Annotated in this window: 102 protein-coding genes, 1 tRNA gene and 3 pseudogenes (2 of these 106 running past the window's edge); 68 read left to right on the forward strand and 38 right to left on the reverse strand. The window is 71.9% G+C overall.

Annotated elements, in window-relative coordinates:
- From Vse01_RS04725 to Vse01_RS29240, 3 genes and pseudogenes are all read left to right on the forward strand, one after another.
- On the forward strand, positions 1-247 hold the end of the coding sequence (locus tag Vse01_RS04725; RefSeq protein ID WP_093401134.1) for a hypothetical protein. The gene continues 797 nt to the left of window position 1, outside the view; only the last 247 of its 1,044 coding nucleotides appear in the window; its start codon lies off the left edge, out of view; it ends in the stop codon at positions 245-247.
- Positions 248-343: 96 nt separating this feature from the next.
- Positions 344-1,759: a MinD/ParA family ATP-binding protein gene (locus Vse01_RS04730; RefSeq protein ID WP_093401133.1), complete on the forward strand. Its 1,416-nt coding sequence runs from the start codon at positions 344-346 to the stop codon at positions 1,757-1,759.
- A 145-nt stretch (positions 1,760-1,904) separates the two neighbouring features.
- A pseudogene (locus tag Vse01_RS29240) lies at positions 1,905-2,726 on the forward strand (DUF2567 domain-containing protein); the annotation flags it as partial.
- A 199-nt stretch (positions 2,727-2,925) separates the two neighbouring features.
- Here Vse01_RS29240 and Vse01_RS04740 read toward each other — a convergent pair.
- On the reverse strand, positions 2,926-3,627 hold the full coding sequence (locus Vse01_RS04740; protein ID WP_093401550.1) for an LON peptidase substrate-binding domain-containing protein: 702 nt from the start codon (positions 3,625-3,627) through the stop codon (positions 2,926-2,928).
- A gap of 106 nt (positions 3,628-3,733) precedes the next feature.
- Between Vse01_RS04740 and hisD the strand changes: the two genes are divergently transcribed.
- The 9 genes from hisD (at position 3,734) to hisF (ending at position 10,681) form a co-directional block, all read left to right on the forward strand.
- Positions 3,734-5,092, forward strand: coding sequence for a histidinol dehydrogenase (gene hisD, locus Vse01_RS04745; RefSeq protein WP_093401549.1), 1,359 nt, complete (start codon positions 3,734-3,736; stop codon positions 5,090-5,092).
- Entirely contained in the window at positions 5,089-6,210 is a 1,122-nt protein-coding gene (locus Vse01_RS04750) for a histidinol-phosphate transaminase (RefSeq protein ID WP_093401548.1), read from the forward strand. Before hisD ends, Vse01_RS04750 begins: the two co-directional genes overlap by 4 nt.
- Entirely contained in the window at positions 6,207-6,818 is a 612-nt protein-coding gene (gene hisB, locus Vse01_RS04755) for an imidazoleglycerol-phosphate dehydratase HisB (RefSeq protein ID WP_093401547.1), read from the forward strand. The genes Vse01_RS04750 and hisB overlap by 4 nt, the downstream gene beginning before the upstream one ends.
- Positions 6,819-6,852: 34 nt before the next feature.
- Entirely contained in the window at positions 6,853-7,026 is a 174-nt protein-coding gene (locus Vse01_RS04760) for a CG2302 family histidine operon protein (protein ID WP_247673964.1), read from the forward strand.
- On the forward strand, positions 7,023-7,694 hold the full coding sequence (gene hisH, locus Vse01_RS04765) for an imidazole glycerol phosphate synthase subunit HisH (protein WP_093401545.1): 672 nt from the start codon (positions 7,023-7,025) through the stop codon (positions 7,692-7,694). Before Vse01_RS04760 ends, hisH begins: the two co-directional genes overlap by 4 nt.
- Before the next feature lie 30 nt (positions 7,695-7,724).
- Complete coding sequence (locus Vse01_RS04770) at positions 7,725-8,045, forward strand: hypothetical protein (RefSeq protein WP_093401544.1); 321 nt, start codon at positions 7,725-7,727, stop codon at positions 8,043-8,045.
- Between the two features lie 22 nt (positions 8,046-8,067).
- Positions 8,068-8,793, forward strand: coding sequence for a bifunctional 1-(5-phosphoribosyl)-5-((5-phosphoribosylamino)methylideneamino)imidazole-4-carboxamide isomerase/phosphoribosylanthranilate isomerase PriA (gene priA / locus Vse01_RS04775; RefSeq protein ID WP_093401543.1), 726 nt, complete (start codon positions 8,068-8,070; stop codon positions 8,791-8,793).
- Positions 8,794-8,847: 54 nt separating this feature from the next.
- On the forward strand, positions 8,848-9,846 hold the full coding sequence (locus Vse01_RS04780) for an NADP-dependent oxidoreductase (protein WP_093401542.1): 999 nt from the start codon (positions 8,848-8,850) through the stop codon (positions 9,844-9,846).
- Between the two features lie 67 nt (positions 9,847-9,913).
- Entirely contained in the window at positions 9,914-10,681 is a 768-nt protein-coding gene (gene hisF / locus Vse01_RS04785; RefSeq protein ID WP_093401541.1) for an imidazole glycerol phosphate synthase subunit HisF, read from the forward strand.
- Between the two features lie 66 nt (positions 10,682-10,747).
- Here hisF and Vse01_RS04790 read toward each other — a convergent pair whose 3' ends face one another.
- Positions 10,748-11,209, reverse strand: coding sequence for a hypothetical protein (locus Vse01_RS04790; RefSeq protein WP_093401625.1), 462 nt, complete (start codon positions 11,207-11,209; stop codon positions 10,748-10,750).
- A gap of 143 nt (positions 11,210-11,352) precedes the next feature.
- Positions 11,353-12,000, reverse strand: coding sequence for a membrane protein YczE (gene yczE / locus Vse01_RS04795; RefSeq protein ID WP_093401540.1), 648 nt, complete (start codon positions 11,998-12,000; stop codon positions 11,353-11,355).
- 58 nt (positions 12,001-12,058) lie between these two features.
- On the opposite strand from yczE, the gene yczR reads away from it, so the two are divergent.
- Both yczR and Vse01_RS04805 read left to right on the forward strand, forming a co-directional pair.
- Positions 12,059-13,516 (forward strand): MocR-like transcription factor YczR, encoded by a 1,458-nt coding sequence (gene yczR / locus Vse01_RS04800; RefSeq protein ID WP_093401539.1) that lies wholly within the window; start codon positions 12,059-12,061, stop codon positions 13,514-13,516.
- A 143-nt stretch (positions 13,517-13,659) separates the two neighbouring features.
- On the forward strand, positions 13,660-14,955 hold the full coding sequence (locus Vse01_RS04805) for a low temperature requirement protein A (protein ID WP_204019233.1): 1,296 nt from the start codon (positions 13,660-13,662) through the stop codon (positions 14,953-14,955).
- A 106-nt stretch (positions 14,956-15,061) separates the two neighbouring features.
- On the opposite strand, the gene Vse01_RS04810 is transcribed toward Vse01_RS04805, so the two are convergent.
- The 3 genes from Vse01_RS04810 to Vse01_RS04820 form a co-directional block, all read right to left on the reverse strand.
- Positions 15,062-16,882 carry an AMP-dependent synthetase/ligase gene (locus tag Vse01_RS04810; RefSeq protein WP_093401537.1) on the reverse strand — a complete coding sequence of 607 codons (1,821 nt, stop codon included), beginning with the start codon at positions 16,880-16,882 and terminating at the stop codon, positions 15,062-15,064.
- Between the two features lie 139 nt (positions 16,883-17,021).
- The gene (locus tag Vse01_RS04815; RefSeq protein WP_093401536.1) at positions 17,022-17,960 is read right to left on the reverse strand and encodes a terpene synthase family protein; all 939 of its coding nucleotides are present in this window, start codon (positions 17,958-17,960) and stop codon (positions 17,022-17,024) included.
- Between the two features lie 122 nt (positions 17,961-18,082).
- Positions 18,083-18,712: a TIGR03085 family metal-binding protein gene (locus tag Vse01_RS04820; RefSeq protein WP_093401535.1), complete on the reverse strand. Its 630-nt coding sequence runs from the start codon at positions 18,710-18,712 to the stop codon at positions 18,083-18,085.
- 162 nt (positions 18,713-18,874) lie between these two features.
- Between Vse01_RS04820 and Vse01_RS04825 the strand changes: the two genes are divergently transcribed.
- From Vse01_RS04825 to Vse01_RS04835, 3 genes are all read left to right on the forward strand, one after another.
- Positions 18,875-20,743: an ABC transporter ATP-binding protein gene (locus tag Vse01_RS04825; protein WP_093401534.1), complete on the forward strand. Its 1,869-nt coding sequence runs from the start codon at positions 18,875-18,877 to the stop codon at positions 20,741-20,743.
- 2 nt (positions 20,744-20,745) lie between these two features.
- Positions 20,746-22,530, forward strand: coding sequence for an ABC transporter ATP-binding protein (locus Vse01_RS04830; protein WP_093401533.1), 1,785 nt, complete (start codon positions 20,746-20,748; stop codon positions 22,528-22,530).
- Positions 22,531-22,594: 64 nt separating this feature from the next.
- Positions 22,595-23,326, forward strand: coding sequence for a DUF2470 domain-containing protein (locus tag Vse01_RS04835; protein ID WP_093401532.1), 732 nt, complete (start codon positions 22,595-22,597; stop codon positions 23,324-23,326).
- Between the two features lie 11 nt (positions 23,327-23,337).
- Here Vse01_RS04835 and Vse01_RS04840 read toward each other — a convergent pair whose 3' ends face one another.
- From Vse01_RS04840 to Vse01_RS04850, 3 genes are all read right to left on the reverse strand, one after another.
- Positions 23,338-23,934, reverse strand: a complete 597-nt coding sequence (locus Vse01_RS04840) for a TetR/AcrR family transcriptional regulator (RefSeq protein WP_093401531.1) — start codon at positions 23,932-23,934, stop codon at positions 23,338-23,340.
- Positions 23,935-24,012: 78 nt separating this feature from the next.
- Positions 24,013-24,768: an ABC transporter permease gene (locus Vse01_RS04845; protein ID WP_093401530.1), complete on the reverse strand. Its 756-nt coding sequence runs from the start codon at positions 24,766-24,768 to the stop codon at positions 24,013-24,015.
- Positions 24,765-25,499 (reverse strand): ABC transporter ATP-binding protein, encoded by a 735-nt coding sequence (locus Vse01_RS04850; protein ID WP_093401529.1) that lies wholly within the window; start codon positions 25,497-25,499, stop codon positions 24,765-24,767. The genes Vse01_RS04845 and Vse01_RS04850 overlap by 4 nt, the downstream gene beginning before the upstream one ends.
- A 117-nt stretch (positions 25,500-25,616) precedes the next feature.
- On the opposite strand from Vse01_RS04850, the gene Vse01_RS04855 reads away from it, so the two are divergent.
- The 5 genes and pseudogenes from Vse01_RS04855 to Vse01_RS04870 all read left to right on the forward strand — a co-directional run bounded on the left by Vse01_RS04855 (position 25,617) and on the right by Vse01_RS04870 (position 29,700).
- Complete coding sequence (locus Vse01_RS04855; RefSeq protein WP_093401528.1) at positions 25,617-26,009, forward strand: MerR family transcriptional regulator; 393 nt, start codon at positions 25,617-25,619, stop codon at positions 26,007-26,009.
- A 491-nt stretch (positions 26,010-26,500) separates the two neighbouring features.
- Positions 26,501-26,818: pseudogene (locus tag Vse01_RS29245) on the forward strand (phosphoribosyl-AMP cyclohydrolase); the annotation flags it as partial.
- A gap of 186 nt (positions 26,819-27,004) precedes the next feature.
- Entirely contained in the window at positions 27,005-27,433 is a 429-nt protein-coding gene (hisI, locus tag Vse01_RS29250; RefSeq protein WP_093401624.1) for a phosphoribosyl-AMP cyclohydrolase, read from the forward strand.
- A 76-nt stretch (positions 27,434-27,509) separates the two neighbouring features.
- The gene (locus tag Vse01_RS04865) at positions 27,510-29,063 is read left to right on the forward strand and encodes an anthranilate synthase component I (protein ID WP_093401527.1); all 1,554 of its coding nucleotides are present in this window, start codon (positions 27,510-27,512) and stop codon (positions 29,061-29,063) included.
- Between the two features lie 55 nt (positions 29,064-29,118).
- Positions 29,119-29,700, forward strand: coding sequence for a Trp biosynthesis-associated membrane protein (locus Vse01_RS04870; RefSeq protein WP_373870635.1), 582 nt, complete (start codon positions 29,119-29,121; stop codon positions 29,698-29,700).
- Between the two features lie 19 nt (positions 29,701-29,719).
- Here the strand turns inward: Vse01_RS04870 and Vse01_RS04875 are convergent, their stop codons facing one another.
- Positions 29,720-29,971, reverse strand: a complete 252-nt coding sequence (locus Vse01_RS04875; RefSeq protein WP_093401622.1) for a hypothetical protein — start codon at positions 29,969-29,971, stop codon at positions 29,720-29,722.
- Positions 29,972-30,414: 443 nt separating this feature from the next.
- Here Vse01_RS04875 and trpC point away from each other — a divergent pair, with 443 nt between their 5' ends.
- From trpC to Vse01_RS04900, 5 genes are read left to right on the forward strand one after another with little or no spacing between them, the layout of a single operon-like run.
- Positions 30,415-31,218: an indole-3-glycerol phosphate synthase TrpC gene (gene trpC, locus Vse01_RS04880; RefSeq protein WP_170863280.1), complete on the forward strand. Its 804-nt coding sequence runs from the start codon at positions 30,415-30,417 to the stop codon at positions 31,216-31,218.
- A gap of 39 nt (positions 31,219-31,257) precedes the next feature.
- Entirely contained in the window at positions 31,258-32,496 is a 1,239-nt protein-coding gene (trpB, locus tag Vse01_RS04885) for a tryptophan synthase subunit beta (protein WP_093401525.1), read from the forward strand.
- Between the two features lie 4 nt (positions 32,497-32,500).
- Complete coding sequence (gene trpA, locus Vse01_RS04890) at positions 32,501-33,316, forward strand: tryptophan synthase subunit alpha (RefSeq protein ID WP_093401524.1); 816 nt, start codon at positions 32,501-32,503, stop codon at positions 33,314-33,316.
- Between the two features lie 60 nt (positions 33,317-33,376).
- Entirely contained in the window at positions 33,377-34,735 is a 1,359-nt protein-coding gene (gene lgt / locus Vse01_RS04895) for a prolipoprotein diacylglyceryl transferase (protein ID WP_093401523.1), read from the forward strand.
- Positions 34,736-34,750: 15 nt separating this feature from the next.
- A complete protein-coding gene (locus tag Vse01_RS04900; protein WP_093401522.1) occupies positions 34,751-35,932 on the forward strand; it encodes an FAD-dependent oxidoreductase in 1,182 nt (393 codons plus the stop codon).
- Positions 35,933-36,056: 124 nt separating this feature from the next.
- Here the strand turns inward: Vse01_RS04900 and Vse01_RS04905 are convergent, their stop codons facing one another.
- Entirely contained in the window at positions 36,057-36,899 is an 843-nt protein-coding gene (locus tag Vse01_RS04905) for a GNAT family N-acetyltransferase (protein ID WP_093401521.1), read from the reverse strand.
- A 147-nt stretch (positions 36,900-37,046) separates the two neighbouring features.
- Here Vse01_RS04905 and gltB point away from each other — a divergent pair, with 147 nt between their 5' ends.
- From gltB to Vse01_RS04940, 7 genes are all read left to right on the forward strand, one after another.
- The gene (gltB, locus tag Vse01_RS04910; protein WP_093401520.1) at positions 37,047-41,768 is read left to right on the forward strand and encodes a glutamate synthase large subunit; all 4,722 of its coding nucleotides are present in this window, start codon (positions 37,047-37,049) and stop codon (positions 41,766-41,768) included.
- The gene (locus Vse01_RS04915) at positions 41,761-43,263 is read left to right on the forward strand and encodes a glutamate synthase subunit beta (RefSeq protein ID WP_093401519.1); all 1,503 of its coding nucleotides are present in this window, start codon (positions 41,761-41,763) and stop codon (positions 43,261-43,263) included. The genes gltB and Vse01_RS04915 overlap by 8 nt, the downstream gene beginning before the upstream one ends.
- Before the next feature lie 181 nt (positions 43,264-43,444).
- A complete protein-coding gene (locus Vse01_RS04920; RefSeq protein WP_093401518.1) occupies positions 43,445-44,245 on the forward strand; it encodes an SGNH/GDSL hydrolase family protein in 801 nt (266 codons plus the stop codon).
- A gap of 163 nt (positions 44,246-44,408) precedes the next feature.
- Positions 44,409-47,045 carry an FtsK/SpoIIIE domain-containing protein gene (locus tag Vse01_RS04925; protein WP_093401517.1) on the forward strand — a complete coding sequence of 879 codons (2,637 nt, stop codon included), beginning with the start codon at positions 44,409-44,411 and terminating at the stop codon, positions 47,043-47,045.
- 3 nt (positions 47,046-47,048) lie between these two features.
- Entirely contained in the window at positions 47,049-48,035 is a 987-nt protein-coding gene (locus Vse01_RS29255; protein ID WP_232511013.1) for a hypothetical protein, read from the forward strand.
- A gap of 231 nt (positions 48,036-48,266) precedes the next feature.
- The gene (locus Vse01_RS04935; protein ID WP_093401516.1) at positions 48,267-48,530 is read left to right on the forward strand and encodes a DUF6244 family protein; all 264 of its coding nucleotides are present in this window, start codon (positions 48,267-48,269) and stop codon (positions 48,528-48,530) included.
- 25 nt (positions 48,531-48,555) lie between these two features.
- A complete protein-coding gene (locus tag Vse01_RS04940) occupies positions 48,556-48,993 on the forward strand; it encodes a hypothetical protein (protein WP_093401515.1) in 438 nt (145 codons plus the stop codon).
- Positions 48,994-49,006: 13 nt separating this feature from the next.
- Here the strand turns inward: Vse01_RS04940 and Vse01_RS04945 are convergent, their stop codons facing one another.
- The 5 genes from Vse01_RS04945 to Vse01_RS04965 form a co-directional block, all read right to left on the reverse strand.
- Positions 49,007-50,107 carry a J domain-containing protein gene (locus Vse01_RS04945; RefSeq protein WP_093401514.1) on the reverse strand — a complete coding sequence of 367 codons (1,101 nt, stop codon included), beginning with the start codon at positions 50,105-50,107 and terminating at the stop codon, positions 49,007-49,009.
- 171 nt (positions 50,108-50,278) lie between these two features.
- A complete protein-coding gene (locus Vse01_RS04950; RefSeq protein ID WP_170863272.1) occupies positions 50,279-50,776 on the reverse strand; it encodes an RloB family protein in 498 nt (165 codons plus the stop codon).
- A gap of 85 nt (positions 50,777-50,861) precedes the next feature.
- Complete coding sequence (locus Vse01_RS04955; RefSeq protein WP_093401512.1) at positions 50,862-52,175, reverse strand: AAA family ATPase; 1,314 nt, start codon at positions 52,173-52,175, stop codon at positions 50,862-50,864.
- A gap of 173 nt (positions 52,176-52,348) precedes the next feature.
- Complete coding sequence (locus tag Vse01_RS04960) at positions 52,349-52,603, reverse strand: flavin reductase (RefSeq protein WP_093401511.1); 255 nt, start codon at positions 52,601-52,603, stop codon at positions 52,349-52,351.
- The gene (locus Vse01_RS04965; protein ID WP_232511012.1) at positions 52,600-52,968 is read right to left on the reverse strand and encodes a hypothetical protein; all 369 of its coding nucleotides are present in this window, start codon (positions 52,966-52,968) and stop codon (positions 52,600-52,602) included. The genes Vse01_RS04960 and Vse01_RS04965 overlap by 4 nt, the downstream gene beginning before the upstream one ends.
- Positions 52,969-53,176: 208 nt before the next feature.
- Here Vse01_RS04965 and Vse01_RS04970 point away from each other — a divergent pair, with 208 nt between their 5' ends.
- Positions 53,177-54,016, forward strand: coding sequence for a helix-turn-helix domain-containing protein (locus tag Vse01_RS04970; protein WP_373870636.1), 840 nt, complete (start codon positions 53,177-53,179; stop codon positions 54,014-54,016).
- On the forward strand, positions 54,004-54,198 hold the full coding sequence (locus Vse01_RS04975) for a DUF397 domain-containing protein (protein WP_093401510.1): 195 nt from the start codon (positions 54,004-54,006) through the stop codon (positions 54,196-54,198). The genes Vse01_RS04970 and Vse01_RS04975 overlap by 13 nt, the downstream gene beginning before the upstream one ends.
- 136 nt (positions 54,199-54,334) lie before the next feature.
- On the opposite strand, the gene Vse01_RS04980 is transcribed toward Vse01_RS04975, so the two are convergent.
- Together Vse01_RS04980 and Vse01_RS04985 are read right to left on the reverse strand one after the other, a co-directional pair.
- Positions 54,335-54,808, reverse strand: a complete 474-nt coding sequence (locus Vse01_RS04980; RefSeq protein WP_204019234.1) for a hypothetical protein — start codon at positions 54,806-54,808, stop codon at positions 54,335-54,337.
- Between the two features lie 114 nt (positions 54,809-54,922).
- A complete protein-coding gene (locus Vse01_RS04985) occupies positions 54,923-56,269 on the reverse strand; it encodes a pentapeptide repeat-containing protein (RefSeq protein WP_139233067.1) in 1,347 nt (448 codons plus the stop codon).
- A 410-nt stretch (positions 56,270-56,679) separates the two neighbouring features.
- Here Vse01_RS04985 and Vse01_RS04990 point away from each other — a divergent pair, with 410 nt between their 5' ends.
- Positions 56,680-57,483 carry a TerC family protein gene (locus Vse01_RS04990; RefSeq protein ID WP_093401618.1) on the forward strand — a complete coding sequence of 268 codons (804 nt, stop codon included), beginning with the start codon at positions 56,680-56,682 and terminating at the stop codon, positions 57,481-57,483.
- Between the two features lie 226 nt (positions 57,484-57,709).
- Complete coding sequence (locus tag Vse01_RS04995; protein WP_232511011.1) at positions 57,710-58,696, forward strand: lipase family alpha/beta hydrolase; 987 nt, start codon at positions 57,710-57,712, stop codon at positions 58,694-58,696.
- A 289-nt stretch (positions 58,697-58,985) separates the two neighbouring features.
- Here the strand turns inward: Vse01_RS04995 and Vse01_RS05000 are convergent, their stop codons facing one another.
- Positions 58,986-59,861, reverse strand: coding sequence for an aldo/keto reductase (locus Vse01_RS05000; RefSeq protein ID WP_093401507.1), 876 nt, complete (start codon positions 59,859-59,861; stop codon positions 58,986-58,988).
- A gap of 122 nt (positions 59,862-59,983) precedes the next feature.
- Between Vse01_RS05000 and Vse01_RS05005 the strand changes: the two genes are divergently transcribed.
- Entirely contained in the window at positions 59,984-64,096 is a 4,113-nt protein-coding gene (locus tag Vse01_RS05005) for a CHAT domain-containing protein (RefSeq protein ID WP_093401506.1), read from the forward strand.
- Between the two features lie 113 nt (positions 64,097-64,209).
- On the opposite strand, the gene Vse01_RS05010 is transcribed toward Vse01_RS05005, so the two are convergent.
- Together Vse01_RS05010 and Vse01_RS05015 are read right to left on the reverse strand one after the other, a co-directional pair.
- Positions 64,210-64,671, reverse strand: a complete 462-nt coding sequence (locus Vse01_RS05010) for a hypothetical protein (protein WP_093401505.1) — start codon at positions 64,669-64,671, stop codon at positions 64,210-64,212.
- A complete protein-coding gene (locus Vse01_RS05015; RefSeq protein WP_093401504.1) occupies positions 64,668-64,988 on the reverse strand; it encodes a hypothetical protein in 321 nt (106 codons plus the stop codon). Before Vse01_RS05015 ends, Vse01_RS05010 begins: the two co-directional genes overlap by 4 nt.
- A 225-nt stretch (positions 64,989-65,213) precedes the next feature.
- On the opposite strand from Vse01_RS05015, the gene Vse01_RS05020 reads away from it, so the two are divergent.
- The 5 genes from Vse01_RS05020 (at position 65,214) to Vse01_RS05040 (ending at position 69,813) form a co-directional block, all read left to right on the forward strand.
- Positions 65,214-65,579, forward strand: coding sequence for a YciI family protein (locus Vse01_RS05020; RefSeq protein ID WP_093401503.1), 366 nt, complete (start codon positions 65,214-65,216; stop codon positions 65,577-65,579).
- 244 nt (positions 65,580-65,823) lie between these two features.
- Positions 65,824-67,272 (forward strand): pyruvate kinase, encoded by a 1,449-nt coding sequence (gene pyk, locus Vse01_RS05025; RefSeq protein WP_093401502.1) that lies wholly within the window; start codon positions 65,824-65,826, stop codon positions 67,270-67,272.
- Positions 67,269-68,150, forward strand: coding sequence for an acyl-CoA thioesterase (locus Vse01_RS05030; protein ID WP_093401501.1), 882 nt, complete (start codon positions 67,269-67,271; stop codon positions 68,148-68,150). The genes pyk and Vse01_RS05030 overlap by 4 nt, the downstream gene beginning before the upstream one ends.
- 112 nt (positions 68,151-68,262) lie before the next feature.
- Positions 68,263-68,724, forward strand: a complete 462-nt coding sequence (locus Vse01_RS05035; protein ID WP_093401500.1) for an RrF2 family transcriptional regulator — start codon at positions 68,263-68,265, stop codon at positions 68,722-68,724.
- Between the two features lie 135 nt (positions 68,725-68,859).
- Positions 68,860-69,813 (forward strand): sulfite exporter TauE/SafE family protein, encoded by a 954-nt coding sequence (locus Vse01_RS05040; protein WP_093401499.1) that lies wholly within the window; start codon positions 68,860-68,862, stop codon positions 69,811-69,813.
- 73 nt (positions 69,814-69,886) lie between these two features.
- On the opposite strand, the gene Vse01_RS05045 is transcribed toward Vse01_RS05040, so the two are convergent.
- Positions 69,887-71,323: a pyridoxal-dependent decarboxylase gene (locus Vse01_RS05045; RefSeq protein WP_232511010.1), complete on the reverse strand. Its 1,437-nt coding sequence runs from the start codon at positions 71,321-71,323 to the stop codon at positions 69,887-69,889.
- A gap of 242 nt (positions 71,324-71,565) precedes the next feature.
- On the opposite strand from Vse01_RS05045, the gene Vse01_RS05050 reads away from it, so the two are divergent.
- Positions 71,566-73,806, forward strand: coding sequence for a rhamnogalacturonan lyase family protein (locus Vse01_RS05050; protein ID WP_093401497.1), 2,241 nt, complete (start codon positions 71,566-71,568; stop codon positions 73,804-73,806).
- 277 nt (positions 73,807-74,083) lie between these two features.
- Here the strand turns inward: Vse01_RS05050 and Vse01_RS05055 are convergent, their stop codons facing one another.
- Both Vse01_RS05055 and Vse01_RS05060 read right to left on the reverse strand, forming a co-directional pair.
- A complete protein-coding gene (locus Vse01_RS05055; protein ID WP_170863270.1) occupies positions 74,084-75,088 on the reverse strand; it encodes an LLM class flavin-dependent oxidoreductase in 1,005 nt (334 codons plus the stop codon).
- 56 nt (positions 75,089-75,144) lie between these two features.
- A complete protein-coding gene (locus Vse01_RS05060) occupies positions 75,145-75,624 on the reverse strand; it encodes an Lrp/AsnC family transcriptional regulator (protein ID WP_093401496.1) in 480 nt (159 codons plus the stop codon).
- A gap of 83 nt (positions 75,625-75,707) precedes the next feature.
- On the opposite strand from Vse01_RS05060, the gene Vse01_RS05065 reads away from it, so the two are divergent.
- Entirely contained in the window at positions 75,708-76,883 is a 1,176-nt protein-coding gene (locus Vse01_RS05065; RefSeq protein ID WP_093401615.1) for a trans-sulfuration enzyme family protein, read from the forward strand.
- Positions 76,884-76,938: 55 nt separating this feature from the next.
- On the opposite strand, the gene Vse01_RS05070 is transcribed toward Vse01_RS05065, so the two are convergent.
- Together Vse01_RS05070 and Vse01_RS05075 are read right to left on the reverse strand one after the other, a co-directional pair.
- A complete protein-coding gene (locus tag Vse01_RS05070; protein ID WP_232511009.1) occupies positions 76,939-77,442 on the reverse strand; it encodes a hypothetical protein in 504 nt (167 codons plus the stop codon).
- A gap of 278 nt (positions 77,443-77,720) precedes the next feature.
- Positions 77,721-77,803 (reverse strand) — tRNA-Leu (locus Vse01_RS05075).
- Between the two features lie 81 nt (positions 77,804-77,884).
- Between Vse01_RS05075 and Vse01_RS05080 the strand changes: the two genes are divergently transcribed.
- From Vse01_RS05080 to Vse01_RS05120, 9 genes are all read left to right on the forward strand, one after another.
- Positions 77,885-78,505: an ANTAR domain-containing response regulator gene (locus Vse01_RS05080; RefSeq protein ID WP_093401494.1), complete on the forward strand. Its 621-nt coding sequence runs from the start codon at positions 77,885-77,887 to the stop codon at positions 78,503-78,505.
- A gap of 71 nt (positions 78,506-78,576) precedes the next feature.
- Entirely contained in the window at positions 78,577-79,779 is a 1,203-nt protein-coding gene (locus Vse01_RS05085; RefSeq protein WP_139233065.1) for a hypothetical protein, read from the forward strand.
- Between the two features lie 364 nt (positions 79,780-80,143).
- On the forward strand, positions 80,144-81,298 hold the full coding sequence (locus Vse01_RS05090; RefSeq protein ID WP_093401492.1) for a branched-chain amino acid ABC transporter substrate-binding protein: 1,155 nt from the start codon (positions 80,144-80,146) through the stop codon (positions 81,296-81,298).
- 66 nt (positions 81,299-81,364) lie between these two features.
- Positions 81,365-82,348: a branched-chain amino acid ABC transporter permease gene (locus tag Vse01_RS05095; RefSeq protein ID WP_093401491.1), complete on the forward strand. Its 984-nt coding sequence runs from the start codon at positions 81,365-81,367 to the stop codon at positions 82,346-82,348.
- Positions 82,349-82,356: 8 nt separating this feature from the next.
- Entirely contained in the window at positions 82,357-83,502 is a 1,146-nt protein-coding gene (locus Vse01_RS05100) for a branched-chain amino acid ABC transporter permease (protein ID WP_232511008.1), read from the forward strand.
- Positions 83,495-84,433, forward strand: a complete 939-nt coding sequence (locus tag Vse01_RS05105; RefSeq protein ID WP_093401489.1) for an ABC transporter ATP-binding protein — start codon at positions 83,495-83,497, stop codon at positions 84,431-84,433. The genes Vse01_RS05100 and Vse01_RS05105 overlap by 8 nt, the downstream gene beginning before the upstream one ends.
- The gene (locus Vse01_RS05110; protein ID WP_093401488.1) at positions 84,423-85,133 is read left to right on the forward strand and encodes an ABC transporter ATP-binding protein; all 711 of its coding nucleotides are present in this window, start codon (positions 84,423-84,425) and stop codon (positions 85,131-85,133) included. Before Vse01_RS05105 ends, Vse01_RS05110 begins: the two co-directional genes overlap by 11 nt.
- Before the next feature lie 107 nt (positions 85,134-85,240).
- Positions 85,241-87,940 carry a DNA polymerase I gene (gene polA / locus Vse01_RS05115; protein WP_093401487.1) on the forward strand — a complete coding sequence of 900 codons (2,700 nt, stop codon included), beginning with the start codon at positions 85,241-85,243 and terminating at the stop codon, positions 87,938-87,940.
- A 118-nt stretch (positions 87,941-88,058) separates the two neighbouring features.
- Complete coding sequence (locus Vse01_RS05120) at positions 88,059-88,463, forward strand: hypothetical protein (protein WP_139233064.1); 405 nt, start codon at positions 88,059-88,061, stop codon at positions 88,461-88,463.
- A gap of 18 nt (positions 88,464-88,481) precedes the next feature.
- Here Vse01_RS05120 and Vse01_RS05125 read toward each other — a convergent pair whose 3' ends face one another.
- The 4 genes from Vse01_RS05125 to Vse01_RS05140 form a co-directional block, all read right to left on the reverse strand.
- Positions 88,482-88,841 carry a DUF3140 domain-containing protein gene (locus Vse01_RS05125; RefSeq protein WP_093401485.1) on the reverse strand — a complete coding sequence of 120 codons (360 nt, stop codon included), beginning with the start codon at positions 88,839-88,841 and terminating at the stop codon, positions 88,482-88,484.
- A complete protein-coding gene (locus Vse01_RS05130; RefSeq protein ID WP_093401484.1) occupies positions 88,828-89,046 on the reverse strand; it encodes a hypervirulence associated TUDOR domain-containing protein in 219 nt (72 codons plus the stop codon). The genes Vse01_RS05125 and Vse01_RS05130 overlap by 14 nt, the downstream gene beginning before the upstream one ends.
- Positions 89,047-89,110: 64 nt before the next feature.
- A complete protein-coding gene (locus Vse01_RS05135; RefSeq protein ID WP_373870637.1) occupies positions 89,111-89,713 on the reverse strand; it encodes a Uma2 family endonuclease in 603 nt (200 codons plus the stop codon).
- Positions 89,714-89,778: 65 nt separating this feature from the next.
- Complete coding sequence (locus Vse01_RS05140) at positions 89,779-90,585, reverse strand: class I SAM-dependent methyltransferase (protein ID WP_093401482.1); 807 nt, start codon at positions 90,583-90,585, stop codon at positions 89,779-89,781.
- Between the two features lie 325 nt (positions 90,586-90,910).
- Here Vse01_RS05140 and rpsA point away from each other — a divergent pair, with 325 nt between their 5' ends.
- Positions 90,911-92,404 carry a 30S ribosomal protein S1 gene (rpsA, locus tag Vse01_RS05145; protein ID WP_093401481.1) on the forward strand — a complete coding sequence of 498 codons (1,494 nt, stop codon included), beginning with the start codon at positions 90,911-90,913 and terminating at the stop codon, positions 92,402-92,404.
- A gap of 240 nt (positions 92,405-92,644) precedes the next feature.
- Positions 92,645-93,826, forward strand: coding sequence for a dephospho-CoA kinase (coaE, locus tag Vse01_RS05150; RefSeq protein ID WP_093401614.1), 1,182 nt, complete (start codon positions 92,645-92,647; stop codon positions 93,824-93,826).
- A 41-nt stretch (positions 93,827-93,867) separates the two neighbouring features.
- On the opposite strand, the gene Vse01_RS05155 is transcribed toward coaE, so the two are convergent.
- Entirely contained in the window at positions 93,868-95,454 is a 1,587-nt protein-coding gene (locus Vse01_RS05155) for a hypothetical protein (protein WP_093401480.1), read from the reverse strand.
- 409 nt (positions 95,455-95,863) lie between these two features.
- Between Vse01_RS05155 and uvrB the strand changes: the two genes are divergently transcribed.
- Together uvrB and Vse01_RS05165 are read left to right on the forward strand one after the other, a co-directional pair.
- Positions 95,864-97,972, forward strand: coding sequence for an excinuclease ABC subunit UvrB (uvrB, locus tag Vse01_RS05160; protein WP_093401479.1), 2,109 nt, complete (start codon positions 95,864-95,866; stop codon positions 97,970-97,972).
- A gap of 110 nt (positions 97,973-98,082) precedes the next feature.
- Positions 98,083-98,937: a helix-turn-helix domain-containing protein gene (locus Vse01_RS05165; RefSeq protein WP_093401478.1), complete on the forward strand. Its 855-nt coding sequence runs from the start codon at positions 98,083-98,085 to the stop codon at positions 98,935-98,937.
- A gap of 172 nt (positions 98,938-99,109) precedes the next feature.
- On the opposite strand, the gene Vse01_RS05170 is transcribed toward Vse01_RS05165, so the two are convergent.
- Positions 99,110-99,403, reverse strand: a complete 294-nt coding sequence (locus Vse01_RS05170) for an antibiotic biosynthesis monooxygenase family protein (protein ID WP_093401613.1) — start codon at positions 99,401-99,403, stop codon at positions 99,110-99,112.
- Between the two features lie 193 nt (positions 99,404-99,596).
- Here Vse01_RS05170 and Vse01_RS05175 point away from each other — a divergent pair, with 193 nt between their 5' ends.
- Entirely contained in the window at positions 99,597-100,595 is a 999-nt protein-coding gene (locus Vse01_RS05175; protein WP_093401477.1) for a TerC family protein, read from the forward strand.
- Between the two features lie 68 nt (positions 100,596-100,663).
- Here Vse01_RS05175 and Vse01_RS05180 read toward each other — a convergent pair whose 3' ends face one another.
- Positions 100,664-100,855: a hypothetical protein gene (locus Vse01_RS05180; protein WP_093401476.1), complete on the reverse strand. Its 192-nt coding sequence runs from the start codon at positions 100,853-100,855 to the stop codon at positions 100,664-100,666.
- Between the two features lie 170 nt (positions 100,856-101,025).
- Here Vse01_RS05180 and Vse01_RS05185 point away from each other — a divergent pair, with 170 nt between their 5' ends.
- The gene (locus tag Vse01_RS05185) at positions 101,026-101,838 is read left to right on the forward strand and encodes a tyrosine-protein phosphatase (RefSeq protein ID WP_093401475.1); all 813 of its coding nucleotides are present in this window, start codon (positions 101,026-101,028) and stop codon (positions 101,836-101,838) included.
- Here Vse01_RS05185 and Vse01_RS05190 read toward each other — a convergent pair.
- Together Vse01_RS05190 and typA are read right to left on the reverse strand one after the other, a co-directional pair.
- Positions 101,792-102,694 carry a serine hydrolase gene (locus tag Vse01_RS05190; protein ID WP_093401474.1) on the reverse strand — a complete coding sequence of 301 codons (903 nt, stop codon included), beginning with the start codon at positions 102,692-102,694 and terminating at the stop codon, positions 101,792-101,794. The genes Vse01_RS05185 and Vse01_RS05190 overlap by 47 nt on opposite strands.
- An 8-nt stretch (positions 102,695-102,702) precedes the next feature.
- Positions 102,703-104,571 carry a translational GTPase TypA gene (gene typA, locus Vse01_RS05195; protein WP_093401612.1) on the reverse strand — a complete coding sequence of 623 codons (1,869 nt, stop codon included), beginning with the start codon at positions 104,569-104,571 and terminating at the stop codon, positions 102,703-102,705.
- Between the two features lie 126 nt (positions 104,572-104,697).
- On the opposite strand from typA, the gene Vse01_RS05200 reads away from it, so the two are divergent.
- Both Vse01_RS05200 and Vse01_RS05205 read left to right on the forward strand, forming a co-directional pair.
- The gene (locus tag Vse01_RS05200) at positions 104,698-106,050 is read left to right on the forward strand and encodes a DedA family protein (RefSeq protein WP_093401473.1); all 1,353 of its coding nucleotides are present in this window, start codon (positions 104,698-104,700) and stop codon (positions 106,048-106,050) included.
- Positions 106,047-106,376, forward strand: a pseudogene (locus tag Vse01_RS05205) (transglycosylase SLT domain-containing protein); the annotation flags it as partial. The gene Vse01_RS05200 and the pseudogene Vse01_RS05205, both read left to right, overlap by 4 nt.
- Here Vse01_RS05205 and Vse01_RS05210 read toward each other — a convergent pair.
- Positions 106,322-108,451, reverse strand: coding sequence for an MMPL family transporter (locus Vse01_RS05210; RefSeq protein ID WP_093401472.1), 2,130 nt, complete (start codon positions 108,449-108,451; stop codon positions 106,322-106,324). The pseudogene Vse01_RS05205 and the gene Vse01_RS05210 overlap by 55 nt on opposite strands.
- 169 nt (positions 108,452-108,620) lie before the next feature.
- On the opposite strand from Vse01_RS05210, the gene Vse01_RS05215 reads away from it, so the two are divergent.
- The 3 genes from Vse01_RS05215 to Vse01_RS05225 all read left to right on the forward strand — a co-directional run bounded on the left by Vse01_RS05215 (position 108,621) and on the right by Vse01_RS05225 (position 111,876).
- Positions 108,621-109,136, forward strand: coding sequence for a MarR family winged helix-turn-helix transcriptional regulator (locus Vse01_RS05215; RefSeq protein WP_093401471.1), 516 nt, complete (start codon positions 108,621-108,623; stop codon positions 109,134-109,136).
- A 3-nt stretch (positions 109,137-109,139) separates the two neighbouring features.
- A complete protein-coding gene (locus Vse01_RS05220) occupies positions 109,140-110,816 on the forward strand; it encodes a CocE/NonD family hydrolase (RefSeq protein ID WP_093401470.1) in 1,677 nt (558 codons plus the stop codon).
- A gap of 163 nt (positions 110,817-110,979) precedes the next feature.
- The gene (locus tag Vse01_RS05225) at positions 110,980-111,876 is read left to right on the forward strand and encodes a hypothetical protein (RefSeq protein ID WP_093401469.1); all 897 of its coding nucleotides are present in this window, start codon (positions 110,980-110,982) and stop codon (positions 111,874-111,876) included.
- A gap of 77 nt (positions 111,877-111,953) precedes the next feature.
- Here the strand turns inward: Vse01_RS05225 and Vse01_RS05230 are convergent, their stop codons facing one another.
- Positions 111,954-112,157: a cold-shock protein gene (locus Vse01_RS05230; protein ID WP_093401468.1), complete on the reverse strand. Its 204-nt coding sequence runs from the start codon at positions 112,155-112,157 to the stop codon at positions 111,954-111,956.
- A gap of 236 nt (positions 112,158-112,393) precedes the next feature.
- Between Vse01_RS05230 and Vse01_RS05235 the strand changes: the two genes are divergently transcribed.
- Together Vse01_RS05235 and Vse01_RS29590 are read left to right on the forward strand one after the other, a co-directional pair.
- Positions 112,394-113,002 carry a DedA family protein gene (locus Vse01_RS05235; protein ID WP_093401467.1) on the forward strand — a complete coding sequence of 203 codons (609 nt, stop codon included), beginning with the start codon at positions 112,394-112,396 and terminating at the stop codon, positions 113,000-113,002.
- A gap of 52 nt (positions 113,003-113,054) precedes the next feature.
- Positions 113,055-113,186, forward strand: a complete 132-nt coding sequence (locus Vse01_RS29590) for a hypothetical protein (RefSeq protein WP_275415490.1) — start codon at positions 113,055-113,057, stop codon at positions 113,184-113,186.
- 12 nt (positions 113,187-113,198) lie between these two features.
- On the opposite strand, the gene Vse01_RS05240 is transcribed toward Vse01_RS29590, so the two are convergent.
- Positions 113,199-113,386 carry the 3' end of an MBL fold metallo-hydrolase gene (locus Vse01_RS05240; RefSeq protein WP_093401466.1) on the reverse strand. The gene runs 466 nt beyond the window's last position, so 188 of the gene's 654 nt are visible here — the last part of the coding sequence; the start codon falls outside the window, past its right edge — the gene reads right to left on this strand; the stop codon is at positions 113,199-113,201.

Raw genomic sequence — 113,386 nt, forward strand, 5'->3', positions numbered from 1 at the left:
CCGGACGGCCACGCCGGAACCGACGGCGAGCGCCACCGTCTCCGCCACCGCAAGTGCCACCACAGCCGCCACCGAGGGCCCGCCCGCGCCGGAGCCGACAGTGGCGGACCGCTCGCTGACACCGCCGGAGGTGACGGATCCGTCACCGTCTCCGTCGCCGCCCGCACCCGCGCCTTCGGCTTCGACATGGACGCCCTCGACCTCGGCAGACACCGTCGACGAGGATGATCCAGAGTCGGCACCTTGACGGTTGTCGACACATCCGGTTGTCGCCCGGTGTGGCCTCAGTAGGCTTTCGTTCGTAGCCTGTCAGACGGAGACCGAAGCGCTGGGGAGGCGATCCGTGGAGGGCAGCGAGACCGGTTGGGGACGGCCCGCCGAACCCGCACCGCGGTGGCGGGCGCTGCTCGACCGAGCCCGCCTCGGCGGACGCAGCGCAGAGCCGGCCGCCACCGAGCGGCGGGCCGAGGAGCCACCGCCGTCACCGTCACCTGAGCCGTTGCCGCGGCGGGGGCCCGGCACCGGCTACGCGGGGCGGGCGCCGGCCGTCGGCCAGCCGGCGGACCGGTCGTACGGGGAGGAGCCGGCCTACCGCGCCGAACCTGCCTACCGGGTCGACCCGGCGCATCCGGCCCAGCCCTACCGGGGACAGCCGGCGCAGCCGCCGTACCCGGCGGTGCCGGAGCCGCGCCGGCCGGAGCCGATGGAGTCCCGGTACAACCTGCTGGACAACGGCTACCGGCACGCCGCGCCGCCGGTGGAGTCCCGGTACGCCCTGCTGGACAACGGCTATCAGCCGCCCTCGGCAGCGATGGCGCCCCCTGCCGTGGCACCGCCGGTGGCACCCTTGCCGGCCGTGGCCCCGCCGACCCCGCCGCCGGCTGTGCTGCCGCCGGCCACCGTGGCCGGCCGCCCCGGGCGCATCGAGTGGCGTGCGCAGAGCGCCGGCAGCGACCTCGAACGGGCCGCCGCCGTGCTCCGGCGCGACCTGGGCACCCCCCGGGTGATCGCCTTCGCCAACCCGAAGGGCGGGGTGCACAAGACCACGGCCACCGTGCTGGCCGCGGCGACCGTCGGCAGCGTACGCGGCCGAGGCGTGCTGGCCTGGGACGACAACGAGCTACGCGGCACCCTCGGGCTGCGCGCCGGCAGCGCCCGGCATGCCCGAACGATCCGGCACCTGGTCGCCGATCTCGTGCAGATCGAGATCCGGGAGGGGGCGGAGCTGCTGGAGATCCTGGACGACTATCTGCGGCACGCCTCCGACGGGTCGTACGACGTGCTCGCCGGTGAGGAGAGCCCCCGGTTCGCCCAACGGCTGGACCAGTTCACCGTCAAGCGGGTGCTGGAGCTGCTGCGTCGCACCCACGACGTGATCTGTGTGGACACCGGCAACAACGTGGAGAGCCCGAACTGGCGTACCGTCATGCAGGCCGCCGATCAGCTGGTGGTCACCACGGTGCCCCGCGAGGACGCCGCGTTCAGCGCAGACTGGATGCTCGACCTGCTGCACGAGGAGGGGATGGGTCAGCTGGCCGACAACGCCGTCACGCTGATCTCCTGCCCCACCCCGGGCCGGTTGCCGTTGCAGGGCGACCTGGAGAAGCACTTCGCCACCCGGACCCGCGCGGTGACCGTGGTGCCGTACGACCCGGCGCTGGAGACCGGCTCGTCGATCGAGTACCACCAACTCCAGGGCGAGACCCGCCAGGCCTGGCTGCGGGCCGCCTCGGCGATGCTGGAGCCGTTCGGCCGCTGACCGACACGCGGGATACCGGTCGGCCGGGCGGCTCGCGGCACCTGCTGCCGCGACACGGTGTACGACCGACGACGGTAGCTGCGAGGATCATCGGGTGAGCCCGACCACCCCCGCCGCCGAACCGCCCGCCCGGCCGTCGGCTGCCCTGCCGAATTCGTCGACCGAGCCGACGACCAGATCGACAAGCCAGCCGGCGACGGACGCCGCCGTGGCGGCTACCGAGTCGGCGAGCCAGCCGACCGCCGAGGCCGCCGCGCCGGGTACCGAGACCACCGAGCCGGGTGGCAAGGTCGCCGGGCTGGCCGCCGAGGTCGACGGGCCGGCGGCTGCGGCCACCGAGTCGAGCAGCGACCCGGCTGCGGGGGCCGCGGTGCTCTCCGCCGAGGCCGTCGATTCGACCGCCGGCAGGCCGGGTGGGCGTGGCCGAGTGGCGGCGTTCGGGGCGGCGACGGTTTTGGTCCTGGGCCTGCTGGGGGCGCCGCTGGGGTGGCTCTGGGCGGCGGTCGCGCCGGCCACGCCGGTCGTCAAGAGTGGCGACGGCGCGGTGTACGGCCAGGCGCAACCGGAACAGCCGATCGCCGCGGACGGATGGTTCAGCCTGCTCGGGCTGGCGTTCGGGGTGCTCACCGCGCTCGCCGTGTGGTTCCTGCTGCGTCGCCACCGGGGGCCGGTCGGGCTGGTCGTCGCGGCGGCCGGTGGGCTCGCCGCCGGATTGGTCGCCTGGCAGGTCGGGCGTCGGGTCGGCCTGGCCAGCTATCAGCGGCTGCTGGCCAGCGCCCCGGACGGCACGCGCTTCAGCAAGCCGGCGGACCTGCGGGCCGGCGGGATCGAGCTGTTCTTCGGGGTGCTGCCGGTGCCCTACGGCAACCTGCTGCTGCCGGCCTTCGCTGCCGCGGTCACGTACACCCTGCTCGCCGGCTGGTCACGATGGCCGTCGCTGCGGCCCGAGCCCGAGCCGGACGCGGCCTGGCTCGCCGCGCAGCCGCCAGCGGCGCCGAAGCCAGCGGGGCCGGAGCCGGACCTGGCCTGGCTCGCCGCGCAGCCGCCAGCGGCGCCGAAGCCAGCGGGGTCGGAGCCGGACGCGGCCTGGCTCGCCGCGCATCCGCCGCTGCCCGCAGGGCCGGCGGGTGCAGCCGATTCCGGGCCGGCGGAGCCGGCGGGCGAGGTCAGTTCGGGGCCGGCGGGGGCGAGGCCAACTCCGCCAACGGCACCGGAACCGCCCGCACCTGGCGAAGCAGCGCCGCCTCGCGGTTGAGCAGGTGCAGTTCGGCGCGCAGCCGGGCCGCCGTGCCGTCGATGGCGAGTAGGCGCTGGCGGTCGGTCAACGTCAGCGCCGCGGTCGCGGCGACCAGGTGGGACAGCACCGTCGCGTCCTCGGGCAGCTGCTCGGTGAGCTGACCGGCCTCGGCTCGGATCAGGCCCAGGTACTGCCGGAAGACAGCGATCACCCGGGCCGCCAGCAGATCGGCGGTTTCGTCCGGGCCGTCCGGCTCGGGCAACCACTGCACCTCGGCGGTCAGGTACGGCGCGGAAGTCCGGTCGACGTCGCCCATCCGGAAGCGACGCCGCCCCACGGTGACGATGTCGAAGCCTCCGTCATCCAGCTCGGTGACCTGCCGCAGTTCGGCGGTGCAACCCACCTCGTGCAGGGTGACCTCGCCGCTGCCGGACATGTCCTGGCCGGCACCGGAGGCGACTTCCCAGCCACGGCGGATGGCCACCACCCCGAACTCGCGTGGTGCGCCCTCGGGCAGCGCGACGAGGTGTCGGACCAGCGCGCGGTAGCGCTCCTCGAAGATGTGCAGCGGCAGTACCAGCCCCGGGAAGAGCACCGTGGCGAGCGGGAACACCGGCAGCCGTGCGGTCACGTGATCAAGCGTAGCCCGATCGGCGGGCGGTGGCGTGTCCCGGCTCACCGTCCCGGACAGCGGACGGCGCGGTCGGCCCGACGGAGGGCCGCCTAGACTCGCAGGCGTGTTGAACCGGATCGACCTGCGCGGTGGCGTGCGTGACCCGCGCCACCTGCTGCCTCGTGCCCAGCTGGACGTCTCGGTGGCGGTCGAGCGCATCCGCCCGATCGTCACGGCGGTGCGCGAGCATGGATATCCGGCGGTCCGCGAGGCCAGCGAGCGGTTCGACGGGATCGCCCCCGAGGTGCTGCGGGTGCCGGCGGAGGCCATCGCGGCGGCGGAGGGCACGCTGGACGACCAGGTCCGTGCTGCGCTGCTGGAGTCGATCAGCCGGGCCCGGCGGGTGCACGCCGATCAGCGACGGGTCGACCACACCACCCAGGTGGTGCCCGGCGGCACGGTCACCGAGCGGTGGATCCCGGTCGACCGGGTCGGTCTCTACGTCCCCGGTGGGCTGGCGATGTACCCGTCGACCGTGGTGATGAACGTGGTGCCCGCCCAGGCGGCCGGCGTCCGGTCGCTGGTGGTGGCCAGCCCGCCGCAGAAGGACAACGGCGGCCTGCCCGATCCGCGGGTGCTCGCCGCCTGCGCGCTGCTCGGCGTCGACGAGGTGTACGCCGTCGGCGGCGCCCAGGCCGTGGCGATGCTGGCGTACGGCTGTGCCGCCGACGCCGCCGGCAGCGCGCACTGCGCACCGGTCGACATGATCACCGGCCCGGGAAACATCTGGGTCACCGCCGCGAAGCGGCTGCTGCGCGGGGTGGTCGGCATCGACGCGGAGGCCGGCCCGACCGAGATCGCGATCCTGGCCGACGACACCGCCGACCCGGTGCACGTCGCCGCCGACCTGATCAGTCAGGCCGAGCACGACCCTCTCGCGGCCAGTGTGCTGGTCACCCCGTCGGTCGCCCTGGCCGACGCGGTGAATCGGGAACTGGCCCGACTGGTGCCGGCCACCAAGCACGCCGAGCGGGTCGGCACCGCGCTGGGCGGCGAGCAGAGCGGCGTGGTGCTCGTCGACGACCTGACGGCGGGCCTGCGGGTGGTCGACGCGTACGCGGCCGAGCACCTGGAGATCCAGACCGCCGACGCCCGTCAGTGGGCGATGCGGGTACGCAATGCCGGCGCGGTCTTCGTGGGCGCGTACTCGCCGGTGTCGCTTGGCGACTACTGCGCCGGCTCCAACCACGTGCTGCCCACCGGGGGATGCGCCCGGCACTCGTCCGGGCTGTCGGTGCAGTCGTTCCTGCGCGGCGTGCACGTGGTGGAGTACACCGAGGAGGCGCTGCGGGAGGTCGCCGGCCACGTGGTGACCCTGGCGAACGTGGAGGATCTGCCGGCGCACGGCGAGGCCGTCATTGCCCGGGTTCCCGGTGCTTCCCGACCCCCGGCGCCGCAGTCGCAGACCGGGGCGACCACATGACCGGGTTGGCCGACCTGCCGATCCGTGACGATCTGCGGGGGCTGTCGCCGTACGGTGCGCCGCAGCTCGACGTGCCGGTGCGGCTGAACACCAACGAGAACTCCCACCCGCTGCCGGAGGCGGTGGCCGAGGCGATCGGCAAGGCCCTCGCGGCGGAGCTGCGCGACCTCAACCGCTACCCCGACCGGGACGCGCTGGCGTTGCGGGCCGACCTGGCCGGGTACCTCGGCCACGGGCTCACCGCCGACGGGGTGTGGGCGGCCAACGGTTCCAACGAGGTCCAGCAGCAGCTGCTCCAGGCGTTCGCCGGGCCGGGACGCAGCGCGCTCGGGTTCACCCCGGCGTACTCGATGCATCCGCTGTTGGCGCTCGGCACGGGCACCCGGTGGGTGCCGGCCCGCCGGGGCGCCGACTTCGCGCTCACCGCCGACGAGGCGGTCGAGCAGGTCCGCGAGCACCGGCCGGACGTGGTCTTCCTCTGCTCGCCGAACAATCCCACCGGCACCGCGCTCGACCCGGCGGTGATCGGCGCGGTGCTGCGCGTCGCTCCGGGGATGGTGGTCGTCGACGAGGCGTACGCGGAGTTCGCCCGGCCGGGCACGGTCAGCGCCCTGTCGATGCTGCCCGGGCACCCACGGCTGGTGGTCACCCGGACGATGAGCAAGGCGTTCGGGTTCGCCGGGGGTCGGCTGGGCTACCTGGCCGCCGATCCGGCGGTGGTGGCGGCGGTGCAACTGGTCCGCCTGCCGTACCACCTCTCCGCACTCACCCAGGCCGCCGCCCGGGCCGCGCTGGCGCACTGCGAAGCCCTGCTCGGCACGGTCGTCGAGATCGCCGAGCAGCGCGACCGCATCGTCAGTGAACTGCGCCGCCGTGGCCTGCGGGTCGCCGACAGCGACGCCAACTTCGTGTTGTACGAGGTGGGCGGAGACCAGTCGGTGGCCTGGCGGACGCTGCTGGCGCACGGCGTGCTGGTACGTGACGTCGGCCTGCCCGGCTGGCTGCGGGTCACCGCCGGCACCCGGGCCGAGACCGACGCCTTCCTGGCCGCCGTGGACAGTATTCAGCGCGAGGGTTCCATCGCCCCGCAGCCGCGACCGACGAAAGGCACATCATGAGCCGGACCGCCCGGGTGGAGCGGATCACCAAGGAGACCAAGGTCCTGGTCGAGGTCGACCTCGACGGCACCGGAGTGGCCGAGATCAGCACCGGGGTCGGTTTCTACGACCACATGCTGCACCAGATCGCCCGGCACGGTGGCTTCGACCTGACCGTGCGCACCGTGGGTGACCTGGAGATCGACGCGCACCACACGATGGAGGACACCGCGCTGGCCCTCGGTGCCGCGTTCGACCAGGCGCTGGGCGACAAGGCCGGCATCCGCCGGTACGGTTCGGCCACCGTGCCGATGGACGAGGTGCTGGTCCGGGCGGCCGTGGACCTCTCCGGCCGGCCGTACGTGGTGCACGACGAGCCGGCCCTGGCGCCGTACATCGGTCCGGTGTATCCGACAAGCATGACCCGGCACATCTGGGAGTCCTTCGGCCAGGCGGCCCGGATCACGCTGCACGTGGACGTGTTGCGGGCGGCCCGGCCCGGCGGGCATCCGGACGCCCACCACGTGGTCGAGGCGCAGTTCAAGGCGGTGTCCCGGGCGCTGCGGGAGGCCACCGCGGTGGACCCGACGGCGGGCGGGGCGATTCCCAGCACCAAGGGGGCGTTGTGACGGGCCCGGGTACGGCGCGGCGGAGGTGTCGCCGGTGAGCGGCATCCTGCCCACGTTGCTGTTGATCCTGGCCGGCGTGCTTGTCGGCGGGGCGTTGTCCCTGCACCGGCAGGGTGCGCCCCGCGGCGCGGTGGTCGTCACCGCGCTGCTGGCCGTGCTGGCCACCGCCGCGGGGGTGCTCTGGCTGCTGCCGGGGGACGGGTCATGACCGGCCGACCCGACGGCGGGGCGGCCCCCGGTGGACGGCGTCGAATCGTGGTGCTCGACTACGGCTCGGGTAACCTGCGCTCCGCCGAGCGGGCGCTGGCCGCGGCCGGCGCCGACGTGGTGGTCACCGGTGATCTCGCCGCCGCGGCCGACGCCGACGGCCTGGTGGTTCCCGGAGTGGGCGCCTTCGCCGCCTGCGTGGCCGGCATCGAGGCGATCGGTGCCGGGCCGGTGATCGCCGGGCGGGTCGCCGCCGGCCGCCCGGTGCTGGGCATCTGCGTCGGCATGCAGATCCTCTTCGAGTCCGGCGACGAGCACGGGGTGGTGACCAAGGGGCTGGGACTGCTGCCGGGCTCGGTCACCCGGCTCGCCGCCGCCCGGCTGCCGCACATGGGCTGGAACACCGTGCAGGCGCCGGTCGGCTCGGTGCTCTTCGCCGGCCTGCCCGCCGACAGCCGGTTCTACTTCGTCCACTCGTACGCTGTCGGCGACGCCGCCGCGTTGACGGCGTCCGGGGCCCGGGTGACCACGGCCCACCACGACTGTGACTTCGTCGCGGCGGTGGAACGCGGCGCGCTGTCGGCCGCCCAGTTCCACCCCGAGAAGTCCGCCGAGACCGGTGCCGCGTTGCTGCGCAACTGGCTGGCCACCGTGCCGGCCGGTGACTGAGCCGGTGGGGCGCACCCGCCGGGAGGCACAGTGAGCAAGGAACGGGCCCAGCGCCGGGCGGCCCGCGAGGCGGAGGCGGCCCGGCAGCGGGTGCTGCGCGAGCGGGCCACCGCCCGTCGGGCCCGCCGTCGGGCGTTGGTCCGCCGGGTGGTGCCGGCGGTGCGTCGTGGCCGCACCGGCCGGTTGCCGCGATACTCCCGGGGAGAGCGGGCCACGATCGTGGCGCTCACCCTGGCGGCGATCACCCTCATCTGGGTGCTCGTGCCCGATCTGGCGCTGCGGGTCGGGCTGATCCTGCTACTGCTGCTCGTCCTGCCGGTGATCGTGGTGATCGCCCTGGACCGCCGTTGACCATGCGAGAGGGACAAGACACATGAGCCTCACCCTGTTGCCCGCCGTGGACGTCGCCGACGGCCAGGCCGTCCGGCTCGTGCAGGGCGCCGCGGGCAGCGAGACCACCTACGGCGACCCGCTGGAGGCCGCGCTGGCGTGGCAGCGCGACGGCGCCGAGTGGATCCACCTGGTCGATCTCGATGCCGCCTTCGGCCGGGGCAGCAACGCCGAGCTGCTCGCCGAGGTGGTGCGCCGTCTCGACGTGCGGGTGGAGCTGTCCGGTGGCATCCGGGACGACGCCTCGTTGCGGGCCGCGTTGGCCACCGGTGCCGAGCGGGTGAACATCGGCACCGCCGCGCTGGAGGACCCGCAGTGGTGCGACCGGGTCTGCGCGGAGTACGGCGATCGGGTCGCGATCGGGCTGGATGTACGCGGCCGGACCCTGGCGGCCCGGGGCTGGACCCGCGACGGCGGCGACCTGTACGAGGTGCTGGAGCGGCTCGACAAGGCCGGTGCCTCTCGGTACGTGGTCACCGACATCACCAAGGACGGCACCATGCGGGGGCCGAACCTGGACCTGCTGCGCGAGGTGTGCGCCCGTACCGACGCTCCGGTGATCGCCTCCGGCGGCGTCTCCACCCTGGACGACCTGCGGGCGCTGGCCACCCTGGAGCCGGTCGGCGTGGAGGGCGTCATCGCCGGCAAGGCGCTCTACGCGGAGGCGTTCACCGTGGCTGAGGCTCTGGCGGTCCTGGCCAACCCGTGATCGGGCCGAGGCCCGGTCGCGCCATCGCCCCGACGGCAGAGAAAGGACACTCCCGTGCCCACCAACCGTGAGATCCAGCTGGCCTCGCGCCCGCAGGGCTGGCCCACCGAGGACAATTTCCGGCTCGTCACCGCCGAGGTGCCCACGCCCGGCCCGGGGCAGCTGCTGGTCCGCAACCGGTACATGTCGGTGGATCCGTACATGCGCGGGCGGATGAACGACGTGCGGTCCTACGTGCCGCCGTTCGCCCTGGACGCGCCGCTGGACGGCGGGGCGGTCGGTGAGGTGGTCGGCGGCGAGGCCGACGGGTTCGCCCCGGGTGACACCGTGCTGCACGGTCTCGGCTGGCGGGACTACGCGCTGGTCGAGGCGAAGGCGGCCCGCAAGGTCGAGCCGGGTCTCGCGCCGGTGACCGCGTACCTCGGTGTGCTGGGGATGACCGGGCTGACCGCGTACGCCGGGCTGCTTGAGGTGGCCGCGATGCGTCCGGGCGAGACGGTCTTCGTCTCCGGGGCGGCCGGCGCGGTCGGCAGCATGGTCGGCCAGATCGCCCGGCTCCGCGGTGCGGGCCGGGTGGTCGGCAGCGCCGGATCGGCGGCGAAGGTCGAGCGACTGCGAGCGCTCGGCTTCGACGACGCGTTCGACTACCACGACGGCCCGGTACGCGACCTGCTGCGGGCCGCTGCCCCCGACGGCGTCGACGTCTACTTCGACAACGTCGGCGGCGAGCACCTGGAGGCGGCCATCTCGTCGATGAACCTGCACGGTCGGGCGGCGATCTGCGGCATGATCGCGCAGTACAACGACACCGAGGCGCCGGCCGCCCCACGCAACCTGGCCCAGGTGATCGGTAAGCGGCTGACCCTGCGCGGCTTCCTGGTCAACGATCACGGCCACCTGCGGGAGCAGTTCGTGCGGGAGGTCTCCGGGTGGCTGCGCGACGGCACGCTGGCGTACGACGAGACGATCGTCGACGGCCTGGAGAACGCCCCGGCGGCCTTCCTCGGCCTGCTGCGGGGGGAGAACCTCGGCAAGATGCTGGTGCGGCTGTGACCGGCGGCGCACCCCGTCGCCCCGGTCGGGCCGGCGCAGGCCGTACGGGCGGCGATAGGCTCGTCGCATGACGGTGGCGGTGCGGGTGATCCCCTGTCTCGACGTGGACGCGGGACGGGTGGTCAAGGGCGTCAACTTTCTCGACCTGCGGGACGCGGGCGACCCCGTGGAGTTGGCTGCCGCGTACGACCGCGCGGGCGCCGACGAGTTGACCTTCCTCGACGTCACCGCCTCGTCGAGCGACCGGGGGACGATGCTGGACGTGGTCCGGCGTACGGCGGAGTCGGTCTTCATCCCGCTGACCGTCGGCGGCGGGGTGCGGACGGTGGCGGACGTGGACACCCTGCTGCGCGCCGGAGCCGACAAGATCGGGGTCAACACGGCGGCGATCGCCCGGCCGGAGCTGCTCGCGGAGATCGCGGAGCGGTTCGGTCGGCAGGTGCTGGTGCTCTCGCTCGACGTGCGCCGCGCACCGGCGGGCACCACTGCCAGCGGCTTCGAGGTGACCACCCACGGCGGGCGGCGCGGCACCGGGCTGGACGCCGTGGAATGGGCGCGGCGCGGCGCCGAGCTGGGCGCGGGTGAGATTCTGCTCAACTCGATGGACGCCGACGGCACGAAGGCCGGGTTCGATCTGGAGCTCATCGGCGCGGTACGCCGGGTCGTCGATGTCCCGGTGGTGGCGAGCGGGGGTGCCGGTGCGGCGGCCCACTTCCCTCCGGCGATCGGTGCCGGCGCCGACGCGGTGCTGGCCGCCAGTGTGTTCCACTTCGGGGAGCTGACCGTGGCGGAGGTCAAGGACGTGCTGCGCGGCGCCGGTCATCCGGTGCGCTGACGCCGATCAGGGCGCTGCGGCCGGTGGGTCGCATCCTGTCGGCCGCGGCGGTCGACGGCGCGGGGGTCAACCGCGGCCGGAGTGTCCCTCGGGGGAGCGTCGGGGCATCGGGATGGATCGCACCAGGTACTCCTGCACGGCGGCGGCGTGCTCCTGCTCGTCGAGGTGCCAGTCCGCGGTGCCGGGCGCGTGCCGGCGACTGAGCACCCCCTGCACGGTGTCGACGGTGGTGGCCAGCCCGGCGCTCGGCCGTGAGCGCCACAGGTGCTCGCCGTCGGGCGTGATCCGGAACCAGCCGTCGGAGACGTCGACCAGCCCGGCACCGAGCAACCGGCGGATCGCCTCCTCGATGTCGTGCCGATCGGGGATGCTGCGGTCGAGATGGTCGGCCGTGGAGAGCACGTCGGCGAGGCGTACCCCCTCGGGGCGGCGAGTGGTCGTGGACCGTCGGTGGCGTCCGGCGCCGCTGGCGATCACCAGCGAGACGAAGATCCATGCGTCGGTACGACGCCAGGCGTTGTCCCCCATGCGGAGATTCTGCCGGGCGACCCGCCTCCAGGAAAACACCGACCGTCGCACTGCGACCGTGAGTGGCATCATGATTGCCGACAGTCGATGTGGGTGGACGGAAGCGGCCCGATCCGGTATGTGGCGGTGGCGCTGGGTGGTCGTCAGGTCGCCGGGGCCGGCTCGATCCGGGCCGGTGGGTTCGGTTCGGCGACGTCGAACAGCGGCAGGAACAGTTGGGCCAGTGGTCCGATGGTCAGCGCGTAGGCGATGGTGCCGATGCCGACCGTGCCGCCGAGCAGCGCTCCCACGGCCAGCACGCCGACCTCGATGATGGTGCGGACCAGGCGTAGCGACCGGCCGGGGCGGCGGGCGACCAGGCCGGTCATCAACCCGTCGCGGGGGCCGGGGCCGAGTCGAGCGCCGAGGTAGAGCGCGGTGGCCGCGCCGTTGCCGACGATCCCGACGACCAGCAGGACGATTCGCAGCGCAAGTGGCCCTCCGGGTGGCAGCAGGGCCAGGGTCGCGTCGACCGCCAGGCCGATCACCACCACGTTGGCGACGGTGCCGAGGCCGGGGCGTTGGCGCAGCGGGATCCAGGCCAGCAGCACCAGCGCGCCCACCGCGATGACCACGGTGCCCATGCTCAGGCCGGTCAGTCGGGACAGCCCCTGGTGGAAGACGTCCCACGGGTTCAGCCCGAGCCCGGAGCGGATCATCAGCGCCATGCTGAAGCCGTAGAGGACGAGCCCGACGAACAGGTGGGTGAGCCGTCGGGTCGGCCGGTGCCGGAGGTTGCCAATCATTGCCACGCATGCCACTCTAGGTGCCAATTGGCCTCGCGACAGAGCCAATATTGGGAGAGTGGCCATGGTCAGTCAAGTGCGTGGGGTCCAATTGGCCCGGCTGCTCGGGCAGTGGCACGCCCTGCCCGGCCGGCGACGCAGCCCTGACTACGCCGCGCTGGCCGGGGCGGTACGCGGTCTGCTCGCCGACGGGCGGCTACCTCTCGGCGTGCGCCTGCCGGCCGAACGCGACCTGGCCGAAGCGCTGCGGATCAGCCGTACCACCGTCACGGCCGCGTACCGCGAGCTGCGCGACAGCGGGCACCTGGCCAGCCGGCGGGGTGCCGGAAGCTGGACGATGCTGCCGGGAACGCACCGGGTGGCGCCCAACGGGCTCTGGATCCCGCTGGACGACCGGGACATGCTCGACCTCGGGGTGGCGGCGCTGGCCGCCCCGCCCGAGCTGCTGCCGGCGGCCCGCGCGGCGGCGGAGGACCTGCCCCGCTACCTGAGCGGCGCCGGGTACCACCCGATCGGGATCATCGAGCTGCGGGAGGCGGTCGCCCAGCGCTACACCGAGCGGGGCCTGCCCACCTCGCCCGACCAGATCATGGTCACCAACGGTACGCAGCACGCCCTGGACCTGGTACTACGGTTGGCGCTCGCGCCGGGCGGCGGGGTGCTTGTCGAGTCGCCGAGCTACCCCAACGCGCTCGCCGCGCTCGCCGCCCGGCGAGCCCGGATCACCACGTACGGCCTGGCCGCCGATGCCGACGGTTGGGACGCGGACCTGCTGCTGGGCACGCTGCGGCAGGTGCGGCCCCGGGTCGGGTACCTGATCCCCGACTTCCAGAACCCGACCGGGCACCTGATGCCGGCCGAGCTGCGGGAACGGGTGGTGGCCACCGCGCACGCGGTCGGCACCGACCTCGTGATCGACGAGTCGTTCGTGGACCTGCCGCTGGACGGGACGGACCTGCCGCCGCCGACGGCTAGCTTCGACCGGCACTCCCGGGTGGTGAGCATCGGCGGCATGAGCAAGCCGTTCTGGGGCGGGCTGCGGATCGGCTGGATCCGCACCTCGGCGCCCCAGGTGCAGCGGCTGGCCGCGGCCCGGGTGGGGGTGGACATGTCCAGCCCGGTGCTGGACCAGTTGGTCGCGGTGCACCTGCTGGACGTCGCGCCGGCCATCGTGGCCGCCCGGCGGGCGCAACTGGCCGTGCAGCGTGACGCGTTGCTCGGCGCGCTGGCCGCCCGGCTGCCGGAGTGGCGGGTCACCGTGCCGCGTGGCGGAGTGACCCTCTGGGCCGAGTTGGACGGGCCGATCTCCAGCGCTCTGGCACGGGCCGCCGAGGAGGTCGGCGTACGCCTGGCGCCCGGACCCCGCTTCGGCCTCGACGGGACGCTGGAGCGTTTCCTGCGGCTGCCGTTCACCCTGCCGGCCACCGACCTGGTCGAGGCGGTCGGACGGATCGCGGCGGTCCGGTACGACCTGGACCGGGCGGGGCAGCCCCGCTGGCGGGAGCCCGCCGTCATCGCCTGAGCGGCGCAGCGGCACGGGTCGTCACCGGCTCGGCCGGTCGGGAGGCGGGCTCGATGCGGCCGTGTCGCGGCGGCCGGCCACCGGTGCCGGGGGGGTTCGTGGAACCTGCCCGGGCCCGTCGTCGTCCTTGGCACACTGCCCGGGTGGGCACTGGCGGGAGACTCGAACTGGTCAGCTGGGGACGGCCCGGAACCCGGGTGACCCGGCTTGAGCTCTTCTACGACGTGGTCTTCGTCTTCGCGTTCCTCAACGTCACCACCTTGACCTCCGAGAATCTAACCGGGGTGGCCCTGTTCGAGATGTTCCTCGTGCTGGCGCTGCTGTGGTCGTGCTGGAGCGGCTTCGCCGCACTCGGCAATTTCGTCCGTGCCGACCAGGCGATCATGCCCGCGATCGGCTTCGGCATCATGGCGTCGATCTTCGTGCTGGCCCTCACCACCGACGTGGCGTTCTTCGACGAGCCGGGCGGTCTGGACGGTCCGCTGGTGTTCGCCACGGCCTACCTGCTCACCTGGCTGATCAAGATCGTGACCTTCTGGGTGGGTGTGCGGGTGTTGTCACGTCGCCGGGCGCTGCTGCTGACGCTGCCGACGACGGGCGGCGCGGTGCTCATCCTGATCGCCGCCGTGCTGCCCGACATGTTCTTCGACGGCACGGTGGCGCTGGGCGTGCGGCTCGGGCTGTGGGTGGTGGCACTGTCGTTCGAGTACGCCGCCGCCCTGATGCTGATCCGTACCGAGTGGCAGGTGCGCTCGGCCGGGCATCTGGCTGAGCGGCACGGACTGATCGTGCTCGTCGCGCTGGGTGAATCGGTGATCGCCCTGGGCCTGGGTGCGGCGGAACGCACCGGACGGCCGATCACCTGGTGGGCCATCTACGCGGCCGGCGTCACCCTCGGCATCATCTTCGCGCTGTGGTGGCTCTACTTCGACACCCTCGCCCTCGCCATGGAGCAGCACCTGCACGGTGTGCGGGGGGCGGAGCGGATCCCCCTGATCCGCGACGTCTACACCTACCTGCACCTGGCGTTGATCGTCGGGATCATCTTCTTCGCCCTCGGGATCAAGCGCATGCTCGCCCGCCTCACCGACCCCGACGTGCTGGCCAGCCGGGACATCTTCGGCGGGCTGGAACTGCTCTCGCTCTACGGCGGGTTGGTGCTCTACCTGCTGGCGTTGGTCGCCATGCAGTGGCGCATGTTCCATCGGTTGGCCCGCCGGCCGCTGGTGGCTGCCGGCCTGCTGACCGTCTCGGCGCCGGCGCTGTTGTCGTTGCCGACCCTGGTCGACCTGACCCTGATCGGTGTGGTCTTCGTCGTCCTGGCGCTGATGCAGATCGGGCGGGACCGCCAGGTGCGCCGACGGGTGCGGAGCCTGGCCCTGGAGGAGCAGGTCGCCCTGGAGGACGAGGCGAACGTGTTCCGCGGTCGCCGCCTGTGAGCCGAGCGTCATCGCCTGAGCGGCTGACTCCCCGCTGTCCGTGGCGCGCCACGGATCGGCCCCGCACCCCGGGGAGGGACGGGTGCGGGGCCGAGGCCGTGGGCCGTCAGATCTCGGCGACGGTGCCGGCGTACATCTTGTCGATCTCGTCGGCGAAGTTGTTCTCCACGCCACGGCGCTTGATCTTCAGCGAGGGGGTGATCTCGCCGTCCTCGATGGTGAGGTCGCGCCGCAGGATGGTGACCTTCTTGATGGTCTCCCAGCGGTTCAGCTTCTGGTTGAGCTGGGCGACGTACTCCTCCACCATGGCCTGGGCCTCCGGAGAGGCGACGATCTCGGCGTACGGGCGACCCTCCAGCGGGGTGCCGGCCGCCCAGCCGGCGATGGCGTCCGGGTCCAGCGTGACGAGCATGGTGCAGTAGTTGCGGGCCTGGCCGATCACCACGGCCTGCGAGGTGTACGGGCAGGTGGCCTTGAACATGCCCTCGATGTGCGACGGTGCGACGTACTTGCCGCCGGAGGTCTTGACCAGGTCCTTCTTGCGGTCGGTGATGCGCAGGTAGCCGTCGTCGTCGAGGCTGCCGATGTCGCCGGTACGGAAGAAGCCGTCCTCGGTGAACGCGGCGGCGCTCTCCTCGGGCAGGTTGTGGTAGCCCCGCATCACCGGCCGGCCCTTGAGCAGGATCTCGCCGTCGGTGTCGATGCGGCACTCGAGGTCGCCCATGGCCCGCCCGACGGTGCCGATCCGCAGCCCGTCGGGCGGGTTGACGAAGTTGCCGGCGCTGGTTTCGGTAAGCCCGTAGCCCTCGGAGATCGGCAGGTTCGCCGCGGCGAAGAAGGTGGCGATCTCCGGGCTGAGCGGGGCGGCGCCGGAGACCAGCACCCGGATCCGGCCACCGAGCCGGGCCTGGAGCTTGCTGAAGACCAGCTTCTCCGCCAGCGTGTACTTGAGCTTCAGCCCGCCCGGCACGGGTTTGCCGGCCTGCTCCAGGGCGACCTTCTCCTTGCCGACGCCGACCGCCCAGGCGAAGATCTTGGCCTTCGCCCCACCGGCGTCCTGTGCGGTGGTGACCGACTTGTTGTAGACCTTCTCGAAGACCCGGGGTGCGCCGCACATCAGCGTCGGGCGGACCACCGAGAGCAGTTCGACGAGCTTGTCGACCCGGCCGTCCACGTACGTGGGCAGGCCGACGTGCGTGGCGCCGCAGAGCAGCGTCTTGCCGAACGAGTGGGACAGCGGCAGCCAGAGGTACTGGAGGTCGTCCTCGCGGAGCAGCCCGACCGCCTCCTGCGCCACGCCCTCCCAGCACCAGCCGCCGTGCAGCAGCTCGACGCCCTTGGGACGGCCGGTGGTGCCGGAGGTGTAGATCAGGGTGGCCAGATGATCCGGGCCGATGCCGGCGACCAGGCGCTCGATCAGTTCCGGATCCTCGGCGAGCCGCTGGGCGCCCTGCTCCTCCAACTCGGCGAGGGTCAGTTGCGGCACGGCCGCGGACGGGTCGGGGGTGCCGTCGAAGAGGACCACGTGGGTCAGCGCGGGCAACTGCGCTCCGGCGATCTTGGCCGCCTGGTCCGGGTTCTCCGCGAACAGCACCTTGGAGCCGGAGTCGGAAATGATGTAGGTGGCGTCCTCGGGCTCGGTGGTCGGGTAGACGGTGGTCGTGGCGCCGCTGGCGCACATGATGCCGAAGTCGGCGATCACCCACTCGATCCGGGTGTTCGCCAGGATCGCGACCCGGTCCTCCTGACCGACGCCCAGGCCGTGCAGGCCGGCGGCGATCGCCGTGGCCCGCTGGGAGACCTGAGCCCAGGTCAGCCAGACCGGGCCGTCGGGGCCGGGGTGGGCGAAAGCGTGGCGGTCGGGGGAAGCCGCGACGCGCTTGAGGAACATGTCAGGAATGGAGCTGTACGGTACATCGAGAGCCATCGCTGTAGCCGCCTTCGGGGGTGGAGGCGTGACGGTCGTCACGGTCGGTGTTCGTTACCGAAGGGTATTGCCTGTCCCCGGGCATCGGCTAGCCCTGACGATCATCCACCAGCCTCTTCCCACGAAAGGCACCTTCGTCTCACTCGTAGCGGGCCGCCGCCCGTGACCAGTCGTAGGTGGCCCGGATCCAGTTCCGCCGGGTGTCCAACGCCGGGCGTACCGCGTCGCCGTGGCTTGCCAACAGGTCGGTCTCGGCCGCCAGATACGCCCCGAGTCGATCGTTGAACCGGTCGGCAGCGGCCCGCAGCGCCACCGACTCGTCGCCGGTCTCCCTGGCCAGCACCGTGATCAGATTGTGCGCGTCCGGCCCACCCTGGTGCTCCTTGCGGTAGGAGAAGACGTCGTTGCACCAGCAGATGAGATCGGCGGCCAGCGTCTCCAGGGTGGCCCACCCGGGATCGGCTCGGCGTACGGCCGGCGGAAAGCCGTCCAACGCCAGGTCGGTAAGGGTGAGGCTGGGGTACACGGCGCCGGTGTGCCGGCGCATCTGGACGTACTCGTCGATCGGCGGGACCCGCTCGTGTTCCCGGTTCGCCGCCTCCCACAGCAGCGCGAGCAGGTACTCGCGCATCCCGGCGACGAATCGCAGCAGCACCGCCGGACGCCGGTGGCCACGCACCCGTTGGCACAGGTCGGCCAGGCCGAGCGCCAGCGTCCCGGCCGCTCCGGGCGGCACCGGACCCGGCGCGCCCTGGCGGTCCAGCACGTCCAGCAGAGCTGCCACGGTCGGCGCGAGTCGGGTGGGTTCGGCGCCCAGCCCGTCCTCGTCGCAGGCGTCGTCCATCACGAACAGCCAGGAGATCAGATCGGTCAGTAGGCGCAGACGTTCCCGCGGAGCCTGCGGACAGGCCCGCCCAGCGAGCCCGGCGGCATCTGCCCGGTGCAGCCGCTGCCCGTTACTGATCAGGCCCAGGTCCTGCGCCCAGTCCGCGCTCTCCCGCGCCACGTGCTCGGTGTCCTCGTGCCGCACGTGGGCGAACGGAGGCTCGCGCAGGGCCGAGACCACAAAGCTTCGCATCGCGCTCCCTGTCGCCGCCCCCCCACGAGGCGGCGCGGTCAGCGTACGGGAGCACCGATCGTGGTCGACCGATGAGCTGAGTAACGTTTCGGATTTTGCCGTGACCGGTTCCGCACAGAGGGTTAGAAGCCCAGGCTGGCGGTGCGGAACCGATCGGCCAGGGCCGGCGCGCCGTCGAGTTGCACCCGCGCCGCGCGTTGCCGGCCGGACAGGAACAGGGCCAGCTCACCGGGGGTGCCGACCAGCCGCAGCGGTTCGCCGCCACGGCCGGTGGCCACCTCGCCGTGGCCGGGCGCCTGCACCAGCACCTGGGCCGGGAAGCGGCGCAGCGCCATCCGTCCCAGCGTCGACACCCGTCGCCACAGTCCCCGCTCCAACCCCACCGGCAACTCCCGGGGCTGCCAGCCGGCCCGGGCGCGGCGTACGTCCTCGTGGTGGATGAAGAACTCCAGCGTGTTTGTCAGCTCGTCGGTCAGCGGGTTGCTCACCGGGCTCCACAGCGGAGGACGTCGCACCTGAGCGAGCAGTTCGGTCCAGTCGAGGGCGGCGACCTGACGCCGCACCCGCTCGGCGTGCCCGCTCAGCGGTGGGAGGACGATGCCCGCGGCGGCGTCCGGACGACGCTCCCGGACCACCAGGTGGGCGGCGAGGTCACGGGTCGTCCAGCCCTCGTTGAGGGTCGGGGCGTCCGGGCCCAGGGTGGACATCAGTTCGGTGAGCGCCTCGCGCTCCGATCGGGCGTACCGCGGCATGGCAGTGATCGTAGGCCGGTGCGGGGCAGCTCGCGTCCTGAGCCGGGCGCGCGGGCGACCCGGGTCCGGGGGTGACGTCGGACATATCGCCGCGGGTCGGCGTACCGGGTCGGTAGCGGTAAGGATGAGAGAGGATTATGGCGGCTTACGGCGGGGGAGAATGTGGCGAGCGGGACTAGTCGGGACGTGCTCGGTCGCGGGCTGACCGTCCTCGGGCGGGCCATCCGGGAACAACCGAGGATCTTCGCGGTCGCGGTGGCCGGCAGCGTGCTGTTCGGGCTGATGGTGGTCGCCAGCGCGTTCGTGGTCGGCGCGGTCGTCGGAGATGTGGTGGTGCCGGCCGTCGAGAGCGGTTCGGTGGCGGTGGGCGCGTTGGCGCTGGCCGCCGCGGCACTGCTCGGGCTGAGTGTGCTGCGGGTGGTCGGCATCTTCGGCCGTCGGCTCGGCGCCGGCTACATGCAGTTCCGCCTCCAGGCCGCCTACCGCCGCCGGGTCACCCGGCGGTACCTGGAACTGCCGCTGTCCTGGCACCAACGCAACGCGACAGGCACGCTGCTGTCCAACGCCAACTCCGACGTCGAGGCCGCCTGGCAGCCGATCGCGCCGCTGCCCTTCGCGGTGGGCACGCTGGTGATGCTGATCGGCGCAGTGACGTCGCTGTTCGCCGTCGACTGGGCGCTGGCGCTGGTCGGGCTGGCCGTCTTCCCGGCCCTGTTCGCGCTAAACGTGGCGTACTCCCGCCGGATGGCGCCCCGGCAGGCGCGGGCGCAGCGGCTGCGCGCCGAGGTCAGCGGAATCGCGCACGAGAGCTTCGACGGTGCGCTGGTGGTCAAGACGATGGGTCGGGAGGCCCAGGAGACCGCCCGGTTCGCGGCCCGGGCCGGCCAGTTGCGCGACGCGCTGATCTCGGTCGGTCGGCTGCGGGGCATCTTCGACCCGATGCTGGAGACGCTGCCCAGTCTCGGCACCCTCGCGGTGCTGGTCGTCGGCGCGTACCGGCTGCGGCAGGGTGCCATCGAGGTGTCCGAGCTGGTCAGCGTGGCCTTCCTCTTCACCGTGCTGGCGTTCCCGGTGCGGGCCATCGGCTGGGTGCTTGCCGAACTGCCGCGCAGCGTCGCCGGCTGGGACCGGATCCGCCGGGTGCTCGACGCCACCGGCGAGATGCCGTACGGCGACACCCGGCCGGACCCGGCCGTGGCGACGCCAGCCACGCTCACCTTCACCGACGTCGGCTTCGCCTACGAACCGGCGGAGGCGCACCTGCCCGGCGCCGAGGTGTTGGGCGAGGTCACCTTCACCGTGCCGGCGGGCAAGACCGTCGCCCTGGTCGGGCCGACCGGCGCCGGCAAGTCGACGATCACCGCGCTGGCGGTCCGGCTGGTCGATCCACGGTCGGGCACGGTCAGCATCGACGGCGTCGATGTTCGCGACCTGGCCGCGGACGTGCTTGCCGGCACCGCCGCGCTGGTCGCCCAGGTGCCGTTCGTCTTCGACGACACGGTCCGGGCCAACGTCTCGCTGGACCGCCCGGGCGTCGACGACGAGGCCGTCTGGGCCGCGCTGCGCCTGGCCGAGGCCGACGGGTTCGTCGCCGCCCTGCCCGACGGGCTGGACACCATGGTCGGTGAGCGGGGTACCTCCCTCTCCGGCGGTCAGCGGCAGCGACTCACCCTCGCCCGGGCGTTGGCGGGTCGGCCCCGCCTGTTGGTGCTCGACGACGCGACAAGCGCGGTCGACCCCCGGGTGGAGGCCGCCATCCTGGCCGGGCTGCGCTCGTCGGCCGGTGGCGGCCCGGGCGCGTCGATCCTGGTGGTGGCCTACCGTCGGGCGACCATCGCCCTCGCCGACGAGGTCATCTACCTGGAACAGGGGCGGGTCGTGGCGCGGGGCACCCACAGCAGGCTGCTGGCCACCGTGCCGGGGTACGCCGATCTGGTCACCGCCTATGAGCAGGCCGAGGTCGACCACGACCGGCAGCGCACGTACGACGAGGTCACCCCGATGACCTCCGGACTGGAGGTGGACCGGTGAGCGTGGGAGCGGGGACGGTCGGCGAAGCGCCGGAGCAGGCCGAGTCGACGTGGCGGACGCTGCGTCGAGGGCTGGCGCTCTCCCCGGAACTGCGGGTCGGGCTGGCCGGCACCCTCGGTCTGGCGCTCGTGTACATGGTCGGCCGGGTGGCCGTGCCGGTGGCGGTGCAGCAGGGCATCGACCGGGGCATCGCCGGCGGGTTGGACCTGGACGCGCTGTTCGTGGTGGTGTCGGTCACCGCGGCGGTGCTGGTGGTGACCACGACCTGTGGCTACCTGATGATGCGCCGGCTGTTCACGGTCAGCGAGACGGCGCTGGCGGGGGTACGCGTACGTGCCTTCCGGCACGTGCACGACCTGTCGATGCTGCACCAGCAGTCGGAGCGGCGCGGTTCGCTGGTCTCCCGGGTCACCAGCGACGTCGACCAGATCACCCAGTTCCTCCAGTGGGGCGGGGTGATCCTCCTGGTCAACCTGGGGCAGTTGGCGGTCACCACGGCCGTGATGCTGGCGTACTCGTGGCAGTTGACCCTCGTGGTCTTCGCTGCCTTCGGGCCGGCGGTGCTGGTGATCCGACTGCTCCAACGCCGGCTCGCCGCGGCGTACGGGGTGGTCCGTCAGCGCACCGGCGCCCTGCTGGGCGCGGTCGGAGAGAGCGTGGTCGGCGCGCCGGTGATCCGGGCGTACGGCATCGCGGGGCGCACGGCCCGGCGGCTGGACGAGGCGATCGACGGTCAGCGGCGGGCACAGCAGAAGGCGATCCGGATCAGCATTCTCGGCAGCTCGGTCGGTGAGCTGGCGGCCGGCCTGGCGTTGGCCGGTGTGGTGGTGCTGGGGGTGTTCCTCGGCGCCGACCAGACGCTGAGCATCGGTGAGATCACCGCGTTCCTGTTCCTGGTGACGCTCTTCATCCAGCCGGTACAGATCGCCACCGAGGTGCTCAACGAGGCGCAGAACGCGATCGCCGGCTGGCGTCGGGTGCTCGACGTGCTGGACGTCGAACCGGATGTGGCGGATCCCGGGTCGCAGGGGCGTGAGCTGCCCACCGGGCCGCTGGACATCCGCTTCGGCGGCGTACGTTTCGCCTATCCGGGCGGCCCGACGGTGCTGCATGACATCAGCCTGGAGATTCCGGCGAAGAGTCGGGTGGCCGTGGTCGGTGAGACCGGCAGCGGCAAGACCACCTTCGCCAAGCTGGTGACCCGGCTGATGGACCCGACGGCGGGGGCGGTGCTGCTGTCCGGGGTGCCGCTGACCGACGTGCGCTTCGACTCGCTGCGCTCCCGGGTGGTGATGGTGCCGCAGGACGGGTTCCTGTTCGACGCCACGGTGGCCGACAACGTCCGCTTCGCTCGCCCGGAGCTGACCGATGAACAGCTCGCCGCCGCGTTCACCGAGCTGGGTCTGGCTGACTGGCTGGACGGGTTGCCCGCCGGGCTGGCGACCGGGGTGGGTGAGCGGGGCGAGGCGTTGAGCGTGGGGGAGCGTCAGCTGGTGGCGTTGGCCCGGGCGTACGTGGCCGATCCGGACCTGCTGGTGCTGGACGAGGCGACAAGCGCGGTGGATCCGGCCACCGAGGTGCGGTTGCAGCGGACGTTGGACGCGGTGACCCGGGGTCGGACCACCCTGGCGATCGCGCACCGGTTGTCGACCGCGCAGAACGCCGACGAGGTGATCGTGGTGGATCAGGGGCGGGTCGTGCAGCGTGGTTCGCACGACGAGCTGATCCGCGACCCGGATTCGGTGTACGGGCTGCTCTACGCCTCGTGGCTTGAGCAGACCCGGTAGACGCCGCCGGGCCGATGCCATACCCTCCGAGTTAGGTAAGCCTAACCTCAAAGGAGGTCGTGTCATGCGGCCCAGCCCCGCTGAGATCGTCCGGACCCTGGTTGCGGGTCGGTTGCCTGGCCTCGTTCACCTGGCCTGCCGGCCCGGCCTGCACCATGCGCGCCACGCCACCGACCCCGAGGGGCGGGTGCTGCTGCTGGTGCCGGTGGTCAGCGATCTCGCGGCAGCGCTGGGTGCCGGTGCCGAGGAGCGCGCCGTCGCGGTGGTGCTCGACGTGCTGGACCTGCCGCCCGCCGCCGGGGCGCCGTCACTCGGCCGGGCCCTGGTCTCCGGCTGGGCGCGCCGGTTGGCCGGCGACGAGGCACGGGGCGCCGCGCTGGACTTTGCCGCGGTGGAGCCTACCGGCGACCTGCTCGACGTCGGCACCCGCTTCCGGCTGTTCCGCTTCGAGGTGGCGGAGGCGCGTTGGCACCGGGCCGGCGAATTGCGCCGGATCGACCCTGCGGCGTACGCGGAGGCCGAGCCGGATCCGCTGCACCCGGTCGAGGCGGGGCTGCTCGCCCACCTCGGCGAGGACCACGCCCAGCGGATGACGGACTACCTGCGCCGGCAGCTTGGCCTGGCCGCCGGTCCGGCCGGGCACGCGCCACGGGTCGAGCGGATCGACAGGTACGGAATGCTGGTGACCTTCGGCCGGCCGGGTGCCCGGCGACGGGCCCGGCTCTCCTTCGGCCGCCGGTTGACCGACCAGGCCGACCTGACCCGGCTGCTGGAGCCGGTGCTCAGCGCGGGCTGATCCTGGGCGACTCAGCCGCCGAGTTCGCCGGTGAGATAGCGGTGCACGGTCGGGCCGACCGTGGCGATCAGGGTCTCCGGCGCGGCGGAGGCGACCGGCTCCAGCCGGATCACGTAGCGCATCAGCGCCAGCCCGACGAGTTGGCTGGCCACCAGCGACCCGCGCAGCGGCACCTCGGCCGGATCGACGTCGAGCTGGTCGAGGACCCGGCGCAGCACCTGGGTGGTGAGAAACTCGCGCAGGAGCCGGGCGGTCCATTCGCTGCTGACCGCGGAGCGCAGCAGGGCCACCCCGGCGGCACCGGCGGGCGAGTCCCAGACCGTGACGAACATGCGGACCAGCCGTTCGCCGAGGGCGGCACGGTCACCGGCGAGCACCTTGGGCAGCAGCTCTCCCGGGTTCACCGGAAAGCGCATGGCGGCCAGGAAGAGCTGTTCCTTGGTGCCGAAGTAGTGGTGCACCAGCGCCGGATCGACCCCGGCGGAGGTGGCGATGGCTCGGATGGTGCTGGTGTCGTAGCCGCGTTCGGCGAAGACGGCCCGGGCGGCGTCGAGAATCGTGTCCCGGGTGCCGGGTTTGCCGGGTCGCCGTCCGCTGCGCCGTACCATCGCCCTCCCTCGCTCGTGTCCGTGCCGGTGCCGGTCCGGCGCGCGCGGTCCGCCCGGACTGGCACCGGCACGGCGCCGTCAGCCGCTGCGCCGACGCAGGGTGGCCGCGGCGAGCACCAGCGCCAGCACCGCCGCGCCGGCGACGATCGCCACGTCGCGCCACATCGTCCCGGTCGGTTCGGCGTGCGCGCCGACCTCTTGCAGGGCCTCGACGGCGTACGACAGGGGCAGCACGTCACTTATCGCCTGCAACCAGCCGGCCATCTCGTCGCGGGGTACGAACAGCCCGCAGAGCAGCAGTTGTGGTGCGACCACGACCGGCATGAACTGTACGGCCTGGAATTCGGTGCGGGCGAAGGCACTGCAGAGCAGCCCGAGCGCGACGGCGAGCACGGCGTTCAGTGCGGCGATCATGATGACCAGCGCGCTGCTGCCAGCGGTCTGGAGACCGAAGACCCAGTACGCGACGGCGGAGGCGATGCCGGCCTGCACCGCGCCGGCCAGCCCGAAGGCGATCCCGTACCCGAAGAGCAGGTCGGTCTTGGCCAGTGGAGTGGTGAGCAGTCGTTCCAGCGTGCCGGTGGTGCGCTCGCGCAGCATCGCGATGCTGGTCACCAGGAACATGATGATGAACGGGAAGAAGCCGAGCATCACCAGCGCGATCCGGTCGAACGTCGACGGCTGCCCGGGCGGCGCGGGCTGGTCGGCGTACATGTAGTAGATCAGGGTGAGCAGGACGGTGGGCACGGCCACCAGCAGCGCGACGGTTCGTTTGTCGTGGCGCAGCTGCCGCAGGATGCGGGCGACGGTGGCGGCCAGGATGCGCGGGCTCATCGCGCCTGCCCGGACTGGTCGGGCTGACTGGCTCTGATCAGCCGCAGGAACGCCTCGTCGAGGTCGTCGACCCCGGCGGCGGCCCGGACGGCGGCCGGGGTGTCGTCGGCGATGAGCCGTCCCTCCCGGATGAGCAGCAACCGGTCGCACCGGGCGGCCTCGTCCATCACATGACTCGACACCAGCAGAGTCGTCCCGGTCGCGGCCAGAGCATGGAATCGGGCCCAGAGGTCGGCCCGCAGCACCGGGTCCTGACCCACTGTGGGCTCGTCGAGCACGATCAACTCGGGCTTGCCGACCAGTGCGCAGGCCAGCGACGCCCGGCTGCGCTGCCCGCCGGAGAGGGTGCCCACCAGTTGGCCGGCCGCCGAGGCGAGGCCGACGTCGGCTACCGCGCGGTCGGCCTCGGACCGGTCGCGGCCGTGCAGCGCGGCGAAGTAGCGGGCGTTCTCCCGCACCGTCAGGTCGGCGTAGACGCTCGGCGCCTGGGTGAGGTAACCGACCCGGTGGCGCAGCGGCGGTGAGCCGGCCGCGGCCCCGAGCACCGTCACCGTGCCGGCGCTGATCACCTGCACGCCGACGATCGCGCGCATGAGCGTGGTCTTGCCGCTGCCGCTGGGCCCGAGCAGCCCGGTGACCGAGCCGCGCGGCACCGTGGCGTCGATGCCGTGCAGCACCCGCCGTCGGCCCCGGTCCACGACCAGGCCCCGAACGGCGATCGCGTCGTCCATCGCCCACCTCCCCAAATTCATTGTCTGTTGAAATCAACGGTAGGTGAAATACGGCCGGTTCGGCAAGCGCGGGTCACGGGGTCGCGCCGGGCCGTCCGGTGCTGGGACCCTCGAACGATGGACATCGGTACGCGGGAGCCGACCTACACCGTCAGCGAGGCGGCCCAGCGGGTCGGCCTGACCACCCACACGTTGCGTTGGTACGAGCAGGAGGGGCTGGTGGCCCCGGTGGGCCGGGATTCCGCCGGTCGGCGTCGCTACACCGCGGACGACGTCAACTGGCTGCTGCTGCTGACCCGGCTGCGCCGTACCGGCATGCCCGTCCGCGACATGCGCCGCTACGTCGAGCTGGCCCGACAGGGTGACGGCACGCTCGGCGCTCGGCGGGCGCTGTTCGAGGAGCACCGGGTACGGGTGCTGCACCGGATGGCCGAGCTGGAGGAGGACCTGAAGGTCCTCGACTTCAAGATCGACCATTACCGGCGGGCGGAGCTGGGTGAATTCGACTGAGCCGCAGAATTGGCCGAAAACGACCTCTGGGGCAGGAAGGCTAATAGCACGGTCAGCTGTTGTCAGATCGGACGCCAGGTCCGTCACCGGTCATTGCGCCCTGATCGGACGTGCGGCACGATTGCTCAGTGGATCACGCTCCGTCACCGGACAGTGGGTTCTTCGACGACTGGGCCGCCCGGCTGCGGGCGAGCGCCGACCGGCCCGTGGTGGGCATCCTGCTGCGCGGCAGCCACGCGCGCCGGGCCGCCACCGCGCACAGCGACGTCGATGTCGACGTGCTGCTCGGTGGCGCTCCGTACGCGGCCCGTCGGGCGTACCTCGCGGAGCACTCCGGCCGGCTGACCCATGTGTCGGTGGCGGCCCGGGACATCCGCTCCTGGGTGACCCGCCTCGGTGAGCCGGCCGACTGGGCGTTCGGCCTGCCGGTGACGGCCCCTACCCGGCTGCTCTGGGCCGACCCGTACTGGCGGCACCGCATCGACCTGCCGGTGCTCTGCCAGCCGGCCGACGAGCCCCGGCTGGAGGAGTTGATCGCCACGCTCGGCAAGGTGGCCGCGGCCCGGGACGACGAGGATCCGCTCGGTGCCCGGCTGGCCGCCGCCGACCTGGCCCGGCTCTGCCCCTCGGTGCTGCGGCTGGCGAACCCGTCGGTACGGGTGGTCTCCCGCCGATCCGCCTTCGCCGCCGCCCTCGACCTGCCGGTGGCGCCGGCCGGCTACCGCGAGGACATGCTGCGCTGTCTCGGCCTGCGTCCCGGCTCGACCGGCCAGGTGTGGGCGGCAGCGGCTCGCCTGGTGACCGGCACCCTGCCGTTGATCCGTCCGTACGCGGCCGAGGTGGGCCAGGTGGCCGGTCCGGATCTCGCCGACGCCCTGCTAGACGGGCGCCTGGACCGCTACGTGGCCCAGCTGGGCCGAACCGGCGGCGGTGCCCCGTCCGCCAGCCGGGAGCCCGCTGGGGTACCCGCGCCGCGTGCGGGACAATGGGTCACTGTGCCCGTACCTGACGCGCCGGTGACCGGCGCCCACCCTGACCAGCCGGAGCCGTTGGGCGGTTCGCAGCGACCGTCACGGCTCGATCCGGCTATCGCCGGCCGCCTGCGGCGCACCCCTGACGGCCTGGTGGCCGCCGTGGTCCGCCAACACGACAGCGGTGAGGTGCTGATGATGGCCTGGATGGACGACGAGGCCCTGCACCGCACACTTACCACCGGTCGGGCCACCTACTGGTCGCGCAGCCGGCGCGAGTACTGGGTCAAGGGCGCCACCTCGGGCCACCACCAGTACGTCCGCTCCGTCGCGCTCGACTGCGACGGTGACGCGGTGCTGGTGAGCGTCGACCAGGTCGGTGCCGCCTGCCACACCGGGCAGCGCACCTGCTTCTCCACCGAGCTCCCCGTCACCGGCGAGGTGGCCTCATGAGCGAGCGGAGCGAGCGAATCATCAGGCTCGGCGCGGTGGTGTCTCATGGCGGCACGGAGCGAAGCGGAGTGCCGGCATGAGCGATGGTCGGGTGAGTCCGGACGCGGCCACCTTCACCGAACTGGCCGCCCGGTGGCGGGTGGTGCCGGTCACCCGTCGGCTGCTCGCCGACGCGGAGACGCCGGTCGGCGTCTATCGCAAGCTCGCCGGTGGCCCGGGGACGTTCCTGCTGGAGTCGGCCGAGCAGGGCGTCGGCTCATCCGGGCTGGCCTGGGCCCGGTACTCCTTCGTCGGGGTGCGCAGCAGCGCCACCCTGGTTGAGCGGGACGGCTCCGCGGCCTGGCTCGGCGTGCCCCCGGCCGGGCTGCCGACCTCCGGGGACCCGGTCGAGGCGCTACGCGCGACGGTGACGGCGCTGGCCGGCCCGCCCGGCACCCCGGGTGACGGGATGCCACCGCTGACCGGCGGCATGGTCGGTTATCTCGGCTACGACCTGATCCGCCGCTTCGAGCGGCTGCCCGCGTTCACCGAGGACGATCTGCGCCTGCCGGAGTTGGGCATGATGCTCGCCACCGATCTGGTGGTGCTCGACCACTTCGACGGTTCGGCGATCCTGGTCGCCAACGCGATCCTGCCGCCGTTGGATGAACCGGGGCGCGACGAGCGGGTCGTCGCCGCCTACCACCACGCGGTGGGCCGCCTGGACGCGATGACCACGGCGCTGTCGCGGCCCATCCCGCCGATGGTCGCCACGGTCGCCCGCCCGCCGGCCGGCGAGGTGCGCAGCCGCACCCCGGAGGGCGGATACCCGAAGGCGGTGGAGGCGGCCAAGGAGGCGATCCGGGCCGGTGAGTGCTTCCAGATCGTGCTCGCCCAGCGGTTCGAGCGGGAGACCGACGCCGACCCGTTGGACGTCTACCGGGTGTTGCGCACCACCAACCCCAGCCCCTACATGTACCTGCTGCGCTTCGACGACTTCGACATCGTCGGCTCGTCACCGGAGGCGCACCTGAAGGTGACCGGTGAGGTGGACGGCGAGCGGCGGGCACTGCTGCACCCGATCGCCGGGACCCGGCCTCGTGGCGCGACCCCGGAGGCCGACGCCCGGCTCGCCGCCGAACTGCTCGCCGACCCGAAGGAACGCGCCGAGCACGTGATGCTCGTCGACCTGGGCCGTAACGATCTCGGCCGGGTCTGCCGTCCCGGCACCGTCGAGGTGCCGGAGTTCGCCACCATCGAGCGGTACAGCCACGTCATGCACATCGTCTCCACGGTGGTCGGCACGCTGCGGGCGGACCGCACCGCCTTCGACGCGCTCGCGGCGACCTTCCCGGCGGGCACGCTCTCCGGCGCGCCGAAGGTACGCGCAATGGAGATCATCGAGGAGCTGGAGCCGGTCCGCCGGGGACTCTACGGCGGGACGGTCGGCTACTTCGGTTTCGCCGGTGATCTCGACATGGCCATTGCGATCCGGACCGCGCTCATTCGGGGCGGCCGGGCGTACGTGCAGGCCGGGGCAGGCGTGGTGGCCGACTCCGACCCGGCCGCCGAGGACCAGGAGACCAGGAACAAGGCCGCCGCGGTGCTGGCGGCCATCGCCGCCGCGGAAACCCTCAGGCCGGCTCGGTGAGCGCGAGGAACGTAGCGCAGCGGAGTCCCGCAGTCGTGAACGGAAGGCTTACCCGGTGAGCGTGCCGGTGGGGCCCGGGACGGGCGACGCGCGGCCCGTGCCCGGCCGGCGTGAGCTGGCGTACGCCGTGCTGCTCTGCCTGGCCGGCGCGGGGCTGGCGCTGTGGGCGGCGACCCGCACCTGGGTGGTCGGGGTGGTCGGCCGGTCGGAGCCGATGCTGCTGGTGGAGGAGGGCCGCACGGGCGGGCAGCTGCTGCCGTGGCTGCCGGCGTTGGCCCTCGTCGGGCTGGCCGGGGGTGGCGCGGTGCTGGCCACCCGGGGCCGGCTGCGTCGGGTGCTCGGCGGGCTGCTGACCCTGCTCGGCCTGGCTCTCGCGGCTGGCGGGGGCTACGGGCTGGTCGGTGACCTCGGGGACCCGGTCACTTGGCAGTGGCCGGCGCTCACCCTGCTCGGCGGGATCCTCGCCGCCGTCGGTGGCGCGCTGACCATGCTGCGTGGTCACCGCTGGCCGGCGATGGGTGCGCGCTACGAACGGCGGACCACCCGGCCGACCGGCACCGGCGGTCCGATCGGCGGGGCGGGCACCGTCGAGGCGTGGGAGGCGTTGGACCGCGGCGAGGACCCGACGATCCGCTGACCGGCCGGCGTCGGTGCGGTCAGCCGACCGGTTGCCGGGCGCGCGCCCGGGCGGCGGTGAGTTCCGCGACGAGGCGGTCCAGTTCGGCCCGCTGGTCGGCTCGGGCCCGGTCGGCGCAGATGGCCTCCCAGGCGTTGCCGGACGCGGTCCGCATCCGGTCCGGTCCGATCACTGCCCGCTCCAACGTGTGGACGACACCGACGGCGAGCGACGCGACGGTGCGCGAGATGGTGGTGAGTCCGATGGTCTGGTGCGGCGCGGAGGTACTCATGATCACCCCGGGGAGAGATCGTCGTGGCGATGGGGCAGGCGCGTCATTGAGTGTGCCCGAGCCTGATGCTGCTCGGCCCGGGTTTCGTGGTGATGACTGCACCGTCAACTCTGCGGTAGCGGGCCTGACCGGCACAGGGACCTTGGTCCTTGAGCTTGGTCACAGCATCGACATGGCCGGATCCCGCCGGCCGTCGCGCGGCCTCTCGGCCGCTCTCACATGGGTGATCGTCGATGATGCCGTGACGCAGAGTCACGGTCCGTGCGCACAAGTGGGCCATTATGCCGCAGCCCATTTCGTGAGGAGCGCCATACCCCCGGCGGTCGGGTCCAGGTGGGGCCCCCTAGCATCGGCCCATGACACCCGGAGAGGGGAGTCCGTTGGTGACTGCTGAACATGCCCACGCGGAGGGGGACGAGGCCGGCTCGGCGACGCCCGTCAGCGTGCTCGACGAGATCCTGGCCGGCGTCCGGGAGGACGTGGCCCGGCGGCAGGAACAGGTTCCGCTGGAGCGGATCCGTGAACTGGCCGCCGCCGCGCCGCCGCCACTGGACGCGTACGCGGCCCTGCGCCGGCCCGGCGTCGCGGTCATCGCCGAGGTGAAGCGCGCCTCGCCGTCCAAGGGCAAGCTGGCCGAGATCGCCGACCCGGCGGACCTGGCCGGCGAGTACGCGGCCGGTGGCGCCCGCGCGATAAGCGTGCTCACCGAGGGGCGCTGGTTCGGCGGGTCACTTGACGACCTCGCCGCCGTGCGGGCCGCGGTGAACATCCCGGTGCTGCGTAAGGACTTCGTGGTCTCCAGCTACCAGGTGCACGAGGCTCGCGCCCACGGCGCGGACCTGGTGCTGCTGATCGTCGCCGCGCTGGAGCAGAACGTGCTGGTCGGCCTGCTGGAGCGGATCGAGTCGCTGGGCATGACCGCGCTGGTCGAGGTGCACGACGAGGAGGAGGCCGACCGGGCCATGGAGGCCGGCGCTCAGGTCATCGGGGTCAACGCCCGTGATCTGCGTACCCTTCAGGTCGACAGGTCGGTGTTCGAGCGGATCGCGCCCGGCCTGCCGAGCAACGTCGTCAAGATCGCCGAGTCGGGCGTACGCGGCCCGCACGACCTGATCCGGTACGCCTCGGCCGGCGCCGACGCCGTCCTCGTGGGTGAGGGTCTGGTCACCCAGAAGAGTCCCCGGGAGGCGGTGGCCGAACTGGTCAACGCCGGCAACCACCCGGCGACGCCCCGCCCGGTGCGCTGAACCGCGCCGGGCGACCGTTTGTGAGCGAGAGGACCCGCGATGAGTGCTGACGCCACGAACACCGAGGTGCCGGCGCAGTTCCCCGACGCCGCCGGCCACTTCGGCACGTTCGGCGGCCGGTTCGTGCCGGAGGCACTTGTCGCCGCGCTCGACGAACTGGCCCTGGCGCACCAGGCGGCGATGGCCGACGAGACGTTCCGGGCCGAGTTCGCCGGATTGTTGCGCGACTACGCGGGGACGCCGTCGCTGCTCTACGAGGCCCGGCGGTTCTCCGCCCGGGCCGGTGCCCGGGTGCTGCTCAAGCGGGAGGACCTCAATCACACCGGCGCGCACAAGGTGCGCAACGTGCTCGGTCAGGCGCTGCTGACCCGGCGGATGGGCAAGCGGCGGGTGATCGCCGAGACCGGTGCCGGTCAGCACGGTGTCGCCACCGCCACCGCCGCGGCCCTGTTCGACCTGGAATGCGTGGTCTACATGGGGCAGGTCGACACCGAGCGGCAGGCGTTGAACGTGGCCCGGATGCGGATGCTCGGGGCGACTGTCGTGCCGGTGACGACCGGCTCGCGCACCCTCAAGGACGCGATGAACGAGGCGATGCGGGACTGGGTCGCCAACGTCGACGAGACCCACTACCTGATCGGCACCGCCGCCGGACCGCACCCCTTCCCGGCGCTGGTTCGCGACTTCGTCCGGGGCATCGGCGAGGAGGCCCGGGCACAGTGCCTGGACCTGACCGGTGCGCTGCCGGACGCGGTGACCGCCTGCGTCGGTGGCGGCTCCAACGCGCTGGGCATCTTCCATGCCTTCACCGACGACCCGCAGGTGCGGCTGTACGGCTTCGAGGCCGGCGGCGACGGGGTGAACACCGGCCGGCACGCCGCGAGCATCACCGGCGGCTCCACCGGCGTCCTGCACGGCACCCGGACCTTCGTACTCCAGGACGCCGACGGCCAGACGCAGGAGTCGCACTCGATCTCCGCCGGCCTGGACTACCCGGGCGTGGGCCCGGAGCACGCCTGGCTGCACGACACCGGCCGGGCCACGTACCAGCCGGTCACCGACGACGAGGCGATGGCCGCCTTCGAGCTGCTCTGTCGGACCGAGGGGATCATCCCCGCGATCGAGAGCGCGCACGCCCTCGCGGGCACCCTGGCCATCGCGCCGAAGCTCGCCGCCGAGCTCGGCCGGCAGCCCACCATCGTGGTCAACCTCTCCGGCCGGGGCGACAAGGACGTGCACACCGCCGGTGAGTACTTCGGCATCCTCGACAAGGAGTGAGGCCATGAGCGAGCGGACCAGCCGGATCGGGGTGGCCTTCGACAAGGCCCGGGCGGACGGCCGGGCGTTGCTGGTGGGCTGCATGCCGGCCGGCTTCCCGACCGTCGAGGGCAGCATCGCCGCGATGAAGGCGATGGTCGCCGCGGGCGTCGACGTGATCGAGGTGGAGATCCCGTACTCCGACCCGGTGATGGACGGCCCGGTGATCCAGCGTGCCAGCGACATCGCCCTGGCCGGCGGCGTACGCACCCGGGACACGCTGCGCATCATCGAGGCGGTGGCCGCCACCGGCGCGCCGGTGGTGACGATGACCTACTGGAACCCGATCGAGCGGTACGGGGTGGACGCCTTCGCCCGGGATCTCGCCGCGGCCGGCGGGACCGGGCTGATCACCCCCGACCTGATCCCCGAGGAGGCCGGCGAGTGGCTGGCCGCCTCGGACGCGCACGGGCTGGACCGGACGTTCCTGGTCGCGCCGTCCTCCACGGACGAGCGGCTGGCGATGACGGCCGCGCACTGCCGGGGCTTCGTCTACGCCACCGCGATCATGGGCGTCACCGGTGCCCGGTCGCAGACCTCCCAGGCGGCACCGGTGCTGGTGTCCCGGGTGCGGGAGGTCACCGACCTGCCGGTCGGCGTCGGGCTGGGTGTGGGCACCGGTGCCCAGGCCGCCACGGTCGCCGGGTACGCCGACGCGGTGATCGTCGGCAGCGCGCTGATCCGCTGCCTGCTCGACACGCCCGACGAGGCGGAGGCCCTGACCGCCCTGCGCACGCTGAGCGCCGAACTGTCCGACGGCGTCCGCCACCCCGACCGCTGAGGGTTACCGGCGCGGACCGGGGTGACGCCACAGGGGTCCGCAGCGGTAGCGTGTGCACCCGTGAGTCTCGCCTCGCCGACGTCCCTGGCCGCCATCCCCAGCCCGAGCAACGCCGTGTGGCAGCTCGGCCCGATCCCCATCCGGGCGTACGCGCTGTGCATCATCGCCGGCATCGTGGTGGCCTGCTGGGTCACCGAGCGGCGGCTGCGCCAGCGCGGCGCGGCTCCGGGTGCGGTGCTCGACATCGCCGTCTGGGCGGTGCCGGCGGGCATCATCGGCGCCCGGATCTACCACGTGATCACCTCACCGGAAAAGTACTTCGGCACCGGCGGGGACTGGATCAAGGTGTTCTTCATCCACGAGGGTGGGCTGGGCATCTGGGGTGCGGTCGCCGGTGGCGCGGTAGGCGCCTGGATCGCCGCCCGGCAACTGGGCATCCCGCTGACCGTGGTCGCCGACGCGCTGGCGCCGGGCCTGCCGCTGGCCCAGGCGATCGGCCGGCTCGGCAACTGGTTCAACAACGAGCTCTACGGCGGTCGGACCGACCTGCCCTGGGGGCTGGAGATCCACCGGATGGACGGTGGGCAGGCGCTGCGCGACGAGGCCGGCCAGCCGATCCTGGAGGAGGGGCTCTACCACCCGACCTTCGCGTACGAGTTGCTGTGGAACGTCGGCGTCGCCGCGATGGTGTACTTCCTCGACCGTAAGCTGCGGCTCGGCCGTGGCCGCGCCTTCGCCCTCTACGTGATGGGCTACACCGCCGGCCGGTTCTGGATCGAGATGATGCGCACCGACGAGGCAAACACGATCCTCGGCGTACGGGTAAACGTCTGGACCGCGGCGCTGGTGTTCCTCGGCGCCCTCATCTACTTCCTGCGGGTACGCGGGCCACGGGAGTACCTGATCCCGGTCGGCCTGCCGAGCGTCGCCGGCCCGCCGGCCAGCTCCGACGTCTCGCAGGTGGACCTGTCGGCCAAGGGCGCCACCACCGAGCCGGCGGTACCCGAGGGCTACCGGGTGGTCGGCGAGGAGCAGTTCGCGCACTGGCGACGGACCGGGGAGGCGCCACCCGAAGCGGCGGACCCGGTCGACGCGGGCTCCGAGTCCGCCCCGGACCGGCCGGCCGGCGAGGCGTCCGCCCCGGACCAGCCGGACATGGACGACGTGGTGACCCCCTCGAAGCGGGCCGACGAGGCGTCCGTCCTGGACCGGCCGGCCGGCGAGGCGGCGACCGCCGCCCGGCCGAAGGGTGAGCCGTCCGGAGGGTCGGCTGGCGGGCCCGCCGGGTTGGCTGGTGAGCGCCCCGGGTCGGTTGGTGGGCCCACCGACGGCGAGGAGACCGGGTCGGCGTCGGATTCACCGGCCGAGAGCACGGCGGGCGAGTCCGCCGCTGCTCGGCCCGCCGACCGCGACAGCTGAGGCCGGAGGACGGTCATGCGTACCGCGGTGGTGGTCGGCGGCGGGCTCGGCGGCCTGGCGGTCTCCGGTGCGCTCGCCCGTTCGGGCTGGCAGGTGACGCTCCTGGAGCGGGCCGACCGGATCCGTCCCGAGCCAGCTGCCGTGGTGCTCTGGCCCAACGGGGTCCGGGCGTTGCGCGCCCTGGGGCTCGGCGCCGGTCTGGACGCCATCGCCACCACCCTGTCCGACGGCGGTGTACGCCGTCCGGACGGGCACTGGCTGGTGCAGCCCCGACCGACGCCGGCCGAGCGTCTCCCGGTGGTGGTGCACCGGGAGGACCTGCACGACGCGCTGATCGCGGGCCTGGGCGAGCGGGTCGAGCTGCGTACCGGGGTGACGGTGCGGACGGTGCGCGCCGCCGCCGGTGAACGGCCCGCTGTCGGCGACGGCCGGCACACGTACGAGGCGGATCTGGTCGTCGCCGCCGACGGCACGGACAGCGTGATCCGGCGTCAGCTCGCCCCCGCCTCGGGGGTGGTCAGCTCCGGCTGCGCCGCCTGGCGGGCGGTGATCCCCTGGTACCGCGCGCCGAGCCTGCCCGATGCGGTCGGCGGTGAGATCCTCGGTGCCGGTTACCGTTTCGTGTCCGCCTCGCTGGGCGAGCGCGGCTCCTCCGGTGCCTCCAGCCGTGGCGGCATCTACTGGATGGCCACCGCGGCGGGCGCGGCCCGTCCCGAGCCGCCGGAGACCCAGTTGGCGCTGCTGCGCCGCTGGTACGCCGGCTGGCCCGCGCCGGTCGACGAACTGCTGGCCGCGACCGACCCGGCCGACCTGGTGCAGCGGGAGATCCGGGAGCTGCGTCCGCTGCCCCGGGCGTTCGGCTTCCCGGCCGGCCCGGGCGGGGTGGTGCTGCTCGGCGATGCCGCGCACGCCATGCCGCCGCACCTCGGGCAGGGTGCCTGCCTGGCCTTCGAAGACGCCGCGACACTCGCCGTGCTGCTACGCGAGTCCACCCTGCCCGACGCGGTGCTGGCGTACGACCGGGCGCGGCGACCCCGCGCGGCGGCCGTGGTCCGGCAGACCCGACGGATGTCCGCCGTGCTGCGCACCCGGGGGCGCCTGGCGCTGCGCGCCCGCGACGCCGCCCTGGGCACCATCACCCCCCGCCTACTCGGCACCGCCGCCACCATCGCCGCCCAATGGCGCCCCCCAACCTGACCCGCCCCCGCCCCCGCGCCTGTCAGGGTTGATCAAGAGGTTTTGGTCGCCCGCAGCGGCCGATTGCGACCAAAACCTCTTGATCAACCGGTTGGACGGGCGGGGTGGGGTGGGGTGGGTGGGGTCAGGGGTGCGCGGGGGTGGGGGAGGCGATGCAGGCGGTGCCGATGCGGCGGAAGCCGACGCGCAGGTAGACGCGGGCGATCTCCTCGCTACCGGCGGAGAGGAACACCAGGTCGGTGCCGGTGTCCAGCAGGGCGCGGGCCAGGGTGGCGGTGACTGCCGCGCCGAGCCCTCGACGGCGGGCGGTGGGCAGCGTGGCCACTCCGGCGATCTCGGCGACGTCGCCGACCCGCAGGGCCATCCCGCTGGCCAAGGGGCCCTCCGTCGGGGTGCCGGCCAGCGCGGACAGCCGGCTGCCGTCGGCGATACGGGACCGTTCCTCGTCGACCGCCGCCGCGTCCAGCCCGATCATGGCGGCGTCGCGGTCGGCCGGTCCGGCCCCGCCCCGTCCGGTGCCAGGGGCGGCGAATCCGACCGCCGCCACGGCCCGCCGGGCGGCCACCGCCGAATCGAAGTCCTCGTCCGCCGGGTCGAGCAACCGCACCGGTACGCCCAGTTCCGCCGGGTTCGGCAGGGCGGCCGGGTCGAGCACCATCAGCGGCGCTTCGAGGACGCACAGGCCGCCCGAGCGGGCCACCGCCAGCAGCGCGGGGGTGGTGTCGTGCACCCATTCGAGGGCCTCGGGCAGACCGAGTTCGCGCTGGCGCGTCCGCACCGCCGCCACGTCGGCGAGAGTCGGTGACCCGGTGCCGTCCCGCCGTGGCCGGGCGTAGAACGGCCATCCCGGGCCTTCCCGGACGAACAACACCAGACCGCCGTGATCTTCCACACGGGCCGCGTCCCGGGGCACCGCGTCGTAGAACCGTTCCAACCGGTCGAGGAGGTCGGTACGCTCGGAATCCACGGCGCGAGACTACATGTCCCAGACTTTGGACGGTGTGATCAATCTGCACTGGCCTTGCGTGCCGGGCCCTAACGTAGACTCAATAGTCCGATACAGGGCCGACGTCGTCCCGACCATGATCCAGCCTGAGCGACGACAGGAGGCCCGGTGGCCCTTGCGTACCCACACCGCCCCCAGCCGGCGCCGCGAGAAGGCCAGGTAGCGTCCCCTGCCGGCCTCCATGACCCCGCGTACGAGCATGACGCGTGCGGCGTGGCCTTCGTGGCGGACCTGCACGGCCGACGCTCGCACACGGTGGTCGCCAACGGCCTCGGCGCGCTGTGCCGGCTGGACCATCGTGGTGCCCGGGGCGCCGAACCGAACACCGGTGACGGCGCCGGCATCATGATCCAGGTGCCGGACGCGTTCCTGCGCGCGGTGGTCGAGTTTCCGCTGCCTCCGGCCGGCGCGTACGCCACCGGTCTGGTCTTCCTGCCCGACGACGCCACCGCCGAGGCCCGTGCCCGGCAGGTGGTCGAGAAGTACGCCCTGGTCGAGGGGGCCGAGGTGCTGGGTTGGCGGGACGTCCCGGTCGACCCGAGCGACCTCGGTGAGACGGCGCTGGCGGCGATGCCCCGCATCCGTCAGGTCTTCCTCGCCGCGAAGCGGCTCACCGACACCCCCGCCGGTCCGGCCGGTGCCCCGCTGGCCGGTGTCGAGCTGGAGCGGGTCGCCTTCTGCGTACGCAAGCAGGCCGAACGGGAGACCGCCGAGCGGGGCGTGCCGGCGTACTTCCCGTCGCTGTCCGGCCGGACCATGGTCTACAAGGGGATGCTCACCCCGGACCAGTTGCCCGCGTACTACCCGGATCTCACCGACGAGCGGGTGGCCAGTGCCATCGCCCTGGTGCACTCCCGGTTCTCCACCAACACCTTCCCGTCCTGGCCGCTGGCGCACCCGTACCGCTTCATCGCCCACAACGGCGAGATCAACACCATCCGGGGCAACCGGAACTGGATGCAGGCCCGCGAGGCGCTGCTGCGTACGCCTGACCTGCCCGGCAACATCCGGCGGGTCTTCCCGGTCTGTACCCCGGCCGCCTCCGACTCGGCCAACTTCGACGAGGTCCTCGAACTGCTGCACCTGGCCGGGCGTAGCCTGCCGCACGCGGTGCTGATGATGATTCCGGAGGCGTGGGAGAACGACCCCGACATGCGCGCCGACAAGCGCGCCTTCTACCGGTTCCACGCCAGCCTGATGGAGCCGTGGGACGGTCCGGCTTCGGTCGCCTTCACCGACGGCGAGATCGTCGGCGCGGTGCTCGACCGCAACGGTCTGCGTCCGGGCCGCTGGTGGCAGACCGCTGACGGCCTGGTGGTGCTGGGCAGCGAGGCGGGCGTACTCGACCTCGACCCGGCCGCCGTGGTGGCCAAGGGGCGGCTCCAGCCGGGCAAGATGTTCCTGGTCGACACCGTTGCCGGCCGGATCGTGCACGACGACGAGATCAAGACCGAGTTGGCTGCCGCCCAGCCGTACGCCGACTGGCTGCACGCCGGGCTGATCGAGATGGACGACCTGCCCGCCCGCGAGCACGTCGTCTACACCCACGACTCGGTACGCCGCCGCCAGCAGACCTTCGGCTACACCGAGGAGGAGCTGAAGATCCTGCTCGCGCCGATGGCGCGGACCGGCGCGGAACCGATCGGCTCGATGGGCACCGACACCCCGATCTCCCCGTTGTCCACCCGGCCACGGCTGCTCTACGACTACTTCCATCAGTTGTTCGCCCAGGTCACCAACCCTCCGCTGGACGCCATCCGGGAGGAGTTGGTGACCAGCCTGGCCACCACCATCGGCCCGGAGGGCAACCTGCTCGATCCCGGCCCGGCGAGCTGCCGGCAGATCGTGCTGCCCTACCCGGTGATCGACAACGACGAGCTGGCGAAGATCCTCTGTATCGACGAGGACGGTGACCTGCCCGGCTTCAAGGCGGTACGGGTCTCCGGGCTCTACCGCATCCGCGACGGCGGCGCCGGGATCCGGGCCCGGCTGACCGAGATCTGCCGGCACGTCTCCGAGGCGATCGAGGACGGCGTACGGATCCTGGTGCTCTCCGACCGGGACTCCAACGCCGACCTGGCTCCGATCCCGTCGCTGCTGCTCACCGCGGCGGTGCACCAGCACCTGGTGCGGGAGCAGACCCGGACCCAGGTCGCGCTGATCGTCGAGTCGGGCGACTGCCGCGAGGTGCACCACGCGGCGGTGCTGATCGGCTACGGAGCGGCGGCGGTCAACCCGTACCTGGCCTTCGAGTCGGTGGAGGACATGATCTCCACGGGCACGCTGGCCGGGGTCGAGCCGCGGGCCGCGATCCGCAACTACGTCAAGGCGCTCGGCAAGGGCGTCCTGAAGATCATGTCCAAGATGGGCATCTCGACGGTGTCGTCGTACTGCGGCGCACAGGTCTTCGAGGCGGTCGGCCTGGACACCCGACTGGTCGAGCGGTATTTCCGGGGTACGCCGAGCACCATCAGCGGGGTCGGCCTCGACGGCATCCACGCCGAGGTGGCCGCCCGGCACGCGCTGGCCTGGCCGGCGGCCGGCGCCGAGGCGGTCGACCTGCTGCCGGTGGGCGGCGAGTACCAGTGGCGCCGCGAGGGTGAACTGCACCTGTTCAACCCGGAGACGGTCTTCCTGCTCCAGCACGCCACCCGCAGCCGCCAGTACGACGTCTTCCGCGACTACACCGCGAAGGTCGACGAGTTGGCCGCGCGGGCGGGTTCGCTGCGCGGGCTGTTCCGGCTACGCAGCGGCGTGCTGCCGCCGGTGCCGATCGAGGAGGTGGAGCCGGCCAGCGAGATCGTCAAGCGGTTCGCCACCGGCGCCATGTCGTACGGGTCGATCTCGGCCGAGTCGCACGAGACCCTCGCCATCGCGATGAACCGGCTCGGCGGCAAGTCCAACACCGGCGAGGGCGGGGAGGACGTCGAGCGGTTGCACGACCCCGCCCGCCGTTCCGCCGTCAAGCAGATCGCCAGCGGTCGGTTCGGGGTCACGAGCGAATATCTGGTCAACGCCGACGATCTCCAGATCAAGATGGCGCAGGGTGCCAAGCCCGGCGAGGGTGGTCAGCTGCCCGGCAACAAGGTCTGGCCGTGGATCGCCCGTACCCGGCACGCCACCCCCGGCGTCGGCCTGATCTCGCCCCCGCCGCACCACGACATCTACTCCATCGAGGACCTCGCCCAGCTGGTGCACGACCTCAAGTGCGTCAACCCGGCCGCCCGGGTGCACGTCAAGCTGGTCAGCGAGGTCGGTGTCGGCACCGTCGCCGCCGGGGTGGCCAAGCTCAAGGCCGACGTCATCCTGATCTCCGGCCACGACGGCGGCACCGGCGCGTCTCCGCTGAACTCGCTGAAGCACGCCGGTACGCCGTGGGAGCTGGGCCTGGCCGAGGCACAGCAGACGCTGCTGCTCAACAAGCTGCGTGACCGGGTGACCGTGCAGGTCGACGGGCAGCTCAAGACCGGCCGGGACGTGATCGTCGCGGCGCTGCTCGGGGCCGAGGAGTTCGGCTTCGCCACCGCCCCGCTTATCGTCTCCGGCTGCATCATGATGCGCGTCTGCCACCTGGACACCTGCCCGGTGGGCATCGCCACCCAGAACCCGGTGCTGCGCGAGCGCTACACCGGCAAGCCCGAGTTCGTGGAGAACTTCTTCCTGTTCCTCGCCGAGGAGATCCGCGGCTACCTGGCCGAGCTGGGTCTGCGCAGCATCGACGAGGCGATCGGGCGTACCGAGCTGCTCGACGTCGCACCGGCGGTCGAGCACTGGAAGGCCGGTGGGCTCGACCTCGGTCGGGTGCTGCACCTTCCGGAGCTGCCCGAGGGCGCGGCCCGACGCGGCGTACGCGCTCAGGACCACGGCCTTGAGCTGGCCCTGGACAACGAGCTGATCGCCCTCGCCGAGCCGGCGCTGGGCGCCACTGGTGCCGACGAGTCGGTGCCGTTGGTGCGGGCCGAGGTGGCGATCCGCAACGAGCACCGCAGTGTCGGCGCGATGCTCGGCGGTGCGGTCACCCGCCGCCACGGCGGTGCCGGCCTGCCGGCCGACACCATCGAGTTCACCCTGCGCGGTACCGCCGGGCAGTCCTTCGGCGCGTTCCTGCCGCGCGGGGTGACCCTGCGCCTGCACGGTGACGCCAACGACTACGTCGGCAAGGGACTCTCCGGTGGCCGGCTGATCGTCCGGCCGGACGCGGCGGCACCGTTCGTCTCCGCCGACGCCGAGGCGGGCGGCCGGGCCGAGGATCAGATCATCGCCGGCAACACCATCCTGTACGGCGCCACCGCCGGTGAGGTCTACCTGCGGGGGCGGGTGGGGGAGCGGTTCGCGGTCCGCAACTCGGGCGCGGTGACGGTCGTCGAGGGTGTCGGCGACCACGGCTGCGAGTACATGACCGGCGGCACCGTGGTGGTGCTCGGTCCGACCGGCCGCAACTTCGCCGCCGGCATGTCCGGCGGGACGGCGTTCGTCTGGAACCTCGACCGACGCCGGGTCAACACCGAGCTGGTCGACCTGTCCGCGCCGAGCGAGGCGGAACGGACCCGCCTGCACGAGCTGGTGCAGCGGCACTTCGCCGAGACCGACTCGGCGATCGCCGAACAGCTGCTCAAGCGTTGGCCGGAGGCGGTGGAGGAGTTCACCGCCGTGGTTCCCCGGGACTACCGCCGGGTGATGGAGATCATGCGGGCCGCCGAAGCCGCCGGCCAGGACGTCGACGACGCGGTGATGAGCGCACTGGCGGCACCGGGGCAGCCGGCCGCCGGCTCGTCCGCGCCGGTAGCCCCCGCCCCGCGGGCGGTCGCCCAGGAGGTGGCTCGTGCCTGACCCGAACGGTTTCCTGCGTTACGGCCGGCGGCTGCCGGCCCGCCGGCCCGTGCCGGTGCGCATCAGCGACTGGCGGGAGGTCTACCCGCCGGCCGGCGAGGGACTGATCCGCGAGCAGGCCACCCGCTGCATGGACTGCGGCATCCCGTTCTGCCACGACGGCTGCCCGCTGGGCAACCGCATCCCGGACTGGAACGACCTGGTCCGCACCGGCAACTGGGACGCGGCCGTGGAGTCGCTGCACGCCACCAACAACTTCCCCGAGTTCACCGGCCGGCTCTGCCCGGCGCCCTGCGAGGCCGCGTGTGTGCTCGGCATCGCCGGTGGCGCGCCGGTCACCATCAAGCAGGTCGAGGTGGAGATCGCCGACGCGGCCGCGGCCCGGGGACTGCCCCCGCGTCCGGCGCCGGCACCCTCCGGTCGGTCGGTCGCCGTGGTCGGCTCCGGGCCGGCCGGGCTCGCCGCCGCGCAGCAACTGGCCCGCGCGGGTCACGCCGTGACCGTGTACGAGCGCGACGACGCGATCGGTGGCCTGCTCCGGTACGGCATCCCCGATTTCAAGCTGGAGAAGCGGCACATCGACCTCCGGATGGCGCAACTGCGCGCCGAGGGGGTCGACTTCCGGACCGGGGTGAACGTCGGGGTCGACGTCACCGCCGAACAGCTGCGCGCCCGGCACGACGCGGTGCTGCTGGCCTGTGGCGCGTTGCAGGGCCGGGACACCGACACACCGGGCCGGCAGCTGCGTGGCGTACACCAGGCGATGGCGCATCTGGTGGCGGCCAACCGGGTGGTCGCGGCGGCCGGCGAGGGCCAGCCGGCGCTGGCCACCCTGCCGGACGGCACGCCGATCGACGCGGCCGGCAAGCACGTGGTCATCATCGGCGGTGGCGACACCGCGGCGGACTGCCTGGGTGTGGCGCACCGGCAGGGTGCGGCCGGCGTGCACCAGCTCGACCTGTATCCGCAGCCGCCGCGCGCCCGGGACGAGGGCCGCGACCCGTGGCCGACGTGGCCCTGGATCCTGCGGGAGTACCCGGCCCACGAGGAGGGCGGCGAGCGGGTCTTCGCAGTGGCGGTGCAGGAGTTCGTCGACGACGGCACCGGTGCGGTGCGGGCGGTGCGGATCGCCGAGGTGACCGTCGAGAAGCGCGACGGCCGGCGGATCGTCACGGCGGTGCCGGGCACCGAGCGGGAACTGCCGGCCGACCTGGTGCTGCTGGCGATCGGCTTCGAGGGCACCGAGGAGCAGCCGTTGCTGGCGCAGCTCGGGGTGGCCCGGAACGCGCGGGGCGCGGTCGACTCCCGGGCGGACTGGCAGACCGAGGCCGACGGGGTCTTCGTCGCCGGTGACATGCACCGGGGTGCGTCGCTGATCGTTTGGGCGATCGCCGAGGGGCGGGCCGCCGCCGCGGCGATCCACACGTACCTCGACGGCGTCGGCGCCCTGCCGGCCCCGGTCCACCCGGCCAGCCAGCCCCTGGCGGCGCGCTGACGGCCAGCTGCCGGAGAGGTCTCGACGAGGCCGCGTCCACGCGGGACGACCGCGCGGACGCGGCCTCTCCTTAACGGCTATTCACTTTATCCAGATGTTTCGATAGCATTACCGACCAGTAACAACCCTTGGCCACGCGCGCGGCTCTCGGGCTCCACCACCACCCCCGTGGAGGTCCGTCATGCCCCACCGTCCGTTGGCCCGCGCCCTGACCGCGCTGGTCGCCCTCCTCACCGCCGCCGTCGGCGCGCTGGCCGTCCCCGGCGTCGCCCAGGCCGCCGCCCCGATCCACTACGTCGCCCTGGGCGACTCGTACTCCTCCGGCGTCGGTGCCGGACCGTACGACCTGTCCACCTGCCTGCGCAGCCAGAAGTCGTACGCCCCGCTCTGGGCCGCCGCCAACAACGTGGCCAGCTTCCGGTTCCCGGCCTGCGGCGGCGCGGTCACCGCCGACGTGCTCGACAACCAACTTGGCGCGCTCTCCGCCACCACCACCATGGTCACCATCACCATCGGCGGCAACGACGCCGGTTTCGCCGACGTGATGACCGACTGCCGGTTCGGCAGCACCTCCACCTGCACAAACGCCGTCAACGCCGCGAAGGCGTTCGCCACCGGCACGCTGCCGGCCCGGCTGGACCGCACCTACGCCGCCATCCGGGAACGGGCACCCAACGCCCGACTGATCGTGCTCGGCTATCCACGGCTGTTCGAGACCCGCTACTGCGGACTGCTGGCCATGAGCACCTACAAGCGCACCATCCTCAACGAGGCGGCCGACGTCCTCGCCACCGTGACCGCCGACCGGGCCGCCGCGGCCGGCGCCACCTTCGCCGACACCCGACCCACCTTCGCCGGTCACGGCGTCTGCGGCGCCCAGCCGTGGATCCGGGACGTCACCGGGGTCATCGAGGCGTACCACCCGAACGCCGACGGCTACCGCTACGGCTACCTGCCGGCGCTCAACGCGGTCACCGGCTGACCGTACGCTGCGGCCGACGGTCCGGTTCGGGCCGTCGGCCGCAGCGCGTCAGCACCCGGCCGAGGCGGCGGTCCGACACGTCCGGTTCGGACACGTGCCGGTGTCGCCGCCGTCCGTTAGGGTTTCTGCGACCAGGCGGCGCTCGGCGGCGAAGGGCAGGGGTGTGGGCAGGCTCGCGTCGGCGTACGAGCAGGCGGTCGCCGCTCACCGGGCGGCCCGCGCCCACCTCGAATCCGCCCGCACCGCGCTGAGCGCCACCCCACCGTCGGCCACAGTGGTCGACACCGACCTGCTGGCCCGGCTGGCCCGGGTCGGTGCCGCGCTGGCCACCCCGACGCCGGGCACCCCACTGGCCCGCCGACCCGTCCCGGTACGCGTCGGGGAGGCGGTCACCGCCGGCGGCGGCTTCCCGGTGCTGCTGCCCCTGGGCGCCGGGCACCACCTGGCGATCGACGGCGACGCCCGCCAGCCGACGGTCGCCGGCCTGCTCCGCGCCCTGGTGCTGCGGCTGTTGGCCACCGCCGCGCCCGGTGGTGTCCGGGTCGCCGCGCTGGACACCGCCGCCCTCGGCGCCACCTTCGGTCCGCTGCGACCGCTGCTCGACGCCGGAGTCGTCGACCCGCCGGCCACCACCGAGGCGGAGGTCACCACGCTGCTCGACGCCGCCGAACGGCACGCGCGGGCCGCGCGGCAGGCCGACCGACCGGACCAGGACCTGCTGGTGCTGGTCGCCGCGTCCATCCCCGCGCCCCGCGAGGCCGCCCGACTGGCCGCGCTCACCCACGCCGGCCCCGCCGCCGCCGTCTGCGTGCTGCTCGCCGGCTGGCCGCCGGCCGGGCCGGGCGAGTCCGCCCCACCGCTGGGCGCCACCACACTGCTCCGACTGACCGACGGGTACGCCCGGGTCGGCGACCCGCCCGGCACGCCGTTCAGCGCCGACGGCAGCGGACTGGCCGCGCCGGTGGTCCTCGACGGCGACCCCCCGCCGGCCTCCGTCGCCGCGCTCGCCACCCACCTGGGCGAGGCGGCCCGACGCGGCGAGGCGGTCGGCTTCGCCGACCTGCTGCCCGGGCAGCGGTGGGGGCTCTCCGGCCGGGCGGGCCTGCGTACCGTGGTGGGCCGCGCCGGACGCGACCCGTTCCCGATGGCCTTCGACGACGCCACCCCGCACTGGCTGGTCGGCGGGCGTACGGGCGCCGGCAAGACCGTCTTCCTGCTCGACGTCCTGTACGGCCTGGCGGTCCGCTACTCGCCCGTCGAGTTGCAGCTCTACCTCCTGGACTTCAAGGAGGGGGTCAGCTTCACCGAGTTCGTGCCCACCGAACGCGACCCTTCGTGGTTGCCGCACGCCCGCGCCGTCGGTATCGAGAGCGACCGGGAGTACGGCGTGGCGGTGCTGCGCGAGCTGCGCCGCGAACTGCACCGGCGGGCCACCGCACTCAAGCGGCACGGCGTCACAAAGCTCGCCGACCTGCCCGCCGACACCCCGGTGCCCCGGATCGTCGCGGTGATCGACGAGTTCCACGTGCTGCTGGCCGGCAACGATCCGCTGGCCCGCGAGTCGGCGGATCTGCTGGAGGAGTTGGCCCGCAAGGGCCGCTCGTACGGCGTACACCTGGTGCTGGCCAGCCAGAGCACCACCGGGATCGAGGCGCTCTACGGCCGCGCCGAGGCGGTCTTCGGGCAGTTCGCCCTGCGGGTGGCGCTGCCCGGCGGCGGGGGAGTGCTCGACCACCTCAACGACGCCGCAGCGACGCTGCCGGTCGGCTCGGCCGTGGTGAACACCGCCGCCGGCGCGCCCGGCGCGAACACCGTGATCCGCTTCCCCGACGCGCACGCCGCAGCCGACGAGTTGACCCGGCTGCGTCACGAGCTGTGGCAGGCCCGCCCGGCGGGGGCCCGCCCACCGTCGGTGTTCCGCGGCTACGACACCGCCCGCGTCGAGGAGGATGCCACCTTCACCGGGTTGCGCCCCGGCGGCCGGCGTCCCCTGGCGTTGGTCGGCCGGACGGTCGACGTGGACGGCACCACCGCCCTGTTCATCATGGACACCGCCCCCGGCCGGCACCTGGCCGTGGTCGGCACCTCGTCCGCCGGGGCCGAGGTGCTGCGGGCAGCCACCCTGAGCCTGGCCCGACAGCATGCCCCCGGCGAGGCGGTGTTCGTGCTTGCTCCGCTGGTCGCCGCCGCCGACCCGGCGGCCGACGACACGGCAGCCACGTTGGCCGCCGGCGGGCACCGGGTCCAGCGGCTCGACGCCGCTGCCCTACGCGACCGGATCAGCACCCTCGCCACCGGCCTGGCCGGCGGTCACCGCACCGACGGCCCAGGGTCCGCACCCGCCGGAGCCGCCCTGCGGGGTGTTGACCACATCGGTGCGGGTGCCGGGGCGGCGGAGCCGGGTGCGGTGCCGGCGGGGCGTAGCTATCTGGTGGTGTTCGGGATGGACGCCGCCGCCGGCCTGCTCGGCGAGAGCGACCCGACCACGTTCCGCTCCGGCCACGACGACCTGCGGGTGCTGCTGCGCCAGGGGCCCGGCCACGGGGTGCACCTGCTCGGTTGGTGGCGCGGCCTGCGCCGGCTCGCCGACGACCTCGGCGGTACGCAGAACCGCGACGACGTCGCCTGCCTGGTCGCGCTGAACGTGCCCGGCTCGGATCTCGGTCTGCACCTCGGCGTGCACGACCTCGCATACACCCCCCGCGCGGATCGGGCGCTGCTGGTGGACCGGCATGACCAGCGGGTCCGGTTGATCGTGCCGTTCGCCCGCGACGGTCACCCCTCCGACGGGCAGGAGTGAGGCGTGTCCACCTTCGACGAGTACGCGGCGCTGGCCCGTCACCTGGCGGTGCAGCACCGTGCCGGTGAGCAGGGCGCCGCCGCCGAGGCCGAACGGCAGCGGGATCTCGGCGCCGCCGTGGAGTACCTCGACCGGCGGCTGACCGCGCAGGGGCAGCGCCTCGACCACCTCGGCCGCACCATTGGCATCGCACCGGGCGGCCCGAGCGGCACCGCACCGACCGGTGCCACGCCGGGCGGAGCCGTGCCCGGTGGTCCGCCTCCCGGTCCGCCCCCGCCCGGCGCGCCGATGTCCGGCCCGCCGGCCCCACCCGGCGCACCGGTGTCCGGCCCGGCCGGGCCGTCGCCGACCGGCGCACCGGTGTCGGGCCCGCCGGGTCGGCCGCCGGGTTCGCCCGGGTACCCGGGCGGCGGGTGGGGACCGGGGACGGGGTCGGACGGCGGCGCAGCCGCCGCCCCGGGGCGGCCGGATGTCGGGGCGTACTCCCCGGTTGGGGTGGGACAGACGGGCCCGGCGCTGCCGGTGGCCGTGAGCGCGACGGCGGCTGGGGTGCCGGCCCCGCGCGCCGGAGCGGTCGACCCGGCGACGGAGCTGGAGCTGGCTCGGCGGTGGGCCGACGAGGCCGACCGGCACGGGCAGCAGGCCGAACTGCTCGCCCAGCAACCGGCGCTGTTACCTGGCTGGTCGTCGCGGGCCCGAGCGGTCGCGGTCTACGCCGGTGCCGCCGGCATCGCGGCGCTGCTGTTGCTGGTCCTGACGTTCGGCTGGAGCCTCGGCGTGGTTGGGTTGGGCACCCTGCTCGCCTGGATGCTCGCCGGCCTGCCCGCCATGGCGCTGATCGGCGGCTGGCTGGTGCTCGGCCGCTGGGGGCGGCCGGCCGTCGGCGCCGCCACCCCGCCGCGCCATCCGGTCCTGGGTTTCCTGATCTGCTTCCTCGCGGTACCCCTCGCCTACTGCGGCTACCTGCTGCTCTTCCGCGTGCTGCGCTGACCCCCCCCGGGTAGCCGGTCCACCGAATCGTCGGCACGGCGGCTGGCGGGACGAGGCGAAACGGGGGGTGGGTGCAGTTGTTGTCGCCATGACAGCGACAGATGTACCCACCCTTGGCGGTGTGGCGCGTTCGGGTGGTCGCGATGCGTGTGTGGATCTCGTACGCTCCTGTGTGGTCGCTGCTCGTGGGCAGGCGGCGACGCCGGGGTGATGCGATCGTGGGGAGGGCGTGTGAGCGCAGCGGAGATGATCGCCAGGCTGGCGGCGGCGGCGCAGAAGCTGGACGAGGCGAAGGCGAAGACAGCGGCGGCGGCGCAGGACGCGGCCGAGGCCCGCCAGCTCGTCGCCGGGGCCCTCCAGGGTGTCGCCGCCGGGCCACTGATCAACATGATCGACTCGTACCGGCAGGCGCTCACACAGGCGGCGCAGGGGCACGAGCCCGCCCGGCAGCACGTCCAGGAGACGATCGCCAAGGTACGGGCGCTTGGCAACTGAGTCGGAAACCGATCGAGGCGGTGGGATGAGCAGCGGCGAGAGGCGGGACGGCGGGCTGCTTGACGGTTTCCACATCGGGCAGGTGCCGGCCGGTGTCGGCGACGAGGTGTCCGACTTCGCCACCGAGTGGGACGACGTACGCTTCGCCAGCCGGGTCTGGGAGCGGCAGACGCCCGAGGGGCATCGCGTGGATCTGCGGGTCCACGTGCTGCGCGGGGACCGGCTTGTCGACCTGACCGCGCTACGGGACTTCCTTCGCGAATATCACGAGCGCGACCCCGCCGAGTGGCAGCTGAGCGAGTTCCCGCACGGTGACAGCGCCGGTCTGCACGACGGTGTCCAGGCGTTCTGGCTGGTCGAGCCCGGCGTCGCGGTAAACGTGCTGACGCTCCCGGAATTCAGCGATGCGCTGCTGCCGACCGCCCGGTCCATCCAGGCCGGTGACAGCGGGCCGCAGGAGTGACGAGGCTGGCCGCTCAGCGCAGCCACCGTACGCGTTTCTCGACGTTCCGGATCACCCTGCGCCACGCGATGCTCGCAGGCCCCGAATTCATGGCGTCGAGCCGACGCCGTGCGCCCCATCCGGCGAGTGGTCGGTCGGCGACCCGCATCAGATCGTCGAGCGTGTCGATCGCCGATCCGACGCGCAACACCTCCAACGCCTCGGTGATCCCGAACGCCTCCGCGATGTCCACCAGGAGATCGCGGTTGGTGATGAAGAGCCGGGGAACCCAGTCGGTCACCGGGCGCCTGATGCTGTAGAGGATCAACCCGAAGTCGTACGACCGATCGTCGTCGACGCTGATTCCGGCCTTGAGGATCGAGTTCATGAACTCGTCCCAACCGGGAACGGCGGCCAGCTCGTGGGAGCTGGTCTCGGTCAGGTACCGGTGCAGCGTCTCCTTGGCGCGGAACAGGAGCAGCTCGCCGTCGGCGCCGGGAAAGAAGACCACAGACTCCTGGTCTTCGGATCGAGCCAACAGCGTGTAACCCTCGGCGCCATCCGACAACGAGATGGTTATCGGTTCGATGGTCAGCGGTTCCGGTAGCTGCGCCGGCTGGTACCGGGGATGCGTCCACCGGGCGCGGGGATGCTGGTGCTCGCGTGCCTCCCGCTCGCGTATCCGCGCCAGCCGCTCGGCCTCCGCCCGCTCGCGCACCTCGCGCTCGCGGGCTTCCTGCGCGCGTGCCTCGCGTGCCGCCCGCTCCCGGGCCCGACGTTCGTCTGCCGCCCGCTCCCGGGCCTCCTGTTCACGCGCCTCGCGTTGCTGTGCTGCCCAGTCGCTGGCCCGCTGCCCACTGCCCGCCCGCTGGTGCGTCGCGCGTTGCTGTTCCTCGGCCTGGCGGGCCTGGCGCTCGCGGGCCTCGCGTTCCCGAACGTCGGTGAGCAGTTTGTACGCCCTGTTGATCTGCTGCATCTGCCGGGTGGCTTCGGCCCGCACGTTCTCCGGGCTCGACTGATGCTTGTCCGGGTGCCAGACCTGCACCAGGATCAGGTAGCGCTCACGAATCTGCGCCAGCGACGCATCCCGGCTGACGCCGAGAAGCACGTACGGATCCTGCTCGTTCCGAGACATCGATTCGCCGGATCCTCATGAGTGCTGACCGCGTCCGCCGTGATGCTAACAGCACCCGTCGATGCGGTTGATCGAGCCGCCGCCGCAAGAGTGGGGCGCTCCATCATGGACCAAAGCCAAGGATCACAGAGGCTGACGTCTGTGGAAACACCGGTTGATGAGGCGTCCAGATCAACGCTGTAGTGCGGCGACAAGCTCACCAACTGAGGTGGAGGGATTTCCAGCGGGTGGTGGATCGAGTCGCGCTGCCCGCCGGCATGCGTCGGTGACGCCGCTGCGGAAGCTGTCGAAGTCGAGCAGCGTCTTGTCCCAGTGGGGGAGGTGCTTACGGAGCAGGTCCCTGGCCTTCTTGGCGTTCTCGACATAGCCGGCGTGATGACACAGATGGAGTAGCAGCCACACCTCGAAGCAGGGGTTGGACCAGGCAAGCCGTACCCCCGACCGCTGTGCCTCGGCTGAGGCTTCCTCGGGTGGGTAGTGGTCGACGTCGCACACGGCCCATGCCTCGTCGTAGTCGTTGTCCCGCTGCCGGCGGCCCGCGCCGCGTACCAGGTCGGTGGGGGAGCCGCGCTCCACTGCGACTGCCACTTTGGCGCTGATCCACGGTTCGCGCTTCAGCGCGTCGAAGTACGTCCGCTCGGTCGATTCACCGTTCGTGGTGATCAGCACGGTTCGCCGTTGTTCCCGAGAAGCCGGCTGCCTGCGTAGGTCGGTTTCCCGCCGGCCGGTGTCGACCGTGCGGCCTGTCCGGTGTTCAACGCGTCGAGGTGTCATCCACGTCTCCACGGGTGGCGAGTGCCTGCTCGAACAAGTGGCTGGACAGGTCGGGGACCGCCCCGTAGTTGCCGTTGAGGTAGCGGCGTTGGCGGTTCTCACCCTCCTTGCGGGGTTTGAAGTCGGTCAGCGGATAGAGCGAGGACGTTCCCTGGCCATCCTTTTCCACAAACCAGATCTCATCGCGGCGCAGGATCTCCTCAGCGTCGATGGTGCCGAGCAGCGCCGCGTCGTGGCTGGTAAAGACGAGCTGGCTGCCCAGGGGGTTGGCCTGCGGGCTGCGGAACAGGCTGATGAGCTTGGCGGTCAGGATCGGATGCAGGCTGGCGTCGATCTCATCGATCAACATCGTGGCACCGGTGCGGAGCATCGCAGCGGCGTGCAGCCCCAGGGTGAGCAACTGCCGGGTGCCGCTGGACTGGTCGTGAAGATCGAGCAGCGCGGTGCCGTTGGGACCTTGGTGCGCGAACTGGATCCGGGGGAGGCGCATCGAGGCAACCGCTGTTCTCAGCCACTTCCTGAGCGCATTCTGCGCGGGTTGCTCCTCGGGGTCTGCGTCAGTTCGGACCACGATGTCGACGATGCCCACGTCAGCGGCCTGCAACAGGTCGACGACGAGTTGGCGTACCTTCTCCGCGTCCGAACTGCCGGCACGCATCAGGGCGGAGAGCCCGGAGGCAGGATCGGTGCGCTGGCTCATCAGGTAGAACCATCGGTAGGTGTCGTGCAGCGGCTGCGGGTTTGCCGGATCCGGCTCCGGGCGGCTGTGGCCGAAACGGGCGACGGTGCTGAGGAAGAGCGCGGTCGGGGCGGTGATCTCGGCGATCTGCTCCAAGGGACGGCGGCCCGACTCTTCGCCCCAGGAGAATTCGCTTCCATCTCGTTCGAAGATGCGCCGCCTGCGACCCAGCGGATAGTGGTAAAGCCATTCGTCGAGCACCCGGTCGTCATCGATCGTGAACCCGTAAGTGTGCCGGACCCCGCCGAGCATGAGGTCCACGACGTACTGCGAGGGCTGCGTGGCGATGTCGGGATCCAGCCGGAATTGCTCCCGAGACAGTCCCACCCCGGGCTCGACCGCCCGGTCTGACTCCACGACCATCTGTCGCATGAAACCCAGGGCACCTAGACAGTTGGACTTGCCGGATGCGTTGGCTCCGAAAATGCCAACGACCTGGACCGCCTGCGGAGCTAGCTCGTCCGCCTCGGCGCCGTCGCCGTAGACGGGCATGAGGTTGAGCTGATGCTCGTCGCGAAACGAACGATGGTTGGCGAAGCGGAAACTTAGCAACATCGGCGGTGTGCCCCTACCCAGTAGGCGGTTACGAGCCCATCCTTGCGAGTAAACCACGGGAACGACACCCAAGCCCTTGAATGGGTCGCCCTGCTTCCGTGTCGGAGCTGACTGCATCATCCGCAGGACCCGCGACGCGGCAGGGGATTACCGCGCTCCAGGGCGGGTGGCCTTCAGCGGGAGCGGGCCGGTATCCAGTCGGTGAAGCGTCGGTGCAGGTCCGGCAGGCGGGTGCCGGGGTTGCGCTCGGCGAGTTGGGCGATGGCCTCCTCGCGCAGCGTCACGAGGTAGATCATCAGACCGGGGATGTTGCCCCGGTACTCGGCGAGCAGGCGCAGCTTCGCCGCAGAGCAGGGCCAGGCGATGCCGCAGGCACGGCAGCGCCACGTCGGGCGGGACGGTACGTGTTCACGGGCGGGCGTGTTCATCCGGCGGCCCTCGTCGCAGCACGCCGGGCCGCTGTGCGGTGTCGTAGCGGCGGCGCGGGGCGCATTCCGTCGGGGCGTACGTACAACTCGCGGCGGTCGATCGCCTCGCCCCGAGGGTCGAGCTGGTACACCTCGATCCACGCCCAACCGTCGTAGGTGCTCCGGCCGGTCCGTTCACGGATCACCCGTACCGTGATCGGCCTGACGAACTGCGGGGATGCGTCGCGGGTCAGCAGGTAGACGCCGGGTGTGACCCGGGGCGTACCGTCCTCGCGGGTGCCGCCCGGCGCGACGACGGGGCGGGCGGCTCGGCGGGTCGGCCAGCGCGCTGTCGGAACGGCATTGGCGTGCCTCGTCGCGGACACGACACACCTCCTTCGTCGGTGGCAGGGGGATCGGGGGTCGCCGCGGATGCTCGCCTGGCGGCGACCCCCGGCACGGGCGTGTCCTGCCGGGACCGGGGGATGGGTCGCCACCAGGCTCGTCGTGCTCCTTCCACCCTGGACGTACGCCCCCTACGCTCGGAATAGTTATCGCCTGATCGCGGAACGTGACGACCTGCCCCGAGCCGGCATGGAACGGAGTGGGGCGTCGTGGAAGGGACTGGAAGCCGTGGGAATCTCGCCGTCGGAGTACCTGCTTCGCGAACTGAGGCGACGTCGGGCGACCGCCGGGCTGACCCAGGCTCAGCTCGGCGAGCGGGTCTTCTGCTCGGACTCGCAGGTGAGCGCGATCGAGACCGGCACCAAGCCGCCGACGCTGCCGTACCTGACCGCCGTCGACAAGGCGCTTGACACGGGTGGCTACTTCGCGACGCTCTGGGACGAGTTGGTCAAGGGCGACGCCGCGCCGATCTGGCTGCGCGAGTGGATCCAGATCGAGCGGGATGCGACAGCTTTCCGTTGGTACGAGCACTCCTTCGTGCCGGGGTTGCTCCAGACGGAGGCGTATGCCCGCGCGGTCTTCCGGGCGGCCGGGACGCCGCTCGCCGAGCTGGACCAGCGGGTCGCGGCGCGGCTGGAGCGGCAGGCGGTGTTCGCGCGTGACCCGGCCCCGCAGCTCTTCGTGGTGCTTGACGAGATGGTGCTGCGGCGGGCGTGCGGCGGCGCGGACGTGATGGCCGAACAGGTCGAGCATCTGGTGACGTGCGCCGAGCAGCCGCATATCCAGTTGCACATCGTGCCGCTCTCCGCTGGCATCTATCCAGGACTGGCCGGCGCGTTCATCCTGGCGGACCTGCCCGACGGATCACGAGCCGCCTGCGTGGATCATCAGTTGGAGTCGCAGACCACCGGGCAGCCGGATCCTATTGCTCGTCTTGCATTGGCATGGGACGTGGTTCGGGGCGAAGCACTTCCGCTGGGGCAGACCCTCGACGTGCTCAAGGAGGCGGCGAAGACATGGACCACCTGACCGGCGCGCGGTGGCGCACGTCGTCCCGCTCGTCCACGAACGGCGGTGTCTGCGTCGAGGTCGCCGACAACCTGCCCGGCGTGGTCGGCGTGCGGGACTCGAAGGACCCCACCGGCCCGGTGCTTACCTTCCCCCCAACCGCCTGGCGCACCTTCGTCGCCCACCTCACCGACCGCATCTGACCCTCCGCTCAGCACGGCGTCGATCATGCAGTTGTGGTTGTTGACAGAGTGGGGCAAATCGTTGATATCGGGTGCCGCAACTGCATGATCGGGGCGGCGGGCGGCGGGCGGCGGGCGCGCTCAGTGGGCGGGTGCGTCAGGGGGTTGGTGGGTCGTGTCGGTCCAGGGTGGCTTCCAGTAGGTGGCACCGAATGATCGCCCGGCAGGAGGTGGCCAGGAGCAGCCCGATACCGGCGGCCATGATCGGGATGCCGGCTCCGAAGGGCAGCTCTGTCACGTAGTCCAGCGCACTTCTTTCACCGATCATGCCGAAGCTGGCCGACACCACCGCCATAGCGGTGACCAGGGTGCCCACGGCGGCAACCATTCCGGCCATCGCCGCCGCCATGACCTGCCGTGCCCACAGCGCGGCCCCAGCGGCCAGCAGCAGCCACCCGAAGGTGAGCAGCGTCCAGCCACCCCCGCTCCCGTCGCTGAGCGACGCGTACGCCCAGCCGGAGAAGGACCACTGGGCGCGGGGGCGCGGACGGAACCAGGGCAGCAGGTATCCGACGAGAGCGAGCAGGGTGGCCAGGAGCATGCCGATGTCTACCGAGAACACCGAGGACATGGGGTTCTGCTTGGCCGTGGACATGAATTCCCTCGTCGAATGTCAGGAGTCCCGCATCCTATGTCGGGTCCAGGAAATCGAAGGGACCGGACCGATCTCATCTCGGGGGCCGGTCTACGGATCGGTGAGCAGGAGCCAGTCGGTGTCGAGGGGTTCGACGCGCGTACCGTCGGGCCAGACATGCGGTGCCGAGGCCGTCGCGCGGGCCTGGTCCACCCGGGGGCGGTAGGCCAGCCGGGCGTGCTCGAAGCTGGCCGGGCCGTGGAAGCGGGCTCGACCGAAGTTCGCCGGGCCGTCAAAGTCGACGTCGGTGAACCAGACGTCGCCGCCGAACTCCGTCCAGCGGAACAGCGCCAGGTCGGCGAAGCGGGCCTGACGGAAGTCTGCCTGGCCGGTGAAGGTCGCGTGTTCCATGGACACGCTGCTGTGGAAGGCCGCCTCGCGGAAGCTCGCGCCCTCGGTGAAGCGGGCGTGGTCGAATTTCGCCGTCCGTCGCACGGACGTGGCCCGCAACGACGCCGCCGCAATGGTGGCCCGCCGGCAGCTCAGCTTGCCGATTTCGGCCCGTTCGACAGTCAGCCGGCCGGAGACGGTGGCGTCGTCGAGCATGATCTTCGCATCCCCGGTGACTCCGTCGAGGACGAGATCCTCGAAGGTGGCGGCGAGGGCGAGCCGGCCGCGCAGCGTCGCGCCGGTGAAGCGGGTGGTGCCGGTGCAGGTGGCGTCGGTCAGGTCGGCGTCGTCCAGGGCGCAGCCGGTGGCGTCGAAGTCGTCCAGCCGCGCACCGGTGAGGTCCAGGCGCATGCCGGGCCAGAAGACGTCACCGTCCGCGCGTAGGTGCCGGGTCAGCATCCGCTGCGCGCTGCGGCGTACCTCCGCCTCTCGCGCGTCGTCCGGCGACGGCATCCGCAGGTACGCGCAGAGCACCCCGACGATCGTCGTACGCTGCGCCGGGTTGTCCTGACCGAGCCGTTCCAGGGCGTGCAGACCACCGAGGCGTACGGCCGCATTGTCGTTGCCGAGCAGTTCGACGGCCCGGGTGTACAGCTCGGTCAGCCGGCGTTCGGCCGCGTCGTGCGCGGCGGCCTCGGCCTGGTGTTCCTGGTGTCGCTGCCCGGCCTCGGCGACCGCCTCGGCGTGCGCCTGCACCCGGTCACGGTGTGCCTGGTCGGCGGCGGCGACGACCTCCTGGTGCCGCTGCGCCCGTTCGCTGATCCACTGTCGCCGGGCGGCGAGCAGCAGCGCCAACCCACCGCCGGTGCCGGCTACCACTGTCAACCCGGTGCGGATGGCGTCGATGCGCAGCGTGGCCCGGGTGTCCGGCGCGGCGGCGCGGTCGGCCTCGCCGAGCAGCCAGTACAGCACCCACCAGCCGAGCAGGGCGGCCAGCAGCAGCCCGATGAGTACCAGCCACCACGGCATGACCCGCAGTCGTTCGTCGGGAGGTGAGGTGCCGGGCACGGCCACAGCATGCCATCGATCCGTCAGTGGCGTAGGACCCCGGGCCCGCCCGCCGAAGAGCTGTCGGCGCCGCCGCCGTGGCGCGCGACCGAGACCGGCCGGGACCTGTCGGACGTCTGTCGTGGGCTGGAGGCGAGACCGGTCCGGGCGGTGTCGTGGCGTGCGGCCGGAAGGCTGTCCGGGAAGAGAGCTGCCCGGGATGCTGTCGCAGGATGCGGCATGTTGCAGCTTCCCGGCGCCCCTGAAGGGACGACATGCCGCAAGTCGTGCGGTCGGTCCGGTGCTGGCCGGGGGTGCTGTGGGGCGGGCGGGGTTGCGAAGCGGTTGGCGGCCCGGTAGGTCATCATGATGCAGATCAGCCGATGGTCCGGGTGCCGACCCGGCGGCCGGTCGTGAGAGTCGAGGATGGCATGGAGTTCCTGACCAGTCCCGAGCTGTGGATCGCGTTCGCGACCCTGCTCCTGCTGGAGATCGTGCTGGGCATCGACAACGTCGTGTTCATCTCGATCCTGTCCGGGCGGTTGCCCGAGCACCAGCAGGCCCGGGCGCGGACGATCGGCATCTCGCTCGCCCTGATCACCCGACTGCTGTTGCTGGCGTCGTTGTCCTGGATCATCGGTCTGACCGCGCCGCTGTTCACCGTGCTCGGGCAGGAGATATCCGGGCGCGATCTGATCCTGCTACTCGGCGGAATATTCCTGGTGGGCAAGGCGACGTACGAGATCCACGAGCATCTGGAAGGTTCCGACCATGGCCGCGAGGGCGGCAAAGTGGTCTCGTTCGGCGCGGTCATCGCGCAGATCCTGGTGCTGGATGTGGTCTTCTCGCTCGACTCGGTGATCACCGCGGTCGGCATGGTCGACGAACTCGCCATCATGGTCGCCGCCGTGATCATCGCGATGATCATCATGCTGGTCTCGGCCGGTGCGGTCAGCAGGTTTGTCAACCAGCACCCGACGGTCAAGATGCTGGCTCTGTCGTTCCTGCTGCTCATCGGGGCGAGCCTCATCGCGGAGAGTTTCGACCAGCACATCCCGAAGGGCTACGTGTACGGCCCGATCGCCTTCTCGATCTTCGTGGAGTTCCTCAACCTGCGGGTCCGGGCGCGGCAGCGCCGCCAGCAGGAGAGCCGGCCGGTGCAGCTGCACCCGACGTACGTGAAGCAGGGTCAGGCCCGTCCTGAGCCGGAGCCGGAGACGACGCCAGCCAGCTGACCCACGCCGAACTCGACGCCGCACGCACCCATCCGGTGCGTGCGGCGTTCGTCGTACGTGGACGGTTTGTCGGCTCCACTCGCGGAACGTCCGGTGGGCATTCGCTACCCGCGCGTAACTTTTCATTGACGTTTCTGGATCGTGACCCGCATCATCAGTGCACGGTCGATCGGACATCCCACCGCCTCCACCCGGTAACCCCGGGATCCCCTTGGGAGGTGCAGCGATGCTGCTCCGAAAGGCTGTCCCCGTCCTGACGCTCACGGTCGCCGCCGTCCTCACGGCTCCCGCCGCCACCGCCGCTCCGCCCGACAGGGCAGCGCCCACCCGCGTCGCCACCGTCACCACCGGCACCGGCACCGGCACCGGCATCACCGCCACCGTCACCACCGCCCCCGGCACCGCCGCCGGGTCTGCCGTCACCGCCACCGCCACCGCCGCCGCCCCCGGCACCACCGGTACCGGCACCGCCGCCGGGTCCGCCCGCGAGGCCGGGTCTGCCCACGTCACGCCCATCGGCGACGCCGTAGCCGACGACCTGCGGGCGCTGGCCGGCGCCAATCCGGTCATCGTGGTGGGTGGGCTCAGCGGTATCACCGCCGTTTACGAGCCACTCGCCGCCCGGCTGCGCGCCGACGGCTACCGGGTCTGGATCTACCAGCTGCCCAACCTCGGACTTGGTGACATCACCGCGTCCGCCGCCGGGCTGCGCGGGTACGTCGGGCAGGTCCGCGCCGCCGCCGGAGGTGCCAAGGTCGACCTGGTCGCACACTCCGAGGGTGGCCTGGTCAGTCGTTACTACATCAAGAACCTCGGTGGCGGCGATTCCGTCGAGCGCTACGTCAGCCTGGGCACCCCGCAGTACGGCACATACGTGGCAAACATCGTGTCGTTCCTCGGTCTGGGCAGCTGCGCCGGCGTGGTGGCCTGCCAGCAGATGACCATCGGGTCGTCGTTCCTCACCGCCCTCAACGCGGGCGACGACACGCCGGCCCCGGTGCGTTGGACTGCGGTGCGGACCTGGCAGGACGAACTGGTCCGACCGGTCGACAACGCGAAGCTGGCGGACGGCGCGACAAACGTACTGATCCAGTCCCGGTGCCCGTTGCGCGTGGTCGGCCACCTCGGCCTGGTGCTCGACGGCACCACCTACACCGTCATCCGACAGGTTCTCCGCGACGCCGCGATCAAACCCAACTGCCTCGCCCTGTGACCCACCCGGCCCGGCGGCTTCACCGAGTCGCCGGGCCGCAGCCATCGATACCCCACCCAGACAACACCCCCGATGCCAGGCGGGCCGCGCAGGCAGCATTTTTCCCGAAGGTGTCGGGTCCAGGCGGGCGCAGGCAGCAGTTTCCCCGAAGTTGCAGGCGCACGACGCGCACGGCGCGCACGCACGGCCACGGCGCACGCAGGGCGCGCATGACACGCACGCCACGGCGCAGGGTATGGAGGGTGGGCGACGCGGCGTGGGAGGGGGGTGAAGTGTCGCGTGGGGAGGGTCAGGCGGTGGCGGCGGAGAGCCTTTCGTACTCGGCGTCGGTCAGCTTCACCTGGGCCGCGGCCACGTTCTCCTCCAGGTGCGCCACCGACGACGTACCGGGGATCGGCAGCATGACCGGCGACCGGCGCAACAGCCAGGCGAGGGCCAGTTGCGCGGGCGTCGCGTCGTGCTCGGCGGCGACGGCGTCCAGCGGGCCGCCAGGCCGGGCCAGGTCACCGGTCGCGATCGGGAACCACGGGATGAACGCGAGGTCGTGCCGTTCGCAGTGGTCGAGCACGTCCTCCGCGTCGCGGTTGGCCAGGTTGTACAGGTTCTGCACGGACACGATCGGCACGATGCGGCGGGCCGCCTCGATCTGGTCGACGGTCACCTCGGAGAGCCCGATGTGCCGGATCTTGCCCTCTTCCCGCAACAGTGCCAGCTCACCGAGCTGGTCGGCCAGCGGCACCGCCGGATCGATGCGGTGCAGCTGGTAGAGGCCGATGGTTTCCAGCCCCAGGTGGCGCAGGCTCAACTCGCACTGCTGACGCAGGTACTCCGGTCGGCCCACCGGCCGCCAGTCACCCGGGCCGCTGCGGGTCAGCCCGGCCTTCGTCGCGATGAGCAGGTCGTCGGCGTACGGGTGCAGCGCCTCGCGGATCAGCAGCTCGGAGACGAACGGACCGTACGAGTCGGCGGTGTCGATGAACGTCACCCCCAGCTCGTACGCGCGACGCAGCACCCGGACCGCCTCGGCCGGGTCCTTCGGGTCGCCCCAGACCCCGGGGCCGGTGATCTGCATCGCGCCGTAGCCGAGCCGGTCGACCTGAAGATCGCCCCCGATGCGGTAGGTGCCGGACTCCTTGGCAGGCCGGGTGCCGGCTTCGAGCGCCATGGGGATCACCTTTCCGATCGTTGCCTGTCGGAGCCCCAAGTTACCCGGTCGGTTTTGGGACAGCGGCCGTTCACCGCAGCTGCTACCCCTGGGCGGACGGTGCCTGCGACGGGAGGGCTGGCATGTGGCAGCGATTCAGGTCCGACCCGGTGCGGCGGCTGCGGAAGCGGCTCGACGACTTCGGCACCACCATGGAGCCCAGGTGGGTGCTGGAGCCCGCAGCCCTCCAGGAGGCCCGACCGGTGTACGAACTGCTCGACGGGGTGGCCGGGCGCGATTCACTCGCCGAGCACGAGGCCGAGGCCCTGTTCCTGCTGGCCTGCCTGCACTGGTACCGGTACCAGAGCCTGCCGGCCGGGCAGAACGCTGCCGATCTCGTGCAGGCGGTCGGGTTGACCCAGATGCTGCTGTACCTGGCACCGCAGCGGGTACCGCCGTCATTGCTGGCCCTGCTCCACGCCCACACGCCCACCAGCGCTGGTTCCGCCCAGACCGGTGGCCGGAGCCCGGCCGCCCGCCCCGCGTCCGCCCGGACCGGTGGCCGGATCCCGGCAGCCCGCTCCGCGCCCGGCCGGTCCGGCGGCGACGCGCCGGCCGAGCTGTTCCGCCAGGCGGTCGCGCTGATGGGCGGGGCCGAACGTTCCGGGGACTACCGGGTGGCCGGCCAGGCGCAGGCCCTGCTGGAACGGGCGCTGGCCGAAACACCGTCGGGCGTACCCGAGCGCCTGCACTACCTTTCCGCGCTCGGACGGGTGCACCGGGACCAGTACCTGCACCTGGGCCGGCAGCTGTCGCTTCCGGCGGCGATCGACGCGCACCGGGAGAGTCTGGAGTCGACTCCGGCCGGGGACCCGGAGCGCCCCACCCGGCTGTTCAACCTCGGCAACGTTCTCGGCGACCGGTTCGAGCAGGCAGGTGACGTGGCGGCGCTGGACGAGGCGATCCGCCTGCTCGGCGACGCGGCCCGGGCCGCGTCCGCCGACTCGCCGGTCTGGATGATCGCCCGCGTCAACCTCGGCGATCGGCTGCGCGAACGCTGGCAGCGACGCGGTGAGCCGGCCGACCTCGACCGGGCGGTCGACGCGCTGGCGCAGGCGGTGTCGGTCCGGGCCGATCCGCTGGTGGTCTTCACGTACGCGACGCTGGCCAGTAGGCGGTTCGTCGCCAGCGGCACCGACGGCGACCTGGACACGGCGATCGACGCCAACCGTGCCGCGCTGGCGGCCGGGCTCAGCGAGCAGCGGGAAGGTCTGGCCCGGGCCACCCTGGCCGGGCTGGTCGGCGAGCGTCACCAGCGGCGGCAGACCTCGGCCGACCTGGACGCGGCGATCGAGGCGTATCGGGCGGCGGCGGCCGGACCTCGACTCGACGGGCTGGACATTGGCGGGCTGTGGCAGGCCGAGGGCAAGCTGCGGGAGGCGCGCTATGCGCGGCACCGCCGGGCTGAGGATCTCCACGAGGCGGAGCGACTGCTGCGGGCGGCGGCCGACGGAACGAGCGACCCGGGGGAGCGGGCCCGACGGCTCGGCGACCTCGGTCACGCGCTGGGCCGCTGGTACGCCGACCTGGCCGGGTTGGCGACCCTGCGGGAGGCCCGCGACGTGCTCACCGAGGCCGAGCGGCTGCTGCCGGCGGATCATCCGGATCGGCCCGACCTGCTCAACAACCTGGGCACCACGCTGCGTGAGCTGACCAACCTGGCGGGGGAACCCGACCTGCTGGAACCGGCCGTGGTGCGGCTGCGGGAGGCGGTCGCCGCCACCGCGAGTTCCGCGAAACTGCCGCTCCGCCTGTCGAATCTGGGTCTGGTCCTGCAGGAACTCTTCGGCCGCACCCAGGACCTGGGCATCCTCACCGAGGCGATCGACGTGCTGCGGCGGTCGGTGGCGGCTGCCCCACCCGGGCACCCGGACCGGATGCTCGGCCTGCTCAACCTGGGCTCGGCGTTGAACCGGCGCACCGAACTGGTCGTCAACGCCGCGCTGCCGGCCGATGGCCGCACCGCACCGGAGCAGGCCCGGGCCGCCGCGCTTACCGACGCCGAACAGGCGGTCGCGCTGCTGCGGGAGGCGGCGGAGCTGGCGCAGCGGGAGGCCGAGCCCGTCGACCGCGTACGGATCGCCCGCACGCTGGCCCTCAGCCACCTGCTGCGGCACCAACTCTCCGAGGATCCCGCCACGCTCGACGAGGCGGTCACGCTGCTGCGCCAGATCGAACAGGCGACACCCGCCTCGGCCCCGGAACGGCACCAGCTGCTGACCAACCTCGGTAACGCGTTGCTGATCAGGTTCCGGGCCGGCCGGGCCGGCCGCGACGCCCACGAGATGCTGACCGTGTACCGGGCGGCGGTCGCGGCTCTGCCCGTCGACCATCCAGAGCGGACGATGTGCCTGAACAACCTGGCCGCCGCCGTCGAGGAGATCGCACGCGCCACCCAGGACGCCGCGCCGGACCCCGTCACCGGCGGCCCGGGCAGCACGGCGCTGCCCGCAGACCCGACCGGCATCGTTCCGGCCGTCTCCGGCGACCTGCCGCCGGTCGACCTGTCCGAGGCGATCGACGTGCTGCGTGCGGCCGCGGCGATCGAGGCGGCGCCGTCGCTGTTGCGGGCCGGCGCCGCCCGGACGTACGCCGGTCTCGCCGCCGAAGCCGGCGACCTGCCGGCGGCGCTTGAGGGCTACACCACGGCGATCGAGCTGCTCGACCTGGTGGCCTGGCACGGCATGGACCTCGACGACCAGGGCCGGCTGCTCGGGCAGTTCCCGGGCCTGGCCGGCGACGCCGCGGCGGTGGCGATCGCGCTCGACCGGCCGGAGCGCGCGGTGGAGCTGCTGGAGTACGGCCGGGGGGTGCTGCTCACCCGGGCCCACGACGCCGGGGCGGACCTGGCCGCGCTACGCGCGCGGGAACCCCGGTTGGCCGAGCGGTTGGGCGCCGCACAGGCCGCCCTCGACCGTCTCGATCCCCGGCCCGGCCCGTCGTCGATCGCCGGGCTGCCGGTTCCGATGATCGCCGGGACGAACGTCGACCAGGTGGGCTCGGAACGCCGGCACGAGCTGGCCCTCCAGCGACGCGAGGTGCTGGCGGAGATCCGGCGGCTGCCCGGCTTCGACGGTTTCCTGCGCCCACCCCCCTTCGCCGACCTTGCCCAGGCGGCCGGGAACGGCCCGGTGGTGCTGGTAAACGTCGCCGCCCGGCGCTGCGACGCGCTGCTGGTCGACGAGGGGCGGGTGACGGTGGTGCCGCTGCCCGAGCTGACCCTCGGCGAACTGCACCTGCGGGCCGCGTACTTCCTGACCGGCCTGGCCGAGGTCACCGCGTCCGGTGGTGACCCGGGGCCGGTGGCGCAGCGTCGCCGGGAGGCGTTCCGACGGCGGATCCCGGAGACCCTGGACTGGTTGTGGCGGGTGGTCGCCGCCCCGGTGCTCGACGCGTTGGGCTCAGCCGCCGGGCCACCGGACCCCGGCGTTGTCCCGGCCCGCCTGTGGTGGTGCCCCACGGGAGCGCTCACCCTGCTGCCGCTGCACGCCGCCGCCCCGCTGGGTGGGGGGCCCGGGGCCCTCGACCGGGTCGTCCCGTCGTACACGGCCTCGTTGCGGGCGCTCATCCGGGCCCGGCGGGCGCCGACGGGCAGGGACGTGCCGGTCACCTCGGCCCTGGTGGTCGGGATGCCGCGGACGCCGGGGCTGGCGGACCTGCCCGGCGCGGCGGGGGAGGAGGCCGTGGTGCGCCGGTACGTGACCGACGTGAGGTCGCTGACCGGGCCGGCGGCCACGCCTTCGGCGGTGCTCGGCGCACTGCCGGGAACGTCGGTGGTCCACCTGTGCTGTCACGGCACGCAGGATCTCGCCGCACCGGCCCGGGGCCGGCTCGCGTTGGCTGGCGGCCCGTTGCACGTCCGGGATCTGTGGCGGCCGGCGGGCACCACTGCCGCGCTCGCGGTGCTGTCCGCCTGCGACACGGTACGCGGCGGCGCGGCCCTGCCCGACGAGGCGCTGACCCTGGGCACCGCGTTCCAGCTGGCGGGTTTCCGACACGTCATCGGCGCGCTCTGGGCCATCTCCGACACGTTGACCGTGCAGCTGTGCGAGGACCTGTACGCGGCGCTGGCGGTGCCCGGCGGGCTCGACCCGGAGCGGGCCGCGTCCGCCCTGCACCATGCCGTCCGGCAGGTGCGTGCCGCCCTGCCCGACCTGCCGGAACTCTGGGCCGGCTACGCCCACATCGGTCCCTGACCGGGAACGTCCCGCCGGGCGCGGATCACCGGCACGACCCGCAGCGGACCCGGCCCACCACGCACGGCCCCGGCCGTGCGCCGAGTCCCGGGCCGGTACGAGGGCGGCGCTGGTCAGGGTTGGCCGGGCGCGTACCAGGTGACTCCCACGGCGGCGACGAGCAAAGCCGTGCAGAGCAGCACCAGCAGCACCCCGAGGCGCAGTGCCCGGGCCGCGACGAGGGCCTCCCGGTGTTCGCCGAGCGGAGCCGGAGGCACCTCGGCGACCGGCGTCACCGACAGTGGCCCGTGCGCGGCCCGCAGCAACGCCAGCGCTCCGGCGACCCCGGCGATGATCGCGGCCAGCAGCAGTACGCCGACCAGCGCGCCCCAGCCCGGGGCGAGAGTGCTGACGTCGGAGCGACCCCGGATCAGGCTGAAGCCGACCAGCGCGACGAGCAGGCCGCCAAGCCCGTTGCGCCAGGCCAGCGCGGCGGCCCGGACCCGGTCCAGTTCGCCGCGCAGCAACGCGGCCAGCTCCTGCGCCCGGCGCAGGTCGGTGAGCGTCGCCGCAGGACCCGGCCGCACTCGGATCACGACTCGACCTCCAGCGTCACCGTCCAGTACGCGCCGCAGCCAACCAGCCCGTCCGGGCGGGCCGGGTGGTCGGCGGCGCAGCTGCACAGCAGCGTCCGGTAGCCGGGGTCGACGGACGTCGGCGGCGTCTCCCGCCGGTACACCTCGCCGACGATCGGGCAGGTGATCGGGTGCCGGCAGCGGGGGCAGTCGCCGCTGAGCAGCACCGCCGGACCGTACCGGCGCACCGAGAACGTCTCCGCGACCCGGCTGCCGTACCCCTCGTCGGTGACCTCCGCGTAGGGCAGCGGCTGCGCCGCCGGCTCACCATCCCGCACCGATGCACCCTCCCACCGTCACCCGCACGACATCGACCACACGGTAGCGACCGCCCGCCCGTCGGTCACCCGGCGCGCGGGGGGACCCGGCGACCGGGCACCGGGGGAGGGGGAGCCCCCGGGGAGGATCGGCGGAGCGCCCGTGCGGTCGGACCGTCCGTGGGAGGCTGGACGGTACCGCCGCCTGCACCGCCCGGCGTCGGCGGGCCGTGCGAAAGGGAAGCCATGTCAGGGGAGCCGCAGGTCGACTTCGCGCTCGACACGTACGAGTGCATCGTGCTGTATCCCGGCGCTGCCGGACGGGCGTTGCCGGCCGAGACCGTCCAGCGGTTGCAGGCCGAGCATGCCCGGCACATGCAGGCGATGCAGGAGCGGGGGATCATCCTGGTCGCCGGTGCGGTGGACGGCCAGGCCCGGGAGCCGGACCCGCCGCTCGGCTTCGGGCTGGCCCGGACCGGATCGGTCGACGATGTCCGCAGCGTGATGGAAGCCGACCCGGCGGTGCAGGCCGGCCTCTACCGGGTGGACGTGATGACCTTCCTCTGCCCGGCGGGATCGATGGAGTTTCCGCTGGTCAAGACGGAGAGCTGAGCCAGCCCGACCGCACTTACGCCAGGTGGTCGAATGGTGGCGTACAGTTGCTGCCCCGGAGCGCCCCGACGCGCCCTGGCGTCGGGGGCGTACCATTCCGGCGCGCGGTCGCCGTTGCCCGCCATCGACGTCCGGAGCGGCCCACGCTCGCCGGCTGCGCGCGTGAGCCGCGCGCCGTTGGACAACTGTTCCACATTGCGCAAGGGGTCGGCCGGTGGTCCGACCCGGAGGAGAGACTAGCCTGATGGGCGTGACACGCCGCGCGAAGATCGTCTGCACTCTTGGCCCCGCCACCTCGTCGCCCGAGCGCATCCGTGGGCTCGTCGAAGCCGGCATGAACGTGGCGAGGCTCAACTTCAGTCACGGCAGCCACGCCGACCACGAGTCGGTCTACCGCCTCGTCCGGGAGGCGGCTGAGGCGGCGGGCCAGCCGGTGGCGATCCTGGCCGACCTCCAGGGGCCCAAGATCCGACTCGGCCGGTTCGCCGACGGGCCGCACGAGTGGCGTACCGGTGACTCCGTGGTGATCACCGGCGACGACGTCGTGGGCAGCAAGGAGCGGGTCTCCTGCACGTACCGCAAGCTTCCCCAGGAGGTCAAGCCCGGTGACCGGCTGCTGATCGACGACGGCCGGGTCGCCGTCGAGGTCACCGACGTCACCGGCAACGACATCCGGGTGCTTGTCACCGAGGGTGGGCCGGTCAGCAACAACAAGGGCGTCTCGCTGCCCAACGTGGCGGTCAGCGTGCCCGCCCTGTCGGAGAAGGACGCCGCCGACCTGCGCTTCGCGCTCGGCCTCGGTGTCGACCTGGTCGCCCTGTCGTTCGTCCGCTCCGCCGACGACATCAAGCTGTGCCACGCGATCATGAGCGAGGTCGGCGTGCACCGCCCGGTGCTGGCCAAGGTCGAGAAGCCGGAGGCGGTCGATCACCTCGAAGCGATCGTGCTGGCCTTCGACGGCGTGATGGTGGCCCGCGGCGACCTCGGCGTGGAACTGCCGCTCGACGAGGTGCCGCTGGTGCAGAAGCGCGCGGTGCAGTTGTGCCGGGAGAACGCCAAGCCGGTGATCGTGGCCACCCAGATGCTCGACTCCATGATCGAGAATTCCCGGCCCACTCGCGCCGAGGCCTCCGACGTCGCCAACGCGGTGCTCGACGGCGCCGACGCCGTGATGCTCTCCGGTGAGACGAGCGTCGGCAAGTATCCGGTGCTCACCGTCAGCACCATGTCCAAGATCGTCAGTACCACCGAGGCCGGATCCATCCTGGTGCCCCGCCTCCAGCACGACCCGCGTACGCACGGCGGGGCGCTCACCGTCGCCGCCTCCTCGATCGCCCGGGCCATCGGCGCCAAGGCGCTCGTCGCGTTCTCGCAGACCGGTGACACCGTGCGTCGGCTCAGCCGGTTGCACTGCGACCTGCCGCTGCTGGCCTTCACCCCGGTGCCCGAGGTGCGCGCGCAGCTCGCCCTCTCCTGGGGGGTGGAGACCTTCCTGATGCCGTTCGTGCAACACACCGACGACATGTTCCGTCAGGTCGACCAGGCGCTGCTCGGGCTGAACCGGGGCAACCCCGGCGACTACGTGGTGATCGTGGCGGGCAGCCCGCCCGGCAGCCCCGGCTCAACCAACACGCTGCGGGTACACCAGCTTGGCTCGCTTGTCGACGCCGCCACCGCGCGGGCGTTGCAGTGACCGACGGCTCGCTCGTCGGCCAGGCCGCCGTCGACCAGCTGTTGGAGGTGCTGGACCTCGCCCCGACCGGCACCATGTCGTTCCGCGGGATGAGCCCGCCGGTCGGTCCGCAGCGGGTGTACGGCGGCCAGGTCGCCGGCCAGGCCCTGGTCGCCGCCGGCCGCACCGTCGACCCGGAGCGGGTGGTCCACTCGCTGCACGGCTACTTCGTGCGTGCCGGCGACCCGGTCGAGCCGATCGAGTACGAGGTGGAGAACATCCGGGACGGCCGCTCGTTCTCGGTGCGCCGCTCGGTCGCGCTCCAGCACGGCAAGCCCATCTTCTTCATGTCCGCCTCGTTCCAGCGGCCGGAGGAGGGGCTGGACCACCACGCCCCGCTGCCGCCGGACGTGCCCGGGCCGGAGTCGGTCCCGACCATGACCGACCGGCTCTCCCGCTACCCGGAGCGGCTGGGCATCTGGGGGCAGATTCCCCGCCCGATCGACGTGCGCTACGTCGGCGAGCCGGGTTGGGTCCGGCCGGGCGACCGGCCGGCCGACCCGCACCAGCGGGTGTGGATGCGCATCGACGGCAAGCTGCCCGACGATCCGCTGTTGCACGCCTGCGCCCTGACGTACGCCTCCGACCTGACCCTGCTCGACTCGGTGCTCTCGGTGCACGGCGAGGTGTGGGGGCCGGGCGGCGTGGTGGGTGCGAGCCTCGACCACGCCCTGTGGTTCCACCGGCCGTTCCGGGCCGACGAGTGGTTTCTCTACGACTGCTGGAGCCCGTCGGCCTCCGGGGCACGCGGGCTGGCCACCGGCCGCATGTTCACCGTGGCCGGCAGCCAGATCGCCAGCGCCGTGCAGGAGGGCCTGCTGCGCCGGGTCGGCGGCTGAGACACCGTTCGGCGTCCTCGGTCAGCGACCGACAGCGACCACGGTATGACGTGCCGGACCTTGGTCGGGCCGCCGGGCAACCTCCGGATACCCGACAGTTAACCTTTCCGACATGCGTCTCTCAGCCCGGGTGGACTACGCCCTTCGAGCGGTCGCCGAACTGGCCTCGGTGACCGGGGCTGGACGTGGTCGCCCGGTCACCGCCGACCAGATCGCGCGGGCCCAGCAGATCCCACCGAAGTTCCTGGAGAGCATCCTGCTGCAACTGCGCCGTGCCGGCGTGGTGCAGGCCCAGCGCGGGCCCGAGGGCGGCTACTGGCTGGCCCGGCCGGCCGAGGAGATCTGCCTCGCCGACGTGATCCGGGTGATCGACGGGCCGTTGGCCCACGTTCGGGGCCAACGCCCCGAGCATCTCGGCTACCAGGGTGCGGCCCGGGCGTTGCAGGAGGTCTGGATCGCGTTGCGGGCCAGCGAGCGGCAGATCCTCGAACTGGTCACCGTCGCCGACGTGGCGCGGGGCACCCTGCCCGAGCCGGTCACCAAGCTGGTCGCCGACCCCGGCGCCTGGACCTGACCACCCGCGCCACCGCCGGACGGCGGCCACGCGTCGGCGTGTCGTCTCACTGACTGATCCCAGGGTTGACCGGAGACCGGCCATGCCGCATTCTCGACCAAGCCGATAGGAGATATCGAATAGCCAGGAGGCGTCGTGCGCAAGCTGCTCGTCATCGCGTTGGTGGGGCTCGCCGCGCAACTGGTCGATGGTTCGCTCGGCATGGCGTACGGGCTGACCTCCTCGACGCTGTTGCTCCTGGCCGGCGTCGCACCGGCCGCCGCGTCCGCCTCGGTGCACCTGGCCGAGATCGGCACCACGCTCGCCGCCGGCACGGCGCACTGGCGGTTCGGCAATGTCGACTGGCGGGTGGTGCGGCGCATCGCGCTGCCCGGCGCGCTCGGCGCCTTCGCCGGCGCCACCTTCCTCAGCGCGCTCTCCACCGAGTCGGCCGCACCCTGGATGGCCGCGATCCTGTTCACGCTCGGCGCGTACCTGCTCATCCGATTCTCCCGGCCGCTGCGCCGAAACCCGGCCGCCGGCCGGCTGCGCGGGCGTTTCCTCGGCCCGCTCGGCCTCGTCGCCGGCTTCGTCGACGCCACCGGCGGCGGTGGCTGGGGCCCGGTGGCCACCCCGGCCCTGCTGGTCAGCGGTCGGATGGAGCCCCGCAAGGTGATCGGCTCGGTGGACACCTCCGAGTTCGTCGTGGCCGCCGCCGCCAGCCTCGGCTTCCTGATCGGTCTGGGCACCGAGGGCTTCCTGCTGCCGATCGTGCTCGCGCTGCTCGCCGGTGGCCTGATCGCCGCACCGATCGCGGCCTGGCTGGTGCGCATCGTGCCGGCCCAACTGCTCGGCGCGGCCGTCGGAGGCGTGATCGTGCTGACCAACGCCCGCGTCCTGATCCGCGCCGGTGACCTGGGTGGTCCCCTGCCGGCGCTCGTCTACCTGCTGCTGGCCGCGGGCTGGATCACGGCCCTGACGCTGGCGATCCGGGTGCTGCTGCGGACCCGCCGCGAGCGGGCCCTCGCCGCGACCCACGCCACCGACGTGGCGCCCCCCACCGCCGAGCCGGTCGGCGCGGGCGCACCCGCCCACCCCGATCCCCGTTGACCATGAGGTTTGTCGTCCCGGCAAGCCGGAGCGGGGGACGACGACCTCATGCCGACAAGCGGGTTGCGGGCGATCAGATCTCCCGGGGCAGGGCCGCTGCGGTGCGCGAGATCAGCTCCCATGCCTCGTTGACGTGCGCCTGCGTGGTCTGCGGGGCGCCGACGGCCAGCCGCAGGGTGTGGCGGCCGGCGACCCGGGTGTGGGTCAGGTACACCTTGCCGGCGGCGTTCACCGCCGCCAGCAGCCGCTCGTTCGGCCCGTCCGGGCCGCGCAGCCGGAAACACACAAGGGCGTACGGGTGGTCGGCGACCAGTTCGAACCGGTCGTCGGCGCGGACCCGGTCGGCGAACCCGGCGGCCAGCGCCACCCCTCGGCGGATGTGCTCGCGCAGGCCCTCGACGCCGTACCAGCGCAGCACGAACCACAGCTTCAAGGCCCGGAACCGCCGGCCCAGCGGCACCTGCCAATCCCGGTAGTCGATCACCGCGCCGGACTCGGTGGCGGCGTTGCGCAGGTACTCCGGCAGCACGGTCAGCGCCTCGACCAACTCGCCCGCGTCGGCGACCCAGAACGCGTCGCAGTCGAAGCCGGTGAGCAGCCACTTGTGCGGGTCGAAGCAGTACGAGTCGGCGTACTCCAGACCCGCGTGGCCGAACCGCAACTCCGGGCAGACCGCCGCCGCGCCCGCGTACGCGGCGTCGACGTGCAGGAAGACACCGTGCTCGGCGCAGATCGGGCCGATGGCCGGCAACGGATCCACCGCCGTGGTGGAGGTGGTGCCGACGGTCGCCACCACCAGGGCGGGCACCACCCCGGCAGCCCGGTCCGCCTCGATCGCGGCGCGCAGCGCCACCGGCGACATCGCCCGGGTCACCGGGTCAACCTCGATCAGGCGTACGCCGTCGGCGCCCAGCCCGGCGATCCGGGCGGCCTTCTCCACCGACGAGTGCGCCTCCGTCGAGGCGTACACCCGGTAGCGGCGGTCGACGCCGGCCTGACGCCACCGCCCGCCGGCGGCCCGGTGCAGCGCGACCAGGGTGGCCACCAGGGTGGCCGAGGAGGCCGAGTCCTGGATGACCCCGCCGCCGCTGCCGGCGGAGCGGAACCGGGCCGGCAGGTCCAGCAGGTCGGCCAGCCAGTCGAGCAGCACCGTCTCCAACTCGGTGCAGGCCGGACCGGTGGCCCAGAGCATCCCCTGCACACCCAGCCCGGCGCTGACCAGGTCACCGAGCACGCTGGGGCCCGAGGTGTTGGCCGGGAAGTACCCGAAGAAGCCCGGATGCTGCCAGTGGGTGAGCCCGGGAGCGACAAGCTTGTCCAGGTCGGCGAGGACCGCCTCGACCGGTTCACCGTGGGCCGGTGGCCCGGCCGGCAGCCCGGCGGCCACCGTGCCGGGCGGGTCCTGGGAGGTCACCGGGCGTTGCGGCAGGGTCGCCCAGTAGTCGGCGATCCAGTCGACCACCGCGTACCCGGCCCGGCGGAACTCCTCGGGCGTCATGTGTGCAGCCACCTGGCGAGTGGATCAAAGGAGCGGCTCCGGAGCAAGGCGGCAGATCGATTGTGAGCAGAAAACGCTTGCCCTAGCATCACAGGTGCGCGGGAACGCACTCATTGCCATCGATTCGATGGACTCTTTCCGCTAGCGCGGCGCGGGCCGCCGGCCCGGGCACGGCCGGTGGACAACGCTCGTCGGCTCCGGGCACGGCCGGCGGACCACCTGACGCCGCGCGTCCGACCTCCACCGGAGGAACCATGCTTCGCACCGCCCCCCGGGCGGCCCTGTTCGCCGCGGCCACCGTCACCGCGGTCGCCGCCGCCGGCGTGCTGACCACCCTGACCGCCTCGGCCGCCGCCGCGGGATGCCGCGTCGACTACCGCGTCACCAACCAGTGGACCGGCGGGTTCGGCGCCGACGTCACCGTCACCAACCTCGGCGACCCGGTCAACGGCTGGACGCTCGTCTGGTCCTACGCCGCCGGGCAACAGGTCACCCAGGCCTGGAACACCACAGTCACCCAGTCCGGTGCCCAGGTGAGCGCCCGCAACGTCGACTACAACGCCGCCATCGGCACCAACGGCACCGTCAACTTCGGTTTCAACGGCTCGTGGAACGGGAGCAACCCGGCCCCGACCAGCTTCGCGCTGAACGGCACCACCTGCACCGGCGCCACCACCCCGACCACTCCGCCACCGACCACGCCGCCACCGTCACCCACCACGCCGCCGCCCACCACGCCACCGGCCGGAGCCATGCAGGCGGAGGACCTGGACCGGGGCCTGATCAGCGTCCGCTCCGGGTCGGCCAACCTGGTCTCCTGGCGGCTGCTCGGCACCGGGACCACCGGCGTCGCGTTCAACCTCTACCGAGGTACGACCAGGGTGAACTCCAGCCCGATCACCGGCGCGACCAACTACCTGGACAGCGGCGCACCGGCCGGCGCGACGTACACCGTACGGGCCGTGGTGGGCGGCACCGAGCAGGCCGCCTCCGCCCCCGCTCTGCAGTTCGCCTCCGGCTACCTGGACGTGCCGTTGCAGGTTCCGCCCGGCGGCACCACCCCCAGTGGCGAGGCGTACAGCTACAGCGCCAACGACGCCAGCGTCGGCGACCTCGACGGCGACGGCCGGTACGAGTTCGTGCTCAAGTGGGACCCGTCAAACGCCAAGGACAACTCGCAGTCCGGCTACACCGGCAATGTCTACGTCGACGCGTACACCCTTACCGGCACCCGGCTGTGGCGCATCGACCTCGGCCGCAACATCCGGGCCGGGGCCCATTACACCCAGTTCCAGGTGTACGACTACGACGGCGACGGCCGAGCCGAAGTGGCCATGAAGACCGCCGACGGCACCCGCTCCGGCACCGGCCAGGTGATCGGCAACGCCAACGCCGACCACCGCAACTCCGCCGGCTACGTTCTCGCCGGCCCCGAGTACCTGACCATGTTCGACGGCCGCACCGGCGCCGCCCTCTCCACCGTCAACTACGACCCGCCGCGCGGCACCGTCTCCTCCTGGGGCGACAACTACGGCAACCGGGTCGACCGGTTCCTCGCCGGCACGGCGTACCTCGACGGACAACGCCCGTCGCTGATCATGGCCCGCGGCTACTACACCCGCGCGGTCATCGCCGCCTGGGACTTCCGCAACGGCACCCTCACCAAGCGGTGGACCTTCGACTCCAACGCCTCCGGCAACGGTGCCGCCGCCGGGCAGGGCAACCACAGCCTCTCCATCGCCGACGTCGACGGCGACGGCCGGCAGGAGATCGTCTACGGCGCGGCCACCATCGACGACAACGGTCGGCTGCTCTGGTCGACAGGCCACGGCCACGGCGACGCCGGGCACGTCGGCGACCTCGACCCGGCCCGCCCAGGGTTGGAGTACTTCAAGGTCAGCGAGGACGGCAGCAAGCCCAGCTCCTGGTTCGCCGACGCCCGTACCGGCCAGATCCTCTGGTCCACCCCGACCGGCGGCGACAACGGGCGGGGCGTCTCCGCCGACATCTGGGCCGGCAGCCCCGGCGCCGAATCCTGGTCATCCGCAGTCAGCGGACTGGCCAACACCCGCGGCCAGAACATCGGCCGCAAGCCCTCCTCGACGAACTTCCTGATCTGGTGGGACGGCGACCCGGTCCGCGAACTGCTCGACGCCACCCGGATCGACAAGTACGGCACCGGCGGCGACACCCGCCTGCTCACCGGCAGTGGCGTGGCGGCCAACAACGGCACCAAGGCCACCCCCGCGCTCTCGGCCGACCTGTTCGGTGACTGGCGGGAGGAGGTGGTCTGGCGTACCAGCGACAGCCGGGCGCTGCGGATCTACAGCACCCCGACGCCGACAGGCACCCGGATCCACACCCTGATGCACGACCTGCAGTACCGGGTCGCCATCGCCTGGCAGAACACCGCCTACAACCAGCCCCCGCACCCGAGCTTCTTCATCGGCGACGGCATGACCACGCCGCCCGCGCCCGACATCCACCTGCGTTGACCGGCGGCCGGACGAAGCGGTAGAAGAGCAAAAGGAAAAGGCACCGGGCCGCAATCGCGGAATCCGCACAACTGCGGCCCGGTGCCCCACACCGCGGCACCCCCGACCCGTCCCGACCGGGGAGTGCCGTACCACCACCGGATACAAAGTTAGGCGGGCTCCGCGTCGCGAGGGTGACGCTGTCGTGAAGATCGTGTTTCGCGGCCCCGGAAACGCTGTGACCTGGGCCACCATGCAGTCCCGGCCAGCGAAGCCCCACCGGTCGGCGGCCACCGCGTCAGCGGCGCAGACCGCCAGCCACCTCGGTCGCGATCAGCTCGAACGAACGCACCCGGTCGGCGACGTCGTACACCATCGCGGTCAGCATCAGCTCGTCCGCGCCGGTGCTGGCCAGCAGCTCACTCAACTGTCGGCGTACCGTCTCCGGGGAACCGCTCGCCTGACCCTGCCGGCGCTGCGCCAGGAACTCCCGCTCGAACTCGGTGAACGGGTACGCCGCCGCCTCGTCCGGGCTCGCCAGAGGCTGCGGCCGACCCGAACGCAGCCGCAGGAACGACAACCCGGCCGGCCCGGCCAACCACTCGGCGCGCTCGTCGGACTCCGCACACACCGCGTTCACCGCCACCATCGCGTACGGCCGCTCCAGCCACCGCGACGGACGGAAACTCTGCCGGTACAGCGCCAACGCCGGCAACGTGTTCTGCGCGCTGAAGTGGTGCGCGAAGGAGAACGGCAGGCCCAGCGTGCCGGCCAGCTGAGCGCTGAACCCACTGGAACCCAACAACCACACCGCCGGGCGCAGCCCACGCCCCGGAGTCGCGGCGATCCGGCCCGACCCGGCCTCGTCGAAGTAGCCCATCAGGTCGTTCAGCTCGCGGGGAAAACCCTCGGCCGACAGGCCCTCCATGGTCCGGCGCAGCGCCAACGCGGTCACCTGATCCGTGCCCGGAGCACGGCCGATGCCCAGGTCGATCCGCCCCGGATGCAACGCCTCCAGGGTGCCGAACTGCTCGGCAACCACAAGCGGCGGGTGGTTGGGCAGCATCACCCCACCAGAACCGACGCGGATGTCGGTGGTGTGCGCGGCCAGATGCGCGATCAGCACCGCCGGTGCCGAGGACGCGATGGCCGGCATGTTGTGATGCTCGGCCACCCAGAACCGGTGGTAGCCCAACTCGTCGGCGCGTCGCGCCAACTCGGTGGTGTGCCGCAACGCCTCACCGGCGGAGGTACCGGCGGCGACGGGAGCGAGGTCAAGGACAGACAACGGTACGTCGATCACGCGGCTGGCCAACCCGGCGTACGCCCGTTCTGTTCCCGAACCGTACGGCGACGTGATCAACCTGACCCGCGAGCCTGTTCGAAGATCAGGCTGGTCTGCGTGTGCTGCACCGCCGGATCCACCGCCAGATGGTCCAGTACGAAGTCGCGCAGCGCCTCCGCCGAGGCCGCCCGCACGTGCAGCACGTAATCCTCCGCACCGGCCACGTGGAACACCGACACCACGCCCGGCAGACGCACCGAGCGGGCCCGGAACGCGTCCACCGCCGCCCGCGCGTGCTCGGTCAGCCGCACCGACACCAGCGCCTGCAACGGCAACCCCAACGCCGCCGGATGCACCTCGGCGTGGAAACCCCGGATCGCCCCGCTCTCCCGCAGTGCCCGGGTACGCGCCAGACAGGTCGACGGCGCCACCCCCACCCGTTCGGCCAGGGCATTGTTCGGCAACCGGCCGTCGCCGGCCAGCGCGGCCAGGATGGCGCGGTCGGTGTCGTCGAGGGCCGCGAACGGCCGAACATCGTTCGATACGGGGGGCATGCCGCCATCCTCCACCGAACGCCGCCGGCAACGAAAGGGATTACGACGAATAATATTCGGAACTATTGCCCTTGATGGGCGGGATGTTCGATCCTCTCGACATGACGACCGTGGACACCCGAGCCGTGCACGCCGGCCGCGACGACCTCGCCGCGCTCGGCGTCCACGTGCCGCCGATCGACCTGTCCACCACCAACCCGCTGCCCTCGGTGGACGCCGGCGGCGACGCCTACGAAACCCTCGCCACCGGCGGCACCCTCCCCACCGACGCCAGCGCCGTCTACCAACGGCTGTGGAACCCGACCGTCGCCCGCTTCGAAACCGCCCTCGCCGAACTGGAAGGCACCACCGAAGCCGTCGCCTACGCCAGCGGCATGGCCGCGCTCACCGCCGCCCTGCTCGCCGCCACCCGCGACGGCCGACGACACCTGGTCGCCGTCCGCCCCCTCTACGGCGGCACCGACCACGTCCTCGCCACCGGCCTGCTCGGCACCGACGTCACCTGGGCCCGCCCCGACACCGTCGCCGCCGCCATCCGCCCCGACACCGCCCTCGTGGTCGCCGAGACCCCCGCCAACCCCACCCTCGACCTGATCGACATCGCCGCCCTCGCCGACGCCGCCGGCCAGGTGCCCCTGCTGATCGACAACACCGTCGCCACGCCGGTCCTCCAACAACCCACCCGACACGGTGCCCAGTTGGTGCTGCACAGCGCCACCAAGAGCATCGGCGGCCACGGCGACGTCCTCGCCGGAGTGATCGCCTGCGACGCCGAGTGGGCCACCCGGCTGCGCCAGATCCGCGCCCTCACCGGCGCGATCCTGCACCCGCTCGGGGCGTACCTGCTGCACCGCGGCCTGCAAACGCTGCCGCTGCGGGTCCGCGCCCAGCAGGCCGGCGCCGAGAAACTCGCCCTCTGGCTCGCCGCACACCCGGCGGTCGCGCGGGTCCACCACCCCGGCACCAACGACCCGGCCGGACTCGTCGGCCGGCAGATGTCCGGCCCGGGCAGCCTCCTCGCCTTCGAGGTACGCGGCGGCGCACCCGCCGCCGCAGCGGTCGCCGGCGCGTGCCGGCTGATCACCCACGCGGTCTCACTTGGTGGCGTCGACACGCTCATCCAGCACCCGGCCTCCCTCACCCACCGCCCCGTCGAGGCGGAGGCCAAACCCGACGGCGGACTGCTGCGCCTCTCCGTCGGCCTGGAGGACCCCGAGGACCTGCGCGCCGACCTGGAGCACGCGCTCGCCACGATCTGACCCCGTCCGACCCTTCGGGGTGCGGACAGTCGTCGGTCGGCGGTGTCCGCGCGGTTCACGACTTCGGGCCGACGTGGCGATCGAGCGCGGCGACCGCCTCCCGCCGGGCGACCGAGAGGCTGTTGGGACGGTTCATCCGCCAGGCGATGCCGAGCAGGTCCAGTCCCCACTGGCAGAGGCCCAGGATGTCGGTGGACTCGTTGACGAACATGTAACGCGGGTAGACGTACGTCTTTCCCCGCACGGTGACCCGGTTCGCGATCCGGCAACCGTCGGAGTGGAACAGGCCGCGCAGAAAGGCGCCGGGGACCGTCCGGACAATGCGCTCCTGCCAGTCGGCGAGAATTATCCGCCGCTCGTGCTTCTTGCCGGGTCCGTGTTGCGGCAGCAGACAGGGCCAGTGCGTGCCGTAGCTCTGCACCCCAACGCAGCCCTGTTTCTGCACGCGTTGCACGGAGGCTGCCAGCACGGCGCGCATGGCCTCGTCGCATAGGGAGATCAGGTTCGGCCAGGTGTCGGAGCAGTAGATGCGCAGAACCGGTACCTGTGCGCTGGTCACGAGGTGACCGTCTCCCAGGTAGAGACCGAGGAGGTAGGCGTAGGCCGATGGATCGGAGGGACCGTCCTCATCCGGGAGGCAACGGAAGCAGCGGGCCGAACTTCCGGCGATGACGGGTTCCGGCCGGTCGACACACCAGTGCCACACGGTGGTGTAGGGGAGCGAGAGGGCACGGGCCGTCGAGCGGATGTTGTGGCCCTGGGCACGTAGAGCACGGACGCGCTTCCGCATTTCGGGAGGATGCACGTCAGCATCATCGAACGCGTGTATGACAGGAGTGCCGGGAGCGGGATTCGAACCCGCAAGCCCTTTCGGGCAGAAGTGTTTGAGACTTCCGTGTATGCCGTTCCACCATCCCGGCGGGTGGGGCTTACTGTACCCGACTACGCTCGTGCGGGAGCATGGGTGGTAGCCGTGCCGGAAACGATGGTGGGAGTGGCTCGTGGCCGAGACGCAGACGGATGCCGCGCGCAGGCGGGTACTGATCGCCGAGGACGAGGCGCTGATCCGGCTGGACCTGGCCGAGATGCTGGCCGAGGAGGGCTACGAGGTGGTCGGCGAGGCCGGTGACGGCGAGACCGCCATCCGGCTGGCCGAGGAACTCAAGCCCGACCTGGTGATCCTCGACATCAAGATGCCGATCATGGATGGGCTGGCGGCCGCCGAGCGGATTGCCGGTGCCCGGATCGCCCCGGTGATCATCCTGACCGCGTTCAGCCAGCGTGATCTGGTGGAGCGGGCTCGCGCGGCGGGTGCGATGGCGTACCTTGTCAAGCCCTTCCAGAAGAGTGACCTGGTGCCGGCGGTGGAGATCGCCCTTTCCCGCTACTCGGAGATCGCCGCGCTCGAGGCCGAGGTGGCCGGGCTGACCGATCGGCTTGAGGTCCGCAAGACCGTCGAGCGGGCCAAGGGCGCGCTGATGACCACGTACAACATGAGTGAGCCGCAGGCGTTCAAGTGGATCCAGCGCACCGCGATGGACCACCGGATGACCATGAAGGAGGTCTCCGAGCGGATCCTCGCCGAGACCGCCGGCGGTGAGGTGGCCGAGCCGGCCTCCTGACCGACTGTCGACCGGGTCGCCGTGGTCATGCCCATCGCCGAGGCTCGTTGGCGCCGCTAGCATCTGGCCGTATGGGCGTTCGGTGCTTCGCGCGTCCCCGGCGCTCTGCTGGTCGTCGCTTCTTCCTCGTGGTGTGCGGCCTGCTCGTGGTGCTGCTGGCTGGCTGTCCCGCAGCCGGCGGTGAGACCGGTGAGCCGGACCCGGTGTCGCTGGTGTGGCAGCGGGTCCAGCTGCCGTCGCCCGACGGGCCGGGCCGGATCGTGGTGCGGGATCTGGCTGTCTGCGCGGGCCGTTGGTATGCGGCGGGTGCGGTTGCCGACGGGGCCGGTGCCGCCCGACCGGCAGCGTGGTCCAGCCGGGACGGTGCCCTGTGGACGCCGGTGCCGGTGGTGGCCGATTCCTATTACGGACGGCGGAGCGTGTTGTTCTCGATCGCCTGCCGCGACGGGCGCGCTGCTGCCGTCGGGGGCAAGGTGGGTGGTGCGCACGGCAATCCGCGGGTGAGCACCTGGTGGCAGCGGGGGGACGGCACGCTGGTCGAGGTGGCGGCGTCGTTCGAGCTGTACGGCGGGCCGAAGGCGGTGAATGTCTCCCGGTTGGCCGCCGGTCCCGCCGGTTGGCTGATCGTCGGCAACCGGGCCAGCGGTGCGGCGGCCTGGGTCTCGCCGGACGCTGCGGAGTTCACGCTGATCGAGGGCGCGCCGGAGCTGTCCACCGACGAGCAGGGTGTGACCTGGGCGTTCGATGCGGTGGCCGGGTCGTCGGGGTGGTTGGCGGTGGGTGGGCTGTTGGTTCCGGGCCGCATCGACCGGGATCCGGTGGCGTGGACGTCGGCGGACGGGCGTGGCTGGCGTCGCACCGTACTGGCCGGCACCGAGGCGTACGAGGAGATGCAGCGGGTGGTCCTGGTCGACGGCGCGCCGGTGGGGGTGGGGCTGCGGGGCCGGGGGTTCGGCGCGTGGCGTCAGGAGCCGACGGGTTGGACGGCGGCCGGTGGGTTCGGCGGGGTGGCCGGCGGGGTGCCCTCGGTCGGTGGGCTGGCCGCCGGGGCCGGCCGGATCGTGGCGGTGGTTTCCGACGGGGAGCGGTACGGCGGGTGGCTGTCGGACGACCGGGGCGACCGGTGGCGGGTGGTCGAGTTGCCGGTGCCGGCACCGGTGGGGGCGGACCGGAGTGTCAGCCTGGCGGCGGACGACAAACGGTGGTTGCTGGCGGTGGACGACGGCTCGGCCACGTCGCTCTGGGGCGCCCAGTTTCCGGCGACGCCACAGTGAGTCCATTCGGCTACTTTCTGTAGCTGCTTCGGTTGATCGTACGGCGACGTCCGATTGTGGTGCTCGGCGTTCGGTACAGGTCCGTTCGGGTGATCGACGACGTCCCGAGTGGCGGACGGGCAGCCGCTCAACGACCGGTCAGCGGATTGACCTGTTACGGGAGTGGCGGCATTCGGGGTCGTCTTCGTAACGGTTTCGCAGACCCCGCCTCTGACTCTTCCGAGACCGTAGGAGTGTGGGTACGCTCCGCCATCACGAGCCGTAATGCAGGGGGTGTCCTTGCTGGGCCGGTGGTGCCGCGCCACAGCCGTCGCCGCCGCCCGGATCAGGTACCTGTCCTGCTTCTGGAGGAGGTCAGGAAGCCGTGAGGCGAAGCTATTCAAGGGCGCTGGGTACTGCCGCGCTCGCCGCGGTGCTGGTGGCAGCCGCGGGTTGCCAGGACACCGGTGGCAGCAACGGCGATGACACCGCGTCCGGGGACTGCGGTGGCAAGATCGCCATTTTCGGCGCGTTCAGTGGTGACAACGCGGGTCTGGTGCTGCCGTCGCTGAACGGCGCCAAGCTCGCGATCAAGCAGCACAACGACGCGAACGCCGACTGCCAGATCGAGATGGTCGAGTTCGACACGCAGGGTGACCCGGCGCAGGCCACTCCGGTGGCGAACCAGGTTGCGGGTGACGCCTCGTTCCTCGGTGTCATCGGCGGTCACTTCTCCGGTGAGTCGGACGCCACCATGCCGGTCTACGAGGCCGCCGGTCTGGTGATGGTCGCCCCGTCGGCGACCCGGACCGACCTGACCCAGAAGGGCAACAAGTCCTTCTTCCGGGTGGTCGGCAACGACGGCACCCAGGCGGGCGCCGTGGCGACCTACCTGAAGTCGCAGAACGCGCAGCGGGTCTTCCTGATCGACGACGCCAGCGCCTACGGTGCCGGCATCACCGCCGAGCTGACCAAGAACCTGGGCGCCACGATCGCCGCCAGCGACAAGATCCAGGAGCGGCAGGCGCAGTTCGACGCCACCATCTCGAAGATCAAGGCGGCGAACGCCGACTTCGTCTTCTACGGCGGGTACACCCGTGAGGCCGCGCCGCTGGTCCGCCAGATGCGTGCCGCCGGTGTCGAGGCGAAGTTCATCGGCCCGGACGGTCTCTACGACCCGGCCTTCCCGGCGGGTGCCTCCGGCGGTGCCGAGGGCTCCATCATCACCTGCCCGTGCCTCCCGGCCGACAAGGCCGGCGGTACCTTCACCGCCGACTACCAGGCCGCGTACGGCCAGGCGCCGGGTTCCTACGGTGCTGAGGGCTTCGACGCCGCGCAGATCTTCGTGGACGCCTTCAAGGACGGCAAGAAGAGCCGCGCCGAGATCCTGGAGTACGTGAAGAACTACGACAAGCAGGGCGTGTCGAAGTACATCAAGTTCGACGCCAACGGTGACGTTGACCCGTCGCGGGTTGTCATCTGGTCGTACGAGATCAAGGGCACGGCGTTCGAGCCGCTGCAGGAGCTCAAGCTCAGCTGACGACCGGCACCGAGTGCGGCCGGGGTTGTTCGTTGCCCCGGCCGCGCTCCATGCAAGGAGACCTTGGTGAATTTCGACGATCTCTTCGGCCACATCGGCCAGCACACCGTCGACGGGTTGTCCAAGGGGGCGATCTATGCCCTGATCGCCCTGGGCTACACCCTGGTGTACGGCGTCCTGCGTCTGATCAACTTTGCTCACTCCGAGGTGTTCATGGTCGGCACCTTCGCGGTGCTCGGCCTGTGGACCGCCTTCGGGGTGGAGAACAACCCGCCGATCGGCCAGGCGGTGCTGCTCCTGGTGCTCGGCCTGATAGTCGCGGCGCTGGCCTCGGGCGGCACCGCGCTGGCGATCGAACGGATCGCCTACCGCCCGCTGCGGCGTAAGAACGCGCCGCCACTGATCTTCCTGATCACCGCCATCGGCCTGTCGCTGGTGCTGGTGGAGATCTTCGGCCTGGTGCTGCCGAAGCTGCTGGGCGAGGCGGTGCCCTCGATCTTCGGTCGGGCCCGGATCATCCTCGGCATGCCGACGATCATCGAGCAGAAGACGCTCTTCACGATCTTCGGCACGTCGATCACCAACATTCAGTTGATCGTGTTCGTCTCCGCCGTGGTGATGATGGCGCTGCTGGACTGGTTCATCAACCGCACCCGGTACGGCCGGGGCGTGCGGGCGGTGGCGCAGAATCCGGAGACGGCGGCGTTGATGGGCGTCAACCAGGAGCGCGTGATCATGCTGATCTTCGTGCTGGGCGGCATCATGGCCGGCGCGGCGGCGCTGTTGTGGAGCATGCGCTTCGGCTTCACGCAGAACAGCATCGGGTTCGTGCTCGGTCTCAAGGCGTTCACCGCGGCCGTGCTCGGTGGCATCGGTAACCTGCGTGGCGCGCTCGTGGGCGGGCTGTTCCTCGGCATCGTCGAGGTCTACGGCGCCACCCTCTTCCAGTCCAGCTGGGAGGACGTCATCGCCTTCGTGGTGCTGGTGGTGGTGCTGATGTTCCGGCCCACCGGCATTCTGGGCGAATCGCTGGGGAGGGCCCGAGCATGATCAACAAGATGCGAGAGCTGGACCGCGGTCGGGTCAACGCCCTGCACGCGGTCGGCGACCGGTGGCGCGCGCTGCCGAAGTGGCAGCGGTCCCTGGCGTTCGTCGCCTTCGTGGTGTTCCTCTACTACCTGCCGCTGCTCGGCATCCCCGGCCTCACCTGGTTGCGTACCGACTCGATCTCGGGCGGCAGCAACTGGGCGGGTGTGCTCTTCACCTGCGCCGTCTACGTGCTGGTGGCGATCGGCCTCAACGTGGTGATCGGCCTGGCCGGTCTGCTCGACCTCGGCTACATCGGCTTCTTCGCCATCGGCGCGTACGCGGTGGCGTTGTTCGGCTCGGTGAACTCGCCTGTGGTGCAGTGGTTCCAGCGGGAGTTCGACCTGCCGCCCACCTGGGCGGTGACCTGGGCGATCTGTGCCTTCATCGCACTGGTGCTGGCGCTGATCTCCGGGGTGCTGCTGGGCTGGCCGACGCTGCGGCTGCGCGGTGACTACCTGGCCATCGTGACGCTCGGCTTCGGTGAGATCATCCGCATCGTGGCCCGCAACCTGGAGGGCGTCACCCGGGGCCCGCAGGGCATCTCGGCGATTCCCGGCCCGGAGGGACCGCCCTCGCCGGACAACCAGATCTTCGGCCTGATCGACATCAAGCCGTGGTACTGGCTGGCGATCACCGTCGTGCTGCTCATGGTCTTCGCGGTACGGCGGCTGGAGCACAGCCGGGTCGGTCGTTCCTGGCTGGCCATCCGGGAGGACGAGGACGCGGCCGCGGTGATGGGCGTCTACCCGTTCAAGTTCAAGCTCTGGGCCTTCGCCATCGGCGCGGCGCTCGGCGGCTTCGCCGGCTTCCTGTTCGCCAGCCGGTACGCCTTCATCGACCCGACCCAGTTCAACGTGAACCTCTCCATCCTGTTCGTGGCGATGGTGGTGGTCGGCGGGTCGGGCAACATGGTCGGCGTGTCGGTGGGTGCGGTGCTGCTGGCGTACCTGCCGGAGCGGTTCCGGGAGATCGCCGACTACCGGTGGCTGGCCTTCGGTCTGGCCATGGTGCTGGTGATGATCCTGCGTCCGCAGGGCCTGATCCCGAGCCGGCGGCGGGCCCGTGAGCTGAAGGACCGCGCGGCGGAGGCAGAGGAGGCGCCCGCTCATGTCTGATGAGACGAAGACCCCGGCGGCGCCGAAGATCCCGGCCCAACCGGGACCGGCCAGGAACCTCCTGGAGGTCGACAACGTCACGCTCCGGTTCGGTGGTGTGGTCGCGCTCAACGAGGTCAACTTCGAGATCAAGGAAGGCGAGATCCTCGGCCTGATCGGGCCCAACGGTGCCGGCAAGACCACCTGCTTCAACGTGATGACAGGGGTCTACAAGCCGACCTCGGGTGCGGTCCGGTTCGGCGGCGAACGGGTCACCGGTCGCAAGCCGCACCAGATCAGCCGGCTGGGCATCTCCCGGACGTTCCAGAACATCCGGCTGTTCCCGGAGATGTCGGCGCTGGAGAACGTCATGGTCGGGACGGACTCCCGGCACAAGACGAGCGTGCCCGGCGCGCTGTTCCGGCTCTACCGGGTGCGGCCCACGCCGGAGCAGTTGCCGGAGGTCACCGCCGCCGGTGGTGTCGCACGTACCTGGCAGCAGTTGCGACGGTCCTTCGCCAAGACCTTCGGCCTGTCCCGCTACGTTCTGGAGGAGCGGGCGGCCGAGGAGAAGGCGATGGAGCTGCTGCGTTTCGTCGGCATCGCCGACCGGGCCAACGACGCGGCGCGCAACCTCCCGTACGGCTACCAGCGGCGGCTGGAGATCGCCCGGGCGCTCGGCACCGAGCCGAAGCTGCTCTGCCTGGACGAGCCGGCGGCCGGGTTCAACCCGGCCGAGAAGGAGGAACTGCTGGGGCTGATCCGCCGGATCCGCGACAACGGCGTCACCGTGCTGCTGATCGAGCACGACATGCGGCTGGTGATGGGTGTCACCGACCGGATCGTGGTGCTGGAGTTCGGCAGCAAGATCGCCGACGGCCTGCCGGACGAGGTCAGCCGAGACCCGCGGGTGATCGCGGCATACCTGGGGGAGTCCGCCGATGCTGCTTGAGTTGGACAACGTCAGCGTCTCGTACGGCCGGATCGAGGCGTTGCACGGCATCAGCCTCACCGTCAACGAGGGTGAGGTGGTGGCCCTGATCGGTGCCAACGGTGCCGGCAAGACCACCACCATGCGGGCGATCTCCGGTATCCGGTCGCTGTCCGGCGGCCGGATCACCTTCAACGGTGAGGACATCAGCAAGCTCCGCGCCGACCTGCGGGTGGTCCGGGGCCTGTGCCAGTCGCCCGAGGGTCGGCAGATCTTCCCCGGCATGACCGTGCTGGAAAATCTGGACATGGGGGCGTACACCCGGCGCGACCACGCCGGCATCGCCGCCGACCTGGAGCGGGTGCTGGAGATGTTCCCCCGGCTGCGTGAGCGGCGTAAGCAGGCCGGTGGCACCCTTTCCGGCGGTGAGCAGCAGATGCTCGCCGTCGGACGGGCGCTGATGAGCCGACCGAAGCTGCTGCTGCTGGACGAGCCGTCGATGGGTCTCGCTCCTATGATCATCCAGCAGATCTTCGACATCATCGTGGAGATCAACCAGCAGGGCACCACGGTGCTGCTGGTGGAGCAGAACGCCCAGCAGGCGCTCTCCCGGGCCCACCGGGCGTACGTGCTGGAGACCGGTCGGATCGTCAAGGAGGGCACCGGTCAGGAACTCCTGCACGACCCGTCGATCAAGGAGGCGTACCTGGGCGTGGCCTGAGGTGTGTCGTACCGGCGTCGGCCGTCCGTCCCTCGTGGGTGGGCGGCCGGCGGCGTTCCGGTGCTGCCGCGCCAGCCTTGTCGGCGGTACGGACTAGAGTCGCAGCCGTGACAGCTACGACCCCGCGCCTGCTTCTCGTCGACGGACACTCCCTGGCCTACCGGGCGTTCTTCGCCCTGCCGGTGGAAAATTTCTCCACCACGACCGGGCAGCCGACGAACGCGGTCTACGGCTTCACCTCAATGTTGATCAACGTGTTGCGCGACGAGCAGCCGACCCACATCGTCGTCGCCTTCGACGTCTCCCGCCGGTCCTTCCGCACCGAGAAGTACGCGGAGTACAAGGCGGGTCGCAGCGAGACCCCGACCGATTTCAAGGGCCAGGTCAGCCTGGTGAAGGAGATCCTGGCAGCGCTGCGCGTCCCGGTGGTGGAGAAGGAGGGCTACGAGGCCGACGACGTCATCGCCACGCTGGCCTGCCAGGCCCGCGACCAGGGCATGCCGGTGCTGATCTGCACCGGCGACCGGGACGCCTTCCAGCTCGTCGACGAGCACATCACTGTGCTCTACCCGCGCAAGGGCGTCTCCGACCTGGCCCGGATGGACCCGGCTGCGGTCGAGGCGAAGTATGGCGTCACCCCCGGCCGCTACCGCGACCTGGCCGCCCTCGTCGGCGAGACCAGCGACAACCTCCCCGGCATCCCCGGCGTCGGCCCGAAGACCGCCGCGAAATGGATCAACACGTACGGCGGGGTGGACGGCGTCATCGCCCGCGCCGACGAGATCAAGGGCAAGGCCGGCGACAGTCTCCGGGAACGGCTCGCCGATGTGATCCGCAACTACGAGATCAACCAGCTGGTCGCCGACCTGGAGTTGCCGCTGCGTCCCGAGGACGCCCGCTGGCAGGGATGGGACCGCGAGGCGGTGCACCAGGTCTTCGACACCCTTCAGTTCCGCATCCTGCGGGACCGCCTCTACCAGTACCTCGAAGCGGTCGAGCCGGAGGCGGAGTCGGGCTTCGACCTGGCCGGCGAGGTGCTGTCCGCGCCCGGCGCGCTCGTGGGTTGGCTGGAGACGCACGCGCCGGCCGGCACCGGCGTCGGCGTCGCGGTCAAGCTCGACACCGGCCCGAATCGCCGGCACACCGCAAGTGTCACTGGCATGGCCCTGGCCACCGCCGACGGTGCGGCGGCCTGGTTCGACCCGGGCCAGCTGGAGGCCGGCGACGAGGCGGCGCTGGCGGCGTGGCTGGCCGACGAGACCCGGCCCAAGGTGCTGCACGACAGCAAACCGGCCGTGCTCGCCTTCGCCGCGCACGGCTGGGATCTCGCCGGCATCGCCCGCGACACGCAGATCGCCGCCTACCTGGCCCGCCCCGATCAGCGGTCCTACGACCTCACCGACCTGGCGCTGCGCTACCTGCACCGGGAACTGCGGGTCGACGCCCCCGAGACCGGGCAGCTGACTCTCGACGGGCTCGGCGGCGACAGCGAGGCCGAGCAGAACCTGATGCTGCACGCCCGGGCCACCCTCGACCTGGCCGACGCGATCGACGCGGAGCTGTCCCGCGACGGGGAGCAGTCGGCCCGGCTGATGGCCGGGGTCGAGCTGCCGCTGATGCGGGTGCTGGCGCAGCTGGAGCGCACCGGCATCGCCGCCGACACCGACTACCTGACGGAGTTGGAGGCGCACTTCGCAGCCGAGGTGAAGGCCGCCGCGCAGGGTGCGTACGAGGCGGTGGGGCGGGAGTTCAACCTCGGCTCACCCAAGCAGTTACAGGAGATCCTCTTCGGCGAGCTGAATCTGCCCAAGACCAAGCGGATCAAGACGGGTTACACCACCGACGCGGACGCGTTGCAGTGGCTCTACGCGCAGAACCCGCACCCGGTGCTGGCCCACCTGCTGCGGCACCGCGACGTGGCGAAGCTCAAGTCGACGGTGGACGGGCTGCTCAAGTCGGTCTCCGACGACGGGCGCATCCACACCACCTTCAACCAGACGGTGGCCGCCACCGGCCGGCTCTCCTCCACCGAGCCCAACCTGCAGAACATCCCCATCCGCACCGAGGAGGGGCGACGGATCCGCCGTGCCTTCGTGGTGGGGGAGGGCTTCGAGTGTCTGCTCACCGCCGACTACAGCCAGATCGAGATGCGGATCATGGCGCACCTGTCGGCCGACGACGCGCTGATCCAGGCGTTCAACTCCGGCGCCGACTTCCACGCCGCGACGGCCTCGTCGGTCTTCACGGTGCCGCTCGCCGAGGTCACCCCGGACCAGCGGCGCAAGATCAAGGCGATGAACTACGGCTTGGCGTACGGGCTCAGCGCCTTCGGCCTGTCCCAGCAGCTCGGCATCAGCGCCGAGGAGGCACGCGGGTTGATGGAGAACTACTTCGCCGGGTTCGGCGGGGTACGCGACTACCTGCAGGAGGTGGTCGCCCGGGCTCGCCAGGACGGCTACACCTCCACCATCCTCGGCCGTCGGCGGTATCTGCCCGACCTGGTCAGCGACAACCGGCAGCGTCGGGAGATGGCCGAGCGGATGGCGCTCAACGCCCCGATCCAGGGCTCCGCGGCGGACATCATCAAGGTCGCCATGCTGCACGTCGACACCGCATTGCGGGACGCCGGCCTGCGTTCCCGGATGCTGTTGCAGGTGCATGACGAGCTGGTCTTCGAGGTCGCGCCGGGAGAACGGACGGTGCTTGAGGAACTGGTCCGGCGCGAGATGGGTGGGGCGTACCCGCTGTCAGTGCCGTTGGAGGTGTCGGTGGGCGACGGCCGCGACTGGAACAGCGCCGACCACTGAGTGACGAGCCAGCGCGGTTCCCTCCACAGGGGACACATTTTCGCGTAGCGGCTGTTAGGCTCCCCCCAAGTTTGATCACGGGGAGGAATCTTTGTTACGAATGTCTCGGGTGCTCGGCATGCTCGCGGTGGTAGTGGCGTTCGCCGTTGCCGCGCCCACCGCCGCGCACGCGGCCGATCCGGCACCGTTGGCGCTGTGTGCGTACCCGACGAACACGATCGTCACGAACTTCCCACAGGGCAGTTCGTTGGGTGCGTCGAGCAAGTATCCGGACGGGCCGCGTACCTGCACGTACCACTCGAAGCGGGCGGTCTCCTACTACTGCCTCGGCAACTATCACAGCGAGACGTACATCCATCTCATCAACAACCCGAACGGCGCCCGTACGATCAACTACGCGGTGTGCGACGGCACCCTGCGTACGCTCGGCTCGGCCAGGTACCCGGCCGGTAACGGGCCGTACCACGTCCACTGGCATGTCGAGACCGGGTCGTTCACGGGCTCGTACATGAAGATCGCCTGACCGCTCGCAGTACCGGGGTCACGACCGGCTCGCTTTGAGCGGGTCGTGGCCCCAGTTCATCAGGGACCAACGCCATTTCGTGTCCTGTACGTCGCCGGAGGGCCGCTGCGCCAGGTGGCGGTGCACGTACCCGATGACCTTGCGCATGTGTGTGTAGTCGGCGGCGCTCAGCTGGCCCCGTTTCCGGCGGAGCAGCTCAATGATTCGCCGACCGGATTCGTGACCCACTGACTCGCCACCGCCGGACCGGCCACCCTTGTGCCAGCCGACCTGCTTGGACTCGTCGGTTTCCAGCCACTTCGACAACTCGCCGGGCTTCATGTTCACCGCCTCGGTGAACTCCCGGTAGGTCTGGTCCGGGTCGTCACGACTGCTCACGGCGCAGCACCTCCGGACGGTGGGCCACGTCCCGACCCGAGTCGTCGTTGCGGATGCGGTACTGCGGCTGCTCCGGTGACGCGTTCACGGGGTGCCCGCGTACGTGGGTCCGTTCGGTCAGCTTCTCCTTGACCACACCGTGGGCCCGGCCGCTGTGGCTGGCCCAGGAGACGTGGTCACCCTTGCGGAACTCCTGGTCGGCCATGGTGTTCGGGTACCCGGGGGCGGTCGGTGAAAACGCCGCCGTCGGGTCACGTGCACGGTCGGGGCTATGGAGTGAGGTCGCGGACCGGAAGTTTGATCTCGAAAGGCTCGGTCAGCTCGATCAGCTCCGCGCTGTCGGCGACGAGTTCGTACTGCCGTTCCCCGCCCGGCCCGATCCGGTCGCCGAGGCGGTACGCGTACACGTGCACCGGGTTCAGCTCGACGCGCCAGTAGAAGGGGATGCCGGCGGCGGCGTACTCGCCCGGCTTGGCGAACCGGTCGACGCGGCGGGTACCCGGCGAGACGACCTCGACGGCCAGCACGACGTCCGCTGGTCGCAGCCGGGACCGGTCGGCGGGCAGTCCGGCGCGGCAGAGCAGCACGTCCGGTTGTCGGCTGGTGTTGTGGCTGAGCCCGACGCCGATCGCCTGGGCGGCACGCAGGTGCGCTGGCGCGTGGGATCGCAACCACGACGTCAGCAGGAATGAGATGTCCTGATGGCCCAGGGTGGGGGAGGGTGTCACGTGGATGACTCCGTCGACGAGTTCGACGCGGGGGGCGTCGTCCGGCAGGGCGAGCAGGTCCTCCAGCGTGTAGTCCGCACGCTGCTGCCGCATCGGGTCCGGACACCAGGGGCCAGGTGATGTCGGGATGGGCTCGGCGCTCATGTGGTGAGCGTAACGCCACCCGGGGACGACGGCGTCGCACTGACCGTCCGGCACGGCGTCGTTCCTCAGCGGGCCGGTTTCTCGGTGACGAAGATGGCGGTGCCGGGAAACAGTCGGCCGCGCAACGGGCTCCACTGCCCCCAGATCCCCTCGTGTCCCTCCGGCCACTCCGGTTCCACCAGGTCCAGCAGCCGGAACCCGGCACCTACCAGCTCGCGTACCCGGTCGCCGAGGGTGCGGTGCTGCTCGACGTAGCTGGCCCGGCCGTGTTCGTCCAGTTCCACGTACGGCCGGGTGTCGAAGTACGAGTGCACGGCGGTCAACCCGCCCTCCCCGGGATCGTCGAGGAAGATCCAGCGCATCGGGTGGGTGACCGAGAAGACCCACCGGCCGCCGGGACGCAGCACCCGGTGCACCTGGCGCATCAGTGCCGCCGAGTCCTCGACGAACGGGACCGCGCCGAACGCCGTGCAGGCGATGTCGAAGGTCTGGTCGGCGAAGGGCAACGCCAGCGCGTCGGTCTGCGCCAGCGGCACGCGTACCCCGCTGCGGGCGTTGGCCTGTGTCGCGTGCCGCAACATGCCGGCGGACAGGTCCACCGCGACCGGCCGGGCCCCCTGGGTGGCCAGCCAGCGGGAGCAGGAGGCGGCACCGCAGCCGACCTCCAGCACCTGCCGCCCGGTCACCTCGCCGAGCAGCCCGGCGTCGGCCTCGCGCAGCCCCTCCGGACACCAGACGAAGTCCACGTCGCCCAGGAAGCTGCCGTGTTCGGCCTGGTACGCGTCGGCGTCGGCGTCCCACCAGCGCCGGTTGGCGGTGCGTGCCTCGGCATCACCGACCCGACGCCGGGTCACCCGGTCCTCGTCGTCCACCAGGCCACGCTAGGCCCTCACTGCGGTGGGGCCGGCGGCGGCCCGTCGCCCCCGCGGCATCTCTGGTCGAAATCTCCGCTTTCGCTGCTGGTGCGCCGATGAGTAGACGGGAGGGCTTGCACGCTGTGGTAATGCAGCAGGTAGGGTAGACGATGCGCTCGCGGATCGTGTGCCTCGGCAGGGAGCAGGTGCGCGGTCGACGGAGTCACATCAAGATCTCGTTCAGCGATATCCAGGTGGGCCCGCCGACGGATCCGTTGGCGCGCACAGGTCACCGCGACACCAGCCTGCTGTGACACACCATCCGACCGGAGCAACCGCCCACATGACGAGCAGCATCGAGGCCCCCTCGAGCGCCACCAAGGTCACCGTCGACGATCTCGGCTCTGAGGAGGCTTTCCTCGCCGCGATCGACGAGACCATCAAGTACTTCAACGACGGCGACATTGTCGAAGGCACCGTCGTCAAGGTCGATCGGGACGAGGTCCTGCTCGACATCGGCTACAAGACCGAGGGTGTCATTCCCTCTCGGGAGTTGTCGATCAAGCACGACGTGGACCCGGCAGAGGTCGTCTCGGTGGGCGACCACATCGAGGCCCTTGTCCTTCAGAAGGAGGACAAGGAGGGCCGGCTGATCCTCTCCAAGAAGCGGGCGCAGTACGAGCGGGCCTGGGGCACGATCGAGAAGATCAAGGACGAGGACGGCGTCGTCCGCGGTTCCGTCATCGAGGTGGTCAAGGGTGGCCTCATCCTCGACATCGGGCTGCGTGGCTTCCTGCCGGCCTCCCTGGTCGAGATGCGTCGGGTGCGCGACCTGCAGCCGTACGTCGGCCGCGAGCTCGAAGCCAAGATCATCGAGCTGGACAAGAACCGCAACAACGTGGTGCTGTCCCGCCGGGCCTGGCTGGAGCAGACGCAGTCCGAGGTGCGTACCGAGTTCCTCAACAAGCTCCAGAAGGGGCAGGTCCGCAAGGGCGTCGTCTCCTCGATCGTCAACTTCGGCGCCTTCGTCGACCTGGGCGGCGTGGACGGCCTGGTGCACGTCTCCGAGCTGTCCTGGAAGCACATCGACCACCCGTCCGAGGTCGTCGAGGTGGGCCAGGAGGTCGAGGTCGAGGTCCTGGACGTCGACCTGGACCGCGAGCGGGTCTCGCTGTCGCTGAAGGCGACCCAGGAAGACCCGTGGCGTCAGTTCGCCCGCACCCACGCGATCCAGCAGATCGTGCCGGGTAAGGTCACCAAGCTGGTGCCGTTCGGCGCCTTCGTCCGGGTGGACGATGGCATCGAGGGTCTGGTCCACATCTCCGAGCTGGCCGAGCGGCACGTGGAGATCCCCGAGCAGGTCGTTCAGGTCGGCTCCGAGGTCATGGTCAAGGTCATCGACATCGACCTGGAGCGTCGCCGGATCTCGCTCTCGCTCAAGCAGGCCAACGAGGGCTTCGTCGAGGGCGAGGAGCACTTCGACCCGACCCTCTACGGCATGGCCGCGACCTACGACACCGAGGGCAACTACATCTACCCGGAGGGCTTCGACCCGGAGACGGGCGAGTGGCTCGAGGGGTACGACAAGCAGCGCGAGACCTGGGAAAACCAGTACGCCGAGGCGCGGCAGCGCTGGGAGGCGCACCAGAAGCAGGTGCAGACCTCCCGGGCCGCCGAGGCCGAGGCCGCTGCCAACCCGCAGCCCGCCCCCACGGGCGGCGGCACCACCACCTCGACCAGCGCGGCCCCGAGCCGGCAGGCCGAGGAGCCGGCGGGCACGCTGGCCACCGACGAGGCGCTCGCCGCACTGCGGGAGAAGCTCGCCGGCGGCAAGTGAATCTGCGGCACGTCCAGTCGCGGGGTGTCTGACGCCGCGCCGCGACCTGGATCTGTCGGTTGACAACGGAGGGCCCCGCCCCGACCCGGAACACCCGGGTCGGGGCGGGGCCCTCCTCATCCCCGTTGATCATGAAGTTGGCGGCAGTAGTCGATCAACAAGTGCCGCCACCTCATGATCAACGCTGGGGCGGGCGGGGTGGGGGTTGGCGGGGGTGGGGTGATCGGGTTGACTGGTGCCGTGTTGAGGGTGGGGTTGACCGGCGGGATCGGTTCGGGCAAGAGCGCGGTGGCGGCACGACTTGTCGAGCGGGGTGCCGTGCTCATCGACGCCGATCAGCTCGCCCGGGAGGTCGTCGCACCCGGTACCGAGGGGCTCGCCGAGGTGGTCGCCACCTTCTCCGACCGGGTGTTGGACGCCGACGGGGCGCTGGACCGGGCTGCCCTGGGTGACCTGGTCTTCGCCGACGAACCGGCCCGACGCAGGCTGGAGGCGATCATCCATGGCCGGGTCCGGGCCCGTACCGTCGAACTGACCGCCGCCGCCTCGCCGGACGCCGTGGTGGTCAACGATGTCCCGTTGCTGGCCGAGGTGGGACTGGCGCCCGCGTACCACCTGGTGGTCGTGGTGCAGACCGGGGTCCACATCCGGCTGGCGCGGCTGGCGCGCGACCGGGGGATGAGCCGGGCAGAGGCGCAGCGTCGGATCGCCGCCCAGGCCGACGACGCCCGCCGCGCGGCGGTGGCGGACGTGCTGCTGACCAACGAGGGCACCCTCGACGAACTGCACGAGTCGGTTGACGCGCTCTGGCGCGACCGGCTGGTGCCCTTCGAGACCAACGTCCGTCATCGGCGGGCGGTGCGACTTCACCAGGTCAGGCTGGCCGATCCCGACCCGACCTGGCCGAGACAGTACGCCCGGCTGGCGGACCGGATCCGGCACGCCATCGCCCCGGCCGACCTGCGGATCGATCACATCGGTTCGACCGCCGTCGCCGGCCTGGCCGCCAAGGACGTCATCGACATTCAGCTAAGCGTGCCGTCCCTCGCCGAGGCCGACGGTGTGTTGGCCGAGCGGCTGGCCGACGCCGGTTTCCCGCGGTTGCCGGGCGAGTGGTGGGACAGTCCCCGACCGGCCGGCAGCGGCCAGTGGGCGAAGCGGCTGCACGGCAGCGCGGACCCGGCCCGCCCCGTCCACCTGCACGTGCGGGTGACCGGTTCGCCGGGCTGGCGGTACGCCCTGCTGATGCGCGATCACCTACGGGCCGATCCCGACCAGCGGGCCGCGTACCTGGTGCTCAAGCGGGAACTGGCCGCGTCCGCGCCGGACAGCGGCGCGTACGCCACGGCGAAGGACCCGTGGTTCGACGAGGAGCACCTCCGGGCGGAGGAGTGGGCCGCCCGCACCGGTTGGCATCCCTGACGGTTCGTCGGGGTCGCATGGGAGGGCGTCCGATGGCCCGGTCAACGCTGCCGCGGCGGCGTCAGCCGTGGCACCCGGCCCGGGGCCAGGTCGAGCTGCGCCCAGGCGCCCGCCCGCGTCGGCAGTTCCAGCCGGCGCAGCATCCCGGACCGGTCGACCCAGTAGCGCAGCGGCCCGCGGGCCGTGTCGACCTGCACCACGTCGACAGTGGTGCCGGCGAGGGTGTCGCCGCGTAGCCGTCGCGCGCTGCCCTGGACGCCGGTGCGCTGTGCGGCCTGGAGCGCGGCAGCCACCAGCGGGTCGAGAGCCTGCGTGCGGTGCGGTCCCGCCCGCCAGCCGGCGGCCGGCGGCGGCAGCGGCGGACGCGCCGAGTCGCCGGTGCCGTCGATCCGGGTGACCTTGCGGCCGTGGTGGCGGACCAGGGTGCGTCGACCGTCCGCGTCGAGGTCGGTGACGCCGAGGTAGGCGCTGCCCGACTTCCAGCTCAGCCAACCGCTGCCACGTAGGTTGGTGGCGGTGGAGACGGGCATGGTCAGGGTGGCCGTTGCCCCGCCGGCGGTGCGCAGGCGGGCCGGCAGCCGGCGCCAGCGGTCCCGCTCGGTGGCGGTCAGGGCGCGGGGCAGGCCGGGTCGGCCGCCGAGCGCCTCGACCGGCCGCAACGTCGGTCGGTCCGCCCGGTTCAGGACCACCGTGACGGGTCCGATTCCGGCGAGGTCGGCCTGTACCCGGTGCAGCCGGCCGGCCCGGTCCAGCCAGTAGCGGACCGGGGCGGCGGCGTCGGCCGGGGCAGCGGGTTCGCGGCTCGGCGACGCACCGGAGCCCGGCGTCGACACCTCCAGCACGTCGACCGGCTCACCGTTGAGGTGTTCCCGGTCCAGCCAGCGGCCGACCCAGCCGTCCACCTCGTCGGGCCGGTCGGCGGCGAGCGCGAAGATCATCCCGAGTAGCGGATCGAGCCCCCGGTCCGCGGGTAGCCGCCAACCGTCGGCCGGTGGCACCAGCGGCGGCATGGCCGGCGTCGGTACCGCCGTCGGGTCGGGCCTGATCACCAGCACGGTGGGAGTGGCCTGGGCCAGACCGCGCGACGGGCCTGCGCCGGGGCCACCCACGTCGAGATAGGCCAGCCCCCGGGACCAGTCGACCCAGCCGAGCAGGTCGGTGCGGGCGGCACCAGCACCGGCGGTGACGTGCAACCCGGCGCGCAGCTCGCGATAGTTGGTCACCCGCATGACGGCCAGGCGCTCCCGTTCGGCCGTGGTCAGGTCCCGTGGCGGCGGCCCGTCCGGCGTCCAGCTGACCAACGTGGTCACCAGCATCACGGCGGAGAGCACCGCGGTGAGGGTCAACCCGGCGAGGGTGAGACGACGTCGGCGGTTGGCCGCGCGCCGTGGGCCGTCGGCCCCGGTGGCCGCCCCGGCCAGGTCCTCCTCGTCGGCGCGGTTGCCGGCGGCCAGGTCGAGCAGCCCGCCGGAGACCACTGCCCGGCGGATGCCCGGCCGTGACTGCGGTGTCCGGCCGGCCGTCTCGGTGCTGCCCAGGTGGAGGACCGCGGGTGGCACGATGCCGGCGCGGTGGCGGCGGTTGGGCGCGCGGCGGCGGTCGGACGGCGGTCGTGAGTTGTTCTCCACGGGAGGATGAACGGCCCGGAGCATGCCGGGGTGACGAGCAGGGGCGCTCGCGGCGGCCGGTCAGCGCGATCCGCGCGACCACGTCCGGTGCGCACGCCAGGCATGCCGGGTGCTGCGACCCTCGGTGCCGGGGGCGGCGTGGCCTGTGCGGCCCGCCACCGGCCCGGTCGGCCGCCGCGAGCGGCCTACAGGAAAAGCGTAGCCGGGTGAGAAGAACCACACAATGCGAATATCGAAGCCGATCAGGTGCCGCACGTAGTCGTCCGAAAGGTGGGGCGGGTCCGCCGACGCGGCCCGCCGGCCGCGCCGAGCCGAACAGCGCCCCCACCGTTGTCGACCTGGCGGTCCGCCGGGTCGCCGGGGGCCGGAAGGGGCCTGGCTGTCATAGCCCCGGCGTACCGTTGACGTCATGGCGCTCGACATACCCCGGCTCGACGGCCGTTTCCAGGTCATAAGTGATTTTCAGCCGGCCGGTGACCAGCCGGCGGCGATCGACGACCTGGAGCGGCGGGTGCGTCGCGGCGACCGGCACACGGTTCTGCTGGGCGCGACCGGCACCGGCAAGAGCGCCACGACGGCCTGGCTGATCGAGCGGCTGCAACGCCCCACGCTGGTGCTGGCACCCAACAAGACGCTTTGCGCCCAGCTGGCGAAGGAGTTCAGCGAGCTGCTGCCGGACAACGCGGTGGAGTATTTCGTCTCCTACTACGACTACTACCAGCCCGAGGCGTACATCCCGCAGACCGACACGTACATCGAGAAGGACTCTTCGATCAACGAGGAGGTCGAACGGCTGCGGCACTCCGCGACGATGTCGCTGCTCACCCGCCGCGACGTGGTGGTGGTCGCGACCGTCTCGGCGATCTACGGGTTGGGCACCCCGGAGGAGTACCTCGACCGCGCGGTACGGGTGGCCGTCGGCCAGGACCTCGACCGGGACCAACTGTTGCGCCGTCTGGTCGACATCCAGTACACCCGCAACGACATGGCCTTCCAGCGGGGCACCTTCCGGGTCCGCGGCGACACCCTGGAGATCATTCCGGCGTACGAGGAACTCGCCGTGCGCATCGAGCTCTTCGGTGACGAGGTGGAGAAGCTCTACTACCTCAACCCGTTGACCGGTGACGTGGTGCGTGAGGTGGACCATCTGCTGATCTTCCCGGCGACGCACTACGCGGCCGGCCCGGAGCGGATGGAACGGGCGGTCCGCGACATCGAGGCGGAGTTGGGCGAGCGGCTGGCCGAGCTGGAACGGCAGGGCAAGCTGTTGGAGGCGCAGCGGCTGCGGATGCGCACCACCTACGACATCGAGATGATGCGGCAGGTGGGCTTCTGCTCGGGCATCGAGAACTATTCGATGCACATCGACGGCCGGCTGCCCGGCAGCCCGCCGCACTGCCTGCTGGACTACTTCCCCGACGACTTCCTCACCGTGGTCGACGAGTCGCACGTGACGATTCCCCAGATCGGCGGCATGTACGAAGGGGACGCCTCGCGCAAGCGGATGCTTATCGATCACGGGTTCCGGCTGCCCAGCGCCGCCGACAACCGGCCGCTGCGGTTCGACGAGTTCCTGGAGCGGGTCGGCCAGATGGTCTTCCTGTCGGCGACCCCCGGCCCGTGGGAGCTGGAGCACGCCCAGGGCGAGTTCGTGGAGCAGGTGATCCGCCCAACGGGTCTGGTCGACCCGGAGGTGGTCGTCAAGCCGACCCGCGGGCAGATCGACGACCTGATGCACGAGATCAAGCTGCGGACCGAGCGCGACGAACGGGTGCTTGTCACCACGCTGACCAAGAAGATGGCCGAGGATCTGTCCGACTATCTGCTGGAGAACGGCATCCGGGTGCGTTATCTGCACTCCGAGGTCGACACCCTGCGCCGGGTGGAGCTGCTGCGCGAGTTGCGTCGGGGCGACTACGACGTGCTGGTCGGCATCAATCTGCTGCGCGAGGGCCTCGACCTGCCCGAGGTGTCGCTGGTGGCGATCCTGGACGCGGACAAGGAAGGCTTCCTGCGCAGCGGCCGGTCGTTGATCCAGACCATCGGCCGGGCGGCCCGTAACGTCTCCGGCCAGGTGCACATGTACGCGGACAAGATCACCCCGTCGATGGCCGACGCGATCGAGGAGACGAACCGGCGGCGGGCCAAGCAGATCGCCCACAACGAGGCGCACGGAGTCAGCCCGGAGCCGCTGCGCAAGAAGATCCACGACATTCTCGACGACATCTACCGTGAGGCGGAGGACACCGAGGCGACCCGGGTCGGCGGTGCGGTGCGGCAGCTGTCGCGCGGCAAGGCGCCGGTCAAGGAGACCCGCAGCCGAGCTCGGGGCGGCACCGCCACCCCGGCCCGCGAGGGCATGGCGCGGGCCGAGCTGGCGCAGCTCATCCAGGAGCTCAACGACCAGATGCTGGCCGCCGCGCGGGACTTGCAGTTCGAGCTGGCCGCCCGGATCCGCGACGAGGTCGCCGACCTCAAGAAGGAGTTGCGGGGGATGGACGCCGCCGGCGTGCGGTAGGCGCCGCCAGCCGGGCAATCCACATCCTACGGTGGGGCAATAGCGGAATGCGAGCGTCCTATTGCGCTAAGTGATCGCCCTGCGTACTCTCCCTCGGTGGGGAGGCAGGGATGCCGTTGCCAACAAGTCCGGTCATTCGACGTGCGCGACTGGGCGCCGAGTTGCGTCAGCTACGCCGACGGGAGGCGCTGACGCTGGAACAGGTGTGTGAGCGACTCGGTTGGGCGTCCACCTCCAAGCTGTCCCGCATCGAGCTGGGGCAGAGCCGGCCCGACCTGGCCGACGTGCTCGACCTGCTCGACGTCTATGAGGTGCCGTCGTTGCAGCGCGACGCCCTGATCGTGATCGCCCGGGACGCGGCGACCAGCCGGGGCTGGTGGAAGTCCCTGGGGGAGATGAGCGAGCGGCAGCGCACGTACGCCGAGTTGGAGGCCGGGGCGGCGGGCATCGTGGAGTACCAGCCGGTGATCGTGCCCGGGCTGCTGCAGACCCCGGCGTACGCCCGGCTGCGCATCGTCGCCGGTCAGCTCATCGACCCCACGGTGGACGTGGAGGCCGACCTGCGGGCCCGGGCCGCCCGGCAGGCGGTGCTGCGTCGTGTCGAACCGCCCCGCTACACGGCGCTGGTCACCGAGGTGGCCTGCGAGCCGGGCGACGACCCGGTGGAGGTGTGGCGCGAGCAGGTGGGGCAGCTGCTCGAACTGGCCGCCCTGCCGCACGTGACGATCCGGCTGCTGCAGGTCGGTGCGGGCCGGCGCCCGCTGCCGCTGACCCCGTTCTCCTGCTACTCCTTCCCAGACCCGGCGGACCCGCGCACGGTGATGCTGGAGGCGTTGACCACCGATGTGCGGCTGACCACCGCGACCGACGTCGACCGGTACGAACGGATGACCGACTGTCTGCTGGAGACGGCGTTGCCGGAGGAGGAGACGGTGCGGCTGCTGTCCCGCCGGCTCGACGGATGACGAACTGCACCTGCCACCCATCACAGGGGGCGGCAGGTCCACACACGGTCGTGGCGTCGGGACCGGACCCGGCGCCCCCGAAGCCGTCGGGGCCGGTGCCGACGCGAGACGCACGATAGGTGGACGGTGTGACACTTTCTCGGTTCGGTGCGTGGTGATGATCCGGTGTCGGTCACGCGGGTACGTCGACGAAGTGTTCGACTCGCGGTGGCGCGGCGAAGTGCGGACCGATCAACTCCCGCCAACCGGCGAAACGCTCCGTCGCCCGGAAGTTCTGCTCGTGTGCCTCGACCGTGTCCCACTCGACCAGCAGCACGAAACGGGAGGGTGACTCCAGGCCCCGGGTCATGCGTACCGAGCGGCAGCCGGGCGTGCCGGCGAGCAACGGGCGCCCCTGGGCGTACGCGGCGGCGAACGCCTCCTCGTGACCGGGAATGACATCGATGAGCGCAACCTCAAGGACCATGCCGGCAGCCTTCCACATCGCTGCCGGCACCATGCCGGCTGGCCGGCATCTCCGTCCACCGTCTCCTGCGCGGGGCCATCACCCACCCCGGTAACCCATCCTCCTAGGATGCCCAAAGGGGGTGGGGCACCCACCTCACCCGACAGGGCGTACCGTGTGCCGGTTGCTGGGTGGCGACCGGAGGAATGAGACTGTGAACGTGTCCGGACTGGTGTGGGCGGCGACGCTCGCAGCCCTGACCACGGTCCTCGTGGTGGACCTGCTCATCATCGGGCGCCGGCCGCACGAGCCGAGCGTGCGGGAGTCGAGCCTCTGGGTCGCCTTCTACGTCGGATTGGCCCTGCTGTTCGGCGGCGGACTGTGGCTCACCGCCGGGGCGAGCGTGGCGGGGCAGTTCTACACCGGCTGGCTGACCGAGTACAGCCTCTCGGTGGACAACCTCTTCGTCTTTGTGATCATCATGGCCCGCTTCGGGGTGCCCCGGCAGTACCAGCAGAAGGTGCTGCTCGTCGGCATCGTCCTCGCGCTCGTCATGCGGGGTGGTTTCATCGCCGCGGGGGCGGCATTGATCTCGCAGTTCACCTGGGTGTTCTACGTCTTCGGGGCGTTCCTGATCTACACCGCTATCAACCTGGCCCGGCAGGGCGAGTCGAGCGAGGAGGAGTTCACCGAGAACGTCCTCATCCGCTGGAGCCGGCGGGCGCTGCCCATCTCCCGGGGCTACGAAGGCGCCCGGCTGACCGTACGGGAGAACGGCCGGCGGATGTTCACGCCGATGCTCATCGTCATGATCGCCATCGGCACCACCGACCTGATCTTCGCGCTCGACTCGATTCCGGCGATCTTCGGGATCACCCAGGAGCCGTACCTCGTCTTCACCGCCAACGTGTTCGCACTGATGGGGCTGCGGCAGCTCTACTTCCTGCTCGGTGGGCTGCTCAACCGGTTGATCTATCTGAGCCACGGACTCGCGGTGGTGCTCGGTTTCATCGGGGTGAAGCTGATCCTGGAGGCGCTGGCGGAGAACAATCTCCCGTTCGTCAACGGTGGCGAACACGTCGGCTGGGCACCACACATCCCGATCTGGCTGTCCCTGCTGATCATCCTGGGCACCCTGGCGGTGGCCACGGCGGCGAGCCTGATCAGGTCCTCGCGGGACCGGCGACGCGAGTTGGCCGAGTCCCGCCGCTGAGCCGGCTTCGAGCCGCACCGGGCAGGGTGGCGTCCGAGGGCTGCGTCATGCGTCCGAGGGCTGCGTCATTAGGACTGCCGGGCGGCGGCGAGGCCGGCGACCCACGCCCCGACGTCGGCGGGTGAGCCGAGCGCCGGGGCGTCCACCGGCCGGACCGCGCCGGGGCGACTCCACCGGGCAGCGACGGCGACTCGGCTCACCGCCTCGGTGCCCGGCCGCACGATCACCCCGGTCGGTCGCACCCCCGTTGCTCGGACCATAGGGCGAACCACCACGACCATCAATTCGTCAGTCTGGATTCTTACGGCGACCGTCCCGGCACCGCCGGGCCACGGACCGGTGCCGGCCGGCTCTAGCCACTCCGCGATCGGGCGACGGGTGCCTGTGGCGACGATCAACGGGTACGGCACCCTGTACGCGAGGGGGCGACATGATTGGTGAGCGAGCGACGGCATCGGGCTGGACACTCGTCGGTGCACCCAACGCACGGGACCTCGGTGGACTGATCGGTGCCGAAGGCCGGCGGGTGCGACCCGGACGGCTGATCCGTACCCCGGCGTTGGGTCGGCTGACCGACGATGACCTGCCGGTGCTGGCGAAGCTCGGACCGGCCTGCGTGGTGGACCTCCGAGCCGAGTCCGAGGTGTCGGTGGCGCCACCGGACCGGCTGACCGGCGAGCCGACCGTGGTGCACCTGCCGGTGCACGACCCGGCGCATCCGGTCTTCACGTACGTCTCGGCCGTGCTGCTCGGCCACGACCTGAGCGAGTACGCGGAGCTGGCGCGGCAGGGGACACCGGCGGCGATGGCAGCGATCTACCGCTGGTTCGTCACGGGCGCCGCGGCCCGGGAGGGCTTCGCCGCGGCGGTCCGGCTGGCGGCCGACGAACGCAACGTTCCGCTGGTGTACCACTGCTCGGCGGGCAAGGACCGCACCGGTTGGCTGACGGTGGTGCTGCTGCACGCCCTCGGGGTGGACGAGGCCGCGATCCGAGCCGACTACCTGGCCCACAACCCGTTGACGGAGAGCCTGCGCGAGGTGCTCGTCGATGCGATGCGCCAGCGTCACCCGGGGCTGGACGAGACGGCGGTCCGGCCGGTGCTGGAGGTCCGCCCGGAATACCTCGACGCCGCGTACGAGCAGGTGCGGCAGGTACACGGGTCGTTCGGGGCGTACCTGCGCGACGGCCTGGGGATCACCGAGGAGACGGTGGCGGCGTTGCGGGGGAACCTGCTGGAGTGAGCGCGGTGAGGTCGTGACGGGCCTGCCACACCTCGCGGGAGATGTCGGCCACCAACTGGTTGGCGTCGACGTCGGCCTGAGCGTTGGTCTGGTCGTCGTCGACGGTGGTGCAGACGACGAGCAGGTAGGGCGCGGCGTCGTCGGGGTAGACCACCGCCGCGCCGTGCCGTACGCCGCGTACCCAGCCGTTCTTGTGGGCGAGCCGGATGCCGGGCGGCAGCCCTTCGGCGACATCCTGACGGATCTGCTGGGCGCAGAGCACGTCCAGCATGGCGGCGCAGCCGGCGGGTGAGGCGATCGGGCCGGGGCGGTTGGCGCCGGTGGCGACGGCACCGAGCAGCGCGGCCAGGTCGGCGGCGGTGACCAGGTTGGTGATCTGGGCATCGCGGGCGGCGAAGTCCTCGATCCCGCGCCCGGTGACGCTGTGCCGGGCACCGGCCAGTCGCCAGACCTCGGCCACCGCCGGCAGCCCGACGTGTTCGATGACCAGGTTGGTGGCGAGGTTGCTGGAGCGGACGATCATCCGCTCGGCGAGCCAGCGCAGCGACGCCCGTCCCTCCAGCCGGTCCCACACGGCCTCGTCGTTGTCGTACGCCCGCCGGCAGGAGTACGGCGGGGCATCCGGCCGGGCGGAGGTGAACCGGTTGACGACCTCGACCGGGGCGTCCGGGTCGAGGTGGCCGGCCTCGGCAGCGCGGTGCAGCGCGGCGAGCACGGCCAGTTTCATCGTGCTCGCCGCGTAATGGGTGGCCTCGGCGTGCCGGGTCCAGGTGGGTGGGGCACCGAGGGGCCCCACGTACACCGAGATCGTGCCGGGCTCCCGGTCCAGCCGCGCGTGGAGGTCGCCTGCGGCCATCGCGCGTCTCAGCCGGCGTGCTTGCGGCGGGCGGCGGTGCGGGCCCGCTGGGTCTGGTCGAGCACGACCTTGCGGATGCGGACGGCGGCCGGGGTCACCTCGACGCACTCGTCCTCGCGGCAGAACTCCAGTGCCTGCTCCAGCGAGAGCTTGCGCGGCGGGATCAGCTTCTCGGTCTCCTCCGAGGTGGAGGAGCGCATGTTGGTGAGCTTCTTCTCCTTGGTGATGTTGACGTCCATGTCGTCGGAGCGGGAGTTCTCCCCGACGATCATGCCCTCGTACACCTCGGTGCCGGGCTCGACGAAGAGCGTGCCGCGCTCCTGGAGGTTCATCATGGCGAACGCGGTGGCGGCGCCGGAGCGGTCGGCGACCAGTGAGCCGTTGTTGCGGGTCCGCAGCTCGCCGAACCACGGCTCGTACGACTCGAAGACGTGGTGCAGGATGCCGGTGCCCCGGGTCTCGGTGAGGAACTCGGTACGGAAGCCGATCAGACCGCGGGCCGGTACCAGCCACTCCATCCGGATCCAGCCGGTGCCGTGGTTGACCAGCTGCTCCATCCGGCCCTTGCGGGTGGCCAGCAGCTGGGTGATCGCGCCGAGGTACTCGTCGGGCGCGTCGATGGTGAGCCGTTCCACGGGTTCGCAGGTGCGCCCGTCGATCTCCCGGGTGACCACCTGGGGCTTGCCCACGGTCAGCTCGTAGGACTCGCGGCGCATCTGCTCCACCAGGATGGCCAGGGCCAGCTCGCCCCGGCCCTGCACCTCCCAGGCGTCTGGTCGCTCGGTGGGCAGCACCCGCAGCGACACGTTGCCGACGAGTTCCTTGTCCAGGCGGTCCTTGACCATCCGGGCGGTCACCTTGGCGCCCTTGACCCGGCCGACCAGTGGCGAGTTGTTGGTGCCGATGGTCATGGAGATCGCCGGCTCGTCGACGGTGATCAGCGGCAGCGGGACCGGGTTCTCGGCGTCGGCGAGGGTCTCACCGATCATGATCTCGGGGATGCCGGCGACCGCGATGATGTCGCCCGGGCCGGCGCTGTCGGCGGGCTTGCGCTCCAGGCCCTCGGTCATCAGCAGCTCGGAGATGCGGACCCGCTGGGTGCTGCCGTCGGTGCGGCACCAGGCCACCGACTGGCCCTTGGCGATGGTGCCCTGCCGCACCCGGCACAGCGCGAGGCGGCCGAGGAACGGGGAGGCGTCCAGGTTGGTGACGTGCGCCTGCAGCGGGGCGCTCTCGTCGTACGCGGGCGGTGGGATGGTGTCGAGCAGGGTGCGGAACAGCGGCTCCAGGCTGTGGCTGTCGTCCGGCACCGAACCGTCGGCGGGCTGGGTGAGGGAGGCGATGCCGTCGCGGGCGCAGGCGTAGACGATCGGGAAGTCGATCTGCTCCTCGTCGGCGTCGAGGTCGAGGAAGAGTTCGTAGGTGTCGTCGACGACCTCCTTGATCCGGGCGTCCGGGCGGTCCACCTTGTTGATCACCAGGATGATCGGCATACGGGCCTTGAGGGCCTTGCGGAGCACGAAGCGGGTCTGCGGCAGCGGCCCTTCGCTGGCGTCCACCAGCAGCACCACACCGTCGACCATGGTCAGGCCGCGCTCCACCTCGCCGCCGAAGTCGGCGTGACCGGGAGTGTCGATGATGTTGATGGTGACCGGGTCGGAGCCGTCCGCCGGCAGGTAGCGCACGCCGGTGTTCTTGGCCAGGATGGTGATGCCCTTTTCGCGTTCGAGGTCCATCGAGTCCATCACCCGCTCGGTCACCTCGCCCCGGGCGCCGTAGGCGCCGGACTGCCGCAACATGGCGTCGACCAGGGTGGTCTTGCCGTGGTCGACGTGAGCGATGATGGCGACGTTGCGGAGGTCGGTGCGAAGCTGCATGAGCTCCATCCTCCCGCCTGCGCGGGAGCCGCGTGGCGTCGGGGTCACCGGAGGGCGGGGCCGCGCGGTGACAGAGGGCACTGTCACACTTGCAGGGCAGTTCTGCCGAGGTGATCCGGGGGCGCCGTGCACGATCTGCTCAGTTCGGTGCAGAGCCTGCCGCCGTGGCTGATCTACGTGGTGGCGGCGCTGGTCGTGGCCGCCGAGACGGCACTGATCATCGGGCTGGTCGCGCCCGGTGAGGCGACTCTGCTGCTGGTGGGCTTCCTCACGTACACCGGCACGCTGCGGTTCGTACCGGCGTTGCTGGTGATGATCGCCGCCGCCGCGCTGGGCGACGCGTTGGCGTTCCGCGCCGGTCGGCGCTACGGGCCCCGGCTGCGGGCCAGCAGGTGGGGTGCCCGGGTGGGGCCGGAGCGGTGGGCCCGCGCCGACGCGATGCTCGACCGGATGGGTGGGCGAGGTGTGCTGACCGCCCGCTGGGTGGCGTTCGCCCGCACGCTGGTGCCTCGACTGGCCGGTGCGGCCGGTATGCCGTACCGCCGGTTCGCGCCGTGGAACCTTGCCGGGGTGAGCACCTGGGTGGGTGCCTCGGTGCTCGTCGGGCATCTGGCCGGGGAGTCGTACGAGACGGTCTCCCGGCTGCTGGGCCGGGCCACCGGAGCGGTGCTGGTGCTGGTGGCCGCGTTGGTCGCGGTGGTGCTGGCCGGTCGCTGGCTGGGCCGAAACCCCGATCCGGCCCGGGCGTTGCTGACCCGGGCGGCCCGGCTGCCGCCGCTGCGGTGGCTGTCGGCCCGCTACGGGCTGCTGTTCTTCCTGCTGAGCCTGCGCCTCGGGCCGGCATGGGCGTTGCTGGCGAACCTGGCCGTCGGGGTGGTGCTGCTCTTCGTGGTGGCGTTGGTGATCGCGTGGGTCCTGCGGGTGGTGGTCCGGCACAGCGGGTTGGCTCTGGTCGACGGGGCGATCGCGAGCTGGTTCGCGGCGCGGCGTACGCCCGATGCGGTGGAGGCCACCCAGGCGGCGGTGTCGCTGCTGCGTGGCTCGTCGCTGATCGTGATGGTGGCGGTGGTCGCCCTGATCCAGGCGTGGCGGCAACGACCCTGGCGGGCGGACCTGCTCAGTGTGGTCGGCACGGTCGGCGCATTCGTGCCGCTGGTGGTGCTGGCGGCCGTGGCGGACCTGGCCGCCGGTGGTCGGGTGGTGCTGTTCTCAACCCAGAACGTCGTGGTGACGGCGAGCCTGTGCACCCTGGCGTGGCTGTTGTCGCGAGGTGCCCGGTGGCCGGTGGCGGTGGCCGCGTGGACCGTGGCGGCGGCCGGTGTGGTCACCATCGGCGGCGCCCGGCTGTATCTGGGGTTGAGTACGGCCAGCGGCACGGTCGGCGCGGTGCTGCTCGGTGCCGCCTGGACGGCGGTGTTCATGGTCGCCTGGGCCACCCGGGACCGTGCGGTGACGGGCGGTCGGTCCGCCGTCGGGTGAGGCCGGAGACCGCGTCCTGGATGAACCAGCGTTTCGGGCAGAGCTACGACGTCTGGGACTACCGGGACAACGCCTACCTCGGTAGCACCTACCTGGCCTGGCTGACCAAGTACATCGGCGACATGTACTTCGACGCCGACTACCGGCTCGACGCCGACCTGTGCACCTCGGAGCTGAACTCGTGCCTGTTGAACGCGATCATCGCGGCCTACAACTACGGGCACGGGGCGGTGGCCCGGGAGGGGGAGCCGCTGACCATCCCGAACCCGAGCTACGTGCGCAACGTCCGGGCGCTGATGTCGGAGTGCGTCTGCCTCGGGTTCTGACCGTCGGTGACCCGGCCGGGCCACCAGAAGCGTTCCCCGAGCAGGAACGCCAGGGCCGGGACGACCACCGTGCGGACCAGCAGGGTGTCCAGCAGCACGCCGAGGCAGACGATGATCCCGATCTGGGTCAGGGTGATCAGCGGTAGCACGCCGAGGACGGCGAAGACGGCGGCCAGCAGGATCCCGGCGCTGGTGATCACGCCGCCGGTCACTCGCAGCGCGGAGAGCATGCCCTCGCGGGTGCCGGCGGTGCGGGCGTCCTCGCGGGCGCGGGTGACCAGGAAGATGTTGTAGTCCACGCCGAGCGCCACCAGGAAGACGAACGCCAGCAGCGGCACGGTGGTGTCCAGGGCGGGGAAACCGAGCACGTGGTCGAAGAGCAGCCAGGCGCCGCCGAGGCTGGCGAAGTAGGACGCGACGACGGTGACCACGAGCAGCACCGGGGCGAGCAGGCCGCGTAGCAGCAGGACCAGCACGGCACCGACCAGGAGCAGGATCAGCGGCAGGATGACGCGTAGGTCCTCCGCGTCGGCCGCCGACGCGTCGTACGTGCCGGCCACGGTGCCGCCGACGATGGCGCCGGCCGGGGTGTCGCCGCCGGCCGGGGCGGGCGGCGCGGAGTCGGGTACGGCGGCGACCGCGTCCCGCAGGGCCTCCAGCGTCCGGTCGGAGGCGGTGGTGCCGGGCTCGGCCTCGAGGACCACGTCGACCTGGGCGACGGTGGGGCCGGCGGTGCCGGGACGGGCGGAGGCGACCCCGGGCACCTCGGCGGCGGCCGCGGTGACCGCCGGTACGGTGTCGGGTCGGGTCATCACCGCGACCGGCTGGGTGGTGCCGGCGGGGAAGGCGCGGGCGAGGGTCTCTGCTCCGGCGACCGCTTCGGGCTGTACCCGGAACTGCTCGGTCTCCGACAGCCCGGTCCGCAGGCCGAGGCCGCCCAGGGCAAGCGCGGCCAGCAGCAGCGTGGCCAGGACCGCGACGGGCACCGGTCGGCGGATCACGGCGGCGCCGAGCCGGCCCCAGACCCGGCCCTCCCGACCTTCGCTGCCGACGTGCGGTACGAACGGCCAGAACAGGCGCCGCCCGAGCAGCACCAGCGCGGCCGGCAGCACGAGCAGCGCCGACGCCATGGCCAGGAGGATGCCGGTGGCGCAGGCGACGGCGAGGGCCCGGTTGAGTTCCCGCTCGCTGAGCAGCAGGGTGAGCACCCCGAGCATGACGGTGCCGCCGCTGGCGAGGATCGGTTCGGCGGTGCGGCGCAACGCGGCGCGCATGGCGGCGAAGCGGTCCGCCTCGCGGCGCAGTTCCTCCCGATAGCGGGCGATCAACAGCAGGGCGTAGTTGGTGGCGGCGCCGAAAACGAGGACGCTGGCGATGCCGGAGACGGCACCGCCGGCGAAATTGATGCCGACGGCGGGGATCACCGTGTCGAGGGCCCGCAGGGCGACCTGTTCGGTTGCGGCCACGACGGCCAGGGGCACCATCCACAGCAGCGGGCTGCGGTAGGTGACGAGCAGCAGCAGCGCGACCACGGCGGCGGTGACGGCGAGCAGGGTGGTGTCGGCGCCCTCGAAGACCTTGGTGAGGTCGGCGGTGAAGGCCGGCGGGCCGGTCACCTCGACGGTCAGTTCGGCCGGCAGCGCCGTCAGCGCCTCGCGGACCTCGGCGACGGTGGCGGCCACCGCTTCCTGACCACCCTCGGTGCTCAACGGCACGGCGACCAGGGCGACGGTGCCGTCGGGGGACAGTTGCGGCGGCGCGACCTGACCGCCGACGGTGAACCCGCTCAGGGCGCCGGTGCCGGTGGTGACGGCGGTGCGGTCGGCGTCGGTCAACGGCGCGCGGTCGTCACGGGTGACCACGACGATGGCCGGCTGGACGTCGCTGGCGGGTAGTTCGTCCTGCAACCGCTCGACCTGGGTGGATTGCCAGCGGTCGGACAGGCCGGTGGCGGAGACGGGTGCCGGGTTGTCGGGGGTCGGCAACCAGAAGACGGCCGCGCCCACGGCGAGCGCCGCGAGGATGGTGAACCAGGCGTTCAGGCGACCGCCCGCCACGCGGGTGAACACGGACATCAGGACCCCCAGGCAAAAGTATCTAGACAGCCGAGATTTTCGCCTATCAAGAGAGATGCTGCAACAGCTCAGTGGTAGAGAATCTCGGTAAACGAGACGAGGGTCTCTCTCGGTTATGCTGCGAACCCGGGACGTCGGGAGGAAGCGGCGGGACGTGGCAGCTCACGGTATGTACCGCAGGCGCGACACGCGCCGGGACGTGTTGATCGCCGAGATCACGGCCGAGCTGCGGCGCTACGGCGTGGACGCGCAGCACGTCGGGCACGCCTTCGCCGGCCAGCACGGCCTCAACGCCACCGACCTGCAGGCGCTGATCGCCGTGATGGACGCCGAGCTGGTCGGCGACCCGATCACGCCGGGCCGGCTCGGCGAGCACCTAGGGCTCTCCTCCGGCTCGGTCACCGCGCTGATCGACCGGCTGGAACGGGTCGGGCATCTGCGCCGGGACCGGGACACCACGGACCGACGCAAGGTCCTGCTGCGCTACGCCGAACGCGGCGCCGAGCTGGCGATGGGCTTCTTCCGGCCGCTGGGCGAGCGCACCGACCGGGTGATGGCCGGCTTCCGTGACGACGAACTGGAGGTGGTGTACCGGTTCATGACGGCGATGGGAGCCTCGCTGCGGGAGCACCGGGACGAGGTCCGTGCCGCCCGGACCGAGCCGCACCGCCGCCGGTCGGAGTGAGTCGTGCTTGATCGTCTGGCGGCCGGACTCGCCGCTGCCGCCCTGCGACTGCCACCGGCGCGGACCCGACGGGTCACCGTCACCCGGGACATCGCGCTGCGGGTACGCGACGGAGTGATTCTGCGCACCGACCACTACGCTCCCGACCTGCCCGCCGCGCCCACCGTGCTGATCCGCACCCCGTACGGTCGGGCCGGACCGATGCGGCTGCTCTGCCGACTCGCCGCCGAGCAGGGATTCCACGTGGTCATCCAGTCCTGCCGGGGCACGGGCGGCTCCGGCGGCGAGTTCGAGCCGTTCGTGCACGAGCGCGACGACGGCCTGGACACGCTCGACTGGCTGCGTCGGCAGCCGTGGTGGATCGGCGCGTTCGGCATGTTCGGCGCCAGCTATCAGGGATTCGTGCAGTGGGCGCTCGCGGCGGACGCGGGCCCGCAGCTGCGCGCGATGGTCGCGGTCGCGACCGCCTCCACCACCCGTGACTCCACGTACGCGGGCGAGTCGTTCGCCCTGGACACGGTGCTGACCTGGGCCGAGCTGCTCCAGGCGCAGACCGTGCCGTGGCTGGCCCGCCAGTGGGAACTCAAGCGCGGCCAGCCGAAGCTGACCGCCGCCCTGTCCCACCTTCCGTTGATCGAGGCGGACCGGGTCGCCACCGGGGTGACCGTGCCGTTCTTCCAGGAGTGGCTGCGGCATCACACCCCACAGGCCGACTACTGGCGCAGTCGGGTTTTCGACGATCGGCTGCACCTGGTCGGCTCCCCGGTGGCGATGGTCAGCGGCTGGCACGACATCTTCCTGCCGGCCCAACTGCGCGACTACACGGCGTTGCGGGCCACCGGTGCCCGTCCACGCCTGGTGGTCGGGCCGTGGACGCACGGCAGCCCCGGGCTGTTCATCGCCGCCCTGCGTGAGGGGCTGAGCTGGCTCGGCACCCACCTGTCCGACGATCGGGCCGGCGAGGTCGCCGATCCGCCCGACGCTCCGGTGCGGGTGCACGTCGGTGGTGCCGGCGGGGGCTGGCGTGACCTGCCCGACTGGCCGCCACCCGCCGACGTCGTGCGGTGGCACCTGCATCCGGGGGCGACCCTGAGCCCGTCGGACCCGGTGCCGTCACCGCCGGACGGGTTCTGGTACGACCCGGCCGACCCGACACCGTCGCTGGGTGGTCCACTGCTGGTGGCCCAGCGGGCCGGACCGTTCGACAACCGCCCGGTCGAGGCCCGGCCCGACGTGTTGACCTGGACCAGCGAGCCGTTGGCCGCCGGGATCGAGGTGGTCGGGCCGGTGCGCGCCGAGATCCACCTGCGCAGCGAGCTGACCCACCTGGACGTCTTCGTGCGACTGTGCGACGTGGATGGTCGGGGACGTTCGTGGAACATCTGCGACGGTCTGGTCCGCCTCGACCCGCAGCGGTTCCCCGCCGACGACACCGGCGCCGTCGTGGTGCCGGTCGAGATGTGGCCCACCGCCCACCGCTTCGCCCCGGGGCACCGACTGCGGCTGCAGGTCTCCGGTGGGGCCCACCCCCGCTACGCGCGTAACCCCGGCACCGGCGAACCGCTCGGCGCAGCTGTCACACTCCGTGGTGGATTCCGGGAGATCCTGCACGACCCGGATCATCCGTCCGCAGTGGTCCTACCGGTCGTCCACTCTGCCTCTCAGCCTTCTCCAAGCTGAATCAAAGCGCCTCTGAGCTGGGCATTCTCTAGCAACCCGAGCTATCGTGGTGATACGCCCGGCGCCGTGCACCCGATTGGCCGGGCCCGCCGGTGAGCCCCTCCACCGCGTACGCGGTGTCACCGTCGCGCCTGGTCCCAACGAGTATGCGAAGGGGGGAGCCATGACGCGGGCCCCGGCAAATCTGCTCGCCGTTCGTAGTCTGCTGCTTGAGCATCTCAACCGTGACCCCAACCGCAGCCGCGACGCCGACCTCGAACCCAACGAGGTCGGCATCGTCGGCGACGCCAACCACCGAGGGGGCTACCACTGCGGGTCGGACCGGGTCGTCACCAACGACTACTCGGTGGTCGAGTCGCCCCGCGACCGCAACGGCCTGACCCTCGACGCGGCCGCCCTGGACGTCGGAACGTTCCAGCTCAGTTCCAACGGCCGTACCCACAACCTGTTCACGTTCTCGGCCTGGTGCGTGGCGCAGTGCGTCGCCAACGCCCCGGACACCCGCGACATCCGCGAGATCATCTACTCGCCCGACGGCAAGGTGGTCCGGCGCTGGGACCGGCTCGGTCGCCGCAGCACCGGCGACCGGTCCCACCTGTGGCACAGCCACTTCAGTTTCTTCCGGGACTCGATCAAGGCGAACCGCGACCAGCGGCCGCTGTTCCGCCGCTACCTGACCGCCATCGGACTGCTGAACTCCGAGGAGGGGGAGAACGACATGACACCCGAGGAACACAACTGGCTCAAGACCGTCCACCGCAACCTCACCGTCCTGGACGGACGCAACCCGGTCGGGCAGACCTACACCCGGATGGCGATGGGCGAGGATCACAAAGATCCCGACTTCCGGGTCTCCCACCCGACACTGCGCACCATCGGCGCGCAACTCACCGCACTACAGAACACGGTGGACTCGCTGATGAACCGGGACTTCACCGACGAGCAGGCGATCGTCACCGGAGTGCTGGCGGGTCTCACTCCGCAGGAGATAGCGGCGGCGATCCCGCCCACCGTGGCGCAACAGGTCGTCAGCGAGTTGAGCCGCCGACTGGCGGCCTGAGCCGACGCTCCGACGGGTGGCGGCCAGTACCGGCCGCCACCCGCCGCCGTGCGATCAGCCCCGCCGGACCGTACGAGTCAGAGCGGACGGACGTTGTCCGCCTGCGGGCCCTTCTGCCCCTGGGTCACGTCGAACTCGACCTTCTGGCCCTCGGTCAGTTCGCGGTAACCGCCGGACTGGATGGCCGAGTAGTGGACGAAGACGTCGGGCCCTCCGCCGTCCTGCTCGATGAAGCCGAAGCCCTTTTCGGAGTTGAACCACTTCACGGTGCCGGTTGCCATGCGTACTCTCTCCCTGTTCCATGCGGGCGACCGCTGGCTTGCGCGCCGGTGATCGCCCAATACCTTCCCGACAGTAACCGGTGAATAGCGGATTTGCCGGGCGAAGCGCCTCAGGCGTTGCGGCGGATGGCTCCGACGCGGCGGGCGCGATCAGGGATCACCCTCAGGGGCGCCACCCGGAGGATGGGGAGGAAACCCGATGTCCACGGTGGCGAGCAGGTCTTAGCGTACGAGGCATGGCGGACCAGTTGGCCCAGGTCGGAGAGCTTCCCGTGGTGGTGCTGATGGCGGTGCTCGGGGTGGTCATGCTCTTCGACGCGGTGCCGCTGTTCGGCGTCCTCGTGCCCGGTGACGTGGCGGTGCTCGCCGCGGTGGCGGTCGGCAGCCCCGCCACCGGGTTGGCGACCTTCGTCGCCGTGGTCACCGGCTGTCTCACCGGTTGGTCGTTGAGCTTCCTCGTCGGCCGGCGGTGGGGCGACCGGCTGCGGCGCAGCCGCTTCGGCGGTTGGGTCGGCGAGGCGCGGTGGGCGGCAGCGGAGACCATCCTGCGCCGCGACGGCGGTCGGCTGGTGCTGATCGCGCCCTTCCTGCCGGTGTTCAACGCCCTGCTGCCCCTGGCCGCGGGCGGGCTGCACATGTCGTACCGACGGTTTCTCGGGTTCGCGGCGCTCGGCGCGGCCGGATGGGCCGGTCTCTACCTGGTGGTGGGCACGGCGTCGCGGACACTGGCCGGGCTCCTGCCCGCCGGAGCGAGTCCGCTACTGGTGACCATGCTGGGCGGACTGCTGCTGGCGGCCCTGGTGCTGCTCGGCACCCGCCGGCGGTTGCGCGCGGCCACCCGCTGAACCGACCGGTCCGGGAACTCCTCGGCAGCCTCGGCTCTGGTCGAAACCGGGGGTGGCTGTCGCACCCGTCGGGCAGGATCAGCAGCGTCCAGCCGCACCTGCGTGGGGCCCCTTCGCCGGCCTGCGGTACCGCTTCGAGGACTACGACGACGACCAGATCCGACGGCTGCGCATCGCTCCCTGAGCAGCGCGGCTGTCACCAGCCTCGGGCGCGCCACTCGGCCAGGTGGGGGCGTTCCGCGCCGAGCGTCGAGTCCCGACCGTGCCCGGGGTAGAACCAGGTCTCGTCGGGCAGCCGGTCGAACAGCTTGTGCTCGACATCGTCGATCAGCGCGGCGAACCGCTGCGGATCCCGGTCGGTATTTCCCACCCCGCCGGGGAAGA

The organism is Micromonospora sediminimaris (assembly GCF_016863575.1).
GTDB lineage: Bacteria > Actinomycetota > Actinomycetes > Mycobacteriales > Micromonosporaceae > Micromonospora > Micromonospora sediminimaris.

What these genes read in the sequence shown, in the direction of transcription:
- Vse01_RS05105 (WP_093401489.1), top strand. Translation starts at nt 83,495, where the DNA reads ATGTCTGATGAGACGAAGACCCCGGCGGCGCCGAAGATCCCGGCCCAA.
- Vse01_RS04815 (WP_093401536.1), bottom strand. Translation starts at nt 17,960, where the DNA reads ATGCGAAGCTTTGTGGTCTCGGCCCTGCGCGAGCCTCCGTTCGCCCAC.
- Vse01_RS05135 (WP_373870637.1), bottom strand. Translation starts at nt 89,713, where the DNA reads ATGAGCGCCGAGCCCATCCCGACATCACCTGGCCCCTGGTGTCCGGAC.
- Vse01_RS04980 (WP_204019234.1), bottom strand. Translation starts at nt 54,808, where the DNA reads ATGTCCTCGGTGTTCTCGGTAGACATCGGCATGCTCCTGGCCACCCTG.
- Vse01_RS05210 (WP_093401472.1), bottom strand. Translation starts at nt 108,451, where the DNA reads ATGTCCGTGTTCACCCGCGTGGCGGGCGGTCGCCTGAACGCCTGGTTC.
- pyk (WP_093401502.1), top strand. Translation starts at nt 65,824, where the DNA reads ATGGGCGTGACACGCCGCGCGAAGATCGTCTGCACTCTTGGCCCCGCC.
- Vse01_RS04940 (WP_093401515.1), top strand. Translation starts at nt 48,556, where the DNA reads ATGAGCAGCGGCGAGAGGCGGGACGGCGGGCTGCTTGACGGTTTCCAC.
- Vse01_RS04975 (WP_093401510.1), top strand. Translation starts at nt 54,004, where the DNA reads ATGGACCACCTGACCGGCGCGCGGTGGCGCACGTCGTCCCGCTCGTCC.
- Vse01_RS04955 (WP_093401512.1), bottom strand. Translation starts at nt 52,175, where the DNA reads ATGTTGCTAAGTTTCCGCTTCGCCAACCATCGTTCGTTTCGCGACGAG.
- rpsA (WP_093401481.1), top strand. Translation starts at nt 90,911, where the DNA reads ATGACGAGCAGCATCGAGGCCCCCTCGAGCGCCACCAAGGTCACCGTC.
- Vse01_RS05060 (WP_093401496.1), bottom strand. Translation starts at nt 75,624, where the DNA reads ATGCCCCCCGTATCGAACGATGTTCGGCCGTTCGCGGCCCTCGACGAC.
- Vse01_RS04835 (WP_093401532.1), top strand. Translation starts at nt 22,595, where the DNA reads ATGCGGCCCAGCCCCGCTGAGATCGTCCGGACCCTGGTTGCGGGTCGG.
- Vse01_RS04820 (WP_093401535.1), bottom strand. Translation starts at nt 18,712, where the DNA reads ATGCCGCGGTACGCCCGATCGGAGCGCGAGGCGCTCACCGAACTGATG.
- Vse01_RS04945 (WP_093401514.1), bottom strand. Translation starts at nt 50,107, where the DNA reads ATGTCTCGGAACGAGCAGGATCCGTACGTGCTTCTCGGCGTCAGCCGG.
- Vse01_RS04970 (WP_373870636.1), top strand. Translation starts at nt 53,177, where the DNA reads ATGGAACGGAGTGGGGCGTCGTGGAAGGGACTGGAAGCCGTGGGAATC.
- Vse01_RS05130 (WP_093401484.1), bottom strand. Translation starts at nt 89,046, where the DNA reads ATGGCCGACCAGGAGTTCCGCAAGGGTGACCACGTCTCCTGGGCCAGC.
- Vse01_RS04900 (WP_093401522.1), top strand. Translation starts at nt 34,751, where the DNA reads ATGCGTACCGCGGTGGTGGTCGGCGGCGGGCTCGGCGGCCTGGCGGTC.
- Vse01_RS04920 (WP_093401518.1), top strand. Translation starts at nt 43,445, where the DNA reads ATGCCCCACCGTCCGTTGGCCCGCGCCCTGACCGCGCTGGTCGCCCTC.
- Vse01_RS04810 (WP_093401537.1), bottom strand. Translation starts at nt 16,882, where the DNA reads ATGGCTCTCGATGTACCGTACAGCTCCATTCCTGACATGTTCCTCAAG.
- uvrB (WP_093401479.1), top strand. Translation starts at nt 95,864, where the DNA reads ATGGCGCTCGACATACCCCGGCTCGACGGCCGTTTCCAGGTCATAAGT.
- hisH (WP_093401545.1), top strand. Translation starts at nt 7,023, where the DNA reads ATGACCGGCCGACCCGACGGCGGGGCGGCCCCCGGTGGACGGCGTCGA.
- Vse01_RS05110 (WP_093401488.1), top strand. Translation starts at nt 84,423, where the DNA reads ATGCTGCTTGAGTTGGACAACGTCAGCGTCTCGTACGGCCGGATCGAG.
- Vse01_RS05050 (WP_093401497.1), top strand. Translation starts at nt 71,566, where the DNA reads ATGCTTCGCACCGCCCCCCGGGCGGCCCTGTTCGCCGCGGCCACCGTC.
- Vse01_RS05215 (WP_093401471.1), top strand. Translation starts at nt 108,621, where the DNA reads ATGTACCGCAGGCGCGACACGCGCCGGGACGTGTTGATCGCCGAGATC.
- Vse01_RS05180 (WP_093401476.1), bottom strand. Translation starts at nt 100,855, where the DNA reads ATGGTCCGAGCAACGGGGGTGCGACCGACCGGGGTGATCGTGCGGCCG.
- Vse01_RS04855 (WP_093401528.1), top strand. Translation starts at nt 25,617, where the DNA reads ATGGACATCGGTACGCGGGAGCCGACCTACACCGTCAGCGAGGCGGCC.
- Vse01_RS05230 (WP_093401468.1), bottom strand. Translation starts at nt 112,157, where the DNA reads ATGGCAACCGGCACCGTGAAGTGGTTCAACTCCGAAAAGGGCTTCGGC.
- hisB (WP_093401547.1), top strand. Translation starts at nt 6,207, where the DNA reads ATGAGCCGGACCGCCCGGGTGGAGCGGATCACCAAGGAGACCAAGGTC.
- Vse01_RS05120 (WP_139233064.1), top strand. Translation starts at nt 88,059, where the DNA reads ATGCTCGCGGTGGTAGTGGCGTTCGCCGTTGCCGCGCCCACCGCCGCG.
- Vse01_RS04845 (WP_093401530.1), bottom strand. Translation starts at nt 24,768, where the DNA reads ATGAGCCCGCGCATCCTGGCCGCCACCGTCGCCCGCATCCTGCGGCAG.
- Vse01_RS04990 (WP_093401618.1), top strand. Translation starts at nt 56,680, where the DNA reads ATGGAGTTCCTGACCAGTCCCGAGCTGTGGATCGCGTTCGCGACCCTG.
- Vse01_RS05065 (WP_093401615.1), top strand. Translation starts at nt 75,708, where the DNA reads ATGTTCGATCCTCTCGACATGACGACCGTGGACACCCGAGCCGTGCAC.
- Vse01_RS05000 (WP_093401507.1), bottom strand. Translation starts at nt 59,861, where the DNA reads ATGGCGCTCGAAGCCGGCACCCGGCCTGCCAAGGAGTCCGGCACCTAC.
- hisF (WP_093401541.1), top strand. Translation starts at nt 9,914, where the DNA reads ATGACGGTGGCGGTGCGGGTGATCCCCTGTCTCGACGTGGACGCGGGA.
- Vse01_RS05085 (WP_139233065.1), top strand. Translation starts at nt 78,577, where the DNA reads ATGGGCGTTCGGTGCTTCGCGCGTCCCCGGCGCTCTGCTGGTCGTCGC.
- Vse01_RS05165 (WP_093401478.1), top strand. Translation starts at nt 98,083, where the DNA reads ATGCCGTTGCCAACAAGTCCGGTCATTCGACGTGCGCGACTGGGCGCC.
- Vse01_RS04875 (WP_093401622.1), bottom strand. Translation starts at nt 29,971, where the DNA reads ATGAGTACCTCCGCGCCGCACCAGACCATCGGACTCACCACCATCTCG.
- Vse01_RS05020 (WP_093401503.1), top strand. Translation starts at nt 65,214, where the DNA reads ATGTCAGGGGAGCCGCAGGTCGACTTCGCGCTCGACACGTACGAGTGC.
- Vse01_RS05190 (WP_093401474.1), bottom strand. Translation starts at nt 102,694, where the DNA reads ATGGCCGCAGGCGACCTCCACGCGCGGCTGGACCGGGAGCCCGGCACG.
- Vse01_RS04960 (WP_093401511.1), bottom strand. Translation starts at nt 52,603, where the DNA reads ATGAACACGCCCGCCCGTGAACACGTACCGTCCCGCCCGACGTGGCGC.
- yczR (WP_093401539.1), top strand. Translation starts at nt 12,059, where the DNA reads ATGGTCAGTCAAGTGCGTGGGGTCCAATTGGCCCGGCTGCTCGGGCAG.
- Vse01_RS04865 (WP_093401527.1), top strand. Translation starts at nt 27,510, where the DNA reads ATGAGCGATGGTCGGGTGAGTCCGGACGCGGCCACCTTCACCGAACTG.
- Vse01_RS05170 (WP_093401613.1), bottom strand. Translation starts at nt 99,403, where the DNA reads ATGGTCCTTGAGGTTGCGCTCATCGATGTCATTCCCGGTCACGAGGAG.
- Vse01_RS05225 (WP_093401469.1), top strand. Translation starts at nt 110,980, where the DNA reads ATGACGCGGGCCCCGGCAAATCTGCTCGCCGTTCGTAGTCTGCTGCTT.
- Vse01_RS04750 (WP_093401548.1), top strand. Translation starts at nt 5,089, where the DNA reads ATGACCGGGTTGGCCGACCTGCCGATCCGTGACGATCTGCGGGGGCTG.
- Vse01_RS05185 (WP_093401475.1), top strand. Translation starts at nt 101,026, where the DNA reads ATGATTGGTGAGCGAGCGACGGCATCGGGCTGGACACTCGTCGGTGCA.
- priA (WP_093401543.1), top strand. Translation starts at nt 8,068, where the DNA reads ATGAGCCTCACCCTGTTGCCCGCCGTGGACGTCGCCGACGGCCAGGCC.
- Vse01_RS05100 (WP_232511008.1), top strand. Translation starts at nt 82,357, where the DNA reads ATGCGAGAGCTGGACCGCGGTCGGGTCAACGCCCTGCACGCGGTCGGC.
- trpA (WP_093401524.1), top strand. Translation starts at nt 32,501, where the DNA reads ATGAGCGAGCGGACCAGCCGGATCGGGGTGGCCTTCGACAAGGCCCGG.
- typA (WP_093401612.1), bottom strand. Translation starts at nt 104,571, where the DNA reads ATGCAGCTTCGCACCGACCTCCGCAACGTCGCCATCATCGCTCACGTC.
- trpB (WP_093401525.1), top strand. Translation starts at nt 31,258, where the DNA reads ATGAGTGCTGACGCCACGAACACCGAGGTGCCGGCGCAGTTCCCCGAC.
- Vse01_RS04790 (WP_093401625.1), bottom strand. Translation starts at nt 11,209, where the DNA reads ATGGGGGACAACGCCTGGCGTCGTACCGACGCATGGATCTTCGTCTCG.
- Vse01_RS04850 (WP_093401529.1), bottom strand. Translation starts at nt 25,499, where the DNA reads ATGGACGACGCGATCGCCGTTCGGGGCCTGGTCGTGGACCGGGGCCGA.
- Vse01_RS05235 (WP_093401467.1), top strand. Translation starts at nt 112,394, where the DNA reads ATGGCGGACCAGTTGGCCCAGGTCGGAGAGCTTCCCGTGGTGGTGCTG.
- Vse01_RS05005 (WP_093401506.1), top strand. Translation starts at nt 59,984, where the DNA reads ATGTGGCAGCGATTCAGGTCCGACCCGGTGCGGCGGCTGCGGAAGCGG.
- Vse01_RS04995 (WP_232511011.1), top strand. Translation starts at nt 57,710, where the DNA reads ATGCTGCTCCGAAAGGCTGTCCCCGTCCTGACGCTCACGGTCGCCGCC.
- Vse01_RS04840 (WP_093401531.1), bottom strand. Translation starts at nt 23,934, where the DNA reads ATGGTACGGCGCAGCGGACGGCGACCCGGCAAACCCGGCACCCGGGAC.
- Vse01_RS05035 (WP_093401500.1), top strand. Translation starts at nt 68,263, where the DNA reads ATGCGTCTCTCAGCCCGGGTGGACTACGCCCTTCGAGCGGTCGCCGAA.